Consider the following 115,343-nt stretch of genomic DNA (forward strand, 5'->3'; position numbering starts at 1 on the left):
GGCCAATCATCCGGCTTATAAAACCCGTACAGCAAGCGATACTTTACTTCAATCTATTGACTTGGCAGTTGCAGCCGAGGAAATAGGTGTAGATGGCGCTTATTTTAGGGTACATCATTTTGCAGCTCAGTTAGCCTCGCCATTTCCTTTACTTTCGGCTATTGGAGCCAAAACAAGTAAAATAGAAATCGGAACAGGCGTAATTGATATGCGTTATGAAAATCCGATGTATATGGTAGAAGATGCCGGAGCTGCCGACCTGATTTCAGAAGGACGATTACAGTTAGGAATAAGCAGAGGTTCACCAGAACAGGTAATCGAAGGATGGCGTTATTTTGGATACGAACCCATTGAAGGAGAAAACGATGCCGACATGGGACGTCGTAAAGCCATGGAGTTTTTACAACGATTGGATGGTGTGGGTTTTGCCCAACCAAATCCAAATCCGATGTTTCCAAATCCGCCAGGTTTATTGCGTTTGGAACCTTACTCCAAAGGATTGCGTGAACGCATTTGGTGGGGAGCTGCTTCTAATGCGACTGCTGTTTGGGCAGCTGAGAATGCTATGCACCTCCAAAGTTCTACTTTGAAATTTGATGAAAGTGGCAAACCGTTTCATGTGCAACAAGCCGAACAAATCCGATTGTATAAGGAAGCATGGAAAAAAGCGGGCCATCCGGGTGAACCAAGAGTTTCAGTAAGTCGTTCCATTTTTGCATTGGTAAACGATCAAGATCGTCTTTATTTTGGACAGGAAGCCAATAGGGTAGACCAGATTGGAATGATTGAACCGGGAAAAAATGCAATTTTTGGACGAAGCTATGCCGCAGAACCAGATAAACTTATAAAAGAATTGGCTGAGGACGAAGCTATTCAGGAAGCCGATACGTTGCTATTGACAATACCTAACACATTAGGAGTTGATTACAACGTTCATGTATTGTCATCTATTTTGGAGCATGTGGCACCGGGATTGGGATGGCGTTAGGTTTTACCGATTATGAACTTTGCGGCTCTGCGTCTTTGCGTGAAAATAGTTACTCGCAAAGATGTAGAGCCGCAAAGCATATTAAATATATAATAAGAAGGATTGGGCTATAAAGTCCGAGTATATATAAAGTTATCTGTTATTCTCTGACGATGCTATTAAAATGAAAATTTTATCTAAATCAATATTGTATTGTAAAAAATCAAATTTATGCGAATTATATTTTTATTATTTCTGTTTGCATTGACAAGCAGTTGTGCACAAAAACAATCTAATTACAAAGGTTTTGAGTTAACCACACATAATTCACAGATAAATTCTTTAAACGGTAAATGGAGAATAAGTGAATTGATTTCCAATTCAGAAACCAAAGAATATATATTGAAAAATCAAAATCCAAATGAATTTGATAACTATGGAAACAATATTTCGTTGAATGCAGACCAAACTTTTATAAGCAGTTATAGTGCCGAGTGTGGAAACGATTGTTTTACTACTACTAAAGGTAAGTATAAAATCATAGATGAAAATTATATTTGCTTTTATCTTGAAGATATTGAAAGAAGTGGCGACTGTTCTGGAAATTCTAAACCCAATAAAGACTTAGGTTTATATTATTACTATAAAGAAGAAAATGGCTTTCGTCTTTTAAAAAGCAGTGGAAGCCTTGAACAAGACCAAAAGAAAAGACAATATCTTGATTTGATTATTGCAAAACGCAAAGAAATCAATGAATTTTATTATAGAGATGGTCAAAATCAAATTATTTATAACTGGAAACAAACAAATCTCAAAGATGAAAAAGAGATTGTTGCATTTTGCATGGCTGAAAATAAAATAAAAGATTATGAAATATTATTTTCCTATAGTGGAGATATATATAGCAGACTAAATGTTATTCTGCTAAAGGTCAATAACGGATTTCGATATGTACTATACGATACCTGGGGTGCCCCAAAGGTTTCTTTATATGATGATTCGGTTACAAAAAATATTGACCAGATGGTCAAAACGATTGACAATGACGCATCATTAAATAAAACGGTTAAAAAAATTGCCTCTGAAAATACTCCATCTAGGAGTATAACAACTACAATATTTAAAAAGGGAAATGAAATATATAAAGTGGAATATGAAATAAAAAATCATTATGAAGAAAAAACTTTTGTTTCTATATCAACTATTTATTTACGAAATGCAACTCCTATATATATTAATTATCTCATTAACCCTAATCAAGAAAAGCAAACTTCCGAAACTTCATTATATGTCCTGGATTGGCAAAACAATCAAGGAATTTGCAGAATAATTAAATCTGATAATGGACAAATGAAGATAGTACTTGGAGGTGAGAAACCATTTATAAATAAAATAATGGAAGAAATTAAAACGGCTGGGTAGAATTTGATAAAATCATATTTTTATTACAGTATTACAATGAAAAATCTTTGAGGTAAAGCATGCTTTGGTTCAAGTTCTAAATTCTTAAAACAAAAAAAACACCGACTTTCGCCGGTGTTTTAAAAGTAATTGTCTCAAACGAATCTACTTAATAATCATGGTATATTCTCAATTACTTTTTTTTAGGTACAATTAAAAATTATTTATTATTGATTACAGAAAAAACATTCTTCTTGAAATTTCGGTACTGATAAAAGTGTACTTCAATCTTTTCTTTGAACTCATTATGAGAATTCAGAAAAAAGGTTTCACATTGAAGGTCCTCACATTCTTTCAATACTTCTAATTTTCGGTCATAATTAATTAATTCTTCTTGAATTTCAGAATTTTGAACCTTGAAATCCTTCATCTTTTCCAAGATATTTGAATACGATTTGTCATTTTTAGCTCCCAATAAATTGGAAAACAAAATGATTTCTTCTTCAATGATAGCCACTTCATCTTTCCAACGATCAACATCTCTGTCAATGAAAAACTTTTGCAAGTCGTCCTGGTCCTGATGTATTTTGATTACCTCTTTTTTCATGGTCATTATTTTTGCAAAGCGTCTGGCTGTTCAACATTCAGGATTTTTATTGCATTCATTCCTGATGGGAACTGCCACATGATTTCATCAGAAACCGCATAGCCAAATAAAGCTAGTCCCATAGGAGCCAGAATTGACAATTTGTTTTTTGAAATATCGCTTTTTTCCGGCGTAACAATCTGGAAACTTTTTGGATCTCCAAAAGGCATCTGTACCGTTACGATAGAATTAAAACGTACAATCTCTTCCGGCATGCTTTCTTTAGCTATAATCGTTGCCGATTTAAGCTCATTAGCCAGCTTTTCAATAGAAGCCTTGTAAGTTTTGTCTACGTTATGACCTGCATTAGAGATAATCTGTCGCAGCATTTCATATTCTCTTTTCTCGATGATTATTTCTTTCATGATTCACTACAATTAATTAAGGGAAAATACCACGTTGAATATAAGCAGTCTCAATTCTGGAAATAGCCAGAATGTATGCAGCTGTTCTCCAGTCTAACTGCTTTTCGTTTACGATATTTTGCACTTTTTTGTAGTTTTCAGTAAGCTTCTTTTCAATTTTAGCCATTACTTCATCCAATGGCCATAGTTCACCATTACGGTTTTGCAACCATTCGAAGTAGCTACCAATAACACCACCTGAATTACATAGGATATCTGGAATAATAGTTACTCCTCTTTCCAAAAGAATTCTTTCTCCTTCATTATCTGTTGGTCCGTTAGCACCTTCAGCAACTACTTTAGCTTTAATATCATAAGCATTAGCAGCAGTAATTTGGTTACCCAAAGCTGCAGGAATGATGAAATCACAATCTAAAGCGAAGAAATCTTTAGGCTCCATTTCTTTAGCGCCAGCAAATCCCTGGATAGAACCTTTTCTTGGTTTTGAGTGCTCGAAAAGATCATTAACAGAAATTCCATTCTCGTTGATGATTGTAGCGTGTGCATCTTGTACAGCTAATAATTTAGCTCCATCTTTTTCCATGAAGTAAGAAACCCAGTAACCTACGTTTCCAAATCCTTGAACGATGTATTTTTTTCCTGCCAAAGACTCATTCTTGTTTTCAAAGAAAAGTTTTAATGTCAGGTAAACACCAAATCCAGTAGCACGATCACGACCTTCTAATCCGCCAGACCCAACAGGCTTTCCTGTTACTACGTGTTTGTTATTTGATCTTTCAGCTGGAGATTTTGTTGACATATAGGTGTCAGCAATCCAAGCCATTGTTTGTTCGTTAGTATTAACGTCCGGAGCAGGAATATCCAACTCAGGACCGATATTATCACCCAAAGCGAAAGTAAATCTTCTGGTAATACGCTCTAATTCTGAAAGTGAATAATCTCTTGGGTTAATTTGGATACCACCTTTTGCACCACCGTAAGGCAATCCAGCTAATGAAGTTTTCCATGTCATCCACATTGCCAAAGCTTTGGCATCATCTCCATCCATAGTAGGGTGGAATCTTAAACCTCCTTTGTATGGTCCAAGAGCATTGTTATGTTGAACTCTGTAGCCAGTAAATACTTCTACTTGTCCATTATCCATTTTCACAGGGAAGTGAACAAGGATTTCATTATTCGTAATTGATAAAATCTTCCTGATATCAGGATTCAAATTCATAACGTCAGCAGTTTTATTAAACTGTTCCATTACATTTTCATACATGCTTTTTTTAGCAGGTTCTTTTGCAGTAATCATAATTTTATTGATAGTGTTCGCAGTATATTTTTTTGTTCTCTTGCCAAGCGCAATAATTACTTTTGTCGCAATTAATGCATAATCCTATTTCTACCTGCTGTTGCAGTACTTCCAATGCACATGATTTGATGCCGTTAAAAATATTTTCAGTACAAGTAATAATCGGATTTTGGGCTTTAGGAGATCTCTTAATGGAAAGCTCCTGTAAATTTTGTGACATAATAATTTTATTCAATTATGGTGACGTGCCATAATACAAACTGTGTGCCATAGTGTGATACATTTTTAATAATATTTGATAATCAGTTAATTACTCTTTACTAAATTTTATAACCTAAATAAATGCTGGAGAGAAAAGTACCAATAGGGTAAAAACTCCCCGGACTTTAAAGCAGCTTTTGTCTTAATGTTTTTCTATCTATCTGAAGAATTTCTGCTGCTTTAGTTTTGTTATCGCCCACTGCGTGAAGCACTTTTAAGATATGGTCTTTTTCGATATCCTTTAAAGGCTTTAAAACTCCTCCTTCAGTGGGTTGTTGGTATTTCAGATAATCAGGAATGTCAACTATATCGATTGCGTAATCGCTCATAATAATCATTCTCTGTATAATGTTTTCTAATTCTCTTACATTTCCCGGCCATGAATGTCTCACAAGGATTTCAACAGCCTTGTCAGAAATTGTACAATTCGGTTTTCCGTATTCTATGCCGTATTTCTTTATAAAGGTAGCGATTAAAGGATAAATATCGTTTTTTCTTTCCCTTAATGGTTTTGTTTCAATACCAACTACATTCAATCGGTAGTATAAATCTTCGCGAAAGCTTCCTTTTTGTACCATTTCATACAAATCGTTATTGGTAGCAGAAATGACCCTAACGTCTATTTTCTGGGCTTTTTGTGAACCAATCATCGTTACTTCCTTTTCCTGTAAAACACGTAGCAATCTGGTTTGCACTGCCAAGGGAGCCGTACCAATTTCATCCAAAAAGATGGTTCCGCCGTTTGCAGCCTGGAATAAACCGATTTTGGTTTCATTAGCCCCCGTAAAAGCTCCTTTTTCATAACCAAATAATTCTGATTCCATGAGGTTTTCAGGAATTCCTCCACAATTCACGGCCACAAAAGGATTTGAGGCAAAAGAACCTTTAAAATGGATCGCTCTTGCAATCAGTTCTTTTCCTGTACCGCTTTCACCTTGGATTAAAACGGTAGCTTTATTGTTTTTTACACGTTCAATAACGTCAACTAAATTCTCAAATTGCTCAGAATCACCCACAATTCCGGCATAGTTGGTTATCTTCTTATCTGAATCGAGAAGGGCAGGGGCACTTTTTTTCTTAGTACCTATTTTTCCTTCAAACGAATTTTGCACTGCTTTTTTTAGTTCTTCACTAGTAAATGGTTTTACCAAATAATCTAAAGCTCCAGATTTTACAGCATTTACAGCCGTATCAACCGATGGGAATCCGGTAATAACAAGTTTTGGTATTTCTGGAAAATGTTCTTCAGCAAATTTGATTAGTTCAATTCCATTTAAACCAGGCATCTGCAAATCGGTAATCAATAAATCAATAGCTACGACCTTAAGAATTTCAATAGCTTCCATTACAGAAGATGCTTTATAGGTATGGAAATTCTGCGCCTTTAAATTACGTTGCAGCAATTCCAGCATATCATAATTGTCATCAACAATCAATATGTTTTCTTTCTTTAGCATTTTTACGAATTTAAAGGGAGTCTTACTTGAAAAATTGTGCCTTTTGGATGGTTGTCCAGCGCAATAATGTCGCCTCGATGGCTTTTTACAATACCATGAACAACACTTAAGCCAAGACCGGAACCTTCACCTATAGGCTTTGTGGTAAAAAAAGGTTCAAATATCCTGGATTTAATTTCTTCCGGAATACCGCTTCCTTCATCAGCAATCTCAATATAGAAATTGCTTGCATCGTCTGTAACTTTTACAGTAATACTGCTGTTTTCTGGCGCTACATAAATCGAATTGATCAGGATATTGAATAAAACCTGTGTTAATTGGATATTGTCAATCTGTGCTTTTAGTTCCGGATTGTCAAAAATCAGTTCATATGACACCTGTGCCTTTTTAAAATTAGGGCCAAGTAATGATAATGCTTCGACTACTATCGGTTTTATAGAAACAACCTCCATATTTTGCGGCATCTCGCAAGAAAAGAACATCAATTTCTTGACAATCTCTCTGGAATAAATGGCAGCGTTGATGATTTTTGAAACATCCTGAGTAACCTGTCGGTCAATATTCTGCTCGTTTATCAATTCTGCAAAACCAAGAATATTTCCTAAGGGAGTATTAAGCTCGTGAGCAATTCCGGCGGTTATTTCACCAAGAATAGACAACCTGTCAATACGTTCTACGCTTCTTTGCAGTTGTTTTTCTCTTTCGCGAACGTGATTTTTTTCAATATAATTACCAATTTCTAAGGCAACTTTATCTAATAACTGTTGTTCTTCTTCAATCAGGAAAAAGGCATCGCTGTCAGAAGGATAATGTACTTTTATAAAGCCCACTTCTTTTTCAAAGATAAAAACAGGACTTATTTGAAAAATCGTGTCTTTAGGAAGAGTAGAGGTTACGAAATAAAAATCGCTATATTTTAATTCAACAATACTGTCATTGCTGAATCTCCATGCAATTTTTACTATCTCACAGATTTCTTTTAATACAGATTCTGAACAAGTTACATTAGTGCTTGTAGTTTTTGAAATATCATAGAGGCAGCTCAATTCCTTGATCCGTTCTTTCAGTTTTTCTTCTGTTGATATTTCAAGCATTATTTGCCTAATTTATAAATAGTGGACAGCAAAGTTACTTATTAAATAGAATTGCAAAAAAATATTTGCTTCTTTTTAAGAAAAGTGGAAAAAATTATAAATTCTGGCTATAATCCTAAGCGTTGTTTAAGCCTTTGAAATAAGAGAGAAATGATAAAAGCATCGCCAGAAGCCGTGTGTCTTTCACTTTTAGATATCTTAAAGGAAGCACTTAACTCATCTAAGCTATATTGCTTTTCTTCAGGTATTTGTTTCCATTTTTTAAACATGACTTCAATGTCTAAAGCCTCGTTTTTAAGTTTACCGCAATGAAGTCTTTCCAAAGCGGAATTAATCATGGCAATATCAAAATGAATTCGGTGTCCAACTAAAATAGCATTGCCCAAATAATTAATAAAAGCTTCGATAGCTTCGCTTTCAGAATGCTTTTCATCTGGAGTTCCTTTTAGAACACCTGTTTTTAGTGCTACTTCGGGTGTAAATTTATCTTGAAAAATTAGTGCTTCAAAACTGTCTTTTACAATAATGGTATTGTTATCGATTGCTACGGCTCCTATAGACAAGATAACGTCTTTTTCAGTGTCCAGACCGGTAGTTTCAGTGCTAAATGCAACATATCGTCTGGATTTGTTTTCAAACTTCCCCAGATAGTCTTTCCAAAATTGCGGGTAATCTTTATTTATTTTTAGCCAATCCAGCATGATTTATGAAAAATAGGTGAGCTTAAACCTGCTCTTGATTAGTTCTTGAACTTCTTTGATAGGAATAAAGCAATTTTTAAGTTTTACCTTATCGGTTTTTGAAAGCTCTTCGAGATTAATAAACTGACCAAAACTGTCATTCTTTAAACCTTCTACTGTCCTGAATTCTGACAGCGTTAAGAAGGCTTCAGCACAATTAAGGAATAATTCCGAATGCCTAGGATCGGCAATAGCCAACTGCTTGAAACGCATATAGGTATTATTGATTCCTTTGATATTTTGATGCAATACCAACAAACGACCGGCATCAATAAGTGGTGTCAATGCTCTAGTCTTAATGTCAAATAGATCTTTATTTTCACCTTCTTCCTCAACCAGAAACTGACGGAAGAAACCTAATGGTGGCGGTTTTTTCAAAGCATCGTTTCCTAAGTAGTCAAAAAATAACTTATTGCCTTTTACATTTTTGAAAATAATTTCTGTAATGGCTTCTTCTATAGAAGTTTCGCCAAAAGCAATTTCATAATCAAAGAAAATAGTGTTTATAACTTCGCTATTTTCACCTGGAGTATTAATCCAATTGTTATACTGTTTAATCCAGTCTGTCAGTGATTTACACCACATCATATTACTTGAAACAAATCCGTCAGGACTTAAGAAATAACCCACTTTTTCCAACGTAGAAGTTGTTCTTCTGGCCAGGCGCAGGAAATAATCTTTTACATCGCGATATTTGTCCTGAGGCACATCTTCAAAAACCAAAAAGCTATCCTGATCGGTCAACAATAGCTGTTCTTTTCTGCCTTGGCTTCCAATACTCAGCCAAGCAAATCGGGCAGGAGGTGAGCCCATTTCAAGAATAGCCAGATCAATGGCGCGTCTTGTAATTGCCGTATTGATTTCTCCTGAGATATTCATAATATGTGAAAGCGGAATATCTTTTGTAATAGATGTTTGTATCAGTTCTGATAATTTTTCACGGATACGTTTTAAATCTTTAGCTGATTGTGCTCTCTTGACTTCTTTAATCAACACACCCGGGTTATTAGCTTGGGCAACCACCAGGTCATTCTCAGAAATAATTCCTCTGACAGAAGATTTATCGGAGCCATCTTCCGTTACACAAAGATAATCTACATTATACTTAAGCATATATACCTGTGCTTCGGCAAGAGAAAGATCTTCCGGTACGGTAACTACAGGTGAAGTCATTATTTTAGCTGCTGTGGTCGTTATCTCAAAATGTCCTGTAGCAATTTTCGACCGCAGGTCTTTGTCCGTAACGATTCCTATAGGAAAATCATCTTTTGTAATGATAACACTTCCAATCAGCTTATCCGTCATCATTTGAGCAATATCCCTTACGATTGCCTCCGGCGAAGCTGTAATTGGCTCTTTTGAATACTGAATCGACTGGAAATACTGAATATCAGTTTGTTGTTCTTTATAAATAATATTTTCAGAGATCAGCTTTCCACGATGTTCCTTGTCGTAAGGATTTCGGGTATTGGATGCAAAACTCTCTAGCAAAAAGTTCATCACATCTGGATTAGCAAACAGATAAGGCTGGAAAATCTGAATTGGGATTGCATATACAATACTTTCTTCACGAGCTTTTGCTGTCATGAGATAATTGTTTTTTGCAAAGAATGGGCGAAGGCCTAAAATATCGCCTTCATCGCATTTGTCAATTATAGTTTCTTCGGCATCAGAAGTCACAGATAACCCTATGGCTCCAGAAGCAACAATATAAAAACTATCATGACAAGCCTCACCAATCTGGAAAAGGATCTTGCCTTTTTCAAGATAAAGCACTTTCACTTCTGAAGCAATATGCGATAATTCCTGATAATTTAAGCTGTTGAAAGGCGGATAGTTCTTGAGAAAATCAACAATCCTCTCCGCAATCGGGTTTTTCATAAAATCTTGTTAGCTAGATAATAAGTAAAAATAAACTTTATTCTTGTTCTTTGCAAAAGAAGTTTAAAAAATACTTTGCTGCTATTTTGCCTGAATTTGTGAAAGGGTAATCAGTACAATAGAAGCCAAAGCCAGCACAATTCCGATATAGTTTTTTGAAGAGACTTTTTCTTTAAAAGCGATAATCCCAACCAAACTACCTAAAACAATCACACCTAAATTCATAGCAGCAAAAACGGTAGAAGGATTTTCTGAAAAAGCTTTATGCGCTTTTAGATAGAACAAGATATTTCCAAAGTTCAATATCCCTAAAAGAGCTCCAATAGCAATGTTTACTAATCGTATAGGATTTTTCTTTATAAAAATCGAATAGATACAAAAACACAACGCCAACGTTAGAGCACCACAAAATACTATAAATAGGGAAGTGGTGTATGGAATACTTTTTTGGAGAGCGATCTGTTTAAATAAGATATCTATGATTCCGAATCCTAATAACACCAATACAGGAAAAATCCATTTATTTTCCTGAGATCCGGATTGGCTTTTTTTAGATAACGTAAGGAAAATAGCCGGAAAACCAACAATCAGCCCTGCTAATTTTAAGTTAGTAAAGTCTTCTTTAAAAATAAAATAAGCGGCCAGGATAGGGATAAATAAGGATAACCGCTGGGCAATATCTGTTTTGACAATTCCTATATGTTTGATAGAAGAAGCCAATAATAAAAATACGGAAGGTAATAAAATGGCAAGTCCGATGTATATTTTCCAGGGAGAATTGCTATCTACAACAGAAATATCAGGCTGAAAAGTACCATAACAAAGCAACAGGGCCAATATATAATTTACAGCAATGACCTGGACAATATCAAAAGAATATCTTTTTGAAAATTTAAGAAGTGCCCCAACTGAAACACTGCAAATTATGCTTAAGACGATATAGAACATTTTAAAAATCTTTTAACTACAAAAGTAACTGAAAATCACATTTATTTTTCGTGTTAAAATTCTTAAAAGAATTATAAATAAAAATTTAGAGCAACATCACTTGATTATCTTTACTAGCCAAAATATAACAAATTAACAATCAACACAAATCACCATGGAACTACAAAAGAAAATCGGAATATTTCTGATGACATTAGTAATGACTACTTTCGCAAATGCCCAGGATAAAAAGGCAAGCCCGGCAGAAACTGCTACTGGAAAAATTAATGGCGCAACAATCACAATCAACTACGGAAGTCCTTCTGTTAAAGGAAGAGCTATTTGGGGCGAACTTGTTCCTTACGGAGAAGTTTGGCGTGCCGGTGCGAATGAAGCTACCACTTTTGAAACTGATAAAGAAATTACTATTGAAGGTAAAAAACTACCTGCCGGGAAATATGCTTTCTTCGTAATTCCTGAAAAAAATTCGGCAACTATCATATTCAATAAAGAATGGAAGCAATGGGGCGCTTATAAAATGGACGCTAAGCAAGAGCAGCTAAGAGTAAAAGTAACACCTAAAAAATCAGCTTCTTTGACTGAAAAGCTGGTTTATAAAATCAACAAGGATAATGTTACCCTAAGTTGGGAAAACTGGGACATTCCTGTGAAAATTAAATAGATTTCTTCAATACTTAATTTAGTTGAAGCACTGTCTGAAAAGGCAGTGTTTTTTATTTGGTACTTGTTGTAAACGACAAATTATTTTTTTAAATTTATAATGTAACAACAATCATAACCATGGCATTTATAGACTATTACAGCGTTTTAGAAGTTGACAAAAAGGCGAGTACTGACGAAATTAAAAAAGCCTATCGGAAATTGGCCCGGAAATACCATCCGGATTTAAACCCAGATGATGCCGAAGCCAATAAAAAATTCCAGCAGATCAATGAAGCCAATGAAGTCTTAAGCGATCCTGAGAAAAGGAAAAAATACGATGCCTATGGTGAAAACTGGCAGCATGCTGAAGAATATGAAAAGGCAAGGCAATCTCAGTCACAATCTCAATATTCTGGCAGTTCCTATTCTAATTTTGGCGATGATGCATCGTTTGGAAATGCTGATTTCTCTGATTTTTTTGAATCTATGTTTGGTGGCAGACGAGGAAGTAGTAGGCAAACCAGTTTTAAAGGACAGGACTATAATGCAGAATTGCACTTGAAACTCCAGGATATTGCCAAAACCCACAAACAGACAATTACCGTAAACGGAAAAAACCTGAGGATCACGGTTCCGGCTGGAATAGCCGACGGACAAGTTATAAAACTAAAAGGACATGGCGGTCCCGGAGCTAATAATGGACCGGCAGGCGATTTGTATATCACATTTAGAATTGAAGAAGATGCTGAATACAAACGACTGAATAACGATATCTACAAAACCGTCAGCCTGGATTTGTTTACAGCAATTTTAGGCGGAGAAATCACCATTGACACGTTAGATGGAAAAGTAAAGCTAAAAGTACCGCCGGAAACCCAAAACGGAACCAAAGTAAGGCTTAAAAATAAAGGAATGGCGGTTTATAAAAAAGAAGGCTCGTTTGGCGACCTTATTATAACATACGATATAAAAATCCCAACCAACTTATCTGATAAGCAAAAAGAAGCTTTTAGGGAATTATCCAAACTTTAAAAATTTAGCACATGAAAATCGAAAGAATCATCATAGCAGACTATTGCAGCCATTATAAAATTGAAAGGACATTCATAGATATTCTGGACGAAATGGGAATCATTCCATTTGAAAACAAGAATAATGAGAAATTTATGGATTCCGAAAAATTAGAAGATTTAGATCGCTGCAGACAATTGTATTATGAACTGCATATAAATCCTGAAGGAATAGATGCAATTTTAAATCTGCTACAAAAACAAAAAAAACTCCAGCAAGAAATCCAAGATTTAAAAAACCGACTACGACTGCATGAATAATTTATTTACGCTTTCTAAAATATTTTGGAACGTAAAACAATAAGAAGATAACAAGCAGTATAAATAAATATTCCATTGATATGATTTTGTCTACAAATATAATGGTGATAAAGGAGAATAAGAGTAATATATCTCTTTAGTTTAAAAAAATGTTATTTTACATAATGTAGATTATAGTTCAAAAAATAGACATTTTTTAAAACTATAATACACACAGCATTATCTTAAGATAGCTTTGATATATAATTTTTAAGTACTACCACAAGGAAAATAAAAAATCTAATCTGATATAGAACTTCCTTTTTGATCAAATTTTATTGAACAAATTATTTTATTGAATTTTTGTTTATAAAAAATGCTAATCTGTCTGTTAGGTTTCTTTTAAATTTTTCTATGCTGGTGATCAAAAATTAATTATCTGTTTAGTGTATTTTTTTGGCATTGTACATTCTTTAAATTTATCGTTGTTATTCCTTTGTAATTAGCTAAATGAATTTTTATCATACTATATTAATTTAGAATTCTTTATTTGTTTTAAAAGAGTTTATAGATACTCTTTATTTTCAAAAGTTCATTCGTTATACACCAAAGTTTATGCTTAAAATAAATTTCTATTTGACATAATATAAAGAAGATCTTCTTTATATAATAATTTATTACCTATCCCATTTGATGTCTCCGTTTTCGAAGCTTAGTCTTGCGAATACTTCGGGGCTTACGAGGGATTTAATCTTTTGTTTTAGGGATTCGTCGCTTTGCTTTTGTACGCGTGCCAATAGTTTGGTGTCTATCGTGCCTGGCTTTTCCTTTTCTACCACTATCCTACACTTATATACGCTTATTGTCAGCCTGTCGTCGGGCTCGAATCCGCAGTTGCGAACCCATTTGCCCATTAGGAGGATTTTGGAACTGTAATCGTGTGGATAGGTATTTGGCCCTACCAGGATTTCTTTATAGACTTTTATTCTTCGGGTGTCTATTAGTTTGGTTTCGTCGTCTTGGTCTGATAATTTTACGTTGCACATAATCAAGGTGTTTTTTGGGTTAATATCGTAGAATACGGTTTCCCGTAATTTGGCGTATTTCGATTGACTTATATTTGTTTCCGTCAGTGTTTTTTATATCATTGTGCAATGATGTTGTGAAGTAAGACAAGGTTTGCGGGATAATCAATTCCATTTCAGGATGTTTTATTCCGAAAAAAGCATAATTTAGAAACTTCATTTACCAATAGTTGTTAATTATTTTAACTAAAAACAGTATATTTGAGATTTATGATACATACCGATATGCCAAACAAGAAAATACACCAAGGTCGAAACATAAAGCGTTTCCGTGAAATGCTCGGCATCAAGCAGGATGCCCTAGCCTACGAATTGGGTGAAGACTGGAACCAAAAGAAAATCTCTCTCCTGGAACAAAAAGAATCCGTAGAAAAGGATATTTTAGAACAAGTGGCTAAAATCCTGAAAGTGCCTACCGAGGCTATTGAAAATTTTGATGAAGAAAAAGCCATTGTAAATATTCAGAATAATTATGAGGGTTCAAATCCTGGCGTTACTAATGTAGCAGGTTATCAATATAATAACGAATGTACTTTCAATCCACTTGATAAGATGGTTGAGCTTTATGAGCGCATGCTTGAACAACAAAAAGAAATGATTGATAAATTGGAGAGGTTGATTGAGGGGAAGTAAGTAGATAATATAACTAATTAATATGTATAGAGGTTTCAATCTTTCAATACCATTACCTGATATAAGCATAACTGATGATAATGATGATGATGATGATGTAAATGAACTCATTAAAATAGGTGAAAAAATCTTTCAAGATACCAAAATAAAGGTAAAAAGTACCTTAGATGATTACTTATTAGATAATAAACGCCTAGATGGTAATAAAATTATCAATGAATGGTTTCCTGAAGTAAATGCACATATATTTTTATCTCATTCTCATAAAGATGAGAAACTAGCTTTTCTACTTGCAGGTTTTTTTCATGAAGCATTCAATATATATACTTTTATTGATTCAGCGGTTTGGGGATATTCGGATGATTTATTAAGACAACTTGATGATAAATATTGTAAGAATAGTAATAATACTAATTATAACTACCTGAAAAGAAATTATTCTACAGCACATGTGCATATGATGCTTTCTAACTCCTTAAACAGAATGATTGACAATTGCGAGTGTATTATATTTTTAAATACTCCAAATTCTATTGTCACTTCTAATGAAATTAATAATAAGACTAATTCTCCCTGGATTTTTTCAGAAATCAACACTTCAATAATTGTACAAAAGAAAACACCTAAACGTTTACAACGAAAGATCAAAGTATTTTCATCAAATGAAATGAAAATGTTAAATGAAAGTGATCAACAACAATTATTAATAGATTATAATGTAGAGCTTTCGCATTTAACGAATCTAGATAAAGATGACCTAATTAATTGGTGTAAAACATCAGAAAACACTACTGCTGAAAAAGCTTTAGATGATTTATATACACAACATCCATTAAATAAAAGGTTTATCCTAAAATAGATTTTGAATAACTTAATGAAAAATTGTAAATATTATTAAGAATCAGAAAATTAAATATTCAAATAAATAAGGTAATGACAGAAGAGAAACGACAACACTTGGAGTTTATACAAAATATTATAAATAGATTAAGTACAAATTCTATACAATTAAAAGCGATTACAATTACTTTAACGGCAGGTCTTCTAGCTATTTATTCTACATCGCCAAAAATATTCTTAATTTATTTAGCGTCAATTCAAGTAGTCTTTTTTTGGCTTCTGGATAGTTATTATTTACAACAAGAAAGGAAATTTAGAGGTGTCTATAATGATGTTAGCGGGATAACAACTAGCAATTTTACAATAAAAGATTACGAAATGCCTATCGAAAAATATAAAGAAGATAAATATAATTTTTTCAGATGTATATTTTCACTCTCTAAATTATTGTTTTTTGGTTCAATTTTTTTGATTTTAATACTGACTATTGTTGGATTGGAGTATAATTGTATCAATTAACAAAATGGAGAATACCAAGCCTGAAATTATAACTAGTATTGAAGAGAGATATAATTTAAAACTTGAAAAATTATAATCTTATCGGTTCAATTACAGAGACTCTATGGCATTTATGTTCGATAGCATAATTCGAATTTATTTTTTTCTTTTCTCCTTTTAATCTTTTTATTGATTTATCAGTAAGGATTTTCTCTATTTATTTTTTGATTGTTCTAAATTTTGATTTTGATTACGGTTTTCCGTAATCAAAAAGCATTTTGTTTTTAGTATATTTGGTTGAATAAACTTGTTAATTTATTAAACTAATTAATCAATACAAAGTAATTTAACCATGCTTATATTGAAATTAACTAAATTTCATGAGCTATATTTATTAACCTAAAAAAATGATATGTTATTTTCAGATTATCAAAACCTAGCAAAAAAAACTATCCAAGATTATGTCAAGGGTAAGGAAGTTAATAATATCGTTCCTTTTTTAGGATTAATTGGAGAAGCTGGTTCTGTTATTACGGAATTAAAGAAAAATTTAAGAGATGGAACTGCTTATGTAAATTATAAAAATAAATTAAAAGAAGAATTGGGTGATGTACTCTGGTATATTTCCACAATAGCGACTGAGAATGATTTAAGTTTAGAGGAGGTGGCTACAGAGAATCTAAAAAAAATAAAAGATCGTTTTGATTCAGAACAACCAGAAAATTTTATAGTTTATGATGAAGGATATCCAAAATCTGAGCAATTTCCTAGAGAGTTTGAAGTTGAGTTTAAAATTATAAAAGAGGGCGGAAAAGAAAAAGTAAGAATCATCAATAAGACTTCTAATAAGCAATTAGGAAATGACATCACGGATAACTCTCATAAAGAGGACGGATATAGGTTTCATGACATATTTCATTTAGGTTATGTTGCTTATCTTGGATGGTCTCCTGTGATAAGAAAATTAATGGGAATAAAACGAAAAAGTGTTAACGCTACTGATGAAGTTGAAGATGGTGCGAGAGCAGCTATTACTGAAGAACTAGTAAGCTTATATATTTATAATTATGCTATTGACCATCAATTATTTAAATACAGCAATAATGTAGATACTGAGGTTTTGAAAACGATTAAAAAGTTAGTTAGTGGTATTGAAGTTGAAAATTGTACGCAGAAACAATGGGAAACAGCAATTATAAATTCATATAAGGTTTTTGATGAATTAAAGAATAATAATGGTGGGCGGGTTATGGTCAGTATTAAAAATAAAAAGCTAACCTACTTAGGCAAAAACTAATTTTGAGTAAAAAATAATGATGGCAGAAACAATAAATAATCCTAAAAATATTTCAATCTTAGTAAAAAAGACTAAACCGAAACCAAGTATTGTGTATAATACATATTGGGAATTTATCTCAAAAAGGCAAGATGTTTTTTTTAAAAGATTTAATAATATCAATTATCCTTGGACAGAAGATGAGATTCTGAACAATTATAAATTTACAAATGTATATCGTGCTACTGATAGAGTAAGTCAATTCTTGATAAAAAATATTATATATAATGGAAGTCAAGACCCAGAAGAGTTATTTTTCCGCACAATTTTATTCAAAATCTTTAATAGAATTTCAACATGGGAATTCCTCCAAGAAGAGTTAGGAGAAATCTCTCTTAAAAATTATTCCTTTAAAGCTTATGATAAATTATTGCTAGAGGTTCTGAAGAACAATGAGCCCATCTATTCCCCTGCTTACATAATGGCATCTGGAAAATCTATTTTTGGAAAAGATAGGAAACATCAAAACCATTTATTACTAATCGAAAGAATGATAAAGGATAAGCTCCCATATATTCTTCAAAAAAGTACGTCCATGAAAGATGTATATGAGTTGTTATTATCCTATCCAACAATTGGAGAGTTTTTAGCCTATCAGTATACCACTGATCTCAATTATAGTAATCTTATTAATTTCAGTGAAATGGAATTTGTAAAAGCCGGTCCAGGAGCAAAAGATGGTATTGCCAAATGCTTTACAAGTTTAGGAGATTATAGTTATGAAGATGTTATAAAAATGATGGCAGATAATCAAGAAATGGAATTTGAAAAACGAGGAATAATGTTTCAAAATCTATGGGGTAGAAACCTACAATTAATTGATTGCCAAAACGTATTTTGTGAAGTTGATAAATATTCAAGAATGTTTCATCCGGAGATTATGGGGGTTTCAAATAGAATACGTATAAAACAGAAATTTAAAGTACAAAATAAAGAACATATTGATTATTTCTTTCCTCCTAAATGGGGGATTAATAACCTCATTTAAAAACACATAAATTATGAGTACATCAAAAAATGTTTTTATAAGTCATCATCACAAAGATGATGAAGCTGTTACAAGTTTTACAAAATTACTAGCTGGTAAAGAATACGGGATTAGAAATAGCTCAATAAGAGCTAATCCCAAAAACCAAGAGAGGTTAGATAAAAAACTAATTCCTGAACAAACTTTGAAACGGCTCTTAAGAATGAAAATGCGTTGGGCAGGAACTGTCGTAGTGCTAATTGGTTCGCAAACTCATTCAAGAAAATGGGTCAATTGGGAAATTGAAGAAGCTGCTAAACTAGGAAAAAGAATTGTTGGTGTGTTTATGCATGGCGGAAAAGATTCAGATATACCTGAAAATCTGGAAAAATTTGGTGATGGATTAGTTGGATGGAATTCTGAAAAAATAATTGATGCGCTTGACGGTAAAGATGTTGGATGGTGTAGTTCAAGTGGTTCTCCAAGAACGCCTGTAAATAATGTTAAGAGAATCAACTGTCAGTAATGAGTGTTTATGCATATAAAATAACTCGTGATTATGGATTTGCTCCAAATCCATTTGGAGAGTATTGTACTTTAGCTTGCTGTAAGCCACATATAAGAAAAAAAGCAGTAGTTGGAGATTGGATTATAGGCACTGGTGCAGTAGCAAATGGGTTATTAAATCATTTAATTTTTCTAATGAAAGTAACAGAAAAATTAACTTTTCAAGAATACTGGGAGGATGAGCGGTTTAAATATAAAAAGCCTGTCTTAAATGGAAGTTTAAAACAGATTCATGGTGATAATATTTACCATAATGAAAATAACGAATGGCTACAATCAGATTCTCACCATAGTTTATATGACGGGCAAATAAATACAGGAAATCTTAGACAAGATCTGAGTGGTGAATATGTATTAGTATCTAATCACTTTCTGTATTTCGGAAAAAATGCATGGAAAGTTCCAGACGAATATCTAGAAATTTGCCCAGGAACTCGTCATAGAGATTACATAACAATTGAAAATGTGCCATTAGCAAAAGAGATGATAGAGCTAGTAACAAGTAAATACGAATTAGGTATAAACGGTACACCAATTCATTGGAAGGAGTACGAGCAAAAAACACTATATTAATTAATATGGCTTTAAACCGATATTATTACCCAACAAAGTATGAATCCAGAAGCGAGGTTTTATCTTTGGGAATAAAATGCATATTTATATCACACCAGCAGAGAGACAAAGATGCTGCAAATAAGATTGCAGATTATTTGATAAAAGCAGGTATAGATGTTTATTTTGATGCTTATGATAGAGATTTGAGAATTCATCATCAATCTAACAATGCAAAAGCTGTTACTGATTCAATTAGAAAAGGAATAAACAACAGTTCTCACATGCTTGTACTGGTTTCTCCTAATACATTATATTCAACTTGGGTACCTTTTGAAATAGGTTATGGTTATGATAAAACCGACTTGTTTGTGTTGTGTCTTAAAGGAATTCCTAAAGGAGGATTGCCTGAATATGTAAGATCTGCTACTATTATTAGAGATATTTGGGATTTAAATAATCAGATTAGTGGAATTTCAAAAATTGATAAAGAAATTCTACTTGAAACAAAGAGATTGAGTGATTATGGTAGTTATACAAATCCTCTTTCTAATGTAATGGATGCTATGATAAGTGATCCATAAAATTAATTTAAGATAAAGTATTATGGCTAAATGGGAAGATTATGTAATTACAAAATTATCCTTTAACGAAAAAGGAAATTCAATTGATAAAGTTATTGTCCATGACGATTTTGAAGAGCATATAGGTGACGCAATGATTAAGAATCGACAATGGTTGGTAGAACAAGCTAATAAAGGAAAAACTTTTTGTTGTGCCGAAAGAAAAATTGATGGTTGGTCAAGAATTTGTCCATTTATAAGGAAAGCTGATGGTGGATTTAATTGGAATACAACACTTCCAAAAGAAATAGTTAAAAGAAAAACATTTATAAGCTATTATCATTATGAAGACCAAGATTACAAGGAGAGGTTCAAGAATTTATTTGGAGATTTAATAACTCACAAATCTGTTGAAGATGGTGATATAGATTCGGATAATTCAGATGGATATATAAAACAGTTAATTCATCAAGGATATTTAGCTGACACAACCGTTTTGGTAGTTTTGATTGGTGTTAATACGAAACACCGAAAACATATTGATTGGGAAATATCAGGAGCTTTGAATCTTAAAGTTGGGGATAAATGTTCAGGTATCCTAGGATTAAAACTGCCCAATCATCCTGATTATGGAACTGGAAGCCATACCTATAACTTATTACCTGATAGATTATCTGATAACCTTAAATCTAATTATGCTATAATAAGAGATTGGACAGATGATAGAGTAAAAATGCAAGAATATATTGAGCTAGCCTTTGAAAAAAGAAATACTAATTATGAAGATAGAGACAACTCTAGACTTCAAATGACAGAAAATACCAATGAATAATATTAAATATCCACTAAACATTTATGTAGTCTGGCACCCTAATTTTGGATTTGGAAAAACAATTGCAGAAGAATTGTATTCTACATTTTGTAGAGATTATCAAAATCCTTTATCTAGAGGAATTGGGATTCCTGTTTATTTTAGATATGCAAAATTAGAAGATGATAAGCCTTTAGAAATAGATCTAACTAATGCAGAAAAGAATGCTATTGTTTTACTTATAGATGAGGAATATGTATTGGACGAAAAATTTCGCTCATATACTGAAGAACTTTCCAAGAAAATGAATGATGATAATAGGATATTTCCTATATCACTTTGCAACAAAGCTTATTCTATAGGTTGTGGCTTAAGTACTCTTCAATTTACAGATGGGACGAAGTTTTTTAATAAGACTTTAAATCTTCAAAAAGGAAAGGATTTAGAAAAATGTATCAAAAAAATTAAAACAGAATTATTACATGACTGTTCTAGACTTATTTTAAATTTTCATCCTAAACAAAAGGATAAAGAACAGCATAGAATAGGTTCACCAGTAAAACTATTTTTAAGTCACGCAAAAAAAGATGGTGAGAATACCACAATCAAGTTTAAACAATTTATTGAAAATAATCTTAAGCTGGATGTGTTTTTTGATACTGTTGATATTGCAAGCGGATATGATTTTGCAGAACAATTTGAACAAGAAATTAAGCATTCTGCTTTAGTCGTATTTCATACTGACGAGTACTCCAACAGAGAATGGTGTAGACGGGAAATATTAATTGCAAAAAAACATAAATCACCCATAGTAGTTGTCCATAATATCTTAAATGGAGAAAAAAGAGCCTTTCCATATTTAGGTAATATGCCAACAACTGTTATTGGAAAGAAAGAGACAATAGGTTTTTATAAAATTGTAAATTTGACATTATATCAGGTACTAAACAACTTATATCAATATAGACTTTTAGAAAGTTATTCAAGCATAAATAAAGACGATGATAATATAATTAAAGTTATAACTTCCCCTCCTGAGTTATTTAACTTTTTAGATATAAAAACATATAAAAAAGATATAGGAAATAAAAAGCTAATCATATTATATCCTGATCCACCTTTAGGATTAGAGGAACTAAGTATTTTGAGTGAATTAGATGAAGATGTAGAATTCACAACTCCCATTAATTTAAACCTATGAAAGAAGAAAAAATAGATATATCAGGCATTGACTCCGATTTAATATCATCACAAGAGAAGCCTCAAATAAAGCATACAAAAATATTAAGCGGAAAAAAGATTGCAATTTCAGTCTCAGTCAATGAAGATTTAGAAAAAATAGGTCTTTCAGAACAACATTTAAATGACATTTCTATTGAAATAGCAAGATATATTATTGCTAATGATGGAACGGCATTGTATGGTGGAGACTTAAGAGAAAATGGATATACTTACTATTTTTCAGAATTGTCGAATCAATATAAAAAGACAAACGACAAAGACTTTAAATTTATTAACTACTTCGTGTTTCCTAACACTAAACGTTTGACACGTGATGTTAGGTTAGATTTCTATTCAAAACAAATTCAAATAAAAGAAGTTTCTCTCCCTACAACAGTTTCTATTGATGAGCAAAAAGAATACAATCCTAAAAATTCTATAGAGGACCGATATTCTTTTTGTGAATGCTTTAAAATAATGAGGGTTGAAATGGCTAAAGATTGTACAGCCAGAGTTTTAGTTGGAGGGAAAATTACAAATTATTTAGGCTATATTCCTGGAGTTATTGAAGAAGCTCTCTGCACCTTGAGAGAAAATAAACCATTGTTTTTAGTTGGAGCATTTGGTGGAGCAACTGAAAAACTAATAAAGCTAATTAAAGGTGAAGTGGTTGAAGAACTGACAAATGACTTCCAATATAATACAGAATTTTTAATCGAATTTAAAGATTATGTCAATTCTAAATGTGACTATGCAGACTATGATAAATTAAAAACAGAGTTGTCAAAATTTGATGTAAAGAAAATATCAGATCTCAATGGACTAACAATTGAGGAAAATGAGATATTATTTTCAAGCAAAAATATTCATCAAATAGTCTACTTATTAATGAAAGGTCTGAAAAAATAAAATGACTGGTAATATTTTTTCGTTAAAGTTGACGAGATACAAAAAAAGGCTAAAGTTATGGCAATAGTAGTTTTCAATACTTGAATAATCATTCGGTTTCTAACCATATAATTTTTTCAATTCACTCATCCTTATTTGGTTAAGTACCCTACTCTATTTTAAGCAGAATTTGCGTGAGGGATAGCAGCGAAAAGCCCGCAGCGAGGCACGAGCGAGGACTTGTAGCGGATAGCCCGACCCGTAGGGTCACGCCCAAAGGAAAATCTTTTTAGGGGTTGTTATTTAAACTGATATTCGGTTAGTCTTAATGTTCCGAATTTGTGTAGCAGGTCTTGCTCAACAGCCCATTTTAGGTCTCGGCTTGCTGTTGGTGCGGATATGTTTTTAAAGCTTTGCATGTAGTGTTTTCGGGTGAATTTGTTTTTGGCGATTTTCTCCTTGAATAAACTTATTCTATCTTCTGTGTGAAGTGTTACGGATTGGGTTTGCAGAAGTCCGTTTAATGATTCTGAAATAATGCCGAGCATGAATTCGATAAAGGGTGTTGAGTTTCCTTTTTTGTCGGATTCGGAGAGCTTGTTATAATATTCGTTTTGTTTTTGCTTAATGAGTGATTCGACGGGCAGGTATTCAAAAACGGGATATTGTTGCATGAGAATTAAGGTTTGCCAGAGTCTGCCCATTCTTCCGTTTCCGTCTGTGAATGGGTGTATGAACTCGAATTCGTAGTGGAATACGCAGCTTTTGATGAGGATTAAGTCGTTGTCAGCTTTTAAGTAATGAAAAAGGTCTTTCATTAATCCGTTTATCATGGTTCCGCCTGGTGCGATGTGTTCTACTTTTGAGCCTTTTACGATTCCAACATTAGTGGTTCTAAGCTTGCCGGGATTGTCAATTAATCCGTTCATGAGGACAGAGTGTGCTTTTATGAGGTCTTTTAACTGATAGGGATTGAATTGGTTGAGTTGCTGGTATACTTTTATGGCATTCTGAACTTCTAAAATATCTTTTTGTGGAGCTATGACTCTTTTGTTTTCTAAAAGGGTGGTAATTTGTTCTTCGGTCAAGGTGTTACCCTCTATTTCTAATGAAGACTGAATGGTTTTGATTCGGTTTTTCTTTCTTAATTCGGTTGCGGGCTTATAGAGATGGGAAGCGTTAATTTCTCCTATTTTTTCTGAAATGGAAGCTACTAATGCTAAAATTTTATCCGTAATTGTATAGGGTGGTTTCATCGATGATAGTATCATTTGATATTATCAAAGGTAGGGATTATTTGGTAATTTTAATAGTTTAAGAGAAAAAGATAATACGATAATTAGGCTGTGCTCCCTACTCTATTCTATGCAGACTTTGCGTGAGGGATAGCAGCGAAAAGCCCACAGCGAGGTACGAGCGAGGACTTGTAGCACAAGTGAAGAAAAGCAATATTCATTTGCTTTTAATGAAACTTGCGAACAAAGTTCTGCCCGACCCGTAGGGTCACGCCCAAAAGGAAAATCTTTTTAAAAAGTTGGCATTTTCTGTAAAAGGATATCACTGCTATCTCTTGCCCGTAAAGAAAGGGTTTATACATGGTTTAGGCGAATCGGCCAGTGTTTTATATTTTGCTTTTTTAAGGTTTTCTCAAATATATTGGCGTTGCTTATTATTTGTTGATTTTTAGTGCTGTTCTGGTGGTTTAGTGTCTATAAATCAGCGGTTTTTATTATTTCGTCGCTTCAGTATTTTAATACGTTTATATTTTGTTGAATAAATGTTATAACGGTTTATATAAACAGCATTAACAATAATATAAACATATTATTGATTAAAATGTATCTTAGTACACTGAAATTAGTTACTAAGGATTGTATGACTCGATCAATTGTATTTGGAGAAATAGAAGGCATTGAAGAAGGCCATATTTTTAATGATAGAAAAGAAATGATGCCTACTAGTTTTCATAGAAAATGGGGATCTGGCATTGATGGCAACGCTAAAAAAGGAGTTGCTGCTATTGTGCTTTCTGGCGGATATGAAGATGATAAAGATTTTGGAGATGAAATTATATATACCGGAGCTGGTGGTAATAAAGATGGGAAACAAATTGAAGATCAAAGTTGGGATAAGAGTGATAATAAAGGATTGCTTATCAGTATGGATCAAGGCTTGCCAGTTAGAGTAATTCGGGGTTATAAGCATAGATCTGAATTTTCTCCACAAACGGGTTATACTTATGCTGGTTTATATAGTGTGGTAGATGCCTGGGAGGAAACAGGAAAGAGTGGTTTTATAATTTGTAGGGTTCGGCTGGAATATAGTGGGCAAAATCCTGAGAGAAATACTCCGGAAAGGATTGAATTAAGGTATTCTAATAAACCTACGGAACGAAAGGAAAGTACGGTTTTACGAATTGTGAGGGATACCAGGATTGCTTATGATGTGAAGAAGTTGTATAATTATGAATGTCAGGTATGTGGAGAGACTATCCCTACGAAATCGGGTGGCTATACAGAGGGTGCGCACATAAAGCCTTTGGGCAGGCCTCATAATGGGGATGATAGCAGCGATAATTTGATTTGCCTCTGCCCGAATCATCATGTAATGTTTGACAAAGGGACGTTTTCTATTACGGATGATTTGAAATTGGTTGGCGCTGTAAGGGGTGAATTAATAGTACATAAAACGCATATTCTGAATAAATTAAACTTGCAATATCACAGGAAAAGTCATGGGTACGATTAGGGTTGTTTGCGGTGTTATATTCAATGAAGGACGAATTTTGCTTTGTAGGCGTAAGCCTGAAAAATCATTGGGTGGTTATTGGGAGTTTCCAGGTGGGAAAATTGAGGTCGGTGAAACGGAAGAAGAGTCTTTATATCGCGAGTTGCAAGAGGAACTTGGAATAAGGGTTGAAATAGAAAGGTATTTCAAGTCTGTTGTCCACAATTATGATGCATTTACGATTGAGCTTATTGCTTATATATGTAGGTCGGAACAGTCTATTTGTGTACTCACTGATCATGACGAGTATGAATGGGTTGATAAATCAGAACTTCTTAACTGGAAATTAGCTCCGGCAGATATTCCTATTGCAAATGAGCTTTGTTCTATTAAAATATAATACAGAAAAAAGTTAGTGAAATGGGAAGTTTTTTATCAATAACTGGGTTTTTAAAACTATTACTATCATTCCTATTTCTAATATTTATAGCTTTGGTATTCTTTCTAGTATATTACATTAGAAAATCTAAAAGAAAATAGTAACAAGCATGTACCAGCTCATTCCACAATAACTTCTACTGGAATATCAAACACACAAGATTGATTTGATAGTAACGGAAATAGAATCTAGGAATTTAGTGGACTGATATTTTCATTTTGGCAGATGAGCTATTGTTCTAATATTCCAAAATAAATAGTACTTAAACAGCCGTTTAAAGAAACTTTATCTCATGCATAACTTCACTATAACTTTCTTTGCAAAGAACTTTTTCGCTGCTAAAACAGATTATAGCTTTTCCGTTTTCATCTTCATATATATGCGTAATTTTATCAATAAAAACCAGACAGCGTTTTCCATTAGTTGTTGTGACAGTTATGTGATTATCCATACTATTGACTATGTTATCCAGGTATTAAACAATATTAAAGACGCAATAAATAATATTCCAAAACCAATAGCTATTAGTTTCAGATTATCATTCAGGGTATTCCTATTTTTTCTAAAAACTATGGAGTGAATAATAATAAAAAGAATCCATGTAATTATAGCTAAAAGAATAAAGAATCCACAATACAAGTTGGTCAAGTCATAACCGCCACCGCCTATGCTTTGATGCCTTTCTTTAGTTAAAGGAACACTAGCAATAATAAGTATTGGCAGAACTAAGAATGTTAGTTTTATAAAAAAGCTTTTTCGCATGGGTTTGAAATAAGTTTAGCCTCCGTTGACAAGTCTTTCTAATAACAAATCTAAATTTACAGAAGCAAATCCGGAACTATGGTCTGACAATCCATAAGGAATAATCAGGTCATTATTGTGTATGATAGAACCGCAGGAATAGACCACATTAGGCACATATCCTTCTCTTTCGTCAGGATTAGGCATAATCAAGGGTTCTTTTAAGCGGCCTATTTCTTTTTCTGGGTGGTCTATATCTAATAGTGAAGCTCCAATACAATAACGACGCATTGGTCCTACTGCATGGGTTATGATAAGCCAGCCGTATTTGGTTTCAATTGGTGAACCACAATTTCCTATTTGCACCAATTCCCACGGATATTCTGGGCTTTGAATCTTTATTGGATTTTCCCAGATATTGATATGTTCGGAATACATTAAGTAATTGTTCCAACCATCTATACGCGAAAGCATCGCATATTTTCCATTAATTTTTCTTGGAAATAACGCCAGGTTCTTATTTTTTGCTCCAGAACCATTTAATGGACTGGTCTTAAAATCATAAAAATCATACGTCTGCAAGAGTTTTGGCATAATGTGATTTCCATCATAGGCTGTGTAGGTACAATAGTAGATCACTTTTCCATTTTCTCTTTCAAATTTGACAAAACGGGCATCTTCAATACCTTTGCTTTCAAAATCAGAAATAGGAAAAATGACTCTATCGCTAATGTCAGTATCTTTTGAAAAACTTATTTTACGATAACTGTCAGACAATTCTAAGATCATATTATACTGCCTGATTGTTTTTTCGTCCTTTGTTTTATCTTTCGCTTCAATGACAACCTTTTTGAGACTGTCATAATCAAAACGTTCATCCAGCTTTTCGTCTACATCTTTTAAAAAATCATCATTAATATCTGCCTCTTGTGCTTTCTTGAGAAAAAGTTTTTTATTATAGACCATATTATGGACTTTTTCGGCTTCATCAATATAATTGCCGGCAGGAATTACAGATATATTATTGTATTTATCAATCAGGGCACGTCTGAATACGACAGAAGAAACATGCCCCTCTCCCACTGCACGAAAACTGATTAATACCCTAAGCTGTCCTTCTTCCAAATTAGTTTGATCCGGATCAGGAACAATTGACGGATTAAAAAATGCAGCCGACTCTATAGAGTATTCGTGCGTAAAATAAGATCCTATAAGCAGTTTTGTATAATCGTCAAGTTTTTCATAATTCCCACCTGCTTTTTCCACATAGATTTTTACCCTATCGCAATGTTTTAACAGTTTTTTCGTAATATTTCGATGACGCTTTGAAAAGTCCTGTAACAATGGAGAAATTAGCCCAAAAACGGTATCATTATCCAAAAGCAGTATTTTTTTTATCAATTCTACAGCGCGTTCTTCGCCATTAAAAAAAAAACGGGCAATGACACGTCCAGAGTCAGGATACACTTTTATAGGTTTTCGCTCAACAGATAATCTCATAGGCAATATTTTAAATGATTTCGATGAATTTCAGGAGTATCTACTTTTAGAATAAAATAATCTTCTCTCTAAAATACTACTTTAAATCTACATAAAAGGCACTCAAAATGCTAAAATTAACCCAAAACAGCAGATTGAGGCCGTATTTACAAGCAAATTTCATAAGTTGCAACCATAATTTTTCTTCAAGGAAGCCATAAAATTTAAAAGTTTTTTAATTTTAGCATGAATTTTGCAGAAACACTTTATCAAAAAGTATCCATGAAATCTGTTGCTTTACTCTTTATTGTTTTTTTTACCTCTCAGATGTATGCTCAGGTTGACTATAACAAGTCGATTTCGATACCCTCTGCGAATACTAACAGTACGATGTCGATACCTTCTACAAATTCTAATCCTACTATAATTGATCCTAATTTTGGTGCAACAATTCCAAAATCGCTACCAAAGTCGGATAAATATAAGGTGGGTGAATCTGATACGGTTAATTTCGGGCAAGGTGGCGAAGAATTTGCCAATCCGGGTGATCAATACGTTAAAAAACTGAATAAGAAACAAGGCGGAGAAGAACAGGTTGCCGTAAAAGGAAATCAATATTTTGGAGATTTTAAGAACAATGGAGATTATGTAAATATAGTATTCCGTGACCACGGTGCTCCTGATGGTGATATGATTAAGATTTCTGTAAATGATGTAGTTGTAGTGGCTTCAGTTACATTAACCACCGATTTCAGAACATTGAAATTGCCTTTAAAACCAGGCTTTAACAAAGTTGATTTTGAAGCATTGAACCAGGGAACATCAGGGCCTAATACAGCGGAATTCCATGTGTTTGATGATAAAGGAAATCTTGTTGTAGCCAATCGCTGGAACTTAGCAACGGGTTTTAAAGCAACGGCGATTATTGTAAAAGAATAGCTAGTTGCTGTTAAGCCATTCTCTTTTTAGTATAGCATATTGAAATTCACTTCCCCAATTTCCTTTAAAAAAGATATTTTCAATAAAATGCCCTTCTCTTCGGAATTTCAGACTTTCTAAAAGACTTATTGAAGCACTGTTTTCTGCATCGACAGTTTCAACTATTCTATGGATGCTTTTGACGGCAAAAAGGAAATCCATTATTCCTGAAAAAGCCTCTTTTGCATAACCTTTTTGCTGGTACAGATGCGAAATTGTCATTCCTACTTCTGCTATTCGCTCATCGTAAGCATCTAACTTTATGGCGCAATCACCAATTAATCTTCCGGTTTCTTTGCTTTCAATAGCATACTGTACCCATTCACCAGGTTTCCCAAACAATTTATTCTCTTGCTGGGCAATAAATTCGGAAGCCTCGTCTCGTGTCATTACGTCGAACCCTTGATATTTAGTAACTTCCGGGTTGGATCTGTATTTATGAAAATCGTCAAGATCATGTTGTACAAGATTCCTGATATGCAGCCGTTCGGTATGTATTGATAAAGTTTCCATCCTTATAAATTTTCGTCCAAAGATAAAAAAGCTTTTCCCAAATTTTCAATACTATCTGAAGCTATAAAGGCATGATATCCTAAAGATTTTGAGCCGATGTCTGCTGTCAGTCCGTGAATGTATACGCCAAGAATTGCTGCTTCCTCCGGTTTATATCCTTGTGCTAATAAGCCAACAATGATTCCAGAGAGCGTATCGCCGCTTCCGGCTGTCGCTAAGGCCTGATTTCCTGTTGAGTTGGTATATATCGTATTGCCGGAAATTATTTGCGTAGGAGCTCCTTTTATGACGATAATCCATTTTTTTGATTTGGCCAGTTCAGTTATTTTTTCAATCTTCTCTTCTTCTGAATTCCAATCGCCAATTAATCTTTGCAATTCTTTTTTATGCGGAGTCAATATCGCCTGTTCTGGAACAAGGTCAAACAGTTCCTTGTTTTTTGAAAGTATATTTATTCCATCAGCGTCAATCAGCAGAGGCTTGTCATTGTTTTTTAGAAATTCTCCAAATGCTTTTTGTGTCGCTTCATGCTGCCCCATGCCCATTCCTATTGCGATGGCATTAGGAACGATATCAAATTCTATTTTTGAAATGTATTCTTCTGCTTTATCCGTAACGACCATAGCTTCAGGAAATGAAGTCTGGATACTGTTATAGCCGCATTTCGGAGCAAAAGCCGTAACCAAACCACAGCCTGATCTTAGGCATGCTTTTGATGCCAGGATAATGGAGCCTATTTTTCCATAACTTCCACCAATTATTAAAGTGTGCCCTTGCGTTCCTTTGTGAGCTTGGGCTAAAATTGGTTTATAAAGTTTAAGAATTTCTTGTTTATTGATAGTTATATGTTCCATCAGAAATACAATTAGAAAGCAATAAAGATACTAATACCTCTCAATACTATTAGTATTTTATTTCTGACAAAGAGAAAGTCAACCTCAATAAAGTAAAATTCGGTAAAAACAGGCATAAAAAATATTTTTCTATTGTACTGAGTGTTAATACATTTTAATATTTATGTAAAAAAAAGATAAAAAAACTTACGAAATACTTGTAATTTATAGAATGATAAGCTACATTTGCAACCGCAAAAAAGGATAAGTTCTTTCGGATTTGTTAAGGAGAGGTGCCGGAGTGGTAACGGAGCAGATTGCTAATCTGTCGACGAGCAATCGTCGCCAGGGTTCGAGTCCCTGTCTCTCCGCTTTTTTCTCGGGGTGTAGCGTAGCCCGGTTATCGCGCCTGCTTTGGGAGCAGGAGGCCGCAGGTTCGAATCCTGCCACCCCGACGGTATTGAAATAATGGACGCATAGCTCAGCTGGATAGAGCACCTGCCTTCTAAGCAGGCGGTCGAAGGTTCGAATCCTTCTGCGTTCACAAAAAAGCAACTTCAAAAGAGTTGCTTTTTTTGTTTTTATTTTCTGTGATGAGTAGCTTTGGACTTTAAAGAAACTTAAATTGAGATTTGGAATGAAAACGCATAAAGAAAATTACCTACTGATTAGTTTTATTGTTGGCTTTTTGGTATGGTTATCAGCCACTATATTATTTAGAGTTGCAGGACACTATTTTTTTATTGTTGACAATCCGTTGGTAATGGTTGTTTTATATATTATTCTGATACCGGCATTAGGCCTTATCTCAACCTCGGTCTTTAATAAATTTAAGTTAGATAACCTTGAAAGTGTGAAATCGGCAGCTATCATGGTTTTACCTGGTATGTTACTGGATACGCTATGCGTACAGTTTTTTGAAAACTTATTCCCTAATATGCCTGAAACCTACAGTAAAACTTTTGCTTCATGGCTAATGTTTGCCTACTCTATTGTTTTAATTTTCGGGCTTTTAAGAAAAAAGCAAGAGAATAAAAATTGATTGTTTTTATAATTTCCTTATTTTCTATATTTATCTGTGGATTTTAGTAGGTATAAATAGAAAACCGGGATTTTTCCAAAACTGAAATCCTTTTAAGAAATCGTAACTGCCGCTTCTTTTATTAATTCCGTTACTTCTTTTGGACGAACCGCTAAAGAGGCATGGCTGGCATCCAAATGGATAATTTTCTTAGGATTCATCCTTTCTGCCATTTCTTTTTGAGTCGCAGGAGGAATCATATGATCGTTATCTGAGACCTGATACCAGCTTGGTTTTGTTTTCCATGCCGGCTCCCCTACTTCGGTTCCAAAAATACTTCCATGAATAGGCTTTTGAGACAGCGACATCACAATTGAATCTTCCTTGTTCAGATCCTGAGCAAAGCTTTCGTGGAATTTATCGTATTTGACCCACAGAAATCCTTTTTCGTCCGGATAGATATTAGCCGCGCCAGATGGCTGTTCTCTGCGCGCAAAGATTCCACCTAGGCTTTCTCCTTTATCTGGCGCAAAAGCGGCAATATACACCAACCCTGCTACTTTATCATGATGACCGGCACCGGAGATAACGGCACCTCCATACGAATGTCCTACCAAAAGTACTTTTCCTGGCTGCATATCGATCAGGTCTTTTGTTTTTTGAATATCATCTGCTAAAGATGTCAATGGGTTTTGAACGCTTCTTACTGAATATCCTTCATTGTGCAGGTTTTCAATAATGTGTCTCCAGTGCGAACCGTCGCCCCAGGCTCCGTGAACTAGAATAATTGTTACATTTTTTTTTTCATGTTGCTCAATTTTAATTGTTTAACACTATAAATTTACAACCATTTCCAATACAATAGGTTTTACTTAAGTTAACATTTTGGAATCTTATTTAGAATCTATTTAGTGACTATAATTTTACGTCGTCAGCCCTACTATTTTAAATACTCAATACTTCTTTTATATCTATAATAAATCCCTGCCCTAAACTTTGTTAATTTTGAATTTAATTCAAAAACTGATTTCGGATTATCCAAAAAAGAATTAAATTCGCAAAAACAAACAAAGAATTAAACAATTATGAATAAAAAAGTTGTCATTGTATCTGCTGCCAGAACTCCAATTGGAAGTTTTATGGGAGCTCTTTCTACTGTTAGCGCTTCACAATTAGGAGCTGTTGCAATCAAAGGCGCATTAGATAAAATCAATTTAGATCCAAAACTTGTTGATGAAGTGTTCATGGGGAATGTTGTTCAGGCTGGTGTTGGCCAGGCTCCGGCACGTCAAGCGGCTTTATATGCCGGATTACCTGATAGCGTTATTGCAACAACAGTAAATAAAGTTTGTGCTTCTGGTATGAAAGCGGTTATGATGGGTGCTCAATCAATCATCAGCGGCGATGCAGAAATTATCGTTGCCGGCGGTATGGAAAACATGAGCTTGATTCCACACTATCTTCATTTAAGAAATGGTTATAAATTTGGTCCAGCTTCTATGATTGACGGTATGCAAAAAGACGGACTTACGGATGCTTATGACAATAATGCAATGGGAGTTTGTGCTGATCTTTGTGCAACGGAATATAAAATTTCCAGAGAAGAACAAGACCAGTTTGCGATCCAATCATATGAGCGTTCAGCAAAAGCATGGGATGCAGGAAAATTTGATAACGAAGTAGTTCCTGTAGCTGTTCCACAAAGAAAAGGTGACCCGATTATGGTAACCAGAGATGAAGAATATACTAATGTAAAATTAGATAAAATTCCTAGCTTGAATCCTGCTTTCACAAAAGAAGGAACTGTAACAGCAGCCAACGCTTCTACTATCAATGATGGTGCAGGTGCTGTTGTTTTAATGAGCGAAGAGAAAGCAAAATCTTTAGGATTGAAGCCACTTGCTTATATCAAAAGTTATGCTGACGCAGCACAAGAACCAAAATGGTTTACTACTTCTCCGGCAAAAGCATTACCAAAGGCATTAGACAAGGCTGGAATTGCTATCAATGATGTAGATTTCTTCGAATTCAATGAGGCTTTTTCTGTTGTAGGTTTGGCAAATGCTAAAATTCTAGGATTAGACAGCAGCAAAATAAACGTTAATGGAGGTGCCGTTTCTTTAGGTCACCCTCTAGGATGTTCAGGCGTTAGAATTATCATTACATTGCTAAATGTACTGGAGCAAAACAATGCTAAAGTCGGAGCAGCAGCTATTTGCAACGGTGGCGGTGGTGCTTCTGCTATTGTAATTGAAAGAGCATAAAGAAAGCATAATTATATTCTGTAATGATGGATTTTGGATTTAAATGATTTTGTATCTTTAAAATCCGAAATTCATCATTTAATTTAAAGCAAACCCTCAATGTTTGGAATTTGTAATCTGGCCATAATACCTTTAAGATTTGAACCTAGCGACCGAAGCGAAATTGTATCCCAAGTACTTTTTGGTGAGCATTTTAAAATTTTAGAGCAAAACAAGCAATGGGCAAAAATCCAATTGCATTTTGATGATTATGAAGGCTGGATTGATGAAAAACAATTCCAGGTTATTTCTGAAGCAGATTACAATCAGCTTAGCAATGAAGCCATAATCCTCAATGCAGATCTGATTGAATATGTAAATTCTCCTAATAATTTGCTGATGCCTATTCCTTTGGGTGCATCACTTTCTTTCTTGAGCAATCCTGCAATAAATAAAAATAATCTGGATTTTGAAGGAATGAAAATTAGCGGTTTAAAACCAAAAGCCAATCTGATAAATACTGCATTTATGTATTTAAATGCTCCCTATTTATGGGGAGGAAAAACGCCTTTTGGTATTGACTGCTCCGGGTTAACCCAGATGGTGTACAAATTAAATGGCTATAAATTAATGAGAGATGCTTCACAGCAGGCCACACAAGGAGAAGCGTTGAGTTTTATTGAGGAAAGCGAACCAGGAGACTTGGCTTTTTTTGATAATGAGGAAGGGAAAATAATACATGTAGGTATTATTATGGACGACAATTACATTATACATGCCAGTGGAAAAGTCAGAATTGACAGGTTAGACCACTTAGGAATTTATAATGCCGAAACCAACAGACATACACACAAGCTAAGAGTTATCAAGAAAATTATATAATAAAAAAAACCGAAGATAAAATCCTCGGTTTTTTTATATCTTTTAATAAAGTATATTAATTATTATAAGATGCTTTTAAAGCTTTTGCTTCAGAAGTCATTTCAAGATAGTTGTATACATTCAGCAAAGTTCTGTAGATATCCTCATTTTTAGGATCCAGCTTGTTTGCTTTTTCCAGATATGGCAAAGTGCTCTTAAAAATAGCTTCTCTTTTTACCTTTAATTCATCATATCTTTTGTTGTCTTTTGCAGAAGTACCTAGTTTGTTCATTTCTTCAACAATTGCAGTATCTCCATTTAACTTTAGTACAGACAGGTTTAGATATGCGTTGATGTATTTAGGATCTAATTCTATAGCTTTTTTATAATATTTTTCAGCTTCAGCATTTTCGTTAGCTTGTCCAGAAATCACACCCAAATTGTAAAATAAGTTAGGATCGTTTGGACTTTTTTCAATAATTTGAGAAATAATTTGCTTATAACCCTCCATATTACCACTCTTCATAAACAAATCTGCCTGAGTCATTGCAAGAGGAAGATCATCAGGATTGGCAGCTCTGGCTTCGGCTACTGCTTTTGTAGCGGCAGCAACATCACCTTTACTGTTATAAATCAAGGCTACGTTTTTATAAATTTCTCCACGCTTTGATTTGATTTGTTCCGTTCTTGGCTTCTCATGAGTTCCTATTTTTACCGACTTATCTCTGTCAGCTAATGAAGCGAAAGTTACTTCTTCACCACTTAACTTACTTGTTGCCATATATTCAGATCTCTCTCCTGAATAGTTCTTCTTTATAAGCTCATTATAATATGATAATGCTTTATCATAATCCTGATTGTTAACAGCATAATTAGCAGCATAGTAAAGCTTTTCTAAGTCGGTTTTATCTAAAAGATAAAGACTGTGTAATACAATCGTTGCATCATTATAGTTTTTCTGCTTACCTAAGTTTACGGCATAGTTTAACAGCAAAGGTTTCATATCAACAAGGTCTTCATTGATACTTTTTGTCAAAACTTGTTTTCCTGAAGTTTTTTCAAATTCGAGAACTTTATCTGTGTTTTCAGCTAATTGAGAAATATTATTTGCATTAAAAACTTTAATTAAAGCCGCTTGTGGATTTGCTTTGTTCTCAGGTCTGGCCATTGCCTCTTGTGCTTCAACAAATGGCAAAAGTGATTTATAATAATTTAAATAAATCTTATCAGACTCAGATGCGCTTGCCAGTAATGGTTCTGCTTTTTGAAGGGCTTCTTTATAATCTGCCAGATCTTTTGATTTGATTAGATCCTTATCATAAACCTTCTTTAATGTTTTAAGCTCATCTTTTTGGGCATAAGTCAAACCCGAAACTAGAAAAGCTGATGCTAATAATAAATGTTTACTTTTCATATTCATTTAATTTTGGTTATATAGTGGTTGGTTATTCTTCATTATTTTCAGCTTCGGCTGTATCATCATTAGTAGATGCTTCTATAGTTGTATTTTCAGCATCTTCCTCAGTTTCATCAATAACCTCTTCACGGATTACTTTTGTTACTGCAGCAATAGAGTCATTACCTTTAATGTTGATCAATCTAACGCCTTGAGTTGCTCTACCCATGACACGAAGATCAGAAACTTCCATACGGATAGTTAATCCGGACTTATTAATAATCATTAAGTCATCCGCATCCGTAACGTTATTGATGGAAATCAGCTCACCTGTTTTATCGGTAATGTTCAAAGTCTTCACACCTTTACCTCCTCTATTTGTAATTCGGTAATCTTCAAGTGAAGAACGTTTTCCATAACCGTTTTCAGAAACGACCAAGATTTCGCTTTCCATATCGTTTACAGAAACCATACCAATTACTTCATCTTTGTCGTGTCCTAAGGTAATACCTCGAACACCAGATGCACTTCTTCCCATAGGACGTGTCTTACCTTCTTCAAAACGTACCAATTTACCGGATTTCACAGCAATAAGAATTTGGCTTTCTCCGTTGGTTAGTTTTGCTTCTAATAGCTCATCATCTTCCTTAATTGTAATAGCGGCAATACCATTGACTCTTGGACGTGAATATTGTTCCAGCAATGTCTTTTTAACCTGACCTTGCTTGGTTGCCATAATTACGTAATGAGAATTGATATAGTCTTGGTTTTTCAAATCCTGCGTACAGATAAATGCCTTGACTTTATCATCATTCTCAATATTAATAAGGTTTTGGATAGCTCTTCCTTTTGATGTTTTTGTTCCTTCAGGAATTTCATATACTCTCATCCAGAAACATTTTCCTTTTTGAGTAAAGAACATCATATATTGGTGGTTAGTCGCCACGAAAAGATGCTCTAAGAAATCCTGATCTCTTGTTGCTACTCCTTTTTGACCTACTCCGCCTCTATTTTGTGTCTTATATTCTGAAAGGTTGGTTCTTTTGATATAACCGGCATGAGAAATTGTAATTACCACATTTTCATCTGCAATTAAATCTTCAATACTTACATCTCCACCAGAATATTCAATAATTGAACGACGTTCGTCACCATATTTATCTTTAATCTCAGTTAATTCTTCTTTGATTAAAGCCATTCTCATTTCTTTGCTTGCCAACAATTCTTTTAAGTGGGCAATCAACTTCATGATTTCTTCATATTCTGCACGCAATTTATCCTGCTCCAGACCTGTCAATTGTCTCAAACGCATTTCTACGATTGCTTTTGCCTGGATTTCAGAAAGATTGAATCGTGCAATCAATTTCTCTCTAGCTTGGTCCGTATTGCTTGAAGAACGGATCAATTGGATTACTTCGTCAATATTATCAGAAGCAATAATTAATCCTTCTAAGATATGGGCTCTTTCTTCTGCTTTACGCAATTCATATTGTGCCCTACGGATTACAACCTCATGACGGTGCTCCACGAAATAGTGGATCAGGTCTTTCAGGTGTAGCAATTGAGGTCTTCCGTTAACCAATGCAATATTGTTTACGCTGAAAGACGATTGTAATTGCGTATACTTATATAAGGTATTCAAAACAACATTAGGAACAGCATCACGTCGTAAGATATATACGATACGCATTCCGTTTCTATCCGATTCGTCACGAATGTTAGAAATACCGTCAATTTTTTTATCATTTACCAAGTCGGCCGTTTTCTTGATCATATCAGCCTTGTTCACCTGGTATGGAATTTCGGTAACTATAATGCATTCTCTTCCGTCAACTTCTTCAAAATTGACTTTAGCGCGCATTACGATTCTTCCTCTTCCCGTCTTAAATGCTTCACGAACGCCTTCATATCCATAGATAATACCACCGGTTGGAAAATCCGGAGCTTTGATATGATGCATTAGTTCGTCAATCTCTATATCATTATTATCGATGTAAGCTAATGTACCATCAATAACCTCGCTCAAATTGTGAGGCGCCATATTGGTAGCCATACCAACAGCAATACCGGAAGCACCATTTATTAATAAGGTAGGAACTTTTGTAGGCATTACCTTTGGTTCTTCCAGGGTGTCGTCAAAGTTCAGCTGGAAATCAACTGTCTCTTTGTCAATATCTGCCATTATTTCCTCTGCGATCTTACGCATTCTGGCTTCAGTATAACGCATCGCTGCCGGACTGTCACCATCAACGGAACCAAAGTTACCCTGGCCATCTACTAAAAGGTAGCGCAAGCTCCATTCCTGAGCCATACGAACCATAGCATCATATACAGATGTATCGCCGTGTGGGTGATATTTACCTAGAACTTCTCCAACAATTCTTGCTGATTTTTTGTGTGCTCTATTAGAAAAAACTCCTAATTCATACATACCATAAAGTACTCTTCTATGTACGGGTTTCAAACCATCTCTAACATCAGGAAGCGCTCTGGAAACAATTACAGACATCGAATAATCGATGTAAGAGGATTTCATTTCGTCTTCTATGTTAATAGGAATCAACTTTTCTCCTTCAGCCATAAGTATTTATATTAAAAAATTAAATTCGTTTCAAAACGTGCCAATATACGCAATTCGCAACATTTTTAGCATATTTTTCACTACTAATTTTTGGGATTTATCAACATAAAAAAGCCCCCCAATAGTTGATAAATAGTTTTTATCATATTTTTATTTTCGGGGATTTTTTTGTCACTTAGCTGTCAGTACTTATGTTAGGGTATGATTTTTGTATTTACTCAACTAATTCATTAAATTTACAAGACCAATATTTTATATTATGGATGATAATTTTTCACCAAGAGTAAAAGATGTAATCACTTACAGTAAAGAAGAGGCACTACGTTTGGGTCATGACTTTATTGGAACTGAACATCTAATGTTGGGGATTTTACGAGATGGAAATGGTAAAGCAATAAACATACTTAATAATCTATCTATAGATTTAGAGCATTTGCGCAGAAAAGTCGAAATATTAAGCCCAGCAAATCCTAATGTTGAAGCAAGCAATGAAAAGAAGAATCTTCATTTGACGCGTCAAGCCGAAAGAGCATTAAAGACGACTTATCTGGAGGCTAAAGTTTTTCAGAGCCCTTCCATTAGCACCGCACACTTATTGTTGTGTATTTTGAGAAACGAAAATGATCCCACAACCAAGCTGTTGAATAAGATGAAAATCGATTACGATTCAGCTAAAGAACAATATTTGAATATGACACCAAACAGCGAAGAAGAATTTTTGAATGACTTGCCTAAAAACGAATCTTATAATGACGATTCCGGACAAGATGACAGCTTAAAAGAAGGTGCTTTTAATACGCCAGCCAGCAAATCCAATAAAAAATCAAAAACTCCGGTTTTAGACAACTTTGGACGTGATTTGACAGAAATGGCAGAAGAAGGCAAATTAGACCCTGTTGTTGGACGTGAAAAAGAAATTGAGCGTGTTTCACAGATTTTAAGTCGAAGAAAAAAGAACAATCCACTTTTAATTGGTGAGCCAGGTGTAGGTAAATCAGCTATTGCTGAAGGACTTGCTTTGAGAATCATCCAAAAGAAAGTTTCACGTATCTTATTCAACAAACGCGTTGTTACACTTGATTTGGCCAGCTTAGTTGCCGGAACCAAATACCGTGGACAGTTTGAAGAGCGTATGAAAGCCGTAATGAACGAGTTGGAAAAGAATGACGATATTATTCTATTTATAGATGAAATCCACACTATTGTTGGAGCTGGCGGAGCTACAGGCTCGCTTGATGCTTCTAATATGTTCAAACCGGCTCTAGCAAGAGGCGAAATCCAATGTATTGGAGCAACAACTCTTGATGAGTACCGTCAATATATAGAAAAAGATGGCGCTTTGGAAAGACGTTTTCAGAAAGTAATTGTTGAGCCTACTTCTGTTGCAGAGACTATTACGATTTTGAATAACATCAAAAACAAATACGAAGATCACCATAACGTAACCTACACTCCTGAAGCTATTGAGGCTTGTGTGAAATTAACAGACCGATATATGTCGGAACGTTTCCTTCCGGACAAAGCTATTGATGCTTTAGATGAAGCGGGTTCACGTGTTCATATTACTAATATTGATGTTCCAAAGCAGATTTTAGATTTGGAGCGTCAATTAGAAGAAGTCAGAGAGCTTAAAAATACGGTTGTTAAAAAACAAAAGTATGAAGAGGCTGCTAAACTTCGTGATGACGAAAAACGGATTGAAAAAGATTTAGCAATAGCACAAGAACAATGGGAAGAAGATTCTAAAAACAATCGTATTCAGGTTACAGAAGATAACGTTGCCGATGTAGTTTCGATGATGTCCGGGATTCCTGTAAACAGAATTGCTCAAACTGAAAGCAATAAATTAGCTAAACTACCTGAACTAATTGAAAATAAAGTAATTGGACAAAAAGAAGCGGTAATGAAAATTGCCCGTTCTATCCAAAGAAATCGTGCTGGATTAAAAGATCCGAATCGCCCTATTGGTTCCTTTATTTTCTTAGGACAGACTGGTGTTGGAAAAACACAATTGGCTAAAGTTATTGCTAAAGAATTATTCGATTCTGAAGATGCATTGGTTCGTATTGATATGAGCGAATACATGGAAAAATTTGCGATTTCAAGATTGGTTGGAGCGCCTCCGGGATATGTTGGATATGAAGAAGGCGGACAATTGACTGAAAAAGTTAGAAGAAAACCTTACTGTGTAGTGCTTTTAGACGAGATTGAAAAAGCGCACCCTGACGTTTTCAACATGATGTTACAGGTTTTGGACGATGGGTACCTGACAGATAGTTTAGGACGCAAAATCGATTTCAAAAACACTATTATTATTATGACATCAAACGTTGGAGCTAGACAATTGAAAGATTTTGGTCAAGGCGTTGGTTTTGGAACAGCTGCAAAAGTATCTCAAGCTGATGAAAATGCTAAGAGTGTTATTGAAAATGCTTTGAAAAAAGCTTTTGCACCTGAGTTTTTAAATAGAATTGATGATGTTATCGTATTCAACGCTCTTGAAAAAGAACATATCGATCAGATTATCGAAATCGAATTGAAAAAACTATATGCCAGAATTGCTGAATTAGGCTATACCTTGGAATTGTCTGAAAAAGCAAAAGCGTTTATTGCAGATAAAGGTTTTGATAAACAATTTGGAGCCAGACCTCTAAAAAGAGCGATTCAGAAATATGTAGAAGATGCTTTGGCAGAAGAAATCATTACTTCTAAAATTAGTACCGGAGACCTTATATTTATGGATCTGGATGAAACGTCACAAGAATTGACTGTTCAAATTAAAAAAGCAGAAGAACCTGCTAATTAACAGGTTTTACTATATCTAATTTCAAGCCACTGAATTAGAGACAGATGAGAGTTCAAACAAGAATTTTCAAAGTCCTAAATCAGTGGCTTGATTATTTTAATTCAATAAGAAGTTACTTTTCTATGCCTTATTCTTTTTGCCGTTGATTTAAAGATGTAAGGTATTATTCTTGCTCAGTTCTTATTATTAATAATTACAAAAAATTAATTTTTGATTCTAAAATAAATAGTACTTTAGTCTATTGTTACAATCAATACTTGCTATGTCTACAAACAAAGTTATCCTTGGAAGTGAAGAATGGTGTTCATTTCCGGAATTAGGAATTCCTCTTATAAAGGCTCGAGTTGACTCTGGTGCCAAAACATCTGCACTTCACGCAGTTAACATCGCTCCTTTTGTCAGGGATGGTGAAAGCTGGGTCAAATTTGATATCAATCCCATACAGAACAACCTTAAGACCATCATCCATTGTGAAGCACTTTTGGTTGACAAAAGAATCGTAAAAAGTTCCAGCGGATTCCGCGAACAGCGCTATGTTATCCGTACTACACTTGATTTTGGTGAACATAAGTGGTCAATCGAAATGACTTTGACCAACAGAGACTCGATGGGATTCAGGATGCTTTTGGGTCGAGAAGCCATGAGCGGACGTGTTTTAGTAGATCCTGAACAGAAATATCTTTTGGGGCAACCTTCCAGTGAAAAATTAAAAGAGCTTTATCATAATTCAGAAAGAGCAAAAACAGGTTTAAAAATAGGTCTCCTGGCTAGTAACCCGGAACTTTATTCCAACAAAAGAATTATAGAAGCCGGCGAGCAGCGCGGACACGAAATGCATTTCCTGAATATCAAGGAATGTTACATGAAATTGGATGCTACAAAGCCAGAAATTCACTATCGTGGCGGTAAAATCTTAAGCGATTTTGACGCTGTAATTCCTCGAATCCGTCCAAGTATAACCTTTTATGGCTGTGCGCTTACCCGCCAGTTTGAAGCAATGAAGGTTTTTTGCCTTAACTCGGCTTCAGCTATTACACAATCGCGAGATAAACTATATTCTTTACAATTGTTGCTCAACCATGGTGTTGATATACCAACTACAGGATTTGCCAATTCTCCTTTAGACACAGACGATTTGATCAAAATGGTAGGCGGTTCTCCCCTAATCGTAAAATTATTAGAAGGAACTCAAGGAAAAGGTGTCGTTTTGGCAGAAACAAAAAAGGCGGCAGAAAGTGTTATCAATGCTTTTAAAAGCCTAAATGCTAATATTCTGGTTCAGGAATTTATCAAAGAAGCTAACGGAAAAGACATACGTTGTTTTGTAATTGACGGAAAAGTGGTAGCTGCTATCCAACGCGAAGCCTTACCTGGAGAATTCAGGGCCAATATCCATCTTGGAGGTACTGCTTCAATCATTAAAGTGACTTCAGAAGAAAAAAGAATCGCTATCAAAGCTGCCAAGGCAATGAATCTAAAAGTTGCCGGAGTAGATATCATCCGCTCTTCAAAAGGTCCGCTTCTTTTAGAAGTAAACTCATCCCCCGGCCTCGAAGGTATTGAAGGAGCAACAAACAAAGATATTGCCGGTGAAATGATTAAGGCGATTGAGAAAAACTTTAAGTGGAAATAATGAATCCGTATCTTGATATTATCCTGCGAAGTATAGCCGTATATTTTTTTATGGTTATAGCCTTGCGGGTTTTCGGGAAAAAAGAATTGTCACAGCTCAACACTGCAGATGTCATATTGATTCTTCTTATCAGTAACTCTGTCCAAAATGCAATGGTTGGAAGCGATACTTCTTTATGGGGCGGACTTGTTGCAGCGGGTGCTTTGTTTCTGATTAACTTTATCTTGAAAAAGCTGATGTTCCGCTATAAAGCGGTCAATAATTTATTACAGCAGAAACCGGAGGTGCTGGTCCACAATGGAGCAATTGATTTCAAGACACTAGCTCGGCTTGGAATTACTTCAGATGAAATGCTTGAAGCTATGCACGAACACGGTGTTGAATATTATAAAGATGTCAAATATGCCTTTTTAGAAATAGACGGCAATATCAGTATTATTTCAGGCAATGATAATTTAAAACAGACGCATTACAAAAGAAAACGAAATCACAAAACCTTAAATGGTATAAATTAAAATAAAAAAGCAGGCTGTTAGCCTGCTTTTTTATTTATTTAGTTTTGGATACTTTCATCAATCTGGAAACTTTTCAAGAAAGCGATTGTTTTCTCAATATCGTAGTGTAAGATTCTATCTTCGCTAACTAATGGCACATCTTCTCTATAAGTTTTTATAAACATTTCAATGAAATCACTTGATTTTAATGGCTCTCTAAAGTGGATTGCCTGTGAAGCATTCATCAGTTCGATAGCAAGAATACGCTCTAAATTATCCATAATACGCAATGTTTTTGTAGCTCCATTGGCACCCATGCTCACATGATCTTCCTGTCCGTTAGAAGAAACAATACTGTCAATGCTGGCAGGAGTTGCCAATTGTTTGTTCTGGCTTACGATACTGGCGGCAGTGTATTGCGGAATCATAAATCCTGAATTCAATCCCGGATTATCTACTAAAAATGCTGGAAGTCCTCTCAATCCGGAAATTAGCTGATAGGTTCTTCTTTCTGAAATATTACCTAGTTCTGCCAAAGCAATTCCTAAGAAATCCAAAGCCAATGCCAAAGGCTGTCCGTGGAAATTACCTCCGGAAATAATCTGGTCACTATCAATAAAAACGTTAGGATTATCGGTTACCGAATTAATTTCAGTTTTAAACACTTTCTTTACATAATCAATCGCATCTTTCGAAGCACCATGTACTTGCGGAATACAACGGAAAGAATACGGATCTTGTACATGCTGTTTCTTTTGCGAAATAATTTCACTTCCCTCTAAAAACTCAGTAACTCTATTTGCAGTAACAATTTGTCCTTTATGGGGGCGTATGAAATGAATTAACTCATTAAAAGGTTCGATTCTTCCATCAAATGCTTCCAAAGAAACCGTTCCAATTAAATCAGCCAGGTACGAATATTTTGCAGCACGTATAAGAATATGTGCGCCATAAGCATTCATAAACTGGGTTCCATTCAGCAATGCCAATCCTTCTTTAGATTTTAACTGAATCGGATGCCAGCCAAAATGATTTAACACGTCAATAGAATCGTGTTTTTTGTCATTAAAATAAACTTCACCTTCTCCAATCAAAGGCAATGATAAATGAGCTAAAGGCGCTAAATCACCTGAAGCTCCTAAAGAACCTAATTCATATACAATTGGGAAAATATCATTATTATAAAAATCAATCAAACGTTCTACTGTTACCAACTGAACTCCTGAATAACCGTAGCTTAATGATTGGATTTTTAGCAAAAGCATCATCTTAACAATCTCTCTTGGCACTTCCGCACCTGTTCCGCAAGCATGCGATTTTACGAGATTCTCCTGTAATTTGGTAAGATTTTCGTTTGATATCTTTATGTTATACAAAGAACCGAAACCAGTATTGATTCCATAAATAGGCTCTTCGTGAGATTCCATCTTTTTGTCAAGATAATCACGGCATTTCTGAATATTGACTTTTGCCTCTTCAGACAAGGCCAATGTCTTGTTATGGCTGATAATTTCTTCTAAATTTTCTAACGAAAGTAATTCCCCGCTTATATAATGTGTATTGTCCATTTTTTTTGATTATTGATGCCTCAAAATTCCGCAAATACTATCAAAAAAGCAACTATTGTCAATCTGTTTTTGAAAAATTTGGGAAATCGGCGTTGAAATATTTCTTTAGGATTACTTTTTTGCCAATTTATTTTCTGTAATTCTATAATTTAAGCATTATCAGCTTTTGGCTGATAAACTTTATTAATCTTCGTTCATGATTTTTTCACGATACTTTTTGCCTATCAGAAGTGATAACTTAGTTTTATAATCCTCTACCAGCCATTCACGGTAATTTTTACTGCTTTTGCTTAGGCAGTTGGTAAAATATCGGATTCTGCATTCTATGTCTTCAGAAAGTAGTTTTGAAAGATTTTTAGCTTCATTGATCGTTTCTGCATTATCAACACACATGGAAGCATGCTGATCCAGAGATTTATCCAAAACTACTTTGGAACGAAGGTTTTGGGAAATGGCAATCCTGTGTTCATCTTCCACATCAAACTCAACAACAGCCGTGTTGGCAAATTTGGCACGAATCTCCGGCGACATCATATATTTGAAATGCAATTCGATTTCAGTGTCATTGCGAAGGCTTTCCAGATAAAACTCAGGCGATTTAAAAATATGCTGCCAGTCTATCGGATCGCTCCATAAACCAAAGCGCGCGGCATTATTTCCAAGATCTATTACCGTAAAGTTATCTTTATGAGGCAATTTTCTGGAACCGCGGCCAATCATCTGAAAATATAAGGTTAGCGATTTAGTTGCCCTGTTTAATATGATAGTTTCAACTGTTGGCTCATCAAATCCAGTTGTCAAAATCCCAACTGAAGTCAGGATTGCATCTGGCGTATGCTTGAACCATGATAAAATTTCTTTTCTTTCTTCGTTTGAAGTAGTATTATCCAAATGTTTGATAGGATATCCTGCTTCTTTGAATGTTTCATATACATACAAAGAAGTATGAATTCCGTTATTGAAAATCAAAGTCTTTTTTCCTAATGATTTTTCTGTATAGGCATGCAATAGTTTTTCCTGCATGACCATATTTGTATAAAGATCATCGGAAGATTTAACCGTATAGTCCCCGTTGATTCCAACTTTTAATGAAGTCAGCCCAACATCATAGCTGTAAGTAACGGCCTTTGCCAGATACCCATTTTCAATCAGCTTGTTTATAGGATCGCCAATTATGAGTTCATCATAATTTTCGTTCATCGGAAGTTTTATGTTAGAGCTTAAAGGCGTAGCCGTAACGCCTAATATAAAAGAGTTCTTGAACGACGACAGCAGTTTTCTAAAAGAATTATAATGAGCTTCGTCAATAATAACCAGCCCGATATTTCCAATTTTTAATTTTTCATCATTCAACCTGTTTTTCAAGGTTTCAACCATAGCAACAAAACAAGAATATTCGTCCTGGTCAGGCAATTCCTTGATTTTGCTGTTGATGATTTTATTCTTGACATTGAAACCTTTAAGCATTTTTGAAGTCTGCTTGCAAAGTTCAATCCGGTGTGTCAGTACCAGTACTTTTTTGTCGTTGTACGAAAGATAGCGTCTTACGATTTCAGAAAACACGACAGTCTTTCCTCCTCCTGTTGGAAGCTGGTAGAGCAAATGATGATTGCGCGGAGCATTGTTGATCCGTTCAAAAATCGCATCTATATCCCCCTGCTGGTAAGCATAAAGTTCTTTTTTTTCTTCGATCTCTAATTCTAGGTTTTTTTGGGACATTTGCGATTTTGGATAATTTGCAAAAGTACAGACTAAAAAGGGTTATAGGGAGTTTTTTGGGCTTTATTTTAAAAAAAATTATGGAAATATTAAGAAAGGGTATAATGCTATTCGATTACAAATGAACTAATTTTGAAAATCAAGGATTTTTTATCCTGATAATACTGTGCTATCCATGCTGAATTATGATGACTTTACGATAGAAATGGCAACCCGTCTTCAAAATGAGATGATGGACAGTATTTCTCTGAAAACCCGAAACAAAAATATCAGTACAATTGCCGGAGCAGATATTTCGCATGAAGTAGGCAGTTCTAAATTATATGCCGGTATTGTGATTTTGAGCTATCCGGATTTGATTCCTATTTCTTATTCTCTGGCAGAAGGCGAATCCCAATTTGAATACAAAGCAGAATATTTAGCCTTCAGGGAAGTTCCTACACTGATAAAAGCCTGGGAACAGATTCCTATAAAACCTGATTTGCTGATCCTCGACGGACAAGGAATCACACATCCGAGAAAAATGGGAATCGCGTCACATTTTGGACTGCTTACAGATCATCCCACAATAGGCTGTGCCAAAAATATGCTTCACGGAAAATATGATGTTTTAGAAGATGAGAAATTTAGCTACCGCCCTATTTATAAAAATCAAGAAAAATTAGGATTTGCCCTCCGTACAAAAACAAATGTCAAACCCGTTTTTATTTCACCCGGACATCACGTTTCTGTTGAAGACAGCCTGGAAATTATGAATCAGACTGTCCAAAAATACAGAATTCCTGAACCTACAAGACAGGCGCATGTCATGGTCAATTTATTCCGTACCGGACAACGTCAAGCAGGATATCACGAGTTGGATGTACAGCTCCCGTTATTTTAAAACCTTATTCTACAAGGTCAAAAAGCCTTTCAAACTCTTCTTTGTTTTCCCAATTTTGCCTGAATGCGGCATCTTTAATTTCAAGTATCCTATTTTTAAATTCCGATACCATTCCGTTTTCTATAGCGTATTTAACCACCTGCTCAAAGGAGTTCAGCATACTTTTGTAAAAAGATGCGTAACGTATTTCTCTCCTGGCTGTATATTTCTGGGCTACTTCAATATTATGAAACATCAAATCTACAACCACAAAAGGATCTACACCAAGGCTTAAAAAGTGCTTGATGTATTTTTGCGCCACAGAACGTCGTAATTTGGCCCGTTTCCCTTTGAGGGGAAAATATTCATTCGATACCTTTAATTTGGCTTCCTGAAGCAGTTTATCTTCCTTAGGATTAAACACAAAATCATAATAGGTCTTAACGTCAGAGAATTTCTCATACAGTTCCAACAGTTGTTCTTCCAGCTGTTCTTTATCTAATTCTTTAAGATATTTTTTTAAATCTCTTTTGCTCATTTCAGAATTCTCTTTTTACAAATATACTATTATCCTACGATTGCTGCTACTCTGTCAAATTTGGCAGATAGCCTTATTCTTCCTTTTAATCCTCATCAAGAATGCTTAAATTTGACAAATCTCTAAAAAAATTCCATGGAAGATCAGATAAAAGTAACTCCCGCAGAAAAATGGATTATCAACCCTCTAAATAATTTTATCAGTAAGTCTACTACAGGTGGTATTCTTCTTTTTATTGCTGCTGTAGTGGCTATTTTTCTGGCTAATTCTGACTGGAAAGATTGGTATCATCACATTTGGGAACATAAAATTGGTTTTTCTATTAATGATGAACTGTATCTTAATTACAGTATCCATCATTGGGTAAATGACGGATTGATGGCTGTTTTCTTTTTTGTTGTTGGTTTGGAACTTAAAAGAGAAATGATTGGAGGCGAACTATCACAACCTAAAAAAGCGTTATTGCCTATTGTGGCGGCCATTGGAGGAATGGTTTTTCCGGCACTGATTTATACCATCTTTAATTTTGGAACTGATTCATCTCATGGATGGGGAATCCCGATGGCTACCGATATTGCCTTTGCTTTGGGTGTTTTATATCTTTTAGGAGATAAAATACCTGCAACGTTAAAAATATTTTTGACAGCCCTGGCAATTGTAGACGATTTGGGTGCTGTTTTGGTAATCGCATTTTTCTACACGGCTTCTATTAATAGTATTGCCCTAGGTATTGGGCTTGGCTTTTTTGTTTTTCTGCTGATCTGTAATAGGCTTGGAGTCCGAAATATTTTATTTTATGCTTTGGTCGGAATTGCAGGCGTCTGGCTTCCTTTTCTTCTTTCCGGCGTTCATGCAACTATTGCTGCGGTTTTGGTAGCTTTTACAATTCCTGCAGGTTCAAGGATAGATGAAGCACTATTTATTTCAAAAATCAAAACCCGATTAAATCAGTTCAAAGAGCTTGATCCTACTGATGCTCCTACTCTTTCCGAAGATCAGCTTCACGTTTTGCAAGATATTCGTAAATTATCCAAAGATGCCATGTCACCACTCCACAGGCTTGAACATGGATTACATTCACTAGTCAGCTTTATTATCATGCCTGTTTTTGCATTGGCTAATGCAGGAGTTACATTTTCCAGCGGTATTATTGAAAATGCAACAAGCTCTGTAACCCTAGGTGTTATTTTTGGCTTATTGGCCGGAAAGGTAATTGGCGTATATGGAGTATCTTCTTTAATGATACGGTTCAAATGGGCAAGTCTTCCGGATGGGCTGACTAATAAAAGTCTTTTTGGAGTAGGATTTTTGGCGTCAATCGGATTTACGATGTCCCTTTTTGTCACCAATCTTGCTTTTGAAAATCCAGAATATGAACTGCAGGCAAAATTGGGTATTTTTGCAGCATCATTGGTTGGAGGAATAGCCGGTTATTTTCTACTGTCTAAAAATAATAATCCCGAAAATTCAATTACTAATTCATAAATTCATACTTCTTACAATGCTTAAACTTTTTAAAATCGTCGCTCTACTAGAAGGTATTTCTTACCTTGTATTATTTGGAAATATGCTAATCGTTAAAGGAAGCAATCCAGAATTATACAAAACCCTTCTGTTTCCTATTGGAATGACACACGGGCTCTTATTTATAGCATATATCATCTTAGCCATCATGTTAAAAATCGAACTTAACTGGAGTGCTAAAAAATTCGGAATTATTGTTCTGGGTTCCGTAATACCTTTTGGTGCTTTTTACGTTGAGAAGAAATATCTAAGTACTGAAACAAACTAAAATATGATCGAGAAAATATTTAATTGGACATATAAACTCTTTAAAGACTGGGGCTATAGCGACACAGTATCTTCGTATGCGAATGTTGCCGTAAACTTTATTCTGCTTGGAATAGCCGTCTTTATAATCCATTATATATTCAAGAAAATATTAATCGAAGTTTTTAGCAGCATTGCTCAAAGAACAGAAACTCAGTTTGACGATTTGCTCGTGGCTAACAAAACCACAAAGTATATTGCCTATCTGATTCCGCTTCTTTTTGTCAATGTAACCGTTCCGATCATTCTGAAGAATTTTGCCTATTGGGAAGGATTCTTCAGAAAAGGATTGGAAATATATATCGTATTCCTAGTTCTTTGGATTATACGAAGTATTTTAAATGCCGTAAAAGACTATCTTAAACGACTACCCGATTTCAATGATAAGCCAATAGACAGCTACATACAGGTATTTATGATCGTACTCTGGATTTTTGGAGTTACGACTATTGTACTGATTCTTTTTGAAACTTCTTTTACTACACTGTTTGCAACGTTTGGGGCTATTTCAGCTATTGTCATTCTGATTTTTAAGGATACGATTTTAGGATTTGTAGCCAGTATTCAGGTTTCAGTAAATGATCTGGTACGTATTGGCGATTGGGTAACTTTTGAAAAATATGGTGCCGATGGTGATGTAATCGAAATTAACCTGGCTACTGTAAAAGTGCGTAATTTTGATAATACTACAACAACAATCCCTACTTATAGCTTGATTTCTGATTCTTTCAAAAATTGGCGCGGTATGCAGAATTCAGGCGGGAGAAGAATTAAAAGATACATTCTTATTAAAGCGAATAGTGTACGTTTCTTACATACAGATGAATTGGAAGGCTTGAAAAAAATACAGCTCGTCAGTTCTTATATTGAACACCGTCAGCAAGATATCGACAAATACAACACCAATAATAATGTTGATAAAAGCCTGACTATTAATGGTAGGAATATGACTAACTTAGGATTGTTCCGAAAATATATCAATCAATATCTGGCAAACCATCCCGGAATAAATAAAGATATGACGATGATGTGCCGTCATTTGCAACCTACAGAAAAAGGTATTCCGATTGAAGTCTATGCCTTCTCAAATGACAAGCGCTGGATCAATTATGAATATATTATGGCCGATATTTTTGACCATATTATTGCTGCCGTATCTTATTTTGATCTGGAAATCTACGAACTGCCTTCTGAAAAAGGAGTACATACAGAATAAATTATTTTTTGAGCCTGTCCCTGACAAATTCAATTGCGGTCTTGCCATGAATTGATGGACGTCCAAAACTGTCCAGATTTACCATAGTTATAGAATTGACCGTAATAATGGTTTCTTTTGTCATAATATTTCTCACTTCACATTTTAGCGTCAGCGATGTCTTTCCAAACTTCACTACGTCAATCCCAATTTCAACAATATCGCCTTGTTTGGCAGAACTGATAAAATTGATTTCCGACATGTGTTTGGTTACAACACGTTCATTCTCTAGTTGGATTATGGAGTATAAAGCCGCTTCTTCATCAATCCATGACAAAAGCTTACCTCCAAATAATGTTTGGTTTGGGTTTAAATCTTCCGGTTTTACCCATTTTCTGGTATGAAATCTCATAATCTTATTTTGACATTACAAAATTAACAATTCTCACCTATTAAAATCAGATTCGATCAGGATTAAAACCACTAAAATTTCTTAAAATCATGCCAAAATTCCCTCTTAAACCTTCCCAACTTCCAATTTTAGCCTTTTTGAAAATCTGTAGGATTTAAGCCTCTTTCCTTCTACTCATAACCAGCAATTAATCAATAAGATACCTAAAAACAAGGCATTAAAACTTTTCATTTATCGGTCATAAAAAAAAGTTATAGAATTATTAAAAAAAACATAAACATGGGAATTATATAACAAAAAGTAAGAAATGTTAAAATTCTATGGTATATCTTTGCCTCAGAATTGTTGCATAAAAAGAGAAAAATTAAATTAAAATCCATTAAGAATTATGAAAAAGAATTTACCATTATTATCGTTTTTATTGCTGGCTTTCGCCACTGCAAACGCACAAGATTCTGCTGTAACAGTAGAGAAAGCTCCGGCAGATGGCTACAACAAATGGTCGATTGAAGTAAACGGAGGGGTAAATAAGCCAACCAGGTCAATGACAGATGGTTATTATACTTCAACATTAAATCTATTCCATGCTGATTTGGGTGTGAGATATATGTTCAATCCTAAATTTGGTTTGAAATTAGATTTCGGTTATGACAAATTCAAAGAACATGATGACAGTAATCCATTTGAAAGCACGTATTTAAGAACAAGCCTTCAAGGAGTTGTCAACTTAGGAAGAGTATTGAACTTTGAAGACTGGACTGATACATTTGGTTTATTGGTTCATGGTGGATTTGGTGTATCTCAATTGTCTTCTAAAGATGGTTTTGACGGAGAAGATTACATGGGTAACGGAATCTTAGGGATTACAGGTCAGGTGAAATTAAGCAACAGCGTTGTATTAACCGGAGATCTTACGGGAATTGTACATGGTAAACAAAACTATAATTTTGACGGTCATGGACCAACAACTACCGGAACTTTCGATGGTACATTATTAAATGCTTCTGTAGGTTTGACATTCTACCTTGGTAAAAACGAAAAACATGCTGACTGGTATTCTGAAACTAAGTTCGACGAGCTGAAAGCTCTTGAAGAAAGAGTTGGAATGATTGAAACCGGATTGGCTGATTCTGATAAGGATGGTGTGCCGGATATGTATGACCTAGAGCCAAACTCTATTGCAGGAGTTGCTGTAAATACAAAAGGACAATCTATTGATAGAAATCAAAATGGTGTGCCTGATGAACTGGAAAGCTACTTAGATAAAAAGTACGGACAAAATGGTAAAGCTACTGCTTCAAACAGTACAATTGAAGAGCTAATCAATGGAGGTTATGTCAATGTGTATTTTGACTTTAATTCAGCCAAGCCAACAACTACTTCTCTATCTGGTGTTGATTTCTTAGTGAAATACCTAAAAGCAAATCCATCCGCTAATGCAGAAATCATTGGTTATGCAGACGAAATAGGAAACTCAGACTATAACAAAGACTTGTCACAAAGAAGAGCAAATTCTGTAAAAGATATTGTTGTCAATTCAGGAATCAGCGCTTCAAGACTTACCGTTATTGGAAACGGTGAAGATACTTCTGTGAATAAAAATTCTAAAGAAGCCCGTCAAATCGTAAGAAGAGTTACTTTCAGAGTTAAATAATTTCTTCATAAATATTTCAAAACCGCTGTAGCAATACGGCGGTTTTTTTTATCTTTAAAAGAAAAACCATGGAAAACAGAGACACTTTCATTTCTGAATTCAGAGGTGAAACTTTAGGAACAGTCACAAACGAGTCTTCATCTGATGAAATTTTTCAAAACCAGGTTATACGCCCGATACTAAAACTCCAAAACGATCTTTTTATTGATGTCTTTAGAAATTATATTTCGAAGTATAAAAATGATTTCTATAGCTATTCTGTTGAAAAGAAACTGGCTTATATCGAAAACTCTATCCATAAGGACATCAAGTTTCGTAATTCGCTTAAAGGAATCGTTATCGGATTATTTACGATACATGAGTATAGCGAATACATAAAAAATTCATCTTCCTTAAATAAAAGAATGATGAATTTGTTGATTGAAAGACTAAAAAATCAAGTACAACTTTTTGAACTACAAGAGGAATAAATAAAAAAAGAGGCTTTTTGCCTCTTTTTTGTTTTTAATTTGCTTTCTGAAGAATTGCTTTAGTTCCATCAGGATTAAGAAGATAAAGTTTGTCTTTCTTAATCTGATAGGTGGTTGTGCTTTGCAGTGCTTTTACAAACAATTTTTCTGTATTATAATTAGGACACATCATTTCAGTAGTAACGATATCTGTAAATCGCAATACTTCTTTTTCATAAAATAACCTGCCTCCCATTCCGTTACAACCGGCAAAACCAGTAAATTTAGATTGTTCGGCATTAATTTCGATACCCGGTAATTTCTTTTCAAAGTCTTTCGGATTCACTTTTTTGCCTTCCAATTCTTCTAAAACCCAATTACCTTGCAATTGCTTGTCAACAATATAATTCCCGCAGCCTTTCAGTTCTTTAAAATCCTTGTCTTTGCCTCTTTTTAAAGATGCTTTTACGTTATAATTATATTCATTATCAGACATGCCATCTGAACATTTGCCCTGCTGTATTGTAAACTTTAAATGGATGCTGTCTGATTTTGCTTCATACGAAATAACGTTGGCATCCATTGCCCTATTCGGTTTTTCATAAGGAAGGGTAAAATTCTTTTCGGTTTCGGGTGAAGTAAAGCGGACTGAATCTTTCATGATTTCAATTCCCCAAAAAGGTTCTGTTCCTGATGCTTTAAAAAAAGCCTCACTTAGCTTCTCAACCGGAGCAACGGTGTCTTTCACCACTGAAAGAGAATCGGCTCCGCTAACCTCTTTGTCGGCAGACTTTGGCTTGCAATTAATAAACAGAAAGCATAAAGCTGCCAGCGTAATTATTGATCTTTTTTTCATGGGATTTATTTTTTAATAAAAGATAATACCTTTGTGTTGTTTCCATCGTATAATTTAAGTTTATCTCCTTGTATTTTAAACTTTTGTACTGAATTAAACAAGGTCATAAATTTACCTTCACCGGTTCCTTGGCAGGCCATTTTTGTCTGAGCAATAGGTCCGAAACTAATCTTATCTTCTTTAATCGTATAGCTTCCCGACATTGAATTACATCCTGAATTGCCGGAGATACGGCTTTCAGTCTTGTCAAAATTCAGTACTGGAATTTTCGCAAATTCTCTTTTGTCAATTGGATCTCCAAATGTTTGTTCTAATTCCCAACTGCCCGTAGAAAGTTCAGCAACAGCTTCATTTCCTTTTTTACAGCTGCATGATTGTAATCCGACTAAAATTATAGCGCAGATTACCGTTAAAAGTTTAGTTTTCATATTTTTTATTATTTGGTTGAGACATAAATATACGCATTCCATAGCAGAGTATAAAATCAGAAAGGATATTTAGAGTTCAAAAAACTGTCAGGAAATCTATATATTAGAGAATAGAAGAATAGATTTTGGCTGGCCAACCTCAAATTTAGAACTGGTTTTGGGCACAGATTAAAATAATTACACAGATTTTAAGAACTCTGTATAAAATACATTCTCTTTTACCATGAATATGCAAACCTTAGCCCCTCAGAACCTTATCGCCTTAGTACCTTTACAAAAGTCCATTATACTTCCTAATAAACCATTCCGCAGCAAGCGAAATTGCAATTAGCACCAAGAGCCATATCCAATCTACCAAAGGAGTTTTTTTGATGATTTCTTTTTGAGTGGCCTTGTATTCGTCATTTTGCAAGAGTGCCTTTATAAGCTCTTCAGTCTGATTCGGGTGAAAAACTTTTCCTTGGGTTTGAGAAGCCAATTGCGTCAGTTTGTTCAGGTCAGGGTTTACAAATTGTCTTTCAATATCAAAATCCAATACTTCAAAAAAACCGTTGTAGGTATTTTTGGATTGCGCCTCTACTACTTTAAAGCTGTATTCGCCGGCCGAAAGTCCGTCAAGGTTGACCTTATAGGAATTATTACCTTTTAAAAGGTCGTAGTTTTTAGTTTGCTTTGTTTTTTTATTTGTGATTGAGATTGTAAGTCTGGCATTTTCATCAAACTCGTAGTTCTTATTAAAATACTGAGCCGTAATTTCAATCGCTTCGCCTGAATTATAGAAGTTTTCATGATTAACTACAAGTGATTTCCTGGCGTTATTGGATGCCAAAAACTGTATGGTCTTATCTACAAAAACATCAAATTTGTCATACGATTGGTTATCGATATGACTTTGCAGTCTCCATTTCCAGATGTTTTCGCCTAAAAGAAATGCGTTTCTTTTTCCCTGGTTTTCGGAATAAGCTAATAAAGGCGAACCGGTATTGACATTTCGGATACGTGATGAAACTAACACTTCTACATTTTCTTTTACCGTAACGGTTCCAAAAGCATTTTGCAATGGCGGCAGATTTTCAAAACCAATATTATCAATAGCAAACAGATTAAACTGAGCATTAAAATCAGACAGATAATCTTCTTTTTGTCCGCTCATTTTGAATTGCAATGTGTTCTGCTGTTGATTCAGGAAATTAAAATCCGTATTCGTTCCTGTTATAATCCAGGTATTCAATCCCGCTAGTTTATTCGCTTCAAAAACAGATTTAAATTCTGCTGTTGGTTGATATAAAATCAAGATATTATAATCTTGTAATGAACTGATTTTATTTGGATTGACTATTGTTACCTTACGTTGTAGATTAGTTTCTATTGAGCGCTTTAAAGCACCAATATCGGGATGATTAATTGCTGTAATGATGGCCACTTCCGACTTTTGATCGATGACTTCAACAGCAAAATTTTTGTGGTTATTATAGGTGTTTTTTTCTGCCTCTTTAGACGTTATAGATGCTTTAAAAACCTGTACTCCTATTTTGTCTGCTGGCAATAAAACATTTAGTACGGCGGTTTTCTTTGAAGGTGTAAAAGAAACACTTTGCTTTGTCAGGACAGCATTGCCTTGTGAAATACTAAAATCGGCCGCAATACTTTTGTTTCCAGAATATTGAAGAAATACTTCTACCGGGAATTTATTTTTGTGGAAAGCATATTTATTGACATTGAGCTGGCTGATTTTTAAATCCAGAAAAGTGGTAGTATCTCCAAGAATTACAGGAAATACTTTATTGTTCGGATTAAAGCTGTAAACATAATCATTCCCAGAAGTTTGGTTTCCATCTGTCAGGATAACTGTTGGAAATGCCGTATTCTTATTAATGCTTTTTAGGTTCTTTGCAACTTCATCCAGATTAGTCTGCGTTCCTTTAAAATCAAAATTGTCAGACAGTTCAAATTCATTTGAAAATTGGTACGACTGTATGTCAAATTTCTCCTGAAGCCTTGAATCAGAAACCAGTTTTTTATAAATATCCAAAGCGGTTTTGTTTGCTTTTAATTCTGTTATAGAACTTGAATTGTCAACAACAACAGACAATGGTGTTTTTACTATATCCAGAGTACTGGTCGTGATTTTTGGATTGATTAGCAACAGTAATATTCCAAAAATAGAGAAGAAACGTAAAAAAGCTAAAAGTAGCTGAGTTCTGGATTTATTTTTAGCCCTAAAAAAATATTGAAAAAAAGACAAACCTCCTGCTATTAGTATTGAAAGTAAGAGTAATAATATGGTGTTTGTCGTCATTTAATCAAGGTATTTTAAAACAAGAAACTTGTAATTGGAAATTACGAATTATGAATTACGAATTACGAATGTAAAATCCGTAATTCGTAATTTGAAATTTATAATTGATTAAGTCAGCATTCCGCCATCAACATTCATAACTTGACCTGTAATATAAGCACTCATATCAGAAGCTAAGAAAAGACAAGCATTTGCTACATCTTCAGTTGTTCCGCCACGCTTTAATGGAATAGCGTCTCTCCATCCTTGAACAACATCTTCGTTTAGTTTTCCTGTCATTTCAGTTTCAATAAAACCTGGAGCGATTGCATTGCAACGGATGTTTCTTGAACCAAGCTCTAAAGCAACAGATTTTGTAAACCCGATTACTCCGGCTTTTGAAGCAGCGTAGTTAGTTTGTCCGGCATTACCCTTCACTCCTACTACAGAACTCATATTTATAATAGAACCCGCACGGTTTTTAAGCATGGTTTTCTGAACCGCTTTTGTCATGTTGAAAACAGACTTCAGATTTACTTCGATTACTTTGTCGAAATCTTCTTCTGAAATACGCATTAGCAGATTGTCTTTTGTGATCCCCGCATTGTTGATCAAAATATCTATATTTCCAAAAGTTGCGATTACGTCATCTACTAGTTTTTGCGCTTCATTAAAATCAGCAGCATTAGACTGATATCCTTTAGCTTTTACACCAAGAGCTATCAATTCATCTTCCAAAATTTTAGCCGCTTCGGCAGATGAACTATAAGTGAATGCCACATTTGCGCCGTGCTTTGCAAAAACTTCTGCAATTCCTCTACCAATTCCTCGGCTGGCGCCTGTAATGATCGCTGTTTTTCCTTCTAGTAATTTCATTATAAAATATATTTAGTTTGTCTTTGTTGAGTGACAAATATAAGAATTCAATCGCAATACTGTAAGACAAGCCTTTAAACTTTAAGGAATTTATCTATCCTTTTGTTCCATGTTTTACTGTAAATCGCAATCAGCGTAAAAATCAGCAATATATAAACATACCATGCGTTTGCAATAAGGTCAATCACATCCAATCTACCTTTAGCAAAATTCAAAATAAGCAATACTTGTGCACCATACGGAAGAATTCCCTGCACAATACAACAAAAAATATCCAAAATCGCAGCTGTTTTTTTAGGACTCAGTTCGTATTCGTCACTTATTTCTTTGGCAATGGCTCCGGTAATTACAATAGAAACGGTGTTATTGGCAATAGCCAGGTTGGTAACGCTTACCAAAGTGCCAATACCCATTTGTGCTGATTTTTTGCTCTTAATTTTTGATTTTATCTTTTGCAGTACATAATCAATACCGCCCGCTTTTTCAACTAGAGCAGCCAATCCGCCTGTTAGCATTGACAAGAGGAAAATATCAGTCATGCTTAAAAAACCTTCATAGTTTTTCTGCATAAAACTCAATACGGTAAAATCGTGTTGGGCAAAACCAATAATTCCTGCAACCAATATCCCGATCAATAAAGTAACAAAAACATTTAGGCCGGAAACAGCCAGACCTATTACTAAAATGTATGGCATTATTGTAATCAGTTCATAACTTTCTTTTTCAATGGCTACAGGGCTTATTTCTGAGTTAAATCCCAAATAGAACAGCAATAGTATTGTGATGAAAGATGCCGGAAGCGCAATAAAAAGATTGACTTTAAATTTATCCCGCATTTCACAGCCAAGTGATTGTGTGGCAGCAATTGTCGTGTCTGATATAATCGAGAGATTATCTCCCAACATCGAACCGCCAAGTAACGAACCGGCAATTAAAGGCATAGAAGCACCACTTTTATCAGCCAGACTGATAGCAATTGGCCCCAAAGCTACAATCGATCCTACTGAAGTTCCTGTTGCAGTTGATAAAAATGAGGCAATTAAAAAGATACCCAACGGGAAATACTGAGCATCGATCGTGCTGATTCCTATATTTACAACTGCATCAACAGCTCCCATCGCTTGAGTAACAACAGCAAAAGCTCCAGACAGCAGATAAATAAGACACATCGTAATAATCTGGTTGTTTCCGCAGCCTTTTATCAGCGTATCGACTTTTGCCTCAATAGATTCCCTGAAAAGTAAAAAGGCTACAATAATACCAAAGGTTACTGCTATTGGTGACGGCAAAGCATAGAAATCATTGAGTAGGATTCCCGCTCCAAGGAAGGTAAAAATAAAAACAAAAAAGGGCAATAAGGCTACTAACGAACCCTGGGTTTTAAGATGTTTCATCATCGATTGCTTAAAAATTAATAAAGCTCACGACGAAAAGCAAACTGAAAAAAGTGTAGGATGGCAACATTTTTTCCAAAAGATTTGGCTTATCGTTTTAGCACCTTGCTTGTTGTTGCAGGTTGCTATCTCTTTATGAGATTCGTGATAACTGATGCAAATATAGAGTATATTTTAAATTATATTTAGTCGAAGTGCATTTTTTACAAATATTTAATAATTTTCGATATAATTGAACTATGTGTAAAAATAAAACCTCTCCATTGCAAATTCAACAGAGAGGTTTTTTAATTATATATTTATGGTGCGGTTAGGCTTCCGGCATGACTACATAACTGTTATCATCTTTTACCTTCGGGAATTCTTTTTTTCTCCAGCGTTCTTTTGCCGCTTCTATTTTTTCATTACTGGAAGAAACAAAATTCCAATAGATAAAACGCTCTTCAGGAAGTGGCTGGCCACCAAAAAGAATAACATGGGTGTTCGGCTTGAGCGTCATCGAACAAGCATTGTCCAGCTTTGAAACCAACATATTTCCTTTTTCTACATGATTGTCACAGGCCTGCACCGCTCCTTCAACAACACAGATTCCAATTTCTCCAAAAAGTTGTCCTTCTGTATGCAGAAGGTATTCATCCTGAGTTTTAATTTCGACCATAAACAGATCCGAATGTACAGGAACCGGCGATTCTTTTCCATATCCTTTTCCTGCTACTAATATAAATTCTGCCGTTTCATCTTTCCAACTCGGAAGATCGTTTCTGTCAAAATGATGAAACTCCGGATCAATATCTTCTTTATCTTTTGGCAGTGCTACCCATATCTGATAGCCATGAATCATAAATTCTTTTCCGTGTCTTAATTCTTCAGGTGTTCTTTCTGTATGGGTTACACCATTTCCGGCAATCATCCAATTCACAGAGCCCGGTGCTATTTTCTGTGCTGTACCCATACTGTCTTTATGCATAACTTCGCCTTCCAATAAGAAAGTCAAAGTTGCAAGTCCGATGTGTGGATGCTGACCTACATCCATATAGTGATCAGGTCCCATTTTTGTTGGTCCCATATGGTCAATAAAGATAAACGGGCCTACCATTCTTTTTTTACGAAAAGGCAGCAGCCTACCTACTAAAAAGTCCCCGATATCACGTGGCCTTTCTTCTATAATCAAGTCGATGTTTGACATATTTTGTTTTGTTTGTTGTGGGTATCTAATTTACTAAAATTATTTGAGTGCTTCCAAAAGAGCTTCCCATTCTTCCAACTTTTGTAAAAAACTTTTAGAGGCATTGGCACCGCTTGGTGATGGCAATATAGAATATTGCAAATCTTTTTTCCGACCTACATATTTATCATAAAAATTGGACGCATTTTTACTCGAAAAAAAGATATGTCTAATATTTGGGTATTGTTTGTAAAAACTTTCGAAATCGTTCGCTTTTTCATTCTTGATATTGCTATCAAGACTTCCTGTCCTTTCACAATAAGCCAACACATCCCAAAGTGCAATATCATTCTCTTTTAATAATTGTTTCTTTTCTGCATACTCTTTTGGCAAAGGCTGGTCAAACAGTGTGAAAAGCAGTTTCCAAAAACTATTTCCTTTATTACCATAATATTCCTGTAATTCCAGAGATTTTTCTCCCGGCATGGTTCCTAGAATAAGGATTTTGGAATTTTGATTTACTAATGGCGGAAAGGCTTGTTTCATTCTTTAAAATTATAAAAAAATCGTCATTAAATAAAAAAGCCTTGCGGTATGCAAGGCTTTCTTTATTAATTGTATGGAGATTATCCCATAACTTCTTTCACTTTTTTACCAATTTCAGCAGGAGAATCAACAACATGGATACCGTTTTCTCTCATGATGCGTTTTTTAGCTTCAGCTGTATCATCAGCACCACCTACAATTGCACCTGCGTGACCCATTGTTCTTCCTTTTGGAGCAGTTTCACCAGCGATGAATCCGATAACAGGTTTTCTGTTTCCGTCAGCTTTAATCCATTTAGCAGCATCAGCTTCCAATTGTCCACCGATTTCACCAATCATGATGATACATTCTGTTTCAGGATCGTTCATCAACAATTCAACAGCTTCTTTTGTAGTGGTCCCAATGATTGGATCTCCACCAATACCGATAGCTGTAGTGATTCCCATACCTTGTTTTACAACCTGATCAGCTGCTTCATAAGTAAGGGTTCCTGATTTAGAAACGATACCTACTTTTCCTTTTTTGAAAACGAAACCTGGCATAATACCAACTTTAGCTTCTTCTGGAGTGATTACACCTGGACAGTTTGGACCTACAAGACGGCAATCTTTATTTTGAATATAAGCGTAAGCCTTAACCATATCAGCAACTGGAATTCCTTCTGTAATTGTGATAATGACTTTGATTCCTGCATCAGCAGCTTCCATAATTGCGTCAGCAGCAAAAGCTGGCGGTACGAAAATAATTGTAGTATCTGCTCCAGCCTGATCAACAGCATCTTTAACAGTGTTGAAAACCGGACGATCTAAGTGAGTCGTTCCTCCTTTTCCCGGAGTTACACCACCTACAACATTTGTTCCGTATTCAATCATTTGAGAAGCGTGAAAAGTTCCTTCGCTTCCTGTAAAACCTTGAACAATTATTTTAGAATCTTTATTGACTAAAACGCTCATAATATATTTTTTAAATTTATTTTTTTGAATGGTGTTGCAAAAGTAAGGTTTTGATGCCTAATAGGAAAGTTTTTTATGCTTAAATATTTAAGAAATCAGGACAGTTGGCTCATTTGAAATCCCCTGTAAAGTTTATCATCTTTTATTTCCCAAATTACCATAAAATGGGCCAAAAGCATCTCTTCTCTTGGGTTTTCAAATGTTTTCACATAGTGTGAATATCTGACAGAAACTAAATCTCCTTCTTCCAGAATGTGGCTAATGCGAATTTTTGATCGGGTATATGCAATCTGAAGTTCCGCAGATAAAGCCAATATTTCAGACTTCTTCATCTGTAAAAATCCTTTAGAGCTATTCCAATCTAAAATAACTTCAGGATGTAATGACGATTCCATGATATTCGAGTCAAGAAGTGCATCTGACTTGTAAAAATTCTGTACGATTTCTTTTGGTGTCATTCTTATTTCAGTTTATTAAGGATTTCCGGAATTTTCTTAACGTTGGCAAACTGTTTTAGTTTTTCACGGGCTTCATCAGCCGGAGTCCCGAAATAAGTCTTATCGCCTTCTATTGACTTTGTAACACCTGTCTGCGCCATTATAACAGCTCTTTCACCTATAGTGATACTGCTGACAACACCTACTTGTCCCCAAATGGTTACTTCGTCCATAATTTTTACGCAGCCTGCTATTCCTGTTTGTGCTGCGATAAGGCATTTTTTCCCGATTACCGTATCATGTCCTACGTGAACCTGATTGTCGAGTTTTGTTCCTTCACCAATGGTTGTATCTCCGGTTACTCCGCGATCGATAGTGCATAATGCGCCTATTCCCACATTATCTTCAATGATAACTCTTCCACCAGAAATAAGCTGGTCAAATCCTTCAGGGCGTTTTTTATAATAAAAAGCGTCAGCTCCTAAAACAGTCCCTGCATGGATTATTACATTATCACCAATAACAGTATGGTCGTATATAGAAACATTCGAGTGAATGATGCAATTTTTCCCTATTTTGACATGATTCCCGATAAAGCAATTTGGCTGGATATACGTTCCTTCACCTATTATTGCGCTTAAAGAAATCGCATTGTCAGTAGCCCTGAATGGTCTAAAATGTTTTGTAAGTTTATTAAAATCCCGAAAGGGATCGTCAGAAATAAGCAATGCTTTTCCCTCCGGGCATTCAACTTCCTTATTGATTAGAATAATCGTAGCTGCTGAATGTAATGCTTTGTCATAATATTTTGGATGATCGACAAAGACAATATCTCCGGGTTCTACGACATGAATCTCGTTCATTCCGTAAACCGGAAAATTTGGATCGCCAATATATTTGCTGCCAATAATATCAGCAACTTCTTTTAAGGTTTGTGTTTTAGGAAATTTCATATTGGTCGTAAATTAGAAATTGAGCTAATAAGAAAATGAGATAACCAAAAAGCTATCTCATTTTCAAATTTACTAATTTAATTATTCTTTTACACGTTCCATGTAAGCTCCTGTAGCGGTATCAATTTTGATTTTGTCACCTTCATTGATAAATAAAGGTACGTTTACAGAAGCTCCTGTTTCTACAGTAGCTGGTTTTGTAGCATTTGTAGCCGTGTTTCCTTTTACTCCTGGTTCGGCATAAGTAACTTCTAATATTATAGAAGCCGGCATATCTACTGAAAGAGGCAAATCAGTTTCTGTATTGATCTGGATCATTACATTTGTTCCTTCTTTCAATAAATCTGGCGCATCAAGCACGTCTTTGTTTAATGAAATTTGCTCAAAAGTTTCAGCATTCATAAAATGAAATTCATTTCCTTCTGCATATAAGAATTGATAAGTATGTGTTTCAACACGGATTACATCAATTTTATGTCCGGCAGAAAAAGTGTTATCCAAAACCTTACCTGAAGTCAAACTTCTTAGTTTTGTTCTTACGAAAGCCGGTCCTTTTCCAGGCTTTACGTGAAGGAACTCAACAATTTTATAAATATCGTGGTTGAATTTAATACACAATCCGTTTCTAATGTCTGCAGTACTTGCCATTTGTTTATTATTTCGTTTTTTATTTTTCTTTAATTTTTAATAAATCCCCGTATATCCTTTCATGACACCTCTTGACGAGTTTCTGATAAAAAGGATAATTTCGTCTCTTTCTGGAGTTGCTTCCATTTCTGCTTCAATGATTCCTAAGGCTTGAGTCGTATTATAGTTTTTTTGGTATAAAATTCTATAAATCTCTTGAATCTCACGAATTTTCTCTGTTGTAAATCCTCTTCTTCTTAATCCGACAGAATTGATACCTACGTATGATAACGGTTCTTTTGCCGCTTTTGTAAACGGAGGAACGTCTTTTCTTAACAATGATCCGCCAGAAATCATGGCGTGATCACCAACACTGATAAATTGGTGAACTGCAGAAAGTCCACCTATAATGGCATAATTCCCAATTGTAACGTGTCCTCCTAAAAGTACGCCGTTCACAATAATTGCGTTATTACCTACATGACAGTCGTGTGCGATGTGTGCAGTTGCCATGATTAAACAATTATTACCAATTACGGTCTGGCCTGAGGCAACAGTACCTCTATTTACAGTTACACATTCTCTGATTGTCGTATTGTCTCCAATAATTGCCAAAGAATCTTCACCTCCAAATTTCAAATCCTGTGGTACTGCAGAAATTACAGCTCCCGGGAATATATTGCAATTTTTTCCGATTCTCGCTCCTTCCATAATCGTCACGTTGGATCCAATCCAAGTTCCATCACCGATTACCACATTATTGTGAATAGTTGTGAATGGTTCGATTACAACGTTTTTAGCGATTTTTGCGCCTGGATGAACGTATGCTAACGGTTGATTCATAAATTTCTTTTTAGTTAATTTTAGCGATTTGCGCCATTAATTCTGCTTCTGCCACTAATTTTCCATTGGCATAAGCATTCGCTTGCATGTGGCAGATTCCTCTTCTGATTGGAGAAATCAAGTCACATTTGAAAATCAAAGTGTCTCCAGGCAAAACTTTGTGCTTGAATTTCACGTTATCAATTTTCATAAAGTAAGTTAGGTAATTTTCAGGATCTGGAACAGAACTCAATATCAAAATTCCACCTGATTGTGCCATTGCTTCCACAATGATAACACCTGGCATTACTGGCGCTCCAGGAAAATGTCCAACGAAAAAACTTTCGTTCATTGTTACATTTTTCAAACCAACAACGTGTGTATCTGACATTTCAATAATTCTGTCGATAAACAAAAATGGAGGTCTGTGAGGCAATATGCTCATAATTTTGTGAATATCCATCAAAGGTTCCTGATTTAAATCATAAACAGGCACCTGATTTCTTTGTTCTATTTTGATAATTTTAGACATTTTTTTTGCGAATTGTGTATTCACAAAATGCCCAGGCTTGTTAGCAATAACCTTTCCTTTGATTCTGGTTCCGATTAAAGCCAAGTCTCCAACAACGTCAAGTAATTTGTGGCGTGCCGCTTCGTTTGGATAATGCAGGGTCAGGTTGTCTAAAATCCCGTTTGGTTTTACAGAGATTTTTTCCTTTCCGAAAGCCACTTTCAGGTTTTTCATAGTGTTTTCGGAGATTTCTTTGTCAACATAAACAATAGCATTGTTTAGGTCGCCACCTTTTATCAGCCCATTTTCAAGCAATGCTTCCAATTCGTGAAGGAAACTAAAAGTTCTTGCATCGGCAATTTCTGTCTTAAAATCAGAAATGCTTTTCATCGTAGCGTTCTGGGTGCCTAAAACCTTAGTACCAAAATCAACCATAGCGGTTACTTGGTAATCGTCTGATGGCATTACCAAAATTTCGCTTCCGGTAGCTTCGTCTGTATACGAAATAACTTCTTTTACAACATATACTTTACGCTCAGCATCTTGTTCTTCAATTCCGGCTTTTTCAATTGCTTCAACAAAGAATTTTGATGATCCGTCCATGATTGGCGGTTCAGAAGCATCCAATTCAATAATAACGTTATCGATATCGCAACCAATGAATGCTGCCAATACGTGTTCAGAAGTTTGGATTTTTACTCCTTTTTTCTCCAAGTTGGTACCACGTTGCGTATTTACCACATAATTGGCATCTGCTTCAATAATAGGCTGGCCTTCTAAATCTACTCTTACAAATGTAAAACCATTGTTTACAGGAGCAGGCTTGAAAGTCATTTTTACTTCTTTACCAGTATGCAATCCCACGCCTGTTAGCGAGATTTCATTCTTGATGGTCTTCTGTTTAACCATTGTTTATGCTATTTTCGTTTGTTACTTGTTTTTTTAAGGCTTCTATATCTGATACTATTTTCGGCAAGTTCCTGAAATGAACATACGATTTATTAAAATCGGAATAGCCTAATGCAGGACTACCCTGAACTGTTTCTCCATCAGCGAGGTTTTTACCCACTCCTGATTGTGCTTGAATTCGCACACCGTTACCTATAGTAATATGTCCAACTATACCTACCTGTCCGCCAATAATGCAGTTACTTCCTATTTTGGTAGAGCCTGCAACACCCGTTTGCGATGCTATAACTGTATTTTCACCAATTACAACATTGTGCGCAATCTGGATCTGGTTGTCGAGCTTAACACCTTTTTTAATAACAGTAGATCCTAATGTAGCTCTATCTATGGTAGTACATGAGCCTATATCTACATTATCTTCAATAATAACATTTCCAATTTGCGGCACTTTACTATAAATTCCTTCTTCATTTGGCACAAAACCAAAACCATCAGAACCTATAATTGCTCCTGAATGGATTGTACATCCGTTGCCAATTTCTGTTTCAGAATACACACGTACACCTGCAAAAAGTATTGTATTATCGCCTATCGTTACATTATCTCCTACAAAACTATTAGGATATATCTTAACGTTATCCCCTATTTTTACATTTTTGCCAATATAGCAAAAACTTCCCAAATAAAGGTTCTCCCCGTAAGTTACGTTTTCAGAAATTACAGAAGGCTGTTCAATACCAGACTTCATCAGCTTGACCTGATTGTAATATTCTAATAATTTGGAAAAAGATTTATAGGCGTCTTCCACCTTAATAAGTGTGGTAGCAATTTCAGATTCCGGAGTAAATGTAGTATTTACAATCGTGATCGTTGCTTGAGTGGTATAAATATAATTAAGGTATTTAGGGTTTGCCAAAAAAGTTAAGGAACCTTCGGAACCTTCTTCTATCTTTGACAATTTATAAACTTCCGCATGAGGATTCCCTACTACTTCACCGTCTAAAATACCTGCTATTTGTTCTGCTGTGAATTTCATCTTGACAAAAATATAAAAATTTGATTTTATTTATGAATTTTCCGCAAGTACTTTTGGGAAACAAATAAAATATTTGGTTACAGGCTTTGAAAGTGCCTTGAGATTGAGCTGATCAGAAGCTTCAACAACATCTTCTATAGTCTTGTCTTTTTTTAGAATTTTGATTGGCTCGACATCCTTATTATATGCCTGGTTTTTAATTTTTCCTTTGAATATAAAATAAGCCGCTTCCTGTTGTGAAATCCTATAAAAATCAGTCAATTTTGATTTTAACTCTTCTACGTCTTCAGTGGTATATTTTTCGCTGTTGAGTTTGATTTTCAATAAGTCCCGATTTACAATCATTTTACTTAAATTACTCAATATAAAATCGTTGTGGTTCTGCCATGCTTTTAAGGCTGCAACAATATCAGTATCGTCCAGTTGTGAAAATTTCTCAAGGACAGTGTCTTCAAAATCACTTAGTTCTACTTTGTGCTGCATAAAATACAACAACGGTTCGCTACAGGGCAAAACAATTCCTTTTTGAGATAATTCCTTTGCTCTTTTTAATACTCTTACAAGCATATTTTCAGCTACCAGACTTGTTTTATGCAAATAAGCCTGCCAATACATTAACCTTCTGGCCATCAGGAATTTTTCAACAGAATAAATTCCTTTTTCTTCAATGACTAAAACATCATCAACCACATTCATCATCTGGATCAATCGGTCTGAATTAATATTTCCTTCCGCAACGCCAGAATAAAAGCTGTCTCTTTTCAGGTAATCCATCCTGTCCATGTCCAGCTGACTTGAAATCAGCTGTAACATAAACTTTCTATGATATTCGCCTTTAAAAACCTGTATTGCCAAAGTAAGTTGCCCTCCAAACTCATCGTTGAGCTTATTCATAAACAATAACGAAATGGCTTCATGGTTTACGTTTTCTACAATACTATGTTCCATGGCATGCGAAAACGGCCCATGTCCTATATCATGCAATAAAATGGCTATGTATAATGCTTTTTCTTCCTGATTTGAAATAACAACACCTTTGAAGCGAAGTACTTCAACAGCTTTCTGCATAATATGCATACAACCTAAGGCATGATGAAATCTTGTGTGGTGTGCTCCGGGATATACCAAATATGAAAGTCCCATTTGTGAAATCCTACGAAGCCTCTGAAAATAAGGATGTTGAATTAAATCATATAAAAGCGTATCCGGAATCGTGATGAACCCATAAATAGGGTCATTAAATATTTTCAGTTTGTTGGTATAGCTCACTGTTGTTAAAATTGGAGTACAAATATAAGCAAGTTAGCCATTTTTTAACTAAAAAGTATAATTAACACTATTTAGTAGATGCCGTTAAATTGCCGTTAATTGGAAGCTTAAACTTTTGGAAGTTGTTTTTAAGCCGTAATTTTAAGTATAGAAACGCTAAAAAAAGAAATCATGAAAAAGATATTTATTGCCATAGCCTTTTTTGCAGGTATTGGTTTTGCTTCTGCTCAAGTCGATAGAGACGACAACCCGCAAGCAGACATACAAGATAAAATACAGCAGGAACCGCCTCGAAGTACCGAAATTCAACAGGAAAGGGCTGCCCGAATTGATGCTGAGAAAAAGAAAAATGAGGAAAATCTCAAAGCTGAAAAAGAAGCCAAAGATAAAGGACAATCAAAAAATTATACGAAAGTAAATCCCGATAAAATAGCTCCTGTCACAAAAGATAGCTCGAAGGGAGTGAAAGTCAAAAAAACAAGAAATAAGTAGATTCTATTTATTGAAGAGAAGGTCTCCTAGTAGTGCGGGAGACCTTTTTATTACTATAGTTAAGTTTTTATAATTTGATAAAACATAAAAATCTTGTAACAAAAAAATTTAAAACATAAGACAAAATTGCCTCATTTTTATAAAATTTGAAATGGAACAAAAACAAAATCTTATGAAAAACAACGCAAAACTTGTAAGCACGCTGCTCCTACTGTTTTGGGCTTTTATGGCAGGCTGTAGCAATTGTGATGATGGCTCATCAAGTGATAGCCAGGAAAGGCAGAATGTCGTAATAGACAGTACTTATACAAAATAACAAAAGGCTCATTCCGAGCCTTTTGTTTTTATATTCGCTAACTAAATAAATTTGTCCGAAAAATTCCGAACTTGTCCGTCAATGCTATCGGTCAGGTGTATTTTCTGTAATTACCCTGGCTTCTGGCGTCCTCAAAGAGGATCTTGTAAAAGAATGCGGCCTGTAGTCAACATGATCTTCTTCAAGAGATTTGTCAAACATGATCTTTGCCTTTTCATTAAATTCTTCTGATTCAAGATACTTCAGGTTTTGCATGTTATTGTAGGCGACAGTCTGATTACCGCCAAACCATTCAACATCCCATCCTTCAATTGTTTTGTTTCTGTCCGTTTCCATGATTGTAAGAGTGTTAAGTTACACAAGCAATTTAGTAACGTAAATTTAATAAAATTTTAGTAAAAACAAAAATTAAATGATTATATTTCAATAATTTACATCTTTTTTCTATACAACACAATTGCTCCTTTCTTCTTTCGTTTATTATAAATCAAAATCCACAAATTGGGCTTCGAAACCACGCATTTTTATTGGTTTATTTTTACATAAATTTTAAGAGATTCGAAAGACAAAAGTGTTAAATTGCGATGTAATTGTTACGATAAACCTATCCGAAAAATATGGACAAAATAAAGATACTCTGGGTTGATGACGAAATTGATCTACTTAAGCCACACATTCTATTTCTTGAGAAAAAAAACTATGATGTAACCACTTGTAATAATGGCCGGGATGCTCTGGATATCTTTGAAGAAGGCAATTTTGATATTGTTTTTCTTGATGAAAACATGCCTGGAATGAGCGGTTTGGAAACACTTTCAGAAATGAAAGAAAAAAAGACTGCCACTCCTATCATTATGATCACAAAAAGTGAAGAAGAATACATCATGGAGGAAGCCATAGGCTCCAAAATTGCAGATTATCTTATTAAGCCGGTTAATCCGAATCAGATCCTTCTGAGCCTGAAAAAAAATCTTGACCATACAAGGCTTGTTTCCGAAAAGACTACACTAGACTACCAAAAAGAATTCCGAAAGATTTCTATGGAACTGGCAATGGTAAATTCTTATGAAGACTGGATAGAATTGTACCAAAAACTACTGTATTGGGAACTGGAACTAGAAAATATTGACGACCAGAGCATGTTTGAAATTCTGGAATCTCAAAAAGTAGAAGCCAACTCACAATTTGGGAAATTTATAGAGCGTAACTATGAAGATTGGTTTCTGCAAAACGCAGACAGACCTACCTTATCGCATACACTTTTCAAAGAACTGGTTCTCCCGGAATTAAAGAAAAAGGATCGCCCTACATTGTTTGTTGTTATTGATAACCTACGCTACGATCAATGGAAGGCTTTTGAAAGCGTCATTGCCAATCATTATAAACTGGAAAAAGAAACACCATTTTTCTCTATTCTTCCTACGGCAACGCAATATGCCAGAAATGCTATATTTTCTGGACTTACGCCTTTGGAAATGGAAAAAAAATATCCCCAATATTGGAAGAACGACGTAGAGGACGGCGGTAAGAACTTATATGAAGCCGAGTTCCTGACCGAACAGCTAAAACGCTTGGGGATGAACATCAAGCAGGATTATTTCAAGATTACCAATTTTGCAGGAGGAAAAAAACTGGTTGACAATTTCAAAACATTGAAAAACAATGATCTTGTTACAGTGGTATATAATTTTGTGGACATGCTTTCACATGCTAAAACCGAAATGGATGTAGTAAAAGAATTGGCTTCCAATGACAAAGCCTATCGTTCACTTACGTTAAGTTGGTTTAAGAATTCACCACTTTTGGAAATCATACAACAGGCACAGCAATTGGGCTTCCGTTTGATTCTGACAACCGACCATGGTACTATAAACGTAAAAAATCCATCAAAAGTTATTGGTGACAGAAACACCAGTTTGAACCTTCGTTATAAAACTGGAAGAAGCCTTACGTATGAAGAAAAAGATGTTTTTGCTATAAAAGACCCAAAAAGCGTACAACTGCCTGCAATTAATATGAGCAGTTCTTATATTTTTGCAAAAAATGATTATTTCCTGGCTTACGTGAACAATTACAATCACTATGTCAGCTATTACCGAAATACCTATCAGCATGGCGGAATATCTCTTGAGGAAATGATCATTCCGTTTTTGGTATTCAACCCAAAATAGACTTTTTACTCTATGGAAATACAGTTCACGCTTGACGAAATCAATCAAGTCGCTCAAAAAATACTATTGCAAAAACCTCATAAGGTCGTATTATTCCACGGCGAAATGGGAGCCGGAAAAACAACCATGATCAAAGCTCTTTCGAGAGCTTTGGGAGTTTCCAATGCGACTTCAAGTCCGACATTTTCTTTAGTTAACGAATATGAAACCGATGGAGGTGAAATCGTCTATCATTTTGACGTTTATCGCCTGAATAGCGAAAGCGAAGCCTATGACATGGGAATTGACGAATATCTTTATTCCGGAGAATGGTGTTTTATCGAATGGGCAGAAAAAATTCCAAATCTTATTCCTTCAGAACATTCCATTATTACGATAAAGGTTGAAAAGGACGGGAAAAGAAAATTAATTTTAACCCTGGCAGAGTTATAGAACTCTATCAGAGTTGTTAATTTTTATAGTACTGACCTCTTGTGACTTCATAACTTTTTCTTAACTTAGACCTTTAATACACAGCAGGAAATATGTCATTCACACCTTTTACAAAACAGCAGTTGATTCCTCAAGAGGAAAAGCTGGAAGTTGCACGCAAAAAAAGCGACCTGTTCATTGGAATCCCTAAAGAATCTTCTTATCAGGAACGCCGAATCTGTTTGACTCCAGATGCAGTGAATACGTTAACCTCACATGGACACCGAATTTTGATAGAAGCCGGAGCTGGAGAAAGTTCCAGCTATAGCGACCAGGAATACAGCAGTGCCGGTGCTGAAATTACACAGGATACTAAAAAAGTATTCAACTGTCCGATGGTATTAAAAGTGGAGCCTTTGACCTTGCCGGAAATTGAAATGATGAACAGTAATTCGCTTGTTATTTCTGCTCTACAAATCAAAACTCGAAAAAAAGAATATTTTGAAGCCTTAGCCAGGAAAAAAATTACAGCCCTTGCTTTTGAATTTATAAAAGATGATGACGGCTCCTATCCGGCCGTAAAATCATTAAGTGAAATTGCAGGGACCGGTTCTATCTTAATTGCAGCCGAATTAATGATCAACAATCAGTTTGGGAAAGGACTTCTTTTTGGTAATATTACCGGCGTACCTCCTACCGAGGTTGTTATTATAGGTGCGGGAACAGTGGCTGAATTTGCTGCAAGAACTGCCATTGGCCTTGGAGCCAACGTAAAAGTTTTTGACAATTCTATTACAAAACTACGTAGGCTACAGAATAATCTGAACCAGAGAATTTTTACTTCAACCATACAACCCAAATCTTTACTAAAAGCCTTACGCAGATGCGATGTAGCCATAGGTGCCATGAAAGGTAAAGACCGATGTCCGGTAGTAGTTTCTGAAACTATGGTTGAACATATGAAAAAAGGCGCTGTAATCGTAGATGTCAGTATTGATACCGGAGGCTGTTTTGAAACTTCTGAAGTCACTACGCATGAAAAACCAACCTTTATCAAAAATAACGTAATCCATTATTGCGTACCTAACATACCCTCACGTTATTCGAAAACTGCTTCGCTTTCTATTAGCAATATCATCACTCCTTCCCTATTGCAGATTGCTGAAGATGGAGGAATTGAAAGTGCCATTCGTTGTAACAAAGGGCTGAAAAACGGTGTTTATTTCTACCATGGCATATTAACCAATAAAACCATAGCAGATTGGTTTGATTTGCCGGGAAGCGACATCAATTTAATTGTTTTTTAATCTTATCTTTGCGCCAAAATCAATTCTAATGAAATTTTCACAACGCCTCGCCTATTATCTGGGAGGATTACTACTAGGAACTGTAATTGTCGTTTATTTTCTTCAGGCTAAAGCCGAATCCAGAAATGTAAGTTTTTGTTATTTACCAAACTGTCGTGTACTTCAGGATTTAAGAAAGAAGCCACTTCATTATAGTGCAGAATCAGAAGCCACTTTAAAAGAAAATTGGGTAACACTACAGGATGTTAAAAACTGTATGCAATATGGTGATGTCGATTTCTCAAAAAGCAATGAGCCATTCAAAGGAGGAAAAATTTACTTTATAAAAGGCAAAAACACTAAAGGCGAACCAATTACGGTTTCCATGGTTAATTATTCAGATAAAGTACTTCTGAACGAAATAAAAAAAGATTAAAAAAAGCAGGCAAAAGGCTTGCAAATACAAATAGTTCGTGTATATTTGCACTCGCAATAAGGGCGATTAGCTCAGTTGGTTCAGAGCATCTGGTTTACACCCAGAGGGTCGGGGGTTCGAATCCCTCATCGCCCACAGAAACTCAAGCCTCACTAGGAAATCTTAGTGAGGCTTTTTCTTTGGTACAATATTAGGTACAACACATAATGTGAAACCTGAAAATGCAGCCATGGAGTTTTAGCGGCGGTTATGTGATGCTATTACTTTTCAGTAAAAATGATTTTCAGCTAAATTTGGTTCGGCGTAACCAATCTTTCCCTGCTCTTCTAAATCCATTAATTTTTCTCTGATTGGTTTGTAATCTAAACTTTTTGAAACTTTAATTACAAAATATCCTTCACGGAATTTTTCAGATTCACAACCTAATGAACTAAATATTTCACGTAAATCATTAGTTACAATTTCTTTGTCCCTTACGAATACTTGAATCGTTGAATTTCCAGAATGTTCAATAGTTCTTCTATACGTTAACATTTCTTCATCCTGGTCATATTCTGCAAACACAATATCTTCACAAGATACATAAGCCAAAAACGGAATGCTCATTAGTTTGTAAAGCCCTTTTTCAGCGTCTACAGTTTCTGACCATAAAGTTTCAACTGTCCATTCATCCAAAACGTCACTGAAAAATCTGAATAGTATTTTTACATTTTTATCGTCCGTTATAGCAGGATTTTTATGCAATACCACATAACTCATTTATATAAGCTTTTTTGCAATTAACAAGATTTTCATTTATTAGCTAAAATATTAAATTTTCCCTACAAATCATCAAAGTTTTATTTTTAGGCTGGTAACTTAAAGTGTTTATAAAATTGGCTTTGTTGTTTTTATGATTACCGATACTTCTGATTATTTTAGGAGTAAAGGCAACGCAATTTCATTATTGCCGTTTAGTCTATAATACAAAACAAGCCTGTTTGGGTTGGTCAAAATTTCCTGAATTACCGGTTGTCACTCCTGCCGTAATGCAACAGAAATCATTTGTTTTAAATTCAAATCTCGTTTATATCTTAAAAAAAATCCCAAACTCTTATCAGAATTTGGGATTTTGTTATTAAGCAATTGTTTTACCTTTTTATAATTTTAATAATTTTCACTAAATCACCACTAGTTACCTTAACAAAGTAATTTCCTGATGGTAAATTCGAAAAATCTACTACTCCATCTTTTGCATTTATCGATTTGACAAATACTTCCTGGCCTAATACATTATTTACACTTATAGTATTAATTGTATGGCCATATTTAAGGTACAGCAAGTCTGAAGTTGGATTTGGATAAAAGCTAAGCTTTGCATCATTAAAAGAATTCGTGCCCAATGCAACTGAAACCGTTACCGGATATGGAGCACTGCTACAGCCTTGACTAGTCGTATAGACTGCGTAGTAAGTAGTGCCGTTCACCAAAGGTGTAGTGCCGTTCAGCGGATTAGTATGTGATATTGCATCCGATTGAGACGCATACCAAACAACAGTTGACGGACTGATAACAATATCAGAGATTGTTGCATCACCGGAAGCATCTCCTGTTATTATCTGGGACGATTCACCAACCGGAGATACCGAATTGTTTATGATTAAATTTAATGTTGCGGTATTGCTACATCCGGAAGCGTTGGTTGTAACATGGGTGTATGTCCCGCTCGTTGTGTAAGTCGTTCCGTTTGCAGCCCACGTAAAGCTGTCGCAAGCCGTTTCGGTAACGCTTGATGTCGTACTGTTGTTGATCGTAAGGTTCAGCGTTGCGGTATTCGTACATCCCGAAGCGTTAGTCGTAACATAAGTGTATGTCCCGCTCGTTGTATACGTCGTTCCGTTTGCAGCCCATGTGTAACTGTCACAAGCCGTCTCGGTAACACTTGACGTTGTGCTGTTATTGATCGTAAGGTTCAGCGTTGCGGTATTCGTACATCCCGAAGCGTTGGTCGTAACATAGGTGTAGGTTCCGCTCGTTGTATACGTCGTTCCATTTGCAGCCCAGGTATAACTGTCGCAAGCCGTTTCGGTAACGCTTGATGTCGTGCTGTTGTTGATTGTAAGGTTCAGCGTTGCGGTATTCGTGCATCCGGAAGTGTTAGTCGTAACATAGGTGTATGTTCCGCTCGTTGTATACGTCGTTCCGTTTGCAGCCCACGTAAAGCTGTCGCAAGCCGTTTCGGTAACGCTTGATGTCGTACTGTTGTTGATCGTAAGGTTCAGCGTTGCGGTATTCGTACATCCCGAAGCGTTAGTCGTAACATAGGTGTATGTCCCGCTCGTTGTATACGTCGTTCCGTTTGCAGCCCATGTGTAACTGTCACAAGCCGTCTCGGTAACACTTGACGTTGTGCTGTTATTGATCGTAAGGTTCAGCGTTGCGGTATTCGTACATCCCGAAGCGTTGGTCGTAACATAGGTGTATGTCCCGCTCGTTGTATACGTCGTTCCGTTTGCAGCCCATGTATAGCTGTCGCAAGCCGTCTCGGTAACGCTTGATGTCGTGCTGTTGTTGATTGTAAGGTTCAGTGTTGCGGTATTCGTACATCCCGAAGCGTTGGTCGTAACATAGGTGTATGTCCCGCTCGTTGTATACGTCGTTCCGTTTGCCGCCCAGGTATAACTGTCGCAAGCCGTTTCGGTAACGCTTGATGTCGTACTGTTATTGATCGTAAGGTTCAGGGTTACGGTATTCGGGCATCCGGAAGCGTTAGTCGTAACATAAGTGTATGTCCCGCTCGTTGTATATGTTGTTCCATTTGCAGGCCACGTATAGCTTTCGCAAGCCGTTTCGGTAACGCTTGATGTCGTACTGTTGTTAATCGTAAGGTTTAGTGTTGCGGTGTTCGTGCATCCGGAAGCGTTGGTTGTAACATGGGTGTATGTCCCGCTCGCTGTATATGTCGTTCCGTTTGCAGCCCAGGTATAACTGTCACAGGCAGTTTCGGTAACGTTTGACGTTGTACTGTTGTTGATTGTCAAATGCAATTCATTACTGGTAACCGAATCGATATAGACTCCACTTGTGGTGTAAGTTATTCCAGTAGCTGCCCATGTATAGCTGTCACAGGCCGTTTCAGTTACGATCGTACTTCCCGGACAGGCAATCAATGTCGGCACCAGCAGTCGCGCCGTAAGCCCGTCACCCAATTGCGAGTAATTGTTATAGCCCCAAGTCCAGAATGAACCATCATTTTTTATAGCTGCACCAAATAGTGAGCTTGTACCTACTGAAATGGTATGCCAGTCATTTTGAGTACCAATTTGAGTAGGAACCAAAACATTCGCAGTGCTTGCCCCTTGGCCCAGTTGGTTGAATGTACCCTCTCCCCATGACCACATCGTACCGTCAGTTTTCTTGCCAATACTGAAGAAAAAACCTGCCTTAGCACTTTCCCAGTTAGTGTCAGTTCCAACTTGCGTAGGTGTATAGTTTCCAGCAGCAGTAGTACCGATGCCTAATTGGCCACGCCCGTTCGTTCCCCATGCCCAAAGTGTCCCATCCGTTTTTACGGCTAAGGCATGGTTTACACCACGGCTTACACTCTTCCAGTTGGTGGCTGTTCCAAGCTGAACAGGTGAAGTTTTGTCGGCGTCCGTTCCATCACCAACCAGAAAGCCTTCGCCCCAGCCCCAAAGCGTACCATCAGTTTTTACAGCGATTGTGATATTGTTTCCTGCAGAAACACTCTTCCAACCCGTTCCAATAAGTCTGGGAGTGGACCTATTGCTACGGCTACCGTCACCTAACTGCCCATGATCATTGAGCCCCCAGGCATACATGGTTCCATCATTTGTAATTGCCACCGTATGATCATATCCTGCAGCTACGCTAGACCAGATATTACTTGAAGATACTTGAGTTGGGGTGGTTCTGTTAGTAGTATTACCAAGCCCTAACTGCCCGCTGGAATTAAAACCCCATGTCCAGAGCGTCCCATCTGCTTTTATGGCGACTGTATGGAATTGCCCGCCTTCTATACTTTGCCAGTTTGAGGCAGTACCTACCTGAGTTTTTGCTGGAGTATTAGTAGTATTGCCGATTCCCAATTGGCCGTAGTTATTTCTACCCCAAGCCCAAAGCGTTCCGTCTGCTTTGATTACAAAAGTGCAGGATGATCCTGCGCCGGCCTTTTGAACACATTGCGCTGACAACTGTAGGCTTAGTGACATTAATAAAATTGTAATTATTCTTCTCATATTTGTTATTGCGGGTTAATTAATTTACGATTGACATTACTATTTGAAAATCAACAATAGGTTGTTTGATTAGTATTTTGTGAATTAAAATTTTCGACGGCAAACATATAAAGCATTTTGTAGGTTGCAAAGAAACTGACAGAAAATTATATGTAAGTTTACTATTTCACATTTTTATTAAAAATCTTTTAAACAGCTAGCACAAAGTATGATTAGATTCATTATTTTATTCTTTGAGCATTAAAAACAATAATAACGAAATGCAAATCGCTAAATCACACAAATACGTTACAATGATAGTTCAAAAGCAAAAAAAAAATTGAGCCAATGAACAAGTGCAAACTATAAGCGGATTACTGTAAACTATTATGGGATATTCGTTCTTTTGGGATATGTTTAAACACTAAGTAACTTCGATAGAGATCCTATTCCAATATGCCCCACAAACTATACTTCTTGTTTTAATAATAAAGATTATTAAGCAATAAAAAAGCCGGATTCTTCTGAATCCGGCTTTTTTATTTATACAAGGAACTACTTCCCTTTTCTTCTGTCTCTTTCAGCTTTGATAAGATTTAACTCTCTGCTGGTCTGTCCCGCAACTGAAGTATTCTCCTCTGCTCTACGGATTAAATAAGGCATCACGTCCCTAACGGGCCCAAAAGGCAGATATTTAGCAACATTATAGCCATTTGATGCAAGGTTATAGCTGATATTATCACTCATACCATACAATTGGCCAAACCAAACTCTCGTATCTCCTTTTTCAATACTATTCTCATCCATAAGTTTCATCAGCTTATATGAACTGTCTTCATTATGGGTTCCTGCAAAAATGGCCATTTTTTCCAAATGTTCAACCATATACATTACAGCCGTATCATAATTTACATCTGTTGCTTCTTTTGAAACACAGATTGGAGAAACATAACCTTTTTCTTCCGCACGTTTGTTTTCCTTTTCCATATATGCTCCACGAACCAATTTCATACCAATATAAAAACCTTCGCTCTTAGCTATGTCATGGATTTTTTTCAGATAGTCTACCCTATCCCAACGATACAATTGCAACGTATTAAAAACAATCGCCTTTTCTTTGTTGTATTTACGCATCATTTCCAATACCAAATCATCCGCTGCATCCTGCATCCAGCTTTCTTCAGCATCAATCAATAATGCCACATCTTTTGCATGAGCCGTCTTGCAAACAAGATCAAATCGGTTTACGACACGTTGCCATTCCTCTGCTTCTTCTTTGGAAAATTCTTTTCCTTCTCCTAATTTTTCATACAATTCAAATCTTCCCAGACCGGTAGGCTTAAAAACAGCAAACGGAATAGCCTGTCTTTCTTTGGCAAATTCAATTGTTTTTAAAGTCATTTCCAGCGCCTGGTCGAATTGCTCCTCTTCTTCTTTACCTTCTACGGAATAATCCAAAACAGACGAAACACCTTTCGTAAACATTTTGTCAACTACTGTAAGGCAATCTTCTTCATTGACGCCACCACAAAAATGATCAAAAACTGTTGCTCTAATCAAGCCCTCTACAGGCAAATGTGCTTTTAAAGCAAAATTTGTGACTGCTGTTCCGATACGCACCAAAGGTTCTGAAGCAATCATTTTAAAAAGAAAATAAGCCCTATCCAGTTCAGTATCACTCTTTAGCGCAAAAGCAACTTGTGTATTGTTGAAAATCTTTTCCATTCGTTTATTTAATAATGTTGCAAATATAAATAGAGCTTCGTGATTTTTTCTTAAAAATTGCCTTATTTTGCCTTTTAAAATTACAAATAAGCAATTATTATGACGCTTATCTGGATCCGTCATGAGTTGCCTCTCAAAAACATCAGATGAAACCAATTGAAGCTAACGAATATTCTATATTCTTTAATGAGAATGCTTACGAAGCGTTAAACAGCCATCTTGCTGAAAATCATTATTCTTCTATTTTTATTTTGGCAGACAGCGATACAAATGAGTACTGCCTTCCTATATTTCTTCCCAATCTTGAGACTGATTTAAATATCGAAATTGTTGAATTTGAGCCGGGAGAAACCAACAAAAATATCGAAACTTGTGTCGAGCTTTGGAATGTCTTGACGGAACTGGGTGCCGACAGAAAAAGCCTTGTTATTAATGTTGGCGGTGGTGTTGTAACCGATATGGGAGGTTTTGTAGCTTCTACATTTAAAAGAGGAATTGATTTTATTAATGTACCAACCACATTATTGGCTATGGTTGATGCTTCTGTTGGTGGAAAAAATGGAATCGATCTGGGAAGTCTAAAAAATCAGATCGGCGTTATTAATGTACCTCAGATGGTTTTGATAGATACGCGCTATTTAGAGACATTACCACAAAATCAAATGCGTTCCGGACTGGCTGAAATGCTTAAACACGGATTGATTTTTGATAAAAAATACTGGTCGCTATTTTTAGACTTAAACAATTTAAATACAAGTGATTTAGATACTCTAATTTACCAATCAGTTGAAATAAAAAACAGCATCGTAATACAAGATCCAAAAGAGAACGGATTGCGTAAATCTCTGAATTTTGGACATACTTTAGGACATGCCATTGAAAGCTATTTCCTGGAAAATGAAGCTAAGACATCCTTACTGCATGGCGAGGCGATTGCTGCCGGAATGATCCTGGAGAGTTATATATCATTAAGAAAGAATCTGATTTCGGATATGGAATTTGAAGAAATCAAAAACGGAATAGATAATATTTTTGAAAGGATCGTTTTTGAAGAAAAAGACATACAACCCATACTAGAATTGCTCGTTCACGACAAGAAAAACGAATATGGAACAATCCAATTTGCACTTCTTAATGGAATTGGCGGTATATCTACAGGGCAAAAAGCTGATAACGAATTGATTATAGACGCCTTTTTAGAATATAATTCTTAATATATTTTTAATAAAAATCATTGCAAATCAGTTAGAATATTTTTTACATTTGCCCCAATGAAAAAAAGTCAAAACGCCAATTCTTTTTCGGCCGCAGGTGCAGAAAACAAAGCAACTTTTCAGTATTTCCTGAAAGGCTCTTTTGGTGTAAAAAGCATCCATAATTTTGATATTTTTCAATACTCCAATATGTATCAGGAAAAACTGCCCATTATTTATGCAAATATTAGGGTATGAACTTTAGATTAAAAATTGTTTTTTTCTTATTTTTAATCTAAAATCCTGACAAATAAATGAATACGAAATATTTTGACCTAATCAACCAAACTTACTATTTCCCTCAAGATGAGTTTAAACTAAACAAAGACAACCTTCAATTCCACAACATCGACTTGATGAAGCTAGTGGAACAATACGGTACGCCTTTGAAATTCACCTATTTACCTCAAATTTCCAACAATATCAACCGGGCTAAGGGCTGGTTCAGAAAAGCGATGGAAAAAAACAAATACGAAGGGAAATACTATTACTGCTATTGTACAAAAAGCTCTCATTTTGAATTTGTAATGAACGAGGCTTTCAAAAACAATATCCATATTGAAACATCATCGGCTTTTGATATTAACATCGTGGAGAATCTTCTTGAAAACGGTAAGATAAACAAAAGCACTTATGTAATCTGTAACGGTTTCAAAAGAGACCAATACATTACGAATATTGCCCGATTAATTAATAACGGCCATAAAAATGCTATTCCGATTATTGACAACTACGAAGAATTAGACCTTCTTCAGGCTGAAATAAAAGGAAAATTCAAAATCGGAATCAGAATTGCTGCTGAGGAAGAACCGAAATTTGAATTCTATACTTCCCGATTAGGAATAGGATATAAAAATATAGTGAACTTCTACAAAAAACAGATTCAGGAAAACAAGAACCTGGAACTTAAGATGCTTCACTTTTTTATCAATACCGGCATTAACGACAACTCCTATTACTGGAATGAACTTGTAAAGTGTATCAAGGTTTACATCGCCCTTAAAAAAGAATGTCCTACACTGGACGGACTTAATATTGGTGGTGGCTTCCCTATCAAAAACTCACTTGCTTTTGAATACGATTACCAATATATGATTGACGAAATCATCAATCAGATTAAAATTGCGTGTGATGAAGCTGAAGTAGACGTTCCGAACATCTTTACTGAATTTGGTTCGTTTACAGTTGGAGAAAGTGGCGGTGCAATCTATCAGGTATTGTATCAAAAACAGCAAAATGACAGAGAGAAATGGAACATGATCGATTCGTCTTTCATTACTACACTGCCAGATACCTGGGCAATCAACAAGCGTTTTATCCTTTTGGCTGTCAATCGATGGAATGACCAATACGAAAGAGTATTGCTTGGCGGTATGACCTGTGACAGTGATGATTATTACAACTCTGAGCAGAACATGAACGCCATTTATCTGCCAAAATACAATAAAGAAAAACCTTTATATATTGGATTCTTTAATACGGGCGCTTATCAAGAAACTATTGGAGGTTTCGGCGGAATACACCACTGCCTGATTCCTCAGCCAAAACATATCCTGATTGACCGCGATGAAAATGGCATTTTGGCGACTGAAGTTTTTTCTGAGCAACAAAGTTCAGAAGATATTTTAAAAATATTAGGTTACGACAAAAAATAATTTATTTTTGGGAAATAATTATAAGCGGGTTTTTCCTGCTTAAAACCATCCGATATACCACTTTTCAGAATCATGAATTGCTATCGGGCAAACATTAAAAAAGAAACTAACAAACAACAAAATGAGTAAAGGACCAATCAGTCAATTTATTGAGAAGTACTACCTGCATTTCAATTCTGCCACTGTAGTTGATGCGGCAAAAGCCTATGAACAACAATTACAGAATGGTGCAAAAATGATGGTGACTTTGGCTGGCGCCATGAGTACGGCTGAAATCGGAAAGATTTTTGCCGAAATGATTAGAAAAGACAAAGTTCAGATTATTTCCTGCACAGGAGCTAATTTAGAAGAAGATATCATGAATCTTGTTGCGCATTCTCACTATGAAAGAGTTCCAAATTACCGCGATTTGACGCCACAACAAGAATGGGATTTATTAGAAAGAGGATTAAACCGTGTTACAGATACTTGTATTCCGGAGCATGAGGCTTTCAGAAGATTACAAAAGCATATCTATAAAATATGGAAAGATGCTGATGATGCAGGAGAACGTTATTTCCCACATGAATTCATGTACAAAATGCTACTTTCTGGCGTATTGGAAGAATATTACGAAATTGACCTAAAAGACAGCTGGATGTATGCTGCTGCTGAGAAAAACCTTCCTATCATTGTTCCGGGTTGGGAAGACAGTACAATGGGTAACATTTTTGCTTCTTACGTTATCAAAGGCGAGCTAAAAGCCTCTACAATGAAGTCAGGAATCGAATACATGACTTTCCTTGCTGACTGGTATACAAAAAACAGCGATAAAGGTATCGGCTTCTTCCAAATTGGAGGAGGAATTGCAGGAGATTTCCCTATCTGTGTTGTACCAATGTTATATCAGGATATGGAAATGCATGATGTTCCTTTCTGGAGTTACTTCTGCCAGATTTCAGATTCAACTACCAGCTACGGTTCCTATTCAGGAGCAGTTCCAAATGAGAAAATCACTTGGGGGAAACTTGATATTAATACTCCAAAATTTGTTATTGAGTCGGATGCTACCATTGTAGCCCCATTAATTTTTGCTTACCTACTAGACTTATAATAAAAATTGTATGAAAAGAATTATTGTAGATTATTCTAAACTAACCAATGAAATTCTGACTTTGCTTGTCGAAAAATTTCCTGATGGATATGACGACTCCAATATCATCCGTTTCAAAAATGCTAAAAACGAATTGGTAGAGGCTGTTGAAGTTAGAACAGAAGACACTATTTATCTGGTAAAAGTGAGCACCAAACTTGCCAGCAGAATCGAAAACTTTGATGAAGATGACGATCTAGAAGATGTAGTGGTACCAATGGAAGCCATTAAAGATCTTGATTTGGATGATGATGCAGACGATGATGAAGATGAAGAAAAAGAAGACAAAATCGAACTTGATGACGATGAAGACGATGAGGACAGAGATGTTGCCGATATCGCTGATGATGAAGAAGACGATGAAGATTAATTTCTTTCTACATAAATAAAAAAACGGAACTCAGCTTGAGTTCCGTTTTTTTATTTATAGACTTCCTTAGATACAATACACTTATTTAACAATTTAAAATATAATTATACGTAATTTGTCGTATTTTTATAAACATACAACGATATTTTTCTTAAAAACAATATGTATTTTATAATTTTATAGTCTACCACCAATATATAAGATTATGCAATTGTTTAAAAGCAACGGAAAGGAAAAGCACTGCCAGGAATGGTTTGATTTCAAAACCCTAATTGCCCTGAAAATCATTTTTCTCTTATGGGCTCTTTCTATTTTAGGAATTTACCTTCGTATGTTTAAAATTACACGCGGTTTTAAAATCGTCATTCCCATTGCCTTTGGACTTTTTATCCTGTCTTTATTTTCCAAGAACAAACACATCAAGGAAAAAGGAATTGTTCTTTTCTTATTTGCCCTTGTATTGTTTGCTATTGCACAGGTGATTGATCTTTTTGCCGGAACCCGCTATTTTTCAAAATTATAAATAGCGTTCGATAAAAATATTTTGATGGTGTTTTTGATGTCCGATGATTATAAAACCCAAAGCCCTGACTGAAATGTCATACCCGGATGCAACTCCCATTCTCTTTAAAACTTCTTCATCAAAAGTTTTAAATAAAGCTATGGTAGATTGTCTGATTATAGCAAGTTCAGTCAATAAATCCCGAATACTTCTTTTGTCAGCTTCGGCAATATCGGCATAGTCATTTTCTTCAAAACCTGGCAATGGCGTCTTATCGTTTCTTGCAATTCTTAGAGCGCGGTAAGCAAAAATTCTTTCAGAATCCATCAAATGCTGAATGATATCTTTTATAGTCCATTTTCCTTCAGCATATCGATAATCATATTTATCTAAAGGAATGTTCTGTACAAATTTTATAAATTCATGAACTGAAATTTCAAGTTCTTCGATTAGATTAGCCTCTTGATCTACTTTAGTAATATAAGTTGAATAATAAGGTGCAAATTCTGTTGATAATAATTGGTCTGTTTTCATAATATTTTAAGCAGAGTTTCTACTTGCATTGATATTTCCAAAAAGGGAACGCATTACAATCTTTTCATAGATTTTCAGCATTTCTTCATCCTGATTGCCATTAAGGTTTAATTCGTTTATTTTAGTTAGGGCATACTGCTGGATTGTCAACAATGGGAGTACAATTTGTTCCCGCATTTGTATGGAGGCTTTACCGTCAGGATAGTTTTCCATCAAAGCATCAAAACCGGATACTTTTAGCACCAGTCTTTTTGTTTCTTTAAATTCATTAAAAATGATTTCCCAAAATTCACCAAATTCAGGATCGTCTTTCATATAAGATGTCAATGGAAAAAATGATTTTGCCAGTGACATCATGCTGTTTTCAATCAAGGTCTTAAAGAAAAGCGAACGGTTGTACAAATCCTGAACTTCCTGCCACTTTCCATTATCTTCAAAATGCTTCAATGCCGAACCTACTCCAAAAAATCCCGGAACATTTTGCTTTAACTGACTCCAAGCACCTACGAAAGGAATTGCCCGAAGGTCATTAAAATCAAGTTTTTCAGATTGGTTTCTTTTAGAAGGGCGGCTACCGATATTTGCCATTGCATAATATTTTAGCGCACTTCTTCTTTCCAGATATGGAATAAATTTAGGATGGTTCTTGAAATCAGAATATTCTTTATAGCTTATTTGCGAGAGCGATTCTAATGTTTGTTTTTCAGCATCAGAGAGTTTGTTCTCTCCTTTATTAAAAAACTGATTCGCCGCTCCGGCACTTAGCAGGTTTTCAAGATTATAACGGCAAGAATCCAGAGTTCCGAAATTTGAACTGATGGTCTGTCCTTGAATTGTTATCTGTATTTCATTATTTTCTATATCCGGCCCTAACGAAGCATAAAATTTATGTGTCTTTCCTCCTCCTCTTGCTGGTGGCCCGCCTCTTCCATCAAAAAAAATGACTTCAACTCCATACTCTCTGGAAATTGCAGTTAGCGCTTCTTTGGCTTTATAAATACTCCAATTCGCCATTAGGTAGCCTCCGTCTTTTGTTCCGTCCGAAAAACCTAGCATAATGGTCTGCTTGTTATTCCTGAATTTTAAATGCTGTGAATATAACGGATTCGTATACAACGTTTTCATCACCTGTTCTGCATGTTCTAAATCTTCTACAGTTTCAAAAAGAGGAACAATATCAACCGGAGCATTTTCCCATCCGCACAATCGGAATAGCGCATAGGTTTCCAAGACATTTAAAGCGCTCCGGTTATTGCTGATGATGTAACGATTGGCGCCTAATTCTCCGTTTTGTTCCTGTATTTTCTGAATGGCATATATTGATTCTACGGTTGATTTTGTTATTTCGTCTTCAAACCATTCCGGATTGAGATTTGCAACAGCTTTTGCCAGCCAATCCAACTTTTCATCTTCATTCAATAATGAATAATTAGCTGGAAAAACAGACAAATTATGTTCATTTGTAACCTTTACTATACCTTCAATAACCTTATCATGGATTTTGCTATTTTGTCTGATATCCAAAGTAGCGAAGTAAAATCCGAAAAGATTGACCTTATTGATAAATTCATCCAAATCGTCAAGATATAACGATTGATGGTTTTCGATAATCCGGGTGCGTATGTCCAACAAGGTGGCTTTCATCTCGTCCAGCGTAATATAAAGATCACCTTCAGAATAAAATACGGAGCGGTAAATTTTATGTTCAAGTTCTGTCCATAGCATATCTACCTGATGAAAAGTCAGTTTTCTTTTCAAATCCCGAATATCTCTATAATAACATTTTAGTATTGAAGTACGCAATCTTTCGGTTACCTGTAACGTGATATCGGTTGTCACAAAAGGATTTCCATCGCGATCACCTCCCGGCCAGAATCCCAGATTTAGAATCTGATTTTTAGGCAATTCTCCATCATAAATATTTTTCTGGAAGAAATGCATCATTTTTCCCGCCGTTTCATAAAAAACATTTTCAAGATACCAGGTCAAGCTCACTGCTTCATCAAAAGGAGTCGGTTTTTCTTTTTTGATGAATGGTGTTTTTCCTAGCTGCGCCAATAGTTCGCGCATTCTTTTCAGATTATTGCTTCTGATAGCATCTTCAAGATCGGTGATAATTCCCAAAACCGAACCCGGATAAAACTGCGTAGGATGCGCTGTCAGCACTGTGCGGATTTTAAATTCTTCAAAAAACGCTTTTAGTTCCTTCAGGCTATCTTTAGATTCTGCCTTGTCTTTTGTATTCCGTAGTGAGTTTTCACCGTCAAGATTGTTGACGATAGAAAAAGCAGCATCTTCAATAGCATCAAAAAGCACCACTTGTCTTTCAACATATTGAATGAATCGGAACATGAGGTCAATTTTTTCTTTTTCGGAAGCATTATCCAGGTATTTTTCAGAGAAAAAATCTACAATCTGCTGCGGATTCCATTCTTTTTTATATCCCGACTCACATGCTTCAGCAAAAAGCGGAAGCATAATCCCGGTATTGCCAATATTATCAAACGGAAGTGTAATCAGAATACTGTTATATATCTGGTATTTAGCGAGTACGTTTTCTTCAAACCTCTCTAATCTCGGGGAAGTGTACATGGGTGTAATTTTCCATTAAATTAATAAAAAAACCCTCAAGTTTTCACAAGAGGGTCTTAAATTATTCTTATCAAAAGATTACATATCCTTGAAGATTGTGTGCATCAAACGTTTTTTGTCGTTGATACTTTCGTCAAGAGAAATCATAGTCTCTGTTCTGTATACTCCTTCAATATCGTCAATCATAAAGATTACTTCTTTTGCATGTTTTGTATCCATTGCACGGATTTTACAGAAGATATTGAACTTTCCGGTAGTTACGTGCGCCACAGTAACAAAAGGAATTTCATTAATTCTTTCCAATACAAATTTAGTCTGTGAAGTGTTGTGAAGAAAAACTCCTACATAGGCGATAAAAGAATATCCTAATTTCTCGTAATTCAAGGTCAAAGATGAACCCATGATAATACCAGCTTCTTCCATTTTCTTAACTCTCACATGGACAGTTCCCGCAGAGATTAGTAATTTTTTTGCTATATCTGTAAAAGGAACTCTTGTATTGTCTATCAGCATATCTAATATCTGATGATCAACTTCATCTAAACGAAACTTATTCATATAATTTTATGTTTGTATTTGTTTTCAAAATTCGACTACAAAAAAATTAATTTTTTTTAAATAAAAAAAGCGAATCGTTAAACATTTGGCAATCCGTTAACAATTTTAACTTTTTCTGATAAATAAAACTCAGCTTTTTGACCCAATTTCGGAATGTTGTCTTGTCCATCAGAATAGGAAGCACCTTTTGCATCATATTCAAAATGTCCAAAGTTTTGTGTCAGCTCACCTATTTCGACAATGAAGGCAACAAATTCAATTTTTCCCTCATTCAAAACCTCCGTAAATTGAATTGCAAAATTCGTAATAATTTGTTTATTATCATAGAAAATTTTGATATTTTTATAAATCAAGTCGTAAAAAACTGGTTTGTTTTGAGGAATATTGAAATATTTTTCCGTTTCATTGAGAACTATATCGTTTTCGTAAATATATTTCAGTCCGGAGACTAATGCGATAAAAATAAATTTTCGTGTCATTTCTCGCTGATAATCTTCCTGATAATGTCCCGCTTCAAATAAAATTGTAGGAGATCCCAAATAGGTAAAGGTGTCACCAACACAATTCAGATTAAAAGCATCATCAAAACGACCTACTTGCCCGGGAATAAACGACTGTAAGGTTGTATTCATAGCAACAATAACATCCATAGCCTTGATCCGCACCTCGCTGACTTCTCTTGCTTCGTTAAAGGAAGGCGCTAAAAAGGAAACTGTTGCCGGTTTATTTATAGCACCAGCTGCAAAAATGGTACGCTGGTCATGAAGATTATAACAATAATCCGGCTTAAAATCATCATACAACCCACGAAGTAATCGGCTTTCCGGCTGAGTCAGATCCTGGAAATCTCTGTTAAGATCAACTCCATTGGCATTGATCCGGGTATATTTCTCAGCTCCATCAGGATTAAGCATTGGAATAGCTAAAAAGGTAAACTTACTTTTAAGATCTGCTGCCAGTTCTGTTTCAGCATTTAATACGTTTAAAAGATCGAAAAGTGCCTTAGTAGTCGTTCCTTCGTTTCCATGCATTTGCGACCAAAGCAAAATTTTGGTTTTGCCAGTTCCAATTGTATACGAGTAAATTGGTTTTCCTGCTACTGATTTTCCGATTATATCTAAGTTATTATTCTTGTTGAACTTTTTTAATAATGGCTCAATTTTGTCAAGAGTGATATATCTTCCGTGCAATGATTCTTCCTTATTGTCTTGGAATATTTTTTCGAAATCCATAGTGCCTAATTTATATTTTACAAAAGTAAACATCTTATTAATTACAATTGTAAATCTATGAAAATTCAATATAATTTAACTCTGTAAACAAAATGCCCGGTATCGGTAAATTGGTATTAGAAAAACTTTAACATTAATTTATTTTTAAGAGCAATTACAAATTAAATATAACCAAATCAATCTCTTATACATCATTATATAAATTTAAACTGCAACATAAAAACTGTAATTACAATTGTAAACTGCCTTTCTATCTACTTTATATTTACATTTGTAACACGTTTTCTTTATTATAAGGATTTACAATGGTAAACACAGATGATTTTATAAAACGGATTGAAAAAATCCTCGATTATTACAACCTGACAGCCTCATCTTTTGCCGATAAGATTGGTGTACAACGCTCGAGTATATCACATCTCCTATCAGGAAGAAATAAACCCAGTCTTGATTTTATATTAAAAATCCTGGATGTATTTCCTGAAATTGATTTGTATTGGATTCTGAATGGAAAAGGAAGTTTTCCCAAAAGCAATGAAATACCTTTGCACTCGCCTACTCCTATTTCAGAACCCAGTATTCAAAATTCATCCAATCCTATAAAAGAAGTACCTACACCTAAAAATACTTTTAGTAACGATACAATTGAAAGAATCGTAATCTTTTATAAAGATGGTAGTTTTAAAGAATATCATCCCCAATAACAAGTCATAAAAAAACCTCGGCTCTTACATACCGAGGTTTTCCAAACCAATAATAACAAACACAAAACTAACTATTCCCTTCTTAAGTATATTCCGGTTACGCCAGGTTCTAATCTTGCTGTCAATGGTGTTGCATCTGCCTGAGGTGCTGTTGGATATGCAAAACTCAATACTTGTCCTCCACCATTCAATCTTTCAGCGATATAAATTTTATTTGCTTGCTTATCATAAGAAACATCTACCGGATTCCCTAACAATGAATTAGGTCCGTAAATTCTTTTTTGATTTGATAATGAAATGGTTCCGCCTGATGCTGTTGAAGAAAATACAGTGCTGAAATTCTCAATTACTACAATACCTCCATCTGTGGCCGAAGTAGCCAGGCCAACATCGGTCAAAACCATAACATTATCATCATTTGAATAAGCAATCCCGTGTGTTCGGGTTAGCCCTTCAATACTAACTCTTTTGTCCTGCACCAAGGTTCCCGTAGGTTTAGAAAAAAAAGAGTTAAAAACTGCTATATCACCCGTAAGATCAACAACAGCATACAAATTTCCATTTTCAATAGCAATTCCCCATAACTTAAAGCCTATGGTAAATGTTTTTTCCAGGGTAAATCCTGAAGCGGTTCTTTGATATACCAAGAGCTTATTCACGTTTCCATTAATTTCAGCCTGATCCTGCACAACAACTACCCGGCTTCCATCAACAGCAATTTCTCTGGCATTAGTAAAATCGCCAGTAGTACTGCTCGCTGTCATTGTCAAAGACGTTGCCGGAGAGAGTAACGTATTTCGAAAATTACCATATGCTTCAAGGCGATTGTTTGTTCTTGAGGCAATAATAACTTCATCGCGATCATTATAATAATAAATACCATCAGCATCAACAGAACCTATTGTAAAAGTTCTTGCCATTGGCATTGTTGCTAACAAATCTGTATAGGTAATTGTTCCGCTGGTATTGCTTGAGGTAAATAATTCAAGTCGTTGTGTATCCTGGTTTCCGCTTGAATTATCATCACTGCTACACGAGACAAATCCGAAAGTGCTGCAGAAAATTCCTGCTAAAAATAAATTCTTTCTCATAATTATGGTCTTTAAAGGTTGATACCAGTAGATACGAGAAAGAAGCAAACTTGGTTTTAAAATGACATTTTAACCGTCAAAACTATTTTCCGGAATCCTGCCAACGACGCCTTTGTAGTTGCTTTTCAATTCGGCAAAATCATTTTGGATATCGCCTGTTGGATAATATGCATCGTTTAGTATTACCTGCTTTTTGGCATAATCAAACGCAACAGGAATTATTGGAACTTCTGCTTTTAATGCAATGTAGTAAAAGCCTGTTTTCCAGTCTGACACTTTTTTTCGAGTTCCTTCCGGAGCAATTGCCAATCTGAAGATTTCTCTCTTTTTAAAAATCTCTGCTATAGCCTCAACTGTATTTTGTCGGGAGTTTCTATTGAGCGGCGCACCACCCATCCAACGGAAATAAGCTCCGAATGGAAATCTGAAAAGTTCCTTTTTGGCGACATAGTTCATTTCGAGATTAATAATGCCACGGGCAAAAAGCCCTATGTAGAAATCATGCCAGCTAGTATGTGGCACAACTATAATAACAGATTTTTTAATTTCGGGATTCATCGTTCCTTTGATGCGCCATCCCATTATTTTGAAAAAGATAAGTTTATAAATAATACGCTTCATGCTTTATTATTTTCTGTAAATGTAACATTTATACTTATTTTTGGGCAAATTAAGTTTTGTGCTAAAAAAAATAATAAGTTACCTCCTGCCGATCAATATCTATAAGCAGAAATCGTCCGTGAGTAAAAATTTAGAGGTTACCTGGGCTAATGGCGAATTGGTATTGGATTCTAAAAATGCCAACTACTCTTATGGAAGCTTGCAGCGTATTCTTAGAAAAGGTTTGGAAAGCATCGGATTTGATACTGTTTTAAAATCAGAACATATTCTTATTCTTGGAGTTGCTGGTGGAAGCGTAATCAAAACTTTAAGTGAAGAAATAGGGTTTAAAGGTAAGATTACAGGAGTGGAAATTGATCCTGAAGTATTACAAATTGCCAATTCTTATTTTGGACTGGACAAGATTCCTAATTTAGAAATCATTGTTGACGATGCTTCCAAATATGTTTTAAAAGACAAAAACAAATACGGACTGATCATTGTCGATATTTTTCAGGATACAACAATGCCCGATTTTCTTTTTGAAGATTCTTTCCAGAAAAGCATCTGTGAGCTTTTAGACGAAAAGGGAATTATTCTTTTTAATACAATGTGTATTACTAACAAAGACAATCTGCGCAATAAAGAATACCGGTCAAACATAAATACAGAACTCTATACTTTACGGACTATCCCAAGAGTTGAGCGTTATAACGAGCTAATTATTATAGAAAAGAAATAATTTGACAATAGGCTTTATCAATCCGAAATCTTAAATTTCATTTTTGCCACGAATTACACGGATTCTTTTTTACTGTTTCAGAAATCAAAAATCTTAAATCTAAATCAACTTCCTCGCCTTCTCCAAATCTTCTACCGTATCAATACCAATTCCAACATGTGTGGTTTCAACCATTTTTATTTTCTTGCCATATTCAAGATATCGGAGTTGTTCTAATTTTTCTGATGCTTCCAGTGATTTCATTGGCAGGCTATAGAAATCCATTAAGGCAGGTTTTCTAAAAGCATAGATTCCAATATGCTGAAAATAGCGTACACCGGCATTTTCATCTCTCGGATACGGTATAACAGAACGAGAAAAATATAAAGCGAGGCCGCTTTGATCCACGATTACCTTTACATTGTTTGGGTTTGCAATTTCTTCTTTATCTTTTATTTCACGCATCAGTGACGCCAGATCGATTTGATGTGCGGTATCGTTTCTAAATACTTCTAAAAGTTTTTCGAGCGGTTCTTTATTAATAAAAGGCTCGTCACCTTGCACATTTACAACAATATCAACATCCAAATCTTCAACAGCTTCAGCTATTCTGTCACTTCCCGATTCGTGTTCCTTTTTGCTCATAATGGCTTTACCTCCATTGGAAACAATTTCATCAAAAATGAGTTGGGAATCCGTAGCAACAAAAACATCATCAAAAAGCTGTGTTGAAACGGCTGCTTCATAAGTTCTGGCAATTACTGTTTTTCCTCCCAAATCCTGCATCAGCTTGGCGTGAAATCGGGTTGAAGCGTAGCGCGCCGGAATAACTGCTATTATTTTCATTTTAAATATTTTTGATTTAAGATTTCTGATCTATGATTTAAGATATGAGATATAAGATTTATGATTTATGATCTAGGATTCCTGACTATCGACTAACCACTATCAACTATCAACTATCCACTATAACCTATTCTACAAAGTTTTCATCCTTAAAGCCAATCAAATATAATTTGTCTTTAGCTCTTGTAATTGCCGTGTATAACCAGCGGATGTAATCTCTGTCGATTCCGTTTGGCAAATAAGGCTGTTCTACAAATACGGTATTCCATTGCCCGCCTTGTGATTTGTGACAGGTCATGGCGTATGAAAATTTCACCTGCAATGCATTGAAATACCTGTTTTCTTTTACTTTCTGAAATTTTCTGTAGGCTGTCCTTTCATCTTCATAATCCAGCATTACTTCCTGATACAATCGATTTGACTCATCATAGGTCAATGAAGCCGATTCGCTTGTCAAAGTATCTAAAATCAAGACCGTCTCAAATGGTATCTGGTTTGGATAATCTACCATCCGTATTTTTACGGTAGCAAACTTAAAACCGTACAATTCCTGCATTTTATAGATTTCCATAACTTCGACAATATCGCCATTGGCTATAAAATCAGTTTCGGTAGAATCCTTGAGCCAAAAATAATTATTTTTTACGATCATGAGGAAGTCGCCCGTAGAAAGTTCGCTTTCCTTATCGAGAATTCTTGTTCGGATTTGTTGGTTGTAAGCGTTAGCCCTTTTGTTAGACCTCACAATAAATGCAGTGTCTTCCAATCCGTAATTGCTGTAGGCCGTGTGAATGGCATCTTGAATGTCATAACCGTCTGTTAGCCGAACAATATCCTTGAAGTGTTTTACATCAAATTTAAAATCTTCAAAAAAGTCTTCATCCAATTGTTCTCTAAGTTCTGTCGCATTGAACAATATACCGGAATTTTCTTCTTGTCGCATTACTTCATCAAATTCGATATGGGAAACTTCCATATCATAATTTCTGTTCAGCAGATCAATATCCAAAGCTGGTGATATATCAAGATTAACCGGTGGCAGCTGTGCCGTATCACCCAAAAGAATCATTTTACAGTTAACTCCGGAATACACATAATATATCAGGTCATCTAACAGCGAACCGTTCTCATACATACTGGTTTCATTGCTTGAATCTGAAATCATAGATGATTCGTCAACGATAAAAATCGTATTTTTATGTTTGTTCTGCTGAGTAGTAAAGGTTACTCCTCCGCTTTTTGTTTTTGGATAGTAGATTTTTTTATGGATGGTATGCGCCGGTTTATGGGAATAATTGGCAATAACCTTTGCCGCACGACCTGTTGGCGCCAAAAGCACATATTTTTTATTAATTTCTGTAAGGTTGTTAACCAAAGTAGAAATTACCGTTGTTTTTCCGGTTCCGGCATAACCTTTTAGCACAAAGATTTCATCCTGTTTGCTATTGGTTAAAAATTCAGCAATTTTCTGGAAGAAGATATCCTGCTTAACTGTTGGTTGGAACGGAAACTTCGAGGTAAGGGTTTTATAGAAAAATGCAGAATTCATGGTTTATTATTTGCCGTAAAGTTATAGATTTAAGAGAAGTTTTGCCCTATAAATATGAGGACTATGCCACAAAAAATTGTAAGTTTGCCAACATCAGGAAAAATCAATGTCGGCTAACACAAACATAACAGAAAAAAAATACAGGAAACTTTCCATTCAAGTATCTTTGAACGGATTCCGATTTTGCTGTTTTGATACTTTGAATCAGACCGTTCTGTTTGTCAAGGAAGTCGATTTTAATGATTTTGAAAAGTCCATCAAAGTGGAAGACCATTATTGGCAAGCTTTTGTGAATCATAAGGAACTTACGGCAACCTATGACGAAATAGTTGTTCTCCATGAAAACAACCTATCTTCTTTTGTACCAAAAGCGATGTTTGATGAAAATTATTTAGGAAGCTATCTGCAATACAGCACCAAAGTTTTTGAATCTGATTTTTTTGCCTTTGACGTTCTTGAACCTTTTGATATGGTGAATACCTACATTCCGTATGTCAATTTCAACAACTATCTGCTTGACCAGTTTGATAGTTTTGATTACCTGCATGTAAATAGCATTTTAGTCCAGAAACTTCTGGAAAATTCAAAGAATATTTCAGAAACGCAACTATTTGTACATGTAGGAAAAGAACATTTCGAGATTGTAGTGATAGAAAACCAAAAACTTTTGCTGTTCAATTCATTTGAATACCAGACCAAAGAGGATTTTATCTACTATATTCTTTTTACAGCAGAACAGCTAAAACTGAATCCTGAAACCTTCAAATTGCAATTGCTGGGCGAAATTTCAGAAGAAAGTGACCTATTCAAAATTGCGTACCGTTATATCAGGAACATTACATTGATGAATGTATTCCATACGCAAAAGCACAATGATTTTTCAACACTGGAAAACTTAAAATATTTTATCTTATTCAACTCATAAATGAGAATCATATCCGGGAAATATAAAGGAAGACGAATTTCGCCTCCAAAAGGCCTGCCGGTCCGTCCAACAACAGACATGAGCAAGGAAGCCCTGTTCAATGTATTGAACAACTATTTCAATTTCAACGGATTGAAAGTTTTAGATCTGTTTGCAGGAACAGGTAACATTAGCTATGAATTTGCTTCACGCGGCTGCGAGACTATTACAAGTGTCGATGGTGATTTTGGCTGTGTAAAATTCATCAAGCAGACAGCCGACGAGTTTGATTTTGGTATAGCCGGAGTCAAAAGCGATGTGTTTAAATTTGTTGAAAAGAGTAAGGCTTCTTACGACATTATTTTTGCCGATCCTCCTTATGATCTTGACCAGGCTACATTTGAAAAACTGGTGGAACTTATCTTTGCTAACGAACTTCTTGAAGAAGACGGTATGATGATTATCGAACATTCAAAATATACGAAGCTGGATCATATGATTAATTTTTCTTTCAAGAAAGTCTATGGCGGCTCTGTTTTTTCATTTTTTGAAATTAATAGCGGTGAAGATGAGGAATTGAAAAATGAAGCTGAAATTACGGAAGACGACGAAGGATAATCCGCAGACTTAACTGTTTTTTGAGTTTTTTGATTGATGAGGAAATCTGCGGAATCATTTTATCCTTCCTGAATTTTCGTTTACTTCTTTTTCTTTATAAATAGAGTCTTTTATCTTTCCTAAAGTATATCGGATTGCTATTGAGAATTCGCAATTATCTACGAAAAATATAGCATTAGAACGTATTTTGCTGACTTCAAAATTTTCGGTAAAGGTTCTGTTTCTAAATACATTGTTGTAATTGAGCGTACAAGAAAGATTTCTGAAAAAAGTCTTTGATGCTGCCAAATCCAATTGGAAATAGGAATTTCTTTGAAAAACTCCTTCATTTCTGTTGGTTAATCCCCAACCTGTTACAGAGAACTGTAATTCATTTTTCAACTTAAAAACATGATTGGAATAATAATAAGCATACGGTTTAGTATCTCCAATTACTGCCGAAGTATCTTCAATCTTATTTAAAATAAGGCTGACCGTATTGTTTGATGTCCAGAAACTACTGCTAAAAGGCAATATGAATTCCAGATTGTATCCCGTTTCTTTTTCAAAATTTTGTGGTCTGTATATCAGTAAATTTTGAGCCTCATTATATAGAAAACCGTAGTTTATTACATTGCTGTTTTCATAATAGCTAAACTTCACCGATTTGTCTTTGTATTGAAAATTAGCCGCTAATTCACTCGTAATAGATGGATTTAGATTAATATTGGTAGCAAAGGCAAAATACGGATTCATATAAGTAATACCTTGACTTGTAGACGAATAATCTGGTCTGGAAATACTTCTTCCATAATTCAGGTTTAGCGTTTTTGTACTGTCTATAGGCATACTCAACTCAGCTTTCGGAAATAAAGTAGTGTAGTTTTTATCTACTGAAGTTGGTTCTCCTTCATAGCGTCCTAAAATTCTAGTGTTTTCCACCCTAGCACCTGCCATCCAGGAAATCTTCATAAAGCTTCCCGATAATTGTGCATAGGCAGCTGTATTCTTTTCTTTGAGTTTGTACTTTGAATTGGAAGCCAAATCTTGCTCAAAATTTTTAATATCCAAATCTGTATGGGCAATGGCTGAAGAATGCTGTGCTCCCATCTCCCACTTCATTTCATTTTTGAATTTCTTTTCAAAATCAATCCGTCCAGAAAAAACATCTACATTAAAATCATCTTGAGTTTGCTGGAAAGGTTGGTAGGTAGTTTCATTGTAATTATTTAAAGCGCTTGTAAATGATTCCGAATTATAATTGGAATATTGCAATCCAGCGAAAAGAGAAGCATCCCAATTGGTTATTTTCTTATTATAATTTAAAAATGAATTGATAAAATTTTCGTGCTCTTTGCTTTTTCCCAGAGTTTTTATGCGGTTTTGCTCTTGTCCGATTTTGCTGTTTGTTTTGGTAGAAAAGTCAAAATCATCGTCTTTAAAAGTTCCGTTTGATGTAAATGAAAAATCTTCTTCTTCATTAATCTTATGATAAACTCCCATACCATAAACGTATTTATTCCTATTGGTAAAGCCTGCAACCCGGTAATTTGATTCAATTGCTTTAGCGGGAATTGTATAATCACTTCCGTTGCTTTCCCACGGATTTAACCTGTTGTAATTGAAGCTCGCCTTAAATTCCGTTTTGCTTAATTTCAGGCTCGAATTCAGTCCCAGATAATTATTAAACTTCTTTTTAAAGGCAGCATTTTCTGTAAAGACCAACTGAAAGCCTTCTCTTTTGCTTGTCTTTCTGGTGATTAATATTACAGACCGGCCTTCGGCTTCATATTTTGATGACGGATTATCAATCATTTCTATCGTTTTGATATCTTCAACAGATAATGCATCCAGATCGTTCATTTCGACTTTCTGGTTATCTATATATATTAGTGGCTCGCCTTTTCCTGTAACTGTGATTTTTTCTCTATCCGGGCTTATTTGGATTTTTGGAAGTCTTGACAAAAGATCCAAAGTATTGGAAACCGTCTTGTGAATTGAATTCGCTACATCAATCTTGATATTTCTATTTTTATGAATAAAGGTTTTAGTATTTCCTTCAATGACAACTTCTTCCATTTGATTTAAAGTGTCATTTTCTGTTTCCTGGGCAAAAGAAGAACAACTTGCCAGCAGCATTACAGCCAATACTATTCTAATCCTCATTGTTAGAATTGTTGAGCCAGTTTAACCAATCAACTGCGATTTTATCCCAATTGTATATTTCATAGTTAACCGTTCCATCTTTATTTATAGGGAAATAATTATGTTCTAAATTCAGATAGCTTTTGAAAATACAATTATCTTTCTTTTCCCGGATGGCTTCAATCTGAAATAAATCGTTAAATGGAGCTGACCAATCTTTGGTTCCGTAAGAAACCAATACCGGAATGTTCAAGCGGATCAGGTTTTCTTTTTGAGGCAATGAAAAGCTATAAGTTGTCTTATACGTATCACCATCGGTTAGATTCGTATCATTAGAATGCGCCACAATCTTTTTCCAATGCTCAATCGTGTTTTTTCCTTCATCGACAGAATCACTGTCAAAGCTCCTGCTTTGCGCCAAAATATTCATTATCCTTCCGTACGGATTGCCTCCGGAATAAATCAGATGAGTGATTTTTTTATTGATTGAAGCCATTTTTGCAGCAACGGAACTGCCTTCTGAATGTCCGGCTACTACCAGTTTTTTATTTTTTACCCAACGTTCTTTAGCCAGCTGCTTTAAAACGAAGTTATTTCGAAATACATAGTAGTCCAGATAATTTCTTTCCGTATATCCTTTTGGCGGGATTTCCTTTTCTATGTCTTTCAAATACATATAGTCTTTCCCCAATTTATTGACATCAGAAATAATGGGTATGAATGGTTTTCCCACAATAACAATATGATAGGCTTCTAAAAAGGGATTTTCATCAAATGGTAACGTCCCGTAAAGTCCTTTTTCGTCATATTTTACAACGGGTTGTGGCAGGCTTCCCTGGCAAAAAAAGAAAATAGGCTTGGCTATCTTTTCTTCACCTTTTTTAGAGATAACAATAATATCGACTGGATCGTCCTGGTATTTCATGGCAATATGCCTGTAGCCGAAATCTTCCGGGATTTTCTGAGAATAGGAATAGATTTTTGAAAACAGCAACATGGTTATAAGTACTAGTTTAGTATGCATTTTTGCAATTTGAAATTGTTTGTATATCGTCAGTAGCAAAATTGGTTTAAAAACAGACTGCGAGAGTTAATGCTAGGTTAATGCTGGGTTAATGTCTTTTTTTCAGAATAAATCGCTTATTTTTGGTTCTGCAATCTGTCAGTATGAAAAAGAAAATCAACTTATTAATCGGATTCTCGGCTCTGGTTCTGGTCGTACTTTCGGCCATACAGTACTATTTAGTCAAGACGACTTATGAGTATAAAGTCGAACAGTTCCGTTCTGAAATCAAGGAGAAAATTGCAAAAATCACAAACGATTACAGCGATATCGATTCTACCATATTCAGTAAGAAGGATCTGTTATATAAACAGTTGGCAGAAAATTACATTCGGGATAAAAGCACGCGTTTCCATATCAAAAATGCCCTGCTACAAAATGAGTTTAAAAGCGAACTTACCCGAAAACTAAAGGAAGAATTTGAAAGTGAAATACCAAATCTGACTATTGATTTTGCTATTGTTTTAGACAAATTCGTGATTTATGACGCTACAAAAGAAGCGGACACCATATTTGCAGAAAAGCCTTTTATTGAAAATAAACTCTACGGCGACCTGGCCTCTCTGGATGATGCTTTCCTGATTCGGAATTATGTAGGAACCACCAGCGGCTCTTTTAAAAAGCAAGAGCTCAGTTCCGATTATAAACTTCTGACGGAAGACACTTTGTATGTCTCGATTAAAAACTGGGAATATATTGTACTTAAAAGAATGGCACTCATTCTCATTTTTGCCGTTTTTTCCATACTAACATTGATTACTCTGTTTGTAATTGCTATAAAAGCCCTAATCAAACAAAAGAAAATCAGTGACATCAAGACTGATTTCATCAATAATATTACCCATGAGCTCAAAACACCACTCACAACACTCTCCGTTTCTACAAAAATTTTGGAACGAAAAGAAATCCGTGAAAATGATGAGACGTATAACACAGTGTTGGGAACTATCATTCGCCAAAATAACCGTTTACAGAACCTAATCGACCAGGTAATGACCAATTCTTTGGGATTTGAAGAAATAGAACTTCACAAAGAAAAAGTATTGATGCCCGATTTTTTAAATTCAATAGTCAACGATTTTCAGATTGCCTATCCTGACATTTTGATTGAAAAAATGCTTGACCCTAAAAAGATCAACATAAACCTTGATAAGTTCCATTTGACTACAGCTATAACCAATGTGTTAGAAAATGCCGTAAAATATGGCTGTAAAAACATTAGGGTAAAAGCCTCATTACAAGAAGGCCAGTTTGCTATTAGCATTTCTGATGATGGAATTGGTATTTCAAAAAACAAACATTCTCTCCTATTTGATAAATTCTACCGTGTAGAACAAGGCGATTTGCACGATGCCAAAGGATTGGGATTAGGACTTTATTATGTAGACCAGATCATAAAAGCGCATCAGGGAAGTATTCATGTCATTAGTGATTTGGGTAAAGGCGCAACTTTTGACCTTAGACTTCAGATTACAAACGGATAATTCGAATTTATACAGTGACAACTATTATCAAAAAGGTACTTTTAGCGGAAGATGATTTTGATTTTGCAATGATTCTTAAGCAATATCTGGATCTTCATAATTTTCAGGTTTTTTGGGCCAAAGATGGTGAAGAAGCATTAAGCCTATTCCAGAACGAAGAATTCAGCATCTGTATTTTTGATGTCATGATGCCTAAAATTGACGGATTCACATTGGCAGAAAAAATCATAAAGATCAATCCTGAAGTTCCTTTTGTTTTTCTGACTGCCCGAAAATTAAAAGACGATAAAATCAAAGGACTTAAATTAGGAGCCGATGATTATATTGCTAAACCTTTTGAAGCTGACGAGTTGGTTCTCCGTTTAAATAATATAGTCAGAAGAAGTGAAAAGACTGCTCTTCCTGTTTCAGAAGAAATACAGATTGGCAGTTATATTTTTAATCCGCAACGCCTGGAATTAAAAAATGGCAATACCATCCAAAGAGTGACTGAAAAAGAAGGTTCCTTGATTTTTTTCCTTTATAAGAACAAAAACCAGTTATTGAAACGAGAAGAAATCCTAAAAGCTGTCTGGGGAAATGATGATTTTTTTTCCGGTCGAAGTATGGATGTATTTATCAGCCGTTTAAGAAAGTATTTTGGCGGTGACCCGAAAATCTCCATTGAAAGCATCCGTAATATCGGATTGGAGTTCAAACTCAAACAATAAAAAAGCAGACCTATAAGCCGGGTTCTGTATTTCTTAAAAAGAAACCCTTATCATTTATCTAGATTCCGAATTACTCCGGAACTCAATCTACCTACCCTTCGGCAACGGACGAGCCGCCCTTAAAAGCCGATATACTTGGTATTTCACCACATAGAGTTTACCTGGTTTCACTACAGCATTACCTGTACATACTTTCTGTTGCACTTGTCCTCCCGAAATTGCTTCCGGTGACGGGCGTTACCCGCTATGTTGCTCTATGGTGCCCGGACTTTCCTCCCTTTTTTTCAAAACGGCGATAAGGCGGTCTGCGTTTGCAAAACTAATACAATTAATCAAGATTTCCATTAATCTGTAACCTTACCTTATAATCTTATAAATTCAATTAACATTCCGTTAGCAGCTTCAGGGAAATATATATTGTAAATTAGAAATACTAAAAACCAATTAAAAAGAAAAGTCATGGACCATCAAATGTATCATTATGCCACCGTATCCAAAGCCTTGGAAGAGCTGGCAGAAAAAGGATTTACAGTAGATTTTAATCTTGAAGCTGACCGTATTAAAGATTGCGGCGATTGCTTCGAAATTGTCCACATTTACCGTTATGAAGGAGCTACCGATCCTGGAGATGAAGCCACTGTATACGGTATCAAATCGGACAAAGGTGAAAAAGGAGTCTATGTTTCCGGCGACCTGTCTTTCTCAGAAGATGAAGCCGCTCAGACTTTACATGAACTCATAATTAAAGGCAGACAGCCTTCCGAATAAAACATGAACCGATTAGAGGCAAAACTTCAAAAAATTGGCAGTAATCCAAAAGTAACAGCACAATCTGTTGGATTGAGATATTCATCTCAAACTAATAAAGGCTATTACAGGATAAAAGGCAAAAACAATGCATTTGTCTATAAGGATGAAAACAATACAATACTTAAGGATAAGCCGATAATTGAAAGGATAAAAAAGCTGGTTATACCACCAGCTTGGGAGAATGTTTGGATTTCTCCTTATGAAAATGGGCATTTGCAAGTCACCGGAATTGATGCCAAAGGAAGAAAGCAATACCGCTATCACCCGAATTGGAATAAAATCCGGAATCAATCTAAGTTTTACAGATTGAGACGGTTTGCAAATGCCCTTCCAATGATACGAAAACAGATTGAAAAAGATTTAAACCGGAAAGGCCTGCCTTATGAAAAAGTGGTAGCTTTGGTTGTAAAACTTATTGAATTGACCCACATCCGCGTTGGTAATGATGCCTATAAAAAATTATATGGCTCTTTCGGATTAACAACATTGCGAGACAAACATGTGAAGTTTTCTAATTCTTCCGTTTACTTTGATTTTAAAGGTAAAAAAGGTGTTTCTCATAAAATAAGTCTGCAAAGTCGAAAGTTGGCCAATTTGGTCAAAAAATGCAAAGAAATTCCCGGTCAGGAACTTTTCCAATATTATGATGATGAGGGAAAACACCATTCAATTGGATCAGCAGACATTAATAATTATCTCAAAGAGATTACGCAGGAAGACTTTACGGCAAAAGATTTCAGAGTTTGGGCAGGAAGTGTGCAGGCGCTGTTTACTTTTCAGGAAATTGGCGAGTTTATGACGCTAACTGAATGCAAAAGAAATATTGTTTCAGTTATTGATAATGTTGCCAAAAAGCTAGGAAACACAAGAGCTGTCTGCAAAAAATATTATGTACATCCTACCATTATTGCTTCCTATGAAAAAGGCTCTATTTGGAATTACAAAGTAAAACCCAATATTAAAAACAATAAACTAAACCCTGAAGAAGAGGCATTGGTCAGGCTCTTGAAAAAAGAAACTATTGCTGAAGTTTTAGGATAATCCATACGATCATGAAAAAAATAATCTGGCTTTTTCTTGGGATAGGCTTTATTTCCTGTTCCGACAAAAAAGTGAAACCTATTGAAAATACTACTGTTTCAGATACAGTCTCTAAACCTGTTTCGGTTAAAACTACAGACGAAAAGCAGCTTATTGTTCCAGGGAAAAGTATCGGGCTTACTCATTTGGGACAAAATGCAGAAACACTTGCTTCTTTAGGACGTCCTGATTTTTCTGATGCCGCAATGGGAAAAGCCTGGAGCAGCTGGTATTCTAAAGATGGTAAGAAAAACGAATTGAATATTTATACTACTTATAAAGATTCAGAAATGAAAGAAAAAGTAATCCGTCTCATCCGTATTACTTCACCAGAATTTAAAACCGAAGAAGGAATTTCAACGGGAAGTACCTTAAATACAATTCAAAATAGTTATCCCAAACTCGTAATAACAGGAAAATACAAAGATGTTGGGGAATCTGTAGAAATATATGACGCCATAGATTCCGGAGTTGCATTTGAAATCAAAAAGGGAAACTGTATCGGTATTATTGTCCATGAAACCGGCAAAAAGGCAGCCGATGAATACATTACTTTCCATCCCGATATGGAACGGTTGTAGTCCTAAAAAACAAATTTTAAAACTTTTCAACAGTATTTTTTAATCTTTAAATTTAGACCTATATTTGTCGTCCAGTCAAATTTCTATGGAACATTTCGTTGTATCAGCCCGCAAATACCGTCCGCAAACATTTAAAGATGTTGTGGGTCAGCAGGCTATTACAAATACTTTGTTGAATGCCATAGAAAACAATCACCTTGCACAAGCATTACTTTTTACCGGACCTCGCGGTGTTGGGAAAACAACTTGTGCCAGAATCCTGGCTCGTAAGATTAACCAGGAAGGTTATGACGATCCTAACGAAGATTTTGCTTTTAACGTTTTTGAACTGGATGCTGCATCCAACAACTCTGTTGACGATATTAGAAATCTGATCGATCAGGTACGTATCCCACCACAAACAGGACAATACAAAGTTTATATCATTGATGAGGTGCACATGCTTTCACAGGCAGCTTTCAATGCATTTTTAAAAACACTTGAAGAACCGCCAAAGCATGCCATTTTTATATTGGCAACTACAGAAAAGCATAAGATAATACCAACGATATTATCCCGCTGCCAAATATTCGATTTCAAAAGAATTACGGTAAAAGATGCCAAAAATCATTTGGCAGATGTAGCGAATAGCGAAGGAATTACTTTTGAAGATGATGCTTTGCACATTATTGCTCAAAAGGCAGATGGCGCCATGCGTGATGCTTTGTCTATTTTTGACAGGGTTGTCAGTTTTTCAGGAAACAACCTTACGCGATTAGCGGTAACCGAAAACCTGAATGTCTTAGATTATGAGACGTATATCAACATGACCGACCTGATTTTGGAAAACAAAATTCCGGAATTGTTGATTGCTTATAATGAAATCCTTTCTAAAGGTTTTGACGGACATCATTTTATTGCCGGACTTGCCTCCCATTTCAGAGATTTATTAGTTTCAAAAACGCCTAGTACTTTAGCTTTACTTGAAGCTGGAGAACAGGCTCAGAAAATGTATGGGTTACAGGCTCAGAAAGCCTCTCAAGATTTTCTTTTAAAAGGAATTGACCTGGCAAATGATTGTGATTTGAAATTCAAATCCAGCCAAAACCAACGCCTGCTTGTCGAGCTTTGCTTGATGCAGCTTGCCTCTATCACTTTTGATGGAGAAAAAAAAAAGTTGACGGATATATAATTCCACCTAATAACTTCTACGGAAGAGTACTAGAAATTCCGGTAAAATCACCTGAAATTATTGAGATTGCAACTCCTCCTGTTGTTGCTGAACCTGCTCCTGTAATTGAAAAACAGCCAGAACAAGAAACTGCTCCTGCTCCAAAAATTGAAGCACCTACCAATGATATAGGTGTTGCTAAAGTTTCAGCTTTGTCGCTTTCCAGCATCAGAGCAAAACGAGAGTTGGAAAAAGCAAACAGCGCTATTATCAGACATGAAGCCGAATTGCCAAAAGAGCCTTTTACAGAAACCGATATGCTGTTGCAATGGAATAAATATGCACAGCGCTTGGGCGATAAAGGTTATAAAATTTTGGAAGCGCTTTTATTAATCAATGATCCTAAATTAAAAGGCACTACCATTTATCATGAACTTCCAAATGAAGGATCAAAAATTGAGTTTGAATCTGAAAAGCACCATCTTTTAGGGCATTTGCGTGGAAAACTCCATAATTACGAAATCCAAATTGAGGTTGTCGTCAATGAAACCGTTGAGAATAAATTTGCCTTTACTCCTCAGGACAAATACAACAGGCTTAATGAAATTAATCCGAGCCTGGATGTTTTACGAAAAACTTTCGACTTGGACATTTAAGATTTGTGATTTTTGATTTTTGTTTTTTGAATCTTTTAAATTTAATTTTTGATTTTTGATTTTCGCTCTTAAATCCTAAATCTAACATCCTAAATCTAACATCTTAAATCTAACATCTTAAATCTAACATCTTAAATCTAATGTCCTAAATCTGACATCTTAAATCTCAAATCTTATTATAATACAACGCCTTTACAATACCATCTGAAAGTCCTATTTTAGGCACATAAAGATTACGTGCACCACTCCATTTCATAGCATTCAGATATACTTTAAGAGCTGGAATAATTACGTCGGCACGGTCAGCATTAAGACCTAGCTCTGCTATTCTTTGTTCGTATGAAAGTCCGTTTAGGAAGGCATATTGAGAATTCAGATACATATAGGATAGTGGTTTTTCCTGTAGCTTTCCTGACATTTTAAAAACCTTATTGATGTTTCCACCTGAACCAATCATGTTAATCTGTTCGTAATCTTCTGTTATATGTTTGATCCATTTCTCAATTTCTTGCCATACAATATCATTAACCATATTATTGAGCAAACGAACTGTTCCAATTTTAAATGATTTGGAAGCGACTATCTTGCCTTCTGTAAAAAGAGAAAATTCCGTACTGCCACCGCCAACATCTACATAAAGATAAGTCTGGTCGTTTTTAAGCAAATGATGCAGGTCTGAAGAAGCTATTATTGCAGCTTCTTTTTTTCCATCGATAATCTCGATTTTTATATCGGCTTTTTTCTTAATCAGGTCTACGACTTCTTTGCCATTATAGGCTTCACGCATTGCTGATGTTGCACATGCCATATATTTCTCAACTTTATGCACTTTCATCAAAAGCTTGAAGGCTTTCATGGCATCCACCATTCTTTCGATATTTTCTTCTGTAATCTCACCTACAGTAAAGGCATCCTGGCCTAAACGTATAGGGACACGAACCAAGGAGCTTTTGCTAAATTGAGTTTCTTTTCCTTTTTGTTCAACAATATTGGCAATCAGCAGGCGCATCGCATTGGAGCCAATGTCTATCGCTGCGTATTTTCTTATCGTAATCATAGATTCTTTTATCTTTTTTAAATGATGCCTAAAACATCTGCGTTTTTAGACTGTCAGCAGATTTACAAACTAATTCAAGTTTTCAGCAATTACTTCCAGTTTGTTTCTGTAATAATTATAAGTTTCCAGTTGAGCTCTGAAAACAGGATCATCTTTACGTACTCTATATAGATTGTCTAATTTTTCAGAATGAAGCCTTGCTTTTACATTTCCTTTCCAGCCTATATTGAACGTATCTATCAATTCCTGCTTTATATTCTCATCATAAATCGGGCAGGTTACTTCTACCCTTTCATCAAGATTTCGGGTCATAAAATCTGCCGATGAAATATAAACTTCCGGATCGCCATCGTTATAAAAAATATAAACACGGGAATGTTCTAAATAATTATCGACTATACTGATAGCTTCAATATTCTCGCTCATGCCCGGAACTCCAGGAATCAAAGAACAGATTCCTCTTACAATCAGCCTGATTTTTACTCCTGCCCTGCTCGCATCATACAATTTATCAATCATGCCATAATCGGAAAGACTATTCATTTTTAAACTGATATGGGCTTCTTTTCCTTCCCTGACATTGGCAATTTCTCTATCAATCAGTTTTTCAAAACGGGTTCTTGTATAATGTGGCGAAACAACCAGATGTTTATAACGATGTACGCGGTAATTGATATCGAAGAAATCGAAAATCTTTGCCACATCTTTTAATATTTTAGTATGGCTGGTAAATAAAGTCACATCAGTATAAACCTTAGCCGTAGATTCGTTGAAATTTCCTGTTGAGATTAATCCATAGCGTTTTACCTTTCCTTCTTCAACACGCTCAATTACACATATCTTGCTATGCACTTTTAATCCTTTTATTCCGAAAATCAATTCAATTCCTTCAGTCTGCATCTGTTCTGCATACGAAATGTTACTGGCTTCATCAAAACGGGCCTGCAATTCAATTTGTACGGTTACTTTTTTACCGTTCTTCGCCGCATTAATCAGGGAACTAATAATTTGGGAATTTTTGGCAAGTCGGTACAAGGTAATCTTAATCGAAATCACTTTAGGATCCAGCGCTGCTTCACGCAGAAATTTAATCAGATAAGAAAAAGATTGGTAAGGTGCATTGACCAGATAATCTTTTTTAGCAATCTTTTCAAGCATACTTCCTTCCAGACTTAGTCCATCAACTGGCAAAGGAACATTTGCCTGATATAAAAGATCGTATCTTCCAAGATTTGGAAAATCCATATAATCACGACGGTTATGATATCTTCCTCCAGGAATGATACTATCGGTTGAGTCAATTCCCATTTTATTAAGGAAAAATTTCAACGTATCTTTTTCAATAGACTGGTCATATACAAAACGTACCGGTTCACCAATTCGACGATCTTTCACACTGGTAGAAATTTTTTCCATCAAGCTCTTGCTTTGGTCGCTATCGATATCCAGCTGAGCATCTCTGGTAATTTTTATCATATGCGCCGATATGCTTTCATAATCAAAAATATTGAATATGCTGCCAAGATTATATCTAATAACATCGTCCAATAATATGATATACTGCTTGTCATTACTTGAAGGCAATACTACAAATCGGTTTACGGTTTTTGGTATCTCAATAACGGCATAACGCACGTCTTTTTTGGGTTTTTTGATTTTTAATACCGTGTCTTTAACAACAATCTTAGTTGTTGATTTTGGCTTTGTCATAACCAATTTAACTGCAAGATATCCTGATGTATCCTTTAAAATTGGGAATTCAGCCAAGTCATTCAATATAATAGTTACCAATGCCGGGCTTACTTTTTGAATAAAGAAGTCTTTGATAAAATTTTCCTGTTCGCGGGAAATTTCGGTCTCATTGATAATAAAAATATTTTCTTTTTCAAGCTCGCTTTCAATAATACTCAAAATCCTTAAGCTTTCAGACTGTTGCTGGATAACAATTTCTGTTATATCCTTAACTAATTGCTGCGAACTGATGCCGCCTAAAAGTTTTTCTCCGGAAACACCTGCATGGCTCAAACGACGGATAGCAGCAAATCGAACACGGAAAAACTCATCAAGATTATTGGAAAAGATTCCTAAAAAACGAAGTCTGTCTAATAGTGGTACATTTTTATCTGCGGCTTCTTGTAGAACTCTGGCATTAAAAGCAAGCCAGCTTTTTTCACGATCAATATAACGGTAATCAATTGGTGGAATCATATTTTTTTAAATCTCTAGGAAAAATCACTTGTTGCGTTTTGCCTTTATCGATCGATTGCCAGTCATTGCTCTGAAAATTAATAGAAACAAATCCGGTTGTAGGAACATTATCGATAAAAACGTTCCCAAATTTATTAACAAAATTTGTTATAGCATCATTATGTCCGAAAAGAATAACGTTGTCGTAATCATTATTACATGATTTAATAAATTTTTCGAGCTGTCTTTCATCGAAAGTATAGAGTTCGTCTTTAAAAATAATACTTTCAATTGGACAAGAAAGATTTTGTGCAAAAATGATAGCAGTTTCTGATGCCCTTTTCGCCGTACTGCTCAATATAGTAAATGTCTTAGGAAGGTGTTTTCCTATCTGCATTGAAACCATATGAGCATCTTGCATACCTCTGCTGGCTAAAGGACGATCTTTATCTAGAAGTGGAGCATTCCAACTTGATTTCCCATGTCGTATTAATATCAAATTCTTCATACAATGATAATTTTAAAAACTAGTTAGACTTTAAAAACACCTCTATTTACTAGAACAAATTACAAAAAAAAGTTTACTTCACAGACATTTTAGGCACTTTTATCGAAAAAACTACGGATTTCCGTAAGTTAAATTTTTATTAACATACATTCGCTATGTAAAAGTCTATTAACACAAACTTTAAAGACTACCATCAGTTGCAAATTTAGATAGCAAAACTTAAATACCACCTTTTGAAGTTTTCTGTCAGTCAGATTGCAAAATTTCCCTTTTAACAAATACTCGTGTCCAAAAATACTTGGACTGTTTTTCTATGCTTTTATTTTAATGATAAATCAATAAAAAAACCACAATGTTGAGAATAATTAAAAAATCCATTTGAATAAAGAGAGAATTATGTAAAAAAGATACTTTAACGACTATTTATGCTATTCACGGATAAAATTATTTATCTAGAAAACTAGATGTTAGTTTTAAACCCGAAAAGTAATTTGAATGTTCTTATTTCTATCAAAATAAGATCTACGCTTTAAAAAACTTTACCCAAAAAATACGTACATGAAAAATTTTACGCTGCGTGAGGAAATAAAAGTACCACAAACTTTTATCATCGAAAAGAAAAATGGCCGCTTAAAAAAACGAGTCCGATTAAACAACAAAACGGTTCTTAGCAAATTACTTCTGCTAAGCTTCTTGGTTTTGACAGCACTGCCTTCATTTGCACAGCAAAAAGAACTTCCTGCAAGGGCTACAAAACCCAATCTACCCTATGCTCCTGTAGTAAAAGCAAATAAAGGAGGATTGGAATATCAGACTATGGCTGTTGCCGGATCTATTTCAGTAGCAGAAAATGCAACATACAATGCTTATACAGCAGAACAATTGGTTAAAAACCTTTTTGTTACGGGTTGTTTATCGGCAAGTAATGTTAGATTTGGTTATTATTCAAAAAGTGGTAATAATTACACATGGCAAAACCACACATGGTCATCGACACCAGGTAATCGTCAATTAGCTTATTTCAACAAAGCAACTTCTACTTTTCCAATTGAAGAGGGACTATTGCTTACAACGGGAAAAGCTTCCTCTGCAATGGGACCAAACAATACTGGAGGAAGTACAGATGAAATGGTAAAAGCAGCCAATGACCCTGATTTAGCGAGTATTACAGGGCGAACAATTTATGATGCAGCAACTTTGGAATTTGACTTTGTGCCTGCAGGTAATACTTTAGAATTTAAATATGTTTTTTCGTCTGAAGAATATTTGGAATATTGCGAAACTGGCTATAACGATGCTTTCGGATTTTTCTTAAGCGGTCCTGGAATTTCAGGTCCATACAGAAACAATGCGATCAATTTGGCGGTCCTTCCAAACACTACGACTCCTATCTCTATCAATACAATCCACTCTGCAGGAACAAATGTTAATGGCAATAACTTCCCGGCAGTAAACGGGCAATATTATCAAAACAATGCAGCGGGATCAACTACAACACAGTTTGATGGAAATACTGTTATCTTAACAGCTACTTATCCTGTTACACCTTGCTCAACATACAGAATCAAATTAAGTATTGGTGATGCAAGTGATCAGAAATGGGATTCTGGCGTTTTCCTGGGAGCTCGAAGCTTTAATTCGGAAAATATTGTTCTTACGAATTATGGAAACATGATTGAAAATCAGAATAATATTTTTGAAGGTTGTAACAATAAATTCAGAGTACAAAGAACAGGCAGTGATATTTCGCAGCCTTTAGTTGTTAATCTTCTTTTATCTGGAACTTTTACCAATGGAGTTGATATTCAAACAGCTGGCGGACAGCCATTCCCAACACAGGTAACAATTCCCGCTAATCAGACTTATATTGATATACCTTATACTTCTGTAGCTGATGGTGTACCAGACAATGCTGAAACTTTTATTGTAAAAACAATAACGAGCTGTCCATGTTCTAGTGATGTAGTATATGTGACGCAAACAATGACCATTTATGAAACAGCTGTTCTTAACTCAATCAATGCAACCAATGCACAGTGTAATGGGCAAAACAACGGAACATTAACTGTAAACGTTTCTGGTGGTTCAGGAAGCTATCTATATTCTATAGATAATGGAACAAACTGGCAGAGTATCAATACTTTTTCAAACTTATCACCTGGAAACTATACAGTAGTAGTAAAAGATCCTGGAAGCTGTAAACCAAACATTAGCGGTACAGCTACTATCGGTAACCCTACTCCTATTGTAGCAAATGCAGGCCCTGATGTTACTATTTGCCCTGGTGGAAATACACAATTAAGCGGAAGCGGCGGTGTTATTTACAGCTGGAGTCCATCTACAGGACTGAATTTTAGTAATATCGCAAACCCTATTGCTTCTCCAACCACCACAACAACCTATACTTTGACCGTTACAAACGCTAGCGGACAATGTACATCAACAGATCAGGTAGTTGTCAATGTGGATGCATCGCCTGTAGCTCCAACTGCTGCAAGCGTAAACAATAACAATATCTGTTCAAATGTAGGAGGAAATATCATCCTATCTGCAACAGGAGGATCAGGTACTAACCTAAAATGGTATACCTCAAGTTGTGGCGGAACAGCAATCGGAACAGGAAACAATCTTTCTATTGCAGCACCAACACAAACAACTACATATTATGTACGTTGGGAAAGCAGCTGTGGAAATTCGACATGTGCTCAAGTAACTGTAAATGTGAAACCTACAGTTACCTTAACTGGTCCAACTAATGCTAGTATTCAGGGATGTAACCAAAGTAGTATTACTCCTTTGACTTATAGTGAAACACCTGTATCAATTACATTGGCACAATTTCAAAATGCAGGGGGAACAACTTCAAATGCTTCCCTAGCACATACAATAACTTATAAAGACACTAAAGCAGGTAGTTGTCCTACGGTTGTCACTAGAGTATTTACGGTTGCTACAGATTGTACAACTGCAAATTTTACTCAGACAATCACTATAAACGACACTACAGCTCCAACATTTACTGGAACATTGCCTGCCGCCAGCATAACTGCTTCATGCGGAAATATACCTGCTGCGGCTACGCTTACTGCAACCGATGCCTGTGGAAGCGCAACGGTAACTTTTGCCGAGACAAGGACTAATGGTTCTTGTGTCGGAAACTATACCCTGACAAGAAAATGGACGGCTACCGACCTTTGCGGGAACACTGCTGAACACACTCAGATTGTAACCGTGAGCGACGCACAGTCTCCTGTATTCGCAGGAACATTGCCTGCTGCCAACATAACTGCAACTTGCGGAAATATACCTGCTGCGGCTACGCTTACTGCAACCGATGCATGCGGAAGCGCAACGGTAACTTTTGCCGAGACAAGGACTAATGGTTCTTGTGCCGGAAACTATACCCTGACAAGAAAATGGACTGCTACCGACCTTTGCGGTAATACTGCTGAGTACACTCAGACTGTAACCGTTACTGATACGCAGGCTCCTGTATTTGCAGGAACATTGCCTGCTGCCAGCATAACTGCTTCATGTGGAAACATTCCAGCTGCGGCTACGCTTACTGCAACCGATGCCTGTGGAAGCGCAACGGTAACTTTTGCCGAGACAAGGACTAATGGTTCTTGTGTCGGAAACTATACCCTGATAAGAAAATGGACGGCTACCGACCTTTGCGGGAACACTGCTGAACACACTCAGATTGTAACCGTGAGCGACGCACAGTCTCCTGTATTCGCAGGAACATTGCCTGCTGCCAACATAACTGCAACTTGCGGAAATATACCTGCTGCGGCTACGCTTACTGCAACCGATGCATGCGGAAGCGCAACGGTAACTTTTGCCGAGACAAGGACTAATGGTTCTTGTGCCGGAAACTATACCCTGACAAGAAAATGGACGGCTACCGACCTTTGCGGTAATACTGCTGAGTACACTCAGACTGTAACCGTTACTGATACGCAGGCTCCTGTATTTGCAGGAACATTGCCTGCTGCCAGCATAACTGCTTCATGTGGAAACATTCCAGCTGCGGCTACGCTTACTGCAACCGATGCCTGTGGAAGCGCAACGGTAACTTTCGCCGAAACAAGGACTAATGGTTCTTGTGCCGGAAACTATACCCTGACAAGAAAATGGACTGCTACTGATCTTTGTGGTAACACTGCCGTACATACACAAGTAGTAACTGTAACCGATACTCAGGCTCCTGTATTCGCAGGAACACCTCCTGCTGATGTTGCTGTATCTTGCGGAAACATACCGGCTGCGGCTACGCTTACTGCAACCGATGCATGCGGAACTGCAACGGTAACATTCGCTGAAACAAGAACTGACGGTGCTTGTGCTGGAAGCTACACGCTTACTAGAAAATGGACAGCTACCGATCTTTGCGGTAACACTGCCGTACACACACAAGTAGTGACTGTAACTGATACACAGGCTCCTACTTTTGTAGGAACATTACCTTCTGATGTTGCCATATCTTGCGGAAACATTCCTGCTGCGGCTACGCTTACTGCAACCGATGCCTGTGGAAGCGCAACGGTAACTTTCGCCGAAACAAGGACTAATGGTTCTTGTGCCGGAAACTATACCCTGACAAGAAAATGGACTGCTACTGACCTTTGCGGTAACACTGCCGTACACACACAAGTAGTGACTGTAACTGATACACAGGCTCCTACTTTTGTAGGAACACCTCCTGCTGATGTTGCCATATCTTGCGGAAACATTCCAGCTGCGGCTACGCTTACTGCAACCGATGCCTGTGGAAGCGCAACGGTAACTTTTGCCGAGACAAGGACTAATGGTGCATGTGCCGGAAGCTATACGCTTACAAGAAAATGGACGGCTACCGACCTATGCGGTAATACTGCTGAGTACACTCAGACTGTAACCGTTACTGATACCCAGGCTCCTGTATTCGCAGGAACATTGCCTGCTGCCAGCATAACTGCAGCTTGTGGAAACATTCCAGCTGCGGCTACGCTTACTGCAACCGATGCTTGTGGA

The 115,343-nt window shown here is 35.6% G+C and carries 111 protein-coding genes, 4 tRNA genes, 1 other RNA gene and 1 riboswitch (2 of these 117 running past the window's edge); of the genes, 59 read left to right on the forward strand and 57 right to left on the reverse strand.

From position 1 onward, the window contains the following. Nucleotides 1–988, forward strand: the 3' portion of a protein-coding gene (locus ABH942_RS09140) for an LLM class flavin-dependent oxidoreductase (protein WP_370031273.1). It extends 35 nt beyond the left edge of the window; 988 of the gene's 1,023 nt are visible here — the last part of the coding sequence; the start codon falls outside the window, past its left edge; its stop codon occupies nt 986–988. 210 nt (nt 989–1,198) lie between these two features. Next, on the forward strand, nt 1,199–2,389 hold the full coding sequence (locus tag ABH942_RS09145) for a hypothetical protein (protein WP_370031275.1): 1,191 nt from the start codon (nt 1,199–1,201) through the stop codon (nt 2,387–2,389). Between the two features lie 199 nt (nt 2,390–2,588). On the opposite strand, the gene ABH942_RS09150 is transcribed toward ABH942_RS09145, so the two are convergent. The 9 genes from ABH942_RS09150 to ABH942_RS09190 all read right to left on the reverse strand — a co-directional run bounded on the left by ABH942_RS09150 (nt 2,589) and on the right by ABH942_RS09190 (nt 11,057). Further along, nucleotides 2,589–2,975 (reverse strand): hypothetical protein, encoded by a 387-nt coding sequence (locus ABH942_RS09150; protein ID WP_370031277.1) that lies wholly within the window; start codon nt 2,973–2,975, stop codon nt 2,589–2,591. Nucleotides 2,976–2,980: 5 nt separating this feature from the next. Further along, nucleotides 2,981–3,379 (reverse strand): GreA/GreB family elongation factor, encoded by a 399-nt coding sequence (locus ABH942_RS09155; protein ID WP_139999940.1) that lies wholly within the window; start codon nt 3,377–3,379, stop codon nt 2,981–2,983. A 16-nt stretch (nt 3,380–3,395) separates the two neighbouring features. Beyond that, nucleotides 3,396–4,676 (reverse strand): Glu/Leu/Phe/Val dehydrogenase, encoded by a 1,281-nt coding sequence (locus tag ABH942_RS09160; protein WP_370031279.1) that lies wholly within the window; start codon nt 4,674–4,676, stop codon nt 3,396–3,398. Between the two features lie 4 nt (nt 4,677–4,680). Further along, nucleotides 4,681–4,896 (reverse strand): hypothetical protein, encoded by a 216-nt coding sequence (locus tag ABH942_RS09165; protein ID WP_370031281.1) that lies wholly within the window; start codon nt 4,894–4,896, stop codon nt 4,681–4,683. A gap of 166 nt (nt 4,897–5,062) precedes the next feature. Beyond that, a complete protein-coding gene (locus ABH942_RS09170; RefSeq protein WP_370031283.1) occupies nt 5,063–6,394 on the reverse strand; it encodes a sigma-54-dependent transcriptional regulator in 1,332 nt (443 codons plus the stop codon). A gap of 2 nt (nt 6,395–6,396) precedes the next feature. Continuing rightward, the gene (locus tag ABH942_RS09175; RefSeq protein ID WP_370031285.1) at nt 6,397–7,488 is read right to left on the reverse strand and encodes a sensor histidine kinase; all 1,092 of its coding nucleotides are present in this window, start codon (nt 7,486–7,488) and stop codon (nt 6,397–6,399) included. Nucleotides 7,489–7,595: 107 nt separating this feature from the next. Then, nucleotides 7,596–8,189, reverse strand: coding sequence for a PolC-type DNA polymerase III (locus ABH942_RS09180; protein WP_370031287.1), 594 nt, complete (start codon nt 8,187–8,189; stop codon nt 7,596–7,598). Nucleotides 8,190–8,192: 3 nt separating this feature from the next. Further along, nucleotides 8,193–10,109: a DUF294 nucleotidyltransferase-like domain-containing protein gene (locus ABH942_RS09185; protein WP_370031289.1), complete on the reverse strand. Its 1,917-nt coding sequence runs from the start codon at nt 10,107–10,109 to the stop codon at nt 8,193–8,195. A gap of 81 nt (nt 10,110–10,190) precedes the next feature. Next, nucleotides 10,191–11,057 carry an EamA/RhaT family transporter gene (locus ABH942_RS09190; protein WP_370031290.1) on the reverse strand — a complete coding sequence of 289 codons (867 nt, stop codon included), beginning with the start codon at nt 11,055–11,057 and terminating at the stop codon, nt 10,191–10,193. Nucleotides 11,058–11,211: 154 nt separating this feature from the next. Here ABH942_RS09190 and ABH942_RS09195 point away from each other — a divergent pair, with 154 nt between their 5' ends. From ABH942_RS09195 to ABH942_RS09205, 3 genes are all read left to right on the forward strand, one after another. Continuing rightward, the gene (locus ABH942_RS09195; protein ID WP_370031292.1) at nt 11,212–11,718 is read left to right on the forward strand and encodes a DUF2911 domain-containing protein; all 507 of its coding nucleotides are present in this window, start codon (nt 11,212–11,214) and stop codon (nt 11,716–11,718) included. A 119-nt stretch (nt 11,719–11,837) separates the two neighbouring features. Next, nucleotides 11,838–12,731, forward strand: coding sequence for a DnaJ C-terminal domain-containing protein (locus ABH942_RS09200; RefSeq protein ID WP_370031294.1), 894 nt, complete (start codon nt 11,838–11,840; stop codon nt 12,729–12,731). Nucleotides 12,732–12,742: 11 nt separating this feature from the next. Further along, complete coding sequence (locus ABH942_RS09205; protein ID WP_370031296.1) at nt 12,743–13,030, forward strand: chaperone modulator CbpM; 288 nt, start codon at nt 12,743–12,745, stop codon at nt 13,028–13,030. A gap of 656 nt (nt 13,031–13,686) precedes the next feature. Here the strand turns inward: ABH942_RS09205 and ABH942_RS09210 are convergent. Continuing rightward, a complete protein-coding gene (locus ABH942_RS09210; protein WP_370031297.1) occupies nt 13,687–14,055 on the reverse strand; it encodes a SymE family type I addiction module toxin in 369 nt (122 codons plus the stop codon). A gap of 19 nt (nt 14,056–14,074) precedes the next feature. Then, on the reverse strand, nt 14,075–14,254 hold the full coding sequence (locus tag ABH942_RS09215; protein ID WP_370031299.1) for a hypothetical protein: 180 nt from the start codon (nt 14,252–14,254) through the stop codon (nt 14,075–14,077). A gap of 50 nt (nt 14,255–14,304) precedes the next feature. Here ABH942_RS09215 and ABH942_RS09220 point away from each other — a divergent pair, with 50 nt between their 5' ends. From ABH942_RS09220 to ABH942_RS09270, 11 genes are all read left to right on the forward strand, one after another. Beyond that, nucleotides 14,305–14,727 (forward strand): helix-turn-helix domain-containing protein, encoded by a 423-nt coding sequence (locus ABH942_RS09220; protein ID WP_370031301.1) that lies wholly within the window; start codon nt 14,305–14,307, stop codon nt 14,725–14,727. Between the two features lie 22 nt (nt 14,728–14,749). Continuing rightward, the gene (locus ABH942_RS09225; RefSeq protein WP_370031303.1) at nt 14,750–15,586 is read left to right on the forward strand and encodes a hypothetical protein; all 837 of its coding nucleotides are present in this window, start codon (nt 14,750–14,752) and stop codon (nt 15,584–15,586) included. 74 nt (nt 15,587–15,660) lie between these two features. Continuing rightward, nucleotides 15,661–16,086 carry a hypothetical protein gene (locus tag ABH942_RS09230; RefSeq protein ID WP_370031304.1) on the forward strand — a complete coding sequence of 142 codons (426 nt, stop codon included), beginning with the start codon at nt 15,661–15,663 and terminating at the stop codon, nt 16,084–16,086. Between the two features lie 391 nt (nt 16,087–16,477). Further along, on the forward strand, nt 16,478–17,362 hold the full coding sequence (locus tag ABH942_RS09235; RefSeq protein WP_370031306.1) for a nucleoside triphosphate pyrophosphohydrolase family protein: 885 nt from the start codon (nt 16,478–16,480) through the stop codon (nt 17,360–17,362). A gap of 19 nt (nt 17,363–17,381) precedes the next feature. After that, the gene (locus ABH942_RS09240; protein WP_370031308.1) at nt 17,382–18,389 is read left to right on the forward strand and encodes a nucleotide kinase domain-containing protein; all 1,008 of its coding nucleotides are present in this window, start codon (nt 17,382–17,384) and stop codon (nt 18,387–18,389) included. Nucleotides 18,390–18,402: 13 nt separating this feature from the next. Next, nucleotides 18,403–18,894: a TIR domain-containing protein gene (locus ABH942_RS09245; RefSeq protein ID WP_139999872.1), complete on the forward strand. Its 492-nt coding sequence runs from the start codon at nt 18,403–18,405 to the stop codon at nt 18,892–18,894. After that, on the forward strand, nt 18,894–19,508 hold the full coding sequence (locus tag ABH942_RS09250) for a hypothetical protein (protein ID WP_370031310.1): 615 nt from the start codon (nt 18,894–18,896) through the stop codon (nt 19,506–19,508). Before ABH942_RS09245 ends, ABH942_RS09250 begins: the two co-directional genes overlap by 1 nt. A 5-nt stretch (nt 19,509–19,513) precedes the next feature. After that, nucleotides 19,514–20,071 (forward strand): toll/interleukin-1 receptor domain-containing protein, encoded by a 558-nt coding sequence (locus ABH942_RS09255; protein ID WP_370031312.1) that lies wholly within the window; start codon nt 19,514–19,516, stop codon nt 20,069–20,071. Nucleotides 20,072–20,093: 22 nt separating this feature from the next. Further along, on the forward strand, nt 20,094–20,882 hold the full coding sequence (locus ABH942_RS09260) for a TIR domain-containing protein (RefSeq protein ID WP_370031314.1): 789 nt from the start codon (nt 20,094–20,096) through the stop codon (nt 20,880–20,882). Beyond that, a complete protein-coding gene (locus tag ABH942_RS09265) occupies nt 20,875–22,062 on the forward strand; it encodes a toll/interleukin-1 receptor domain-containing protein (RefSeq protein ID WP_370031316.1) in 1,188 nt (395 codons plus the stop codon). The genes ABH942_RS09260 and ABH942_RS09265 overlap by 8 nt, the downstream gene beginning before the upstream one ends. Beyond that, nucleotides 22,059–22,991: a hypothetical protein gene (locus ABH942_RS09270; protein WP_370031318.1), complete on the forward strand. Its 933-nt coding sequence runs from the start codon at nt 22,059–22,061 to the stop codon at nt 22,989–22,991. Before ABH942_RS09265 ends, ABH942_RS09270 begins: the two co-directional genes overlap by 4 nt. 278 nt (nt 22,992–23,269) lie before the next feature. On the opposite strand, the gene ABH942_RS09275 is transcribed toward ABH942_RS09270, so the two are convergent. Beyond that, nucleotides 23,270–24,241 (reverse strand): Fic family protein, encoded by a 972-nt coding sequence (locus ABH942_RS09275; protein ID WP_370031320.1) that lies wholly within the window; start codon nt 24,239–24,241, stop codon nt 23,270–23,272. A gap of 604 nt (nt 24,242–24,845) precedes the next feature. On the opposite strand from ABH942_RS09275, the gene ABH942_RS09280 reads away from it, so the two are divergent. Together ABH942_RS09280 and ABH942_RS09285 are read left to right on the forward strand one after the other, a co-directional pair. Beyond that, complete coding sequence (locus ABH942_RS09280; RefSeq protein WP_370031322.1) at nt 24,846–25,718, forward strand: YDG/SRA domain-containing protein; 873 nt, start codon at nt 24,846–24,848, stop codon at nt 25,716–25,718. Continuing rightward, the gene (locus ABH942_RS09285; protein ID WP_370031324.1) at nt 25,705–26,097 is read left to right on the forward strand and encodes a (deoxy)nucleoside triphosphate pyrophosphohydrolase; all 393 of its coding nucleotides are present in this window, start codon (nt 25,705–25,707) and stop codon (nt 26,095–26,097) included. The genes ABH942_RS09280 and ABH942_RS09285 overlap by 14 nt, the downstream gene beginning before the upstream one ends. A 313-nt stretch (nt 26,098–26,410) precedes the next feature. On the opposite strand, the gene ABH942_RS09290 is transcribed toward ABH942_RS09285, so the two are convergent. Beyond that, on the reverse strand, nt 26,411–26,587 hold the full coding sequence (locus tag ABH942_RS09290) for a hypothetical protein (RefSeq protein WP_370031326.1): 177 nt from the start codon (nt 26,585–26,587) through the stop codon (nt 26,411–26,413). 326 nt (nt 26,588–26,913) lie between these two features. Further along, nucleotides 26,914–28,377: a glycoside hydrolase family 130 protein gene (locus ABH942_RS09295; protein WP_370031328.1), complete on the reverse strand. Its 1,464-nt coding sequence runs from the start codon at nt 28,375–28,377 to the stop codon at nt 26,914–26,916. A gap of 225 nt (nt 28,378–28,602) precedes the next feature. Between ABH942_RS09295 and ABH942_RS09300 the strand changes: the two genes are divergently transcribed. Then, nucleotides 28,603–29,295 (forward strand): hypothetical protein, encoded by a 693-nt coding sequence (locus tag ABH942_RS09300; protein WP_370031330.1) that lies wholly within the window; start codon nt 28,603–28,605, stop codon nt 29,293–29,295. Here ABH942_RS09300 and ABH942_RS09305 read toward each other — a convergent pair whose 3' ends face one another. Together ABH942_RS09305 and ABH942_RS09310 are read right to left on the reverse strand one after the other, a co-directional pair. After that, nucleotides 29,296–29,847, reverse strand: a complete 552-nt coding sequence (locus ABH942_RS09305) for a GNAT family N-acetyltransferase (RefSeq protein WP_370031332.1) — start codon at nt 29,845–29,847, stop codon at nt 29,296–29,298. Nucleotides 29,848–29,849: 2 nt separating this feature from the next. Then, nucleotides 29,850–30,701 (reverse strand): NAD(P)H-hydrate dehydratase, encoded by an 852-nt coding sequence (locus ABH942_RS09310; protein WP_370031333.1) that lies wholly within the window; start codon nt 30,699–30,701, stop codon nt 29,850–29,852. A gap of 266 nt (nt 30,702–30,967) precedes the next feature. Between ABH942_RS09310 and ABH942_RS09315 the strand changes: the two genes are divergently transcribed. From ABH942_RS09315 to ABH942_RS09330, 4 genes are all read left to right on the forward strand, one after another. Further along, nucleotides 30,968–31,051 (forward strand) — tRNA-Ser (locus tag ABH942_RS09315). A 9-nt stretch (nt 31,052–31,060) separates the two neighbouring features. After that, nucleotides 31,061–31,135: transfer RNA gene (locus ABH942_RS09320), tRNA-Pro, on the forward strand. Nucleotides 31,136–31,150: 15 nt separating this feature from the next. Further along, nucleotides 31,151–31,224, forward strand: a tRNA-Arg gene (locus tag ABH942_RS09325). A 93-nt stretch (nt 31,225–31,317) separates the two neighbouring features. After that, complete coding sequence (locus ABH942_RS09330) at nt 31,318–31,722, forward strand: DUF5367 domain-containing protein (protein ID WP_370031335.1); 405 nt, start codon at nt 31,318–31,320, stop codon at nt 31,720–31,722. A gap of 92 nt (nt 31,723–31,814) precedes the next feature. Here the strand turns inward: ABH942_RS09330 and ABH942_RS09335 are convergent, their stop codons facing one another. Next, nucleotides 31,815–32,525, reverse strand: a complete 711-nt coding sequence (locus ABH942_RS09335; RefSeq protein ID WP_370031529.1) for an alpha/beta hydrolase — start codon at nt 32,523–32,525, stop codon at nt 31,815–31,817. Nucleotides 32,526–32,786: 261 nt separating this feature from the next. Between ABH942_RS09335 and ABH942_RS09340 the strand changes: the two genes are divergently transcribed. Both ABH942_RS09340 and ABH942_RS09345 read left to right on the forward strand, forming a co-directional pair. Next, nucleotides 32,787–33,965: an acetyl-CoA C-acyltransferase gene (locus ABH942_RS09340; RefSeq protein WP_370031337.1), complete on the forward strand. Its 1,179-nt coding sequence runs from the start codon at nt 32,787–32,789 to the stop codon at nt 33,963–33,965. Between the two features lie 99 nt (nt 33,966–34,064). Further along, nucleotides 34,065–34,826 (forward strand): NlpC/P60 family protein, encoded by a 762-nt coding sequence (locus tag ABH942_RS09345; RefSeq protein ID WP_370031339.1) that lies wholly within the window; start codon nt 34,065–34,067, stop codon nt 34,824–34,826. A gap of 55 nt (nt 34,827–34,881) precedes the next feature. Here the strand turns inward: ABH942_RS09345 and ABH942_RS09350 are convergent, their stop codons facing one another. Together ABH942_RS09350 and gyrA are read right to left on the reverse strand one after the other, a co-directional pair. Continuing rightward, a complete protein-coding gene (locus ABH942_RS09350; protein WP_370031341.1) occupies nt 34,882–36,219 on the reverse strand; it encodes a tetratricopeptide repeat protein in 1,338 nt (445 codons plus the stop codon). A 31-nt stretch (nt 36,220–36,250) separates the two neighbouring features. Then, entirely contained in the window at nt 36,251–38,782 is a 2,532-nt protein-coding gene (gene gyrA, locus ABH942_RS09355) for a DNA gyrase subunit A (RefSeq protein ID WP_370031343.1), read from the reverse strand. Between the two features lie 259 nt (nt 38,783–39,041). Between gyrA and ABH942_RS09360 the strand changes: the two genes are divergently transcribed. The 3 genes from ABH942_RS09360 to ABH942_RS09370 all read left to right on the forward strand — a co-directional run bounded on the left by ABH942_RS09360 (nt 39,042) and on the right by ABH942_RS09370 (nt 43,736). After that, complete coding sequence (locus ABH942_RS09360) at nt 39,042–41,588, forward strand: ATP-dependent Clp protease ATP-binding subunit (protein WP_370031344.1); 2,547 nt, start codon at nt 39,042–39,044, stop codon at nt 41,586–41,588. Between the two features lie 262 nt (nt 41,589–41,850). Beyond that, nucleotides 41,851–43,221, forward strand: a complete 1,371-nt coding sequence (gene rimK / locus ABH942_RS09365) for a 30S ribosomal protein S6--L-glutamate ligase (RefSeq protein ID WP_370031346.1) — start codon at nt 41,851–41,853, stop codon at nt 43,219–43,221. Then, nucleotides 43,221–43,736 (forward strand): DUF421 domain-containing protein, encoded by a 516-nt coding sequence (locus ABH942_RS09370; protein ID WP_370031348.1) that lies wholly within the window; start codon nt 43,221–43,223, stop codon nt 43,734–43,736. Before rimK ends, ABH942_RS09370 begins: the two co-directional genes overlap by 1 nt. Nucleotides 43,737–43,774: 38 nt before the next feature. On the opposite strand, the gene hutH is transcribed toward ABH942_RS09370, so the two are convergent. Both hutH and ABH942_RS09380 read right to left on the reverse strand, forming a co-directional pair. Next, nucleotides 43,775–45,283 carry a histidine ammonia-lyase gene (gene hutH, locus ABH942_RS09375; protein ID WP_370031350.1) on the reverse strand — a complete coding sequence of 503 codons (1,509 nt, stop codon included), beginning with the start codon at nt 45,281–45,283 and terminating at the stop codon, nt 43,775–43,777. A 183-nt stretch (nt 45,284–45,466) separates the two neighbouring features. Then, a complete protein-coding gene (locus ABH942_RS09380) occupies nt 45,467–47,002 on the reverse strand; it encodes a DEAD/DEAH box helicase (protein ID WP_370031352.1) in 1,536 nt (511 codons plus the stop codon). Between the two features lie 175 nt (nt 47,003–47,177). On the opposite strand from ABH942_RS09380, the gene ABH942_RS09385 reads away from it, so the two are divergent. Next, nucleotides 47,178–47,885, forward strand: a complete 708-nt coding sequence (locus ABH942_RS09385) for an endonuclease V (RefSeq protein ID WP_370031354.1) — start codon at nt 47,178–47,180, stop codon at nt 47,883–47,885. A 4-nt stretch (nt 47,886–47,889) separates the two neighbouring features. Here the strand turns inward: ABH942_RS09385 and ABH942_RS09390 are convergent, their stop codons facing one another. After that, nucleotides 47,890–48,402 carry a DUF6155 family protein gene (locus tag ABH942_RS09390; RefSeq protein ID WP_370031355.1) on the reverse strand — a complete coding sequence of 171 codons (513 nt, stop codon included), beginning with the start codon at nt 48,400–48,402 and terminating at the stop codon, nt 47,890–47,892. Nucleotides 48,403–48,537: 135 nt separating this feature from the next. Here ABH942_RS09390 and nhaA point away from each other — a divergent pair, with 135 nt between their 5' ends. The 3 genes from nhaA to ABH942_RS09405 are packed head-to-tail and all read left to right on the forward strand — an operon-like array spanning nt 48,538 to nt 51,448. Beyond that, entirely contained in the window at nt 48,538–49,887 is a 1,350-nt protein-coding gene (nhaA, locus tag ABH942_RS09395) for a Na+/H+ antiporter NhaA (protein WP_370031357.1), read from the forward strand. A 16-nt stretch (nt 49,888–49,903) separates the two neighbouring features. Next, nucleotides 49,904–50,194, forward strand: a complete 291-nt coding sequence (locus tag ABH942_RS09400; protein WP_370031358.1) for a DUF3817 domain-containing protein — start codon at nt 49,904–49,906, stop codon at nt 50,192–50,194. Between the two features lie 3 nt (nt 50,195–50,197). After that, entirely contained in the window at nt 50,198–51,448 is a 1,251-nt protein-coding gene (locus tag ABH942_RS09405; protein WP_370031360.1) for a mechanosensitive ion channel family protein, read from the forward strand. Nucleotide 51,449: 1 nt separating this feature from the next. Here the strand turns inward: ABH942_RS09405 and ABH942_RS09410 are convergent, their stop codons facing one another. Continuing rightward, entirely contained in the window at nt 51,450–51,839 is a 390-nt protein-coding gene (locus ABH942_RS09410; RefSeq protein ID WP_370031362.1) for an acyl-CoA thioesterase, read from the reverse strand. A 388-nt stretch (nt 51,840–52,227) separates the two neighbouring features. On the opposite strand from ABH942_RS09410, the gene ABH942_RS09415 reads away from it, so the two are divergent. Together ABH942_RS09415 and ABH942_RS09420 are read left to right on the forward strand one after the other, a co-directional pair. Continuing rightward, the gene (locus tag ABH942_RS09415) at nt 52,228–53,493 is read left to right on the forward strand and encodes an OmpA family protein (protein WP_370031364.1); all 1,266 of its coding nucleotides are present in this window, start codon (nt 52,228–52,230) and stop codon (nt 53,491–53,493) included. Nucleotides 53,494–53,561: 68 nt separating this feature from the next. After that, on the forward strand, nt 53,562–53,963 hold the full coding sequence (locus ABH942_RS09420) for a glyoxalase (protein WP_370031366.1): 402 nt from the start codon (nt 53,562–53,564) through the stop codon (nt 53,961–53,963). 34 nt (nt 53,964–53,997) lie between these two features. Here the strand turns inward: ABH942_RS09420 and ABH942_RS09425 are convergent, their stop codons facing one another. From ABH942_RS09425 to ABH942_RS09495, 15 genes are all read right to left on the reverse strand, one after another. Beyond that, a complete protein-coding gene (locus ABH942_RS09425; RefSeq protein WP_370031368.1) occupies nt 53,998–54,798 on the reverse strand; it encodes an META domain-containing protein in 801 nt (266 codons plus the stop codon). A gap of 5 nt (nt 54,799–54,803) precedes the next feature. Further along, entirely contained in the window at nt 54,804–55,226 is a 423-nt protein-coding gene (locus tag ABH942_RS09430) for an META domain-containing protein (protein ID WP_370031369.1), read from the reverse strand. A gap of 271 nt (nt 55,227–55,497) precedes the next feature. Continuing rightward, a complete protein-coding gene (locus tag ABH942_RS09435) occupies nt 55,498–57,525 on the reverse strand; it encodes a hypothetical protein (RefSeq protein ID WP_370031371.1) in 2,028 nt (675 codons plus the stop codon). A 108-nt stretch (nt 57,526–57,633) separates the two neighbouring features. Then, a complete protein-coding gene (fabG, locus tag ABH942_RS09440) occupies nt 57,634–58,380 on the reverse strand; it encodes a 3-oxoacyl-[acyl-carrier-protein] reductase (protein ID WP_370031373.1) in 747 nt (248 codons plus the stop codon). Between the two features lie 74 nt (nt 58,381–58,454). Continuing rightward, on the reverse strand, nt 58,455–59,774 hold the full coding sequence (locus ABH942_RS09445) for a Na+/H+ antiporter NhaC family protein (protein WP_370031375.1): 1,320 nt from the start codon (nt 59,772–59,774) through the stop codon (nt 58,455–58,457). A gap of 59 nt (nt 59,775–59,833) precedes the next feature. Further along, nucleotides 59,834–59,930, reverse strand: a riboswitch (SAM-I-IV-variant riboswitch). 154 nt (nt 59,931–60,084) lie between these two features. Next, the gene (locus ABH942_RS09450; protein WP_370031377.1) at nt 60,085–60,960 is read right to left on the reverse strand and encodes a pirin family protein; all 876 of its coding nucleotides are present in this window, start codon (nt 60,958–60,960) and stop codon (nt 60,085–60,087) included. Between the two features lie 39 nt (nt 60,961–60,999). Then, nucleotides 61,000–61,485, reverse strand: coding sequence for a DNA-deoxyinosine glycosylase (locus tag ABH942_RS09455; protein WP_370031379.1), 486 nt, complete (start codon nt 61,483–61,485; stop codon nt 61,000–61,002). Nucleotides 61,486–61,565: 80 nt separating this feature from the next. Continuing rightward, complete coding sequence (sucD, locus tag ABH942_RS09460; RefSeq protein ID WP_056073732.1) at nt 61,566–62,438, reverse strand: succinate--CoA ligase subunit alpha; 873 nt, start codon at nt 62,436–62,438, stop codon at nt 61,566–61,568. A gap of 95 nt (nt 62,439–62,533) precedes the next feature. Next, the gene (locus ABH942_RS09465; RefSeq protein WP_370031382.1) at nt 62,534–62,896 is read right to left on the reverse strand and encodes a nuclear transport factor 2 family protein; all 363 of its coding nucleotides are present in this window, start codon (nt 62,894–62,896) and stop codon (nt 62,534–62,536) included. 2 nt (nt 62,897–62,898) lie between these two features. After that, nucleotides 62,899–63,828: a UDP-3-O-(3-hydroxymyristoyl)glucosamine N-acyltransferase gene (gene lpxD, locus ABH942_RS09470; RefSeq protein ID WP_370031383.1), complete on the reverse strand. Its 930-nt coding sequence runs from the start codon at nt 63,826–63,828 to the stop codon at nt 62,899–62,901. A gap of 81 nt (nt 63,829–63,909) precedes the next feature. Continuing rightward, a complete protein-coding gene (gene efp, locus ABH942_RS09475; protein ID WP_370031385.1) occupies nt 63,910–64,476 on the reverse strand; it encodes an elongation factor P in 567 nt (188 codons plus the stop codon). Nucleotides 64,477–64,512: 36 nt separating this feature from the next. Further along, the gene (lpxA, locus tag ABH942_RS09480; RefSeq protein ID WP_370031387.1) at nt 64,513–65,298 is read right to left on the reverse strand and encodes an acyl-ACP--UDP-N-acetylglucosamine O-acyltransferase; all 786 of its coding nucleotides are present in this window, start codon (nt 65,296–65,298) and stop codon (nt 64,513–64,515) included. A gap of 10 nt (nt 65,299–65,308) precedes the next feature. Further along, entirely contained in the window at nt 65,309–66,697 is a 1,389-nt protein-coding gene (locus ABH942_RS09485; RefSeq protein WP_370031389.1) for a bifunctional UDP-3-O-[3-hydroxymyristoyl] N-acetylglucosamine deacetylase/3-hydroxyacyl-ACP dehydratase, read from the reverse strand. Beyond that, the gene (gene lpxD / locus ABH942_RS09490) at nt 66,690–67,733 is read right to left on the reverse strand and encodes a UDP-3-O-(3-hydroxymyristoyl)glucosamine N-acyltransferase (RefSeq protein ID WP_370031391.1); all 1,044 of its coding nucleotides are present in this window, start codon (nt 67,731–67,733) and stop codon (nt 66,690–66,692) included. The genes ABH942_RS09485 and lpxD (ABH942_RS09490) overlap by 8 nt, the downstream gene beginning before the upstream one ends. Before the next feature lie 30 nt (nt 67,734–67,763). Then, the gene (locus ABH942_RS09495; protein WP_370031393.1) at nt 67,764–69,002 is read right to left on the reverse strand and encodes an HD domain-containing protein; all 1,239 of its coding nucleotides are present in this window, start codon (nt 69,000–69,002) and stop codon (nt 67,764–67,766) included. A gap of 171 nt (nt 69,003–69,173) precedes the next feature. Here ABH942_RS09495 and ABH942_RS09500 point away from each other — a divergent pair, with 171 nt between their 5' ends. Further along, nucleotides 69,174–69,494: a hypothetical protein gene (locus ABH942_RS09500; protein ID WP_370031395.1), complete on the forward strand. Its 321-nt coding sequence runs from the start codon at nt 69,174–69,176 to the stop codon at nt 69,492–69,494. 172 nt (nt 69,495–69,666) lie between these two features. Next, nucleotides 69,667–69,810, forward strand: coding sequence for a hypothetical protein (locus tag ABH942_RS09505; protein WP_370031397.1), 144 nt, complete (start codon nt 69,667–69,669; stop codon nt 69,808–69,810). Nucleotides 69,811–69,894: 84 nt separating this feature from the next. Here the strand turns inward: ABH942_RS09505 and ABH942_RS09510 are convergent, their stop codons facing one another. Further along, nucleotides 69,895–70,146: a hypothetical protein gene (locus ABH942_RS09510; protein WP_370031399.1), complete on the reverse strand. Its 252-nt coding sequence runs from the start codon at nt 70,144–70,146 to the stop codon at nt 69,895–69,897. 281 nt (nt 70,147–70,427) lie between these two features. Here ABH942_RS09510 and ABH942_RS09515 point away from each other — a divergent pair, with 281 nt between their 5' ends. The 5 genes from ABH942_RS09515 (at nt 70,428) to ABH942_RS09535 (ending at nt 74,249) form a co-directional block, all read left to right on the forward strand. Then, nucleotides 70,428–71,981 (forward strand): response regulator, encoded by a 1,554-nt coding sequence (locus ABH942_RS09515; protein ID WP_370031401.1) that lies wholly within the window; start codon nt 70,428–70,430, stop codon nt 71,979–71,981. Between the two features lie 12 nt (nt 71,982–71,993). Next, the gene (gene tsaE, locus ABH942_RS09520) at nt 71,994–72,413 is read left to right on the forward strand and encodes a tRNA (adenosine(37)-N6)-threonylcarbamoyltransferase complex ATPase subunit type 1 TsaE (protein ID WP_370031403.1); all 420 of its coding nucleotides are present in this window, start codon (nt 71,994–71,996) and stop codon (nt 72,411–72,413) included. Nucleotides 72,414–72,505: 92 nt separating this feature from the next. After that, entirely contained in the window at nt 72,506–73,699 is a 1,194-nt protein-coding gene (locus ABH942_RS09525) for an alanine dehydrogenase (RefSeq protein ID WP_370031405.1), read from the forward strand. A gap of 28 nt (nt 73,700–73,727) precedes the next feature. Then, a complete protein-coding gene (locus ABH942_RS09530; protein ID WP_370031407.1) occupies nt 73,728–74,114 on the forward strand; it encodes a DUF4258 domain-containing protein in 387 nt (128 codons plus the stop codon). A gap of 60 nt (nt 74,115–74,174) precedes the next feature. Then, nucleotides 74,175–74,249, forward strand: a tRNA-Val gene (locus ABH942_RS09535). Nucleotides 74,250–74,381: 132 nt separating this feature from the next. Here ABH942_RS09535 and ABH942_RS09540 read toward each other — a convergent pair. From ABH942_RS09540 to ABH942_RS09550, 3 genes are all read right to left on the reverse strand, one after another. Then, a complete protein-coding gene (locus ABH942_RS09540) occupies nt 74,382–74,873 on the reverse strand; it encodes a DUF4265 domain-containing protein (protein WP_370031409.1) in 492 nt (163 codons plus the stop codon). A 371-nt stretch (nt 74,874–75,244) separates the two neighbouring features. Further along, a complete protein-coding gene (locus tag ABH942_RS09545) occupies nt 75,245–78,352 on the reverse strand; it encodes a T9SS type A sorting domain-containing protein (protein ID WP_370031411.1) in 3,108 nt (1,035 codons plus the stop codon). A 534-nt stretch (nt 78,353–78,886) separates the two neighbouring features. Continuing rightward, on the reverse strand, nt 78,887–80,056 hold the full coding sequence (locus tag ABH942_RS09550; RefSeq protein ID WP_370031413.1) for a proline dehydrogenase family protein: 1,170 nt from the start codon (nt 80,054–80,056) through the stop codon (nt 78,887–78,889). 146 nt (nt 80,057–80,202) lie between these two features. On the opposite strand from ABH942_RS09550, the gene aroB reads away from it, so the two are divergent. The 6 genes from aroB (at nt 80,203) to ABH942_RS09580 (ending at nt 84,989) form a co-directional block, all read left to right on the forward strand. After that, nucleotides 80,203–81,270: a 3-dehydroquinate synthase gene (aroB, locus tag ABH942_RS09555; protein WP_370031415.1), complete on the forward strand. Its 1,068-nt coding sequence runs from the start codon at nt 80,203–80,205 to the stop codon at nt 81,268–81,270. A gap of 57 nt (nt 81,271–81,327) precedes the next feature. Then, entirely contained in the window at nt 81,328–81,507 is a 180-nt protein-coding gene (locus ABH942_RS09560; RefSeq protein ID WP_370031417.1) for a hypothetical protein, read from the forward strand. A 56-nt stretch (nt 81,508–81,563) separates the two neighbouring features. Beyond that, a complete protein-coding gene (locus ABH942_RS09565) occupies nt 81,564–82,964 on the forward strand; it encodes an arginine decarboxylase (protein WP_370031418.1) in 1,401 nt (466 codons plus the stop codon). Between the two features lie 121 nt (nt 82,965–83,085). Next, the gene (locus ABH942_RS09570) at nt 83,086–84,057 is read left to right on the forward strand and encodes a deoxyhypusine synthase family protein (protein ID WP_139999750.1); all 972 of its coding nucleotides are present in this window, start codon (nt 83,086–83,088) and stop codon (nt 84,055–84,057) included. Nucleotides 84,058–84,067: 10 nt separating this feature from the next. Further along, nucleotides 84,068–84,466 carry a DNA primase gene (locus ABH942_RS09575; RefSeq protein ID WP_370031420.1) on the forward strand — a complete coding sequence of 133 codons (399 nt, stop codon included), beginning with the start codon at nt 84,068–84,070 and terminating at the stop codon, nt 84,464–84,466. A 205-nt stretch (nt 84,467–84,671) separates the two neighbouring features. After that, the gene (locus tag ABH942_RS09580; protein ID WP_370031422.1) at nt 84,672–84,989 is read left to right on the forward strand and encodes a hypothetical protein; all 318 of its coding nucleotides are present in this window, start codon (nt 84,672–84,674) and stop codon (nt 84,987–84,989) included. On the opposite strand, the gene ABH942_RS09585 is transcribed toward ABH942_RS09580, so the two are convergent. The 4 genes from ABH942_RS09585 to ABH942_RS09600 all read right to left on the reverse strand — a co-directional run bounded on the left by ABH942_RS09585 (nt 84,984) and on the right by ABH942_RS09600 (nt 89,884). Beyond that, nucleotides 84,984–85,502, reverse strand: a complete 519-nt coding sequence (locus ABH942_RS09585; protein ID WP_370031424.1) for a DinB family protein — start codon at nt 85,500–85,502, stop codon at nt 84,984–84,986. The genes ABH942_RS09580 and ABH942_RS09585 overlap by 6 nt on opposite strands. Nucleotides 85,503–85,508: 6 nt before the next feature. Beyond that, nucleotides 85,509–88,094, reverse strand: a complete 2,586-nt coding sequence (locus tag ABH942_RS09590; protein ID WP_370031426.1) for a phosphoenolpyruvate carboxylase — start codon at nt 88,092–88,094, stop codon at nt 85,509–85,511. Between the two features lie 78 nt (nt 88,095–88,172). Further along, on the reverse strand, nt 88,173–88,652 hold the full coding sequence (locus tag ABH942_RS09595) for an Lrp/AsnC family transcriptional regulator (protein ID WP_056067456.1): 480 nt from the start codon (nt 88,650–88,652) through the stop codon (nt 88,173–88,175). Between the two features lie 77 nt (nt 88,653–88,729). Continuing rightward, on the reverse strand, nt 88,730–89,884 hold the full coding sequence (locus ABH942_RS09600; protein WP_370031428.1) for a M14 metallopeptidase family protein: 1,155 nt from the start codon (nt 89,882–89,884) through the stop codon (nt 88,730–88,732). 305 nt (nt 89,885–90,189) lie between these two features. On the opposite strand from ABH942_RS09600, the gene ABH942_RS09605 reads away from it, so the two are divergent. After that, the gene (locus ABH942_RS09605) at nt 90,190–90,588 is read left to right on the forward strand and encodes a helix-turn-helix domain-containing protein (protein ID WP_370031430.1); all 399 of its coding nucleotides are present in this window, start codon (nt 90,190–90,192) and stop codon (nt 90,586–90,588) included. 71 nt (nt 90,589–90,659) lie between these two features. Here ABH942_RS09605 and ABH942_RS09610 read toward each other — a convergent pair whose 3' ends face one another. Together ABH942_RS09610 and ABH942_RS09615 are read right to left on the reverse strand one after the other, a co-directional pair. Beyond that, nucleotides 90,660–91,679: a hypothetical protein gene (locus tag ABH942_RS09610; protein ID WP_370031432.1), complete on the reverse strand. Its 1,020-nt coding sequence runs from the start codon at nt 91,677–91,679 to the stop codon at nt 90,660–90,662. A 69-nt stretch (nt 91,680–91,748) separates the two neighbouring features. Continuing rightward, nucleotides 91,749–92,300, reverse strand: a complete 552-nt coding sequence (locus ABH942_RS09615) for a 1-acyl-sn-glycerol-3-phosphate acyltransferase (RefSeq protein WP_370031434.1) — start codon at nt 92,298–92,300, stop codon at nt 91,749–91,751. A 118-nt stretch (nt 92,301–92,418) separates the two neighbouring features. Between ABH942_RS09615 and ABH942_RS09620 the strand changes: the two genes are divergently transcribed. Then, nucleotides 92,419–93,021: a spermidine synthase gene (locus ABH942_RS09620; protein ID WP_370031436.1), complete on the forward strand. Its 603-nt coding sequence runs from the start codon at nt 92,419–92,421 to the stop codon at nt 93,019–93,021. A 99-nt stretch (nt 93,022–93,120) separates the two neighbouring features. Here the strand turns inward: ABH942_RS09620 and kdsB are convergent, their stop codons facing one another. Then, nucleotides 93,121–93,846 carry a 3-deoxy-manno-octulosonate cytidylyltransferase gene (kdsB, locus tag ABH942_RS09625; RefSeq protein WP_370031438.1) on the reverse strand — a complete coding sequence of 242 codons (726 nt, stop codon included), beginning with the start codon at nt 93,844–93,846 and terminating at the stop codon, nt 93,121–93,123. A gap of 127 nt (nt 93,847–93,973) precedes the next feature. Further along, nucleotides 93,974–95,395 (reverse strand): ATP-dependent RecD-like DNA helicase, encoded by a 1,422-nt coding sequence (locus ABH942_RS09630; protein ID WP_370031440.1) that lies wholly within the window; start codon nt 95,393–95,395, stop codon nt 93,974–93,976. Between the two features lie 106 nt (nt 95,396–95,501). Here ABH942_RS09630 and ABH942_RS09635 point away from each other — a divergent pair, with 106 nt between their 5' ends. Continuing rightward, complete coding sequence (locus ABH942_RS09635; protein WP_370031442.1) at nt 95,502–96,320, forward strand: DUF3822 family protein; 819 nt, start codon at nt 95,502–95,504, stop codon at nt 96,318–96,320. Then, nucleotides 96,321–96,917 (forward strand): RsmD family RNA methyltransferase, encoded by a 597-nt coding sequence (locus ABH942_RS09640; protein WP_370031443.1) that lies wholly within the window; start codon nt 96,321–96,323, stop codon nt 96,915–96,917. It abuts the gene before it with no gap. A gap of 54 nt (nt 96,918–96,971) precedes the next feature. On the opposite strand, the gene ABH942_RS09645 is transcribed toward ABH942_RS09640, so the two are convergent. Together ABH942_RS09645 and ABH942_RS09650 are read right to left on the reverse strand one after the other, a co-directional pair. Then, a complete protein-coding gene (locus ABH942_RS09645; RefSeq protein ID WP_370031445.1) occupies nt 96,972–99,062 on the reverse strand; it encodes an outer membrane beta-barrel protein in 2,091 nt (696 codons plus the stop codon). Next, entirely contained in the window at nt 99,052–100,065 is a 1,014-nt protein-coding gene (locus ABH942_RS09650; protein WP_370031447.1) for an alpha/beta hydrolase, read from the reverse strand. Before ABH942_RS09650 ends, ABH942_RS09645 begins: the two co-directional genes overlap by 11 nt. Before the next feature lie 143 nt (nt 100,066–100,208). Between ABH942_RS09650 and ABH942_RS09655 the strand changes: the two genes are divergently transcribed. Both ABH942_RS09655 and ABH942_RS09660 read left to right on the forward strand, forming a co-directional pair. Continuing rightward, nucleotides 100,209–101,588: an ATP-binding protein gene (locus tag ABH942_RS09655; protein WP_370031449.1), complete on the forward strand. Its 1,380-nt coding sequence runs from the start codon at nt 100,209–100,211 to the stop codon at nt 101,586–101,588. 26 nt (nt 101,589–101,614) lie between these two features. Then, nucleotides 101,615–102,298 (forward strand): response regulator transcription factor, encoded by a 684-nt coding sequence (locus tag ABH942_RS09660; RefSeq protein WP_370031531.1) that lies wholly within the window; start codon nt 101,615–101,617, stop codon nt 102,296–102,298. Here ABH942_RS09660 and rnpB read toward each other — a convergent pair. Beyond that, nucleotides 102,296–102,610: RNase P RNA component class A (rnpB, locus tag ABH942_RS09665), an RNA gene on the reverse strand. The two genes, ABH942_RS09660 and rnpB, sit on opposite strands and share 3 nt — an antisense overlap. A gap of 147 nt (nt 102,611–102,757) precedes the next feature. On the opposite strand from rnpB, the gene ABH942_RS09670 reads away from it, so the two are divergent. The 4 genes from ABH942_RS09670 to dnaX all read left to right on the forward strand — a co-directional run bounded on the left by ABH942_RS09670 (nt 102,758) and on the right by dnaX (nt 105,940). Further along, complete coding sequence (locus ABH942_RS09670; RefSeq protein WP_139999711.1) at nt 102,758–103,066, forward strand: hypothetical protein; 309 nt, start codon at nt 102,758–102,760, stop codon at nt 103,064–103,066. 3 nt (nt 103,067–103,069) lie between these two features. Further along, entirely contained in the window at nt 103,070–104,149 is a 1,080-nt protein-coding gene (locus tag ABH942_RS09675) for a DNA topoisomerase IB (RefSeq protein ID WP_370031451.1), read from the forward strand. An 11-nt stretch (nt 104,150–104,160) separates the two neighbouring features. Continuing rightward, nucleotides 104,161–104,769, forward strand: a complete 609-nt coding sequence (locus ABH942_RS09680; RefSeq protein ID WP_370031453.1) for a hypothetical protein — start codon at nt 104,161–104,163, stop codon at nt 104,767–104,769. An 85-nt stretch (nt 104,770–104,854) separates the two neighbouring features. Continuing rightward, nucleotides 104,855–105,940, forward strand: coding sequence for a DNA polymerase III subunit gamma/tau (dnaX, locus tag ABH942_RS09685; protein ID WP_370031455.1), 1,086 nt, complete (start codon nt 104,855–104,857; stop codon nt 105,938–105,940). Nucleotides 105,941–105,956: 16 nt separating this feature from the next. Here the strand turns inward: dnaX and ABH942_RS09690 are convergent, their stop codons facing one another. After that, nucleotides 105,957–106,148, reverse strand: coding sequence for a hypothetical protein (locus ABH942_RS09690; protein WP_370031457.1), 192 nt, complete (start codon nt 106,146–106,148; stop codon nt 105,957–105,959). A 16-nt stretch (nt 106,149–106,164) separates the two neighbouring features. Here ABH942_RS09690 and ABH942_RS09695 point away from each other — a divergent pair, with 16 nt between their 5' ends. Next, entirely contained in the window at nt 106,165–106,575 is a 411-nt protein-coding gene (locus ABH942_RS09695; RefSeq protein ID WP_370031459.1) for a DNA polymerase III subunit gamma/tau, read from the forward strand. Nucleotides 106,576–106,741: 166 nt separating this feature from the next. Here ABH942_RS09695 and ABH942_RS09700 read toward each other — a convergent pair whose 3' ends face one another. The 3 genes from ABH942_RS09700 to ABH942_RS09710 form a co-directional block, all read right to left on the reverse strand. Continuing rightward, nucleotides 106,742–107,632 (reverse strand): Ppx/GppA phosphatase family protein, encoded by an 891-nt coding sequence (locus tag ABH942_RS09700; RefSeq protein ID WP_139999703.1) that lies wholly within the window; start codon nt 107,630–107,632, stop codon nt 106,742–106,744. Between the two features lie 69 nt (nt 107,633–107,701). Next, the gene (ppk1, locus tag ABH942_RS09705; protein ID WP_370031461.1) at nt 107,702–109,840 is read right to left on the reverse strand and encodes a polyphosphate kinase 1; all 2,139 of its coding nucleotides are present in this window, start codon (nt 109,838–109,840) and stop codon (nt 107,702–107,704) included. Next, nucleotides 109,824–110,327, reverse strand: coding sequence for a histidine phosphatase family protein (locus tag ABH942_RS09710; RefSeq protein ID WP_370031463.1), 504 nt, complete (start codon nt 110,325–110,327; stop codon nt 109,824–109,826). The genes ppk1 and ABH942_RS09710 overlap by 17 nt, the downstream gene beginning before the upstream one ends. Before the next feature lie 558 nt (nt 110,328–110,885). Between ABH942_RS09710 and ABH942_RS09715 the strand changes: the two genes are divergently transcribed. Further along, nucleotides 110,886–115,343, forward strand: partial view of a choice-of-anchor L domain-containing protein gene (locus ABH942_RS09715; RefSeq protein ID WP_370031465.1) — the 5' end (the start) only. It continues 6,699 nt past the right edge of the window; only the first 4,458 of its 11,157 coding nucleotides appear in the window; it begins with the start codon at nt 110,886–110,888; the stop codon falls past the right edge of the window.

This window comes from Flavobacterium sp. 28YEA47A (genome assembly GCF_041262125.1).
Lineage (GTDB): Bacteria > Bacteroidota > Bacteroidia > Flavobacteriales > Flavobacteriaceae > Flavobacterium.

Bases quoted from the DNA above. Each gene is read 5' to 3' on its own strand.
- ABH942_RS09240 (WP_370031308.1), top strand. From the start codon at position 17,382: ATGGCAGAAACAATAAATAATCCTAAAAATATTTCAATCTTAGTAAAA.
- ABH942_RS09235 (WP_370031306.1), top strand. From the start codon at position 16,478: ATGTTATTTTCAGATTATCAAAACCTAGCAAAAAAAACTATCCAAGAT.
- ABH942_RS09515 (WP_370031401.1), top strand. From the start codon at position 70,428: ATGGACAAAATAAAGATACTCTGGGTTGATGACGAAATTGATCTACTT.
- ABH942_RS09415 (WP_370031364.1), top strand. From the start codon at position 52,228: ATGAAAAAGAATTTACCATTATTATCGTTTTTATTGCTGGCTTTCGCC.
- ABH942_RS09310 (WP_370031333.1), bottom strand. From the start codon at position 30,701: ATGGAACATATAACTATCAATAAACAAGAAATTCTTAAACTTTATAAA.
- rimK (WP_370031346.1), top strand. From the start codon at position 41,851: ATGTCTACAAACAAAGTTATCCTTGGAAGTGAAGAATGGTGTTCATTT.
- ABH942_RS09600 (WP_370031428.1), bottom strand. From the start codon at position 89,884: ATGGATTTCGAAAAAATATTCCAAGACAATAAGGAAGAATCATTGCAC.
- ABH942_RS09610 (WP_370031432.1), bottom strand. From the start codon at position 91,679: ATGAGAAAGAATTTATTTTTAGCAGGAATTTTCTGCAGCACTTTCGGA.
- ABH942_RS09510 (WP_370031399.1), bottom strand. From the start codon at position 70,146: ATGGAAACGGACAGAAACAAAACAATTGAAGGATGGGATGTTGAATGG.
- ABH942_RS09595 (WP_056067456.1), bottom strand. From the start codon at position 88,652: ATGAATAAGTTTCGTTTAGATGAAGTTGATCATCAGATATTAGATATG.
- hutH (WP_370031350.1), bottom strand. From the start codon at position 45,283: ATGGACAATACACATTATATAAGCGGGGAATTACTTTCGTTAGAAAAT.
- ABH942_RS09265 (WP_370031316.1), top strand. From the start codon at position 20,875: ATGAATAATATTAAATATCCACTAAACATTTATGTAGTCTGGCACCCT.
- ABH942_RS09410 (WP_370031362.1), bottom strand. From the start codon at position 51,839: ATGAGATTTCATACCAGAAAATGGGTAAAACCGGAAGATTTAAACCCA.
- ABH942_RS09385 (WP_370031354.1), top strand. From the start codon at position 47,178: ATGCTGAATTATGATGACTTTACGATAGAAATGGCAACCCGTCTTCAA.
- ABH942_RS09420 (WP_370031366.1), top strand. From the start codon at position 53,562: ATGGAAAACAGAGACACTTTCATTTCTGAATTCAGAGGTGAAACTTTA.
- ABH942_RS09260 (WP_370031314.1), top strand. From the start codon at position 20,094: ATGGCTAAATGGGAAGATTATGTAATTACAAAATTATCCTTTAACGAA.
- ABH942_RS09400 (WP_370031358.1), top strand. From the start codon at position 49,904: ATGCTTAAACTTTTTAAAATCGTCGCTCTACTAGAAGGTATTTCTTAC.
- ABH942_RS09575 (WP_370031420.1), top strand. From the start codon at position 84,068: ATGAAAAGAATTATTGTAGATTATTCTAAACTAACCAATGAAATTCTG.
- gyrA (WP_370031343.1), bottom strand. From the start codon at position 38,782: ATGGCTGAAGGAGAAAAGTTGATTCCTATTAACATAGAAGACGAAATG.
- ABH942_RS09170 (WP_370031283.1), bottom strand. From the start codon at position 6,394: ATGCTAAAGAAAGAAAACATATTGATTGTTGATGACAATTATGATATG.
- ABH942_RS09165 (WP_370031281.1), bottom strand. From the start codon at position 4,896: ATGTCACAAAATTTACAGGAGCTTTCCATTAAGAGATCTCCTAAAGCC.
- ABH942_RS09330 (WP_370031335.1), top strand. From the start codon at position 31,318: ATGAAAACGCATAAAGAAAATTACCTACTGATTAGTTTTATTGTTGGC.
- ABH942_RS09275 (WP_370031320.1), bottom strand. From the start codon at position 24,241: ATGATACTATCATCGATGAAACCACCCTATACAATTACGGATAAAATT.
- kdsB (WP_370031438.1), bottom strand. From the start codon at position 93,846: ATGAAAATAATAGCAGTTATTCCGGCGCGCTACGCTTCAACCCGATTT.
- ABH942_RS09160 (WP_370031279.1), bottom strand. From the start codon at position 4,676: ATGATTACTGCAAAAGAACCTGCTAAAAAAAGCATGTATGAAAATGTA.
- ABH942_RS09305 (WP_370031332.1), bottom strand. From the start codon at position 29,847: ATGGAAACTTTATCAATACATACCGAACGGCTGCATATCAGGAATCTT.
- ABH942_RS09370 (WP_370031348.1), top strand. From the start codon at position 43,221: ATGAATCCGTATCTTGATATTATCCTGCGAAGTATAGCCGTATATTTT.
- ABH942_RS09675 (WP_370031451.1), top strand. From the start codon at position 103,070: ATGAACCGATTAGAGGCAAAACTTCAAAAAATTGGCAGTAATCCAAAA.
- ABH942_RS09540 (WP_370031409.1), bottom strand. From the start codon at position 74,873: ATGAGTTATGTGGTATTGCATAAAAATCCTGCTATAACGGACGATAAA.
- ABH942_RS09525 (WP_370031405.1), top strand. From the start codon at position 72,506: ATGTCATTCACACCTTTTACAAAACAGCAGTTGATTCCTCAAGAGGAA.
- ABH942_RS09450 (WP_370031377.1), bottom strand. From the start codon at position 60,960: ATGTCAAACATCGACTTGATTATAGAAGAAAGGCCACGTGATATCGGG.
- ABH942_RS09345 (WP_370031339.1), top strand. From the start codon at position 34,065: ATGTTTGGAATTTGTAATCTGGCCATAATACCTTTAAGATTTGAACCT.
- ABH942_RS09485 (WP_370031389.1), bottom strand. From the start codon at position 66,697: ATGGTTAAACAGAAGACCATCAAGAATGAAATCTCGCTAACAGGCGTG.
- ABH942_RS09405 (WP_370031360.1), top strand. From the start codon at position 50,198: ATGATCGAGAAAATATTTAATTGGACATATAAACTCTTTAAAGACTGG.
- ABH942_RS09300 (WP_370031330.1), top strand. From the start codon at position 28,603: ATGAATTTTGCAGAAACACTTTATCAAAAAGTATCCATGAAATCTGTT.
- ABH942_RS09270 (WP_370031318.1), top strand. From the start codon at position 22,059: ATGAAAGAAGAAAAAATAGATATATCAGGCATTGACTCCGATTTAATA.
- lpxD (WP_370031383.1), bottom strand. From the start codon at position 63,828: ATGAAATTTCCTAAAACACAAACCTTAAAAGAAGTTGCTGATATTATT.
- ABH942_RS09195 (WP_370031292.1), top strand. From the start codon at position 11,212: ATGGAACTACAAAAGAAAATCGGAATATTTCTGATGACATTAGTAATG.
- ABH942_RS09430 (WP_370031369.1), bottom strand. From the start codon at position 55,226: ATGAAAACTAAACTTTTAACGGTAATCTGCGCTATAATTTTAGTCGGA.
- ABH942_RS09350 (WP_370031341.1), bottom strand. From the start codon at position 36,219: ATGAAAAGTAAACATTTATTATTAGCATCAGCTTTTCTAGTTTCGGGT.
- ABH942_RS09435 (WP_370031371.1), bottom strand. From the start codon at position 57,525: ATGACGACAAACACCATATTATTACTCTTACTTTCAATACTAATAGCA.
- ABH942_RS09645 (WP_370031445.1), bottom strand. From the start codon at position 99,062: ATGAGGATTAGAATAGTATTGGCTGTAATGCTGCTGGCAAGTTGTTCT.
- ABH942_RS09710 (WP_370031463.1), bottom strand. From the start codon at position 110,327: ATGAAGAATTTGATATTAATACGACATGGGAAATCAAGTTGGAATGCT.
- ABH942_RS09585 (WP_370031424.1), bottom strand. From the start codon at position 85,502: ATGAAAACAGACCAATTATTATCAACAGAATTTGCACCTTATTATTCA.
- ABH942_RS09530 (WP_370031407.1), top strand. From the start codon at position 73,728: ATGAAATTTTCACAACGCCTCGCCTATTATCTGGGAGGATTACTACTA.
- ABH942_RS09550 (WP_370031413.1), bottom strand. From the start codon at position 80,056: ATGGAAAAGATTTTCAACAATACACAAGTTGCTTTTGCGCTAAAGAGT.
- ABH942_RS09225 (WP_370031303.1), top strand. From the start codon at position 14,750: ATGTATAGAGGTTTCAATCTTTCAATACCATTACCTGATATAAGCATA.
- ABH942_RS09545 (WP_370031411.1), bottom strand. From the start codon at position 78,352: ATGAGAAGAATAATTACAATTTTATTAATGTCACTAAGCCTACAGTTG.
- tsaE (WP_370031403.1), top strand. From the start codon at position 71,994: ATGGAAATACAGTTCACGCTTGACGAAATCAATCAAGTCGCTCAAAAA.
- aroB (WP_370031415.1), top strand. From the start codon at position 80,203: ATGAAACCAATTGAAGCTAACGAATATTCTATATTCTTTAATGAGAAT.
- ABH942_RS09210 (WP_370031297.1), bottom strand. From the start codon at position 14,055: ATGTGCAACGTAAAATTATCAGACCAAGACGACGAAACCAAACTAATA.
- ABH942_RS09185 (WP_370031289.1), bottom strand. From the start codon at position 10,109: ATGAAAAACCCGATTGCGGAGAGGATTGTTGATTTTCTCAAGAACTAT.
- ABH942_RS09150 (WP_370031277.1), bottom strand. From the start codon at position 2,975: ATGAAAAAAGAGGTAATCAAAATACATCAGGACCAGGACGACTTGCAA.
- ABH942_RS09250 (WP_370031310.1), top strand. From the start codon at position 18,894: ATGAGTGTTTATGCATATAAAATAACTCGTGATTATGGATTTGCTCCA.
- fabG (WP_370031373.1), bottom strand. From the start codon at position 58,380: ATGAAATTACTAGAAGGAAAAACAGCGATCATTACAGGCGCCAGCCGA.
- ABH942_RS09215 (WP_370031299.1), bottom strand. From the start codon at position 14,254: ATGAAGTTTCTAAATTATGCTTTTTTCGGAATAAAACATCCTGAAATG.
- ABH942_RS09390 (WP_370031355.1), bottom strand. From the start codon at position 48,402: ATGAGCAAAAGAGATTTAAAAAAATATCTTAAAGAATTAGATAAAGAA.
- ABH942_RS09655 (WP_370031449.1), top strand. From the start codon at position 100,209: ATGAAAAAGAAAATCAACTTATTAATCGGATTCTCGGCTCTGGTTCTG.
- ABH942_RS09245 (WP_139999872.1), top strand. From the start codon at position 18,403: ATGAGTACATCAAAAAATGTTTTTATAAGTCATCATCACAAAGATGAT.
- ABH942_RS09340 (WP_370031337.1), top strand. From the start codon at position 32,787: ATGAATAAAAAAGTTGTCATTGTATCTGCTGCCAGAACTCCAATTGGA.
- ppk1 (WP_370031461.1), bottom strand. From the start codon at position 109,840: ATGATTCCACCAATTGATTACCGTTATATTGATCGTGAAAAAAGCTGG.
- ABH942_RS09220 (WP_370031301.1), top strand. From the start codon at position 14,305: ATGATACATACCGATATGCCAAACAAGAAAATACACCAAGGTCGAAAC.
- ABH942_RS09280 (WP_370031322.1), top strand. From the start codon at position 24,846: ATGACTCGATCAATTGTATTTGGAGAAATAGAAGGCATTGAAGAAGGC.
- lpxA (WP_370031387.1), bottom strand. From the start codon at position 65,298: ATGAATCAACCGTTAGCATACGTTCATCCAGGCGCAAAAATCGCTAAA.
- ABH942_RS09380 (WP_370031352.1), bottom strand. From the start codon at position 47,002: ATGTCCCAAAAAAACCTAGAATTAGAGATCGAAGAAAAAAAAGAACTT.
- sucD (WP_056073732.1), bottom strand. From the start codon at position 62,438: ATGAGCGTTTTAGTCAATAAAGATTCTAAAATAATTGTTCAAGGTTTT.
- ABH942_RS09455 (WP_370031379.1), bottom strand. From the start codon at position 61,485: ATGAAACAAGCCTTTCCGCCATTAGTAAATCAAAATTCCAAAATCCTT.
- ABH942_RS09200 (WP_370031294.1), top strand. From the start codon at position 11,838: ATGGCATTTATAGACTATTACAGCGTTTTAGAAGTTGACAAAAAGGCG.
- ABH942_RS09500 (WP_370031395.1), top strand. From the start codon at position 69,174: ATGAAAAAGATATTTATTGCCATAGCCTTTTTTGCAGGTATTGGTTTT.
- ABH942_RS09205 (WP_370031296.1), top strand. From the start codon at position 12,743: ATGAAAATCGAAAGAATCATCATAGCAGACTATTGCAGCCATTATAAA.
- ABH942_RS09360 (WP_370031344.1), top strand. From the start codon at position 39,042: ATGGATGATAATTTTTCACCAAGAGTAAAAGATGTAATCACTTACAGT.
- ABH942_RS09505 (WP_370031397.1), top strand. From the start codon at position 69,667: ATGAAAAACAACGCAAAACTTGTAAGCACGCTGCTCCTACTGTTTTGG.
- ABH942_RS09590 (WP_370031426.1), bottom strand. From the start codon at position 88,094: ATGTACACTTCCCCGAGATTAGAGAGGTTTGAAGAAAACGTACTCGCT.
- ABH942_RS09145 (WP_370031275.1), top strand. From the start codon at position 1,199: ATGCGAATTATATTTTTATTATTTCTGTTTGCATTGACAAGCAGTTGT.
- ABH942_RS09580 (WP_370031422.1), top strand. From the start codon at position 84,672: ATGCAATTGTTTAAAAGCAACGGAAAGGAAAAGCACTGCCAGGAATGG.
- ABH942_RS09670 (WP_139999711.1), top strand. From the start codon at position 102,758: ATGGACCATCAAATGTATCATTATGCCACCGTATCCAAAGCCTTGGAA.
- ABH942_RS09190 (WP_370031290.1), bottom strand. From the start codon at position 11,057: ATGTTCTATATCGTCTTAAGCATAATTTGCAGTGTTTCAGTTGGGGCA.
- ABH942_RS09175 (WP_370031285.1), bottom strand. From the start codon at position 7,488: ATGCTTGAAATATCAACAGAAGAAAAACTGAAAGAACGGATCAAGGAA.
- ABH942_RS09680 (WP_370031453.1), top strand. From the start codon at position 104,161: ATGAAAAAAATAATCTGGCTTTTTCTTGGGATAGGCTTTATTTCCTGT.
- ABH942_RS09605 (WP_370031430.1), top strand. From the start codon at position 90,190: ATGGTAAACACAGATGATTTTATAAAACGGATTGAAAAAATCCTCGAT.
- ABH942_RS09565 (WP_370031418.1), top strand. From the start codon at position 81,564: ATGAATACGAAATATTTTGACCTAATCAACCAAACTTACTATTTCCCT.
- nhaA (WP_370031357.1), top strand. From the start codon at position 48,538: ATGGAAGATCAGATAAAAGTAACTCCCGCAGAAAAATGGATTATCAAC.
- ABH942_RS09230 (WP_370031304.1), top strand. From the start codon at position 15,661: ATGACAGAAGAGAAACGACAACACTTGGAGTTTATACAAAATATTATA.
- dnaX (WP_370031455.1), top strand. From the start codon at position 104,855: ATGGAACATTTCGTTGTATCAGCCCGCAAATACCGTCCGCAAACATTT.
- ABH942_RS09570 (WP_139999750.1), top strand. From the start codon at position 83,086: ATGAGTAAAGGACCAATCAGTCAATTTATTGAGAAGTACTACCTGCAT.
- ABH942_RS09635 (WP_370031442.1), top strand. From the start codon at position 95,502: ATGTCGGCTAACACAAACATAACAGAAAAAAAATACAGGAAACTTTCC.
- efp (WP_370031385.1), bottom strand. From the start codon at position 64,476: ATGGCAAGTACTGCAGACATTAGAAACGGATTGTGTATTAAATTCAAC.
- ABH942_RS09465 (WP_370031382.1), bottom strand. From the start codon at position 62,896: ATGACACCAAAAGAAATCGTACAGAATTTTTACAAGTCAGATGCACTT.
- ABH942_RS09290 (WP_370031326.1), bottom strand. From the start codon at position 26,587: ATGGATAATCACATAACTGTCACAACAACTAATGGAAAACGCTGTCTG.
- ABH942_RS09650 (WP_370031447.1), bottom strand. From the start codon at position 100,065: ATGCATACTAAACTAGTACTTATAACCATGTTGCTGTTTTCAAAAATC.
- ABH942_RS09445 (WP_370031375.1), bottom strand. From the start codon at position 59,774: ATGAAACATCTTAAAACCCAGGGTTCGTTAGTAGCCTTATTGCCCTTT.
- ABH942_RS09690 (WP_370031457.1), bottom strand. From the start codon at position 106,148: ATGCTGGAAAGCGACAAAGCTGAAACTTTAGCAACACCTATATCATTG.
- ABH942_RS09640 (WP_370031443.1), top strand. From the start codon at position 96,321: ATGAGAATCATATCCGGGAAATATAAAGGAAGACGAATTTCGCCTCCA.
- ABH942_RS09295 (WP_370031328.1), bottom strand. From the start codon at position 28,377: ATGAGATTATCTGTTGAGCGAAAACCTATAAAAGTGTATCCTGACTCT.
- ABH942_RS09155 (WP_139999940.1), bottom strand. From the start codon at position 3,379: ATGAAAGAAATAATCATCGAGAAAAGAGAATATGAAATGCTGCGACAG.
- ABH942_RS09700 (WP_139999703.1), bottom strand. From the start codon at position 107,632: ATGATTACGATAAGAAAATACGCAGCGATAGACATTGGCTCCAATGCG.
- ABH942_RS09425 (WP_370031368.1), bottom strand. From the start codon at position 54,798: ATGAAAAAAAGATCAATAATTACGCTGGCAGCTTTATGCTTTCTGTTT.
- ABH942_RS09285 (WP_370031324.1), top strand. From the start codon at position 25,705: ATGGGTACGATTAGGGTTGTTTGCGGTGTTATATTCAATGAAGGACGA.
- ABH942_RS09255 (WP_370031312.1), top strand. From the start codon at position 19,514: ATGGCTTTAAACCGATATTATTACCCAACAAAGTATGAATCCAGAAGC.
- lpxD (WP_370031391.1), bottom strand. From the start codon at position 67,733: ATGAAATTCACAGCAGAACAAATAGCAGGTATTTTAGACGGTGAAGTA.
- ABH942_RS09630 (WP_370031440.1), bottom strand. From the start codon at position 95,395: ATGAATTCTGCATTTTTCTATAAAACCCTTACCTCGAAGTTTCCGTTC.
- ABH942_RS09180 (WP_370031287.1), bottom strand. From the start codon at position 8,189: ATGCTGGATTGGCTAAAAATAAATAAAGATTACCCGCAATTTTGGAAA.
- ABH942_RS09560 (WP_370031417.1), top strand. From the start codon at position 81,328: ATGAAAAAAAGTCAAAACGCCAATTCTTTTTCGGCCGCAGGTGCAGAA.
- ABH942_RS09615 (WP_370031434.1), bottom strand. From the start codon at position 92,300: ATGAAGCGTATTATTTATAAACTTATCTTTTTCAAAATAATGGGATGG.